The sequence below is a fragment of the Pseudotabrizicola sediminis genome (genome assembly GCF_004745575.1).
GTDB classification, from domain to species: domain Bacteria; phylum Pseudomonadota; class Alphaproteobacteria; order Rhodobacterales; family Rhodobacteraceae; genus Pseudotabrizicola; species Pseudotabrizicola sediminis.
Map to the genome: position 1 here is coordinate 226,573 of NZ_RPEM01000001.1, position 115,343 is coordinate 341,915.

Annotated in this window: 100 protein-coding genes and 1 pseudogene (2 of these 101 only partly in view); 45 read left to right on the forward strand and 56 right to left on the reverse strand. The window is 63.9% G+C overall.

Annotation, left to right across the window (positions count from 1 at the left end):
- The 6 genes from EEB11_RS01065 to EEB11_RS01090 form a co-directional block, all read right to left on the reverse strand.
- A protein-coding gene (locus EEB11_RS01065) for an alpha-D-glucose phosphate-specific phosphoglucomutase (protein ID WP_135428565.1) crosses the window boundary here: on the reverse strand, nt 1-426 show its beginning. It extends 1,200 nt beyond the left edge of the window; the window shows 426 of its 1,626 coding nt (coding positions 1-426); it begins with the start codon at nt 424-426; its stop codon lies off the left edge, out of view.
- Nucleotides 423-2,549, reverse strand: coding sequence for a glycogen debranching protein GlgX (gene glgX / locus EEB11_RS01070; protein ID WP_280950238.1), 2,127 nt, complete (start codon nt 2,547-2,549; stop codon nt 423-425). The genes EEB11_RS01065 and glgX overlap by 4 nt, the downstream gene beginning before the upstream one ends.
- Nucleotides 2,546-3,970, reverse strand: coding sequence for a glycogen synthase GlgA (gene glgA / locus EEB11_RS01075; protein WP_135428566.1), 1,425 nt, complete (start codon nt 3,968-3,970; stop codon nt 2,546-2,548). The genes glgX and glgA overlap by 4 nt, the downstream gene beginning before the upstream one ends.
- A gap of 88 nt (nt 3,971-4,058) precedes the next feature.
- Entirely contained in the window at nt 4,059-5,330 is a 1,272-nt protein-coding gene (gene glgC, locus EEB11_RS01080) for a glucose-1-phosphate adenylyltransferase (protein ID WP_135428567.1), read from the reverse strand.
- A 22-nt stretch (nt 5,331-5,352) separates the two neighbouring features.
- Nucleotides 5,353-7,533, reverse strand: a complete 2,181-nt coding sequence (gene glgB / locus EEB11_RS01085) for a 1,4-alpha-glucan branching protein GlgB (RefSeq protein WP_135428568.1) — start codon at nt 7,531-7,533, stop codon at nt 5,353-5,355.
- A 43-nt stretch (nt 7,534-7,576) separates the two neighbouring features.
- The gene (locus EEB11_RS01090) at nt 7,577-10,000 is read right to left on the reverse strand and encodes a glycogen/starch/alpha-glucan phosphorylase (RefSeq protein WP_135428569.1); all 2,424 of its coding nucleotides are present in this window, start codon (nt 9,998-10,000) and stop codon (nt 7,577-7,579) included.
- 408 nt (nt 10,001-10,408) lie between these two features.
- On the opposite strand from EEB11_RS01090, the gene EEB11_RS01095 reads away from it, so the two are divergent.
- The 8 genes from EEB11_RS01095 to EEB11_RS19425 all read left to right on the forward strand — a co-directional run bounded on the left by EEB11_RS01095 (nt 10,409) and on the right by EEB11_RS19425 (nt 18,868).
- Nucleotides 10,409-10,843, forward strand: a complete 435-nt coding sequence (locus EEB11_RS01095) for an Rrf2 family transcriptional regulator (RefSeq protein WP_135428570.1) — start codon at nt 10,409-10,411, stop codon at nt 10,841-10,843.
- A gap of 269 nt (nt 10,844-11,112) precedes the next feature.
- Complete coding sequence (locus tag EEB11_RS01100) at nt 11,113-12,531, forward strand: VPLPA-CTERM sorting domain-containing protein (RefSeq protein WP_135428571.1); 1,419 nt, start codon at nt 11,113-11,115, stop codon at nt 12,529-12,531.
- Between the two features lie 177 nt (nt 12,532-12,708).
- Nucleotides 12,709-13,710, forward strand: coding sequence for a type I glyceraldehyde-3-phosphate dehydrogenase (gene gap, locus EEB11_RS01105; protein WP_135428572.1), 1,002 nt, complete (start codon nt 12,709-12,711; stop codon nt 13,708-13,710).
- 32 nt (nt 13,711-13,742) lie between these two features.
- Nucleotides 13,743-13,886, forward strand: coding sequence for a hypothetical protein (locus tag EEB11_RS19420; RefSeq protein ID WP_167852622.1), 144 nt, complete (start codon nt 13,743-13,745; stop codon nt 13,884-13,886).
- Nucleotides 13,887-13,975: 89 nt separating this feature from the next.
- Nucleotides 13,976-14,977 (forward strand): type I glyceraldehyde-3-phosphate dehydrogenase, encoded by a 1,002-nt coding sequence (gene gap / locus EEB11_RS01110; RefSeq protein ID WP_135428573.1) that lies wholly within the window; start codon nt 13,976-13,978, stop codon nt 14,975-14,977.
- 158 nt (nt 14,978-15,135) lie between these two features.
- Complete coding sequence (locus EEB11_RS01115; RefSeq protein ID WP_135428574.1) at nt 15,136-15,801, forward strand: VPLPA-CTERM sorting domain-containing protein; 666 nt, start codon at nt 15,136-15,138, stop codon at nt 15,799-15,801.
- A gap of 211 nt (nt 15,802-16,012) precedes the next feature.
- On the forward strand, nt 16,013-18,574 hold the full coding sequence (locus EEB11_RS01120) for a cation:proton antiporter (protein WP_135428575.1): 2,562 nt from the start codon (nt 16,013-16,015) through the stop codon (nt 18,572-18,574).
- Between the two features lie 123 nt (nt 18,575-18,697).
- Nucleotides 18,698-18,868 (forward strand): hypothetical protein, encoded by a 171-nt coding sequence (locus tag EEB11_RS19425; protein ID WP_167852623.1) that lies wholly within the window; start codon nt 18,698-18,700, stop codon nt 18,866-18,868.
- A gap of 16 nt (nt 18,869-18,884) precedes the next feature.
- On the opposite strand, the gene coaD is transcribed toward EEB11_RS19425, so the two are convergent.
- The 3 genes from coaD to EEB11_RS01135 all read right to left on the reverse strand — a co-directional run bounded on the left by coaD (nt 18,885) and on the right by EEB11_RS01135 (nt 20,876).
- Entirely contained in the window at nt 18,885-19,385 is a 501-nt protein-coding gene (coaD, locus tag EEB11_RS01125; RefSeq protein ID WP_135428576.1) for a pantetheine-phosphate adenylyltransferase, read from the reverse strand.
- 87 nt (nt 19,386-19,472) lie between these two features.
- On the reverse strand, nt 19,473-19,907 hold the full coding sequence (locus tag EEB11_RS01130; protein ID WP_135428577.1) for a CBS domain-containing protein: 435 nt from the start codon (nt 19,905-19,907) through the stop codon (nt 19,473-19,475).
- A 51-nt stretch (nt 19,908-19,958) separates the two neighbouring features.
- Entirely contained in the window at nt 19,959-20,876 is a 918-nt protein-coding gene (locus EEB11_RS01135; RefSeq protein ID WP_135428578.1) for a LysR family transcriptional regulator, read from the reverse strand.
- Nucleotides 20,877-20,966: 90 nt separating this feature from the next.
- Between EEB11_RS01135 and EEB11_RS01140 the strand changes: the two genes are divergently transcribed.
- Nucleotides 20,967-22,466, forward strand: a complete 1,500-nt coding sequence (locus EEB11_RS01140) for a CoA-acylating methylmalonate-semialdehyde dehydrogenase (protein WP_135428579.1) — start codon at nt 20,967-20,969, stop codon at nt 22,464-22,466.
- A 73-nt stretch (nt 22,467-22,539) separates the two neighbouring features.
- Here EEB11_RS01140 and EEB11_RS01145 read toward each other — a convergent pair whose 3' ends face one another.
- The 9 genes from EEB11_RS01145 to EEB11_RS01185 form a co-directional block, all read right to left on the reverse strand.
- Nucleotides 22,540-23,274 carry a VPLPA-CTERM sorting domain-containing protein gene (locus EEB11_RS01145; RefSeq protein ID WP_135428580.1) on the reverse strand — a complete coding sequence of 245 codons (735 nt, stop codon included), beginning with the start codon at nt 23,272-23,274 and terminating at the stop codon, nt 22,540-22,542.
- Between the two features lie 283 nt (nt 23,275-23,557).
- On the reverse strand, nt 23,558-24,184 hold the full coding sequence (locus EEB11_RS19885) for a VPLPA-CTERM sorting domain-containing protein (protein ID WP_245298721.1): 627 nt from the start codon (nt 24,182-24,184) through the stop codon (nt 23,558-23,560).
- 393 nt (nt 24,185-24,577) lie between these two features.
- The gene (gene uvrA / locus EEB11_RS01155) at nt 24,578-27,442 is read right to left on the reverse strand and encodes an excinuclease ABC subunit UvrA (RefSeq protein WP_135428581.1); all 2,865 of its coding nucleotides are present in this window, start codon (nt 27,440-27,442) and stop codon (nt 24,578-24,580) included.
- Nucleotides 27,443-27,537: 95 nt separating this feature from the next.
- Complete coding sequence (locus EEB11_RS01160; protein WP_135428582.1) at nt 27,538-28,698, reverse strand: MFS transporter; 1,161 nt, start codon at nt 28,696-28,698, stop codon at nt 27,538-27,540.
- Between the two features lie 87 nt (nt 28,699-28,785).
- The gene (lpdA, locus tag EEB11_RS01165; protein WP_135428583.1) at nt 28,786-30,183 is read right to left on the reverse strand and encodes a dihydrolipoyl dehydrogenase; all 1,398 of its coding nucleotides are present in this window, start codon (nt 30,181-30,183) and stop codon (nt 28,786-28,788) included.
- A gap of 75 nt (nt 30,184-30,258) precedes the next feature.
- Nucleotides 30,259-30,846, reverse strand: a complete 588-nt coding sequence (locus EEB11_RS01170) for a DUF924 family protein (RefSeq protein WP_135428584.1) — start codon at nt 30,844-30,846, stop codon at nt 30,259-30,261.
- 51 nt (nt 30,847-30,897) lie between these two features.
- Entirely contained in the window at nt 30,898-32,151 is a 1,254-nt protein-coding gene (locus EEB11_RS01175; RefSeq protein WP_135428585.1) for an MFS transporter, read from the reverse strand.
- A gap of 192 nt (nt 32,152-32,343) precedes the next feature.
- Nucleotides 32,344-33,375: a tRNA preQ1(34) S-adenosylmethionine ribosyltransferase-isomerase QueA gene (gene queA / locus EEB11_RS01180; protein ID WP_135428586.1), complete on the reverse strand. Its 1,032-nt coding sequence runs from the start codon at nt 33,373-33,375 to the stop codon at nt 32,344-32,346.
- Between the two features lie 13 nt (nt 33,376-33,388).
- Nucleotides 33,389-36,775, reverse strand: a complete 3,387-nt coding sequence (locus EEB11_RS01185; RefSeq protein WP_135428587.1) for an AsmA-like C-terminal region-containing protein — start codon at nt 36,773-36,775, stop codon at nt 33,389-33,391.
- A 127-nt stretch (nt 36,776-36,902) separates the two neighbouring features.
- Here EEB11_RS01185 and bcp point away from each other — a divergent pair, with 127 nt between their 5' ends.
- The 4 genes from bcp to EEB11_RS01205 all read left to right on the forward strand — a co-directional run bounded on the left by bcp (nt 36,903) and on the right by EEB11_RS01205 (nt 40,238).
- Nucleotides 36,903-37,376, forward strand: coding sequence for a thioredoxin-dependent thiol peroxidase (bcp, locus tag EEB11_RS01190; protein ID WP_435531088.1), 474 nt, complete (start codon nt 36,903-36,905; stop codon nt 37,374-37,376).
- Complete coding sequence (locus tag EEB11_RS01195) at nt 37,376-38,197, forward strand: ferritin-like domain-containing protein (RefSeq protein WP_135428588.1); 822 nt, start codon at nt 37,376-37,378, stop codon at nt 38,195-38,197. The genes bcp and EEB11_RS01195 overlap by 1 nt, the downstream gene beginning before the upstream one ends.
- A 180-nt stretch (nt 38,198-38,377) precedes the next feature.
- Complete coding sequence (locus EEB11_RS01200) at nt 38,378-39,718, forward strand: M23 family metallopeptidase (protein ID WP_135428589.1); 1,341 nt, start codon at nt 38,378-38,380, stop codon at nt 39,716-39,718.
- The gene (locus tag EEB11_RS01205; protein ID WP_135428590.1) at nt 39,708-40,238 is read left to right on the forward strand and encodes a bactofilin family protein; all 531 of its coding nucleotides are present in this window, start codon (nt 39,708-39,710) and stop codon (nt 40,236-40,238) included. The genes EEB11_RS01200 and EEB11_RS01205 overlap by 11 nt, the downstream gene beginning before the upstream one ends.
- 66 nt (nt 40,239-40,304) lie before the next feature.
- Here EEB11_RS01205 and EEB11_RS01210 read toward each other — a convergent pair whose 3' ends face one another.
- The 5 genes from EEB11_RS01210 to EEB11_RS01230 all read right to left on the reverse strand — a co-directional run bounded on the left by EEB11_RS01210 (nt 40,305) and on the right by EEB11_RS01230 (nt 47,490).
- Nucleotides 40,305-41,096 carry a DUF2189 domain-containing protein gene (locus tag EEB11_RS01210; protein ID WP_135428591.1) on the reverse strand — a complete coding sequence of 264 codons (792 nt, stop codon included), beginning with the start codon at nt 41,094-41,096 and terminating at the stop codon, nt 40,305-40,307.
- Nucleotides 41,097-41,175: 79 nt separating this feature from the next.
- Nucleotides 41,176-42,300, reverse strand: a complete 1,125-nt coding sequence (gene prfB, locus EEB11_RS01215; protein WP_135428592.1) for a peptide chain release factor 2 — start codon at nt 42,298-42,300, stop codon at nt 41,176-41,178.
- 95 nt (nt 42,301-42,395) lie between these two features.
- Entirely contained in the window at nt 42,396-44,960 is a 2,565-nt protein-coding gene (locus EEB11_RS01220) for a penicillin-binding protein 1A (protein ID WP_135428593.1), read from the reverse strand.
- A gap of 108 nt (nt 44,961-45,068) precedes the next feature.
- Nucleotides 45,069-46,268, reverse strand: a complete 1,200-nt coding sequence (locus tag EEB11_RS01225; protein WP_135428594.1) for an N-acetylmuramoyl-L-alanine amidase family protein — start codon at nt 46,266-46,268, stop codon at nt 45,069-45,071.
- Between the two features lie 52 nt (nt 46,269-46,320).
- Complete coding sequence (locus EEB11_RS01230) at nt 46,321-47,490, reverse strand: aminotransferase class I/II-fold pyridoxal phosphate-dependent enzyme (protein WP_135428595.1); 1,170 nt, start codon at nt 47,488-47,490, stop codon at nt 46,321-46,323.
- Nucleotides 47,491-47,582: 92 nt separating this feature from the next.
- On the opposite strand from EEB11_RS01230, the gene EEB11_RS01235 reads away from it, so the two are divergent.
- Nucleotides 47,583-48,320 (forward strand): DsbA family protein, encoded by a 738-nt coding sequence (locus tag EEB11_RS01235; protein WP_135428596.1) that lies wholly within the window; start codon nt 47,583-47,585, stop codon nt 48,318-48,320.
- A gap of 37 nt (nt 48,321-48,357) precedes the next feature.
- Here the strand turns inward: EEB11_RS01235 and lpxB are convergent, their stop codons facing one another.
- From lpxB to pyrH, 13 genes are all read right to left on the reverse strand, one after another.
- Nucleotides 48,358-49,494, reverse strand: coding sequence for a lipid-A-disaccharide synthase (lpxB, locus tag EEB11_RS01240; RefSeq protein ID WP_135428858.1), 1,137 nt, complete (start codon nt 49,492-49,494; stop codon nt 48,358-48,360).
- Entirely contained in the window at nt 49,491-50,288 is a 798-nt protein-coding gene (locus EEB11_RS01245; protein ID WP_135428597.1) for an LpxI family protein, read from the reverse strand. Before EEB11_RS01245 ends, lpxB begins: the two co-directional genes overlap by 4 nt.
- A gap of 11 nt (nt 50,289-50,299) precedes the next feature.
- Nucleotides 50,300-51,097 (reverse strand): acyl-ACP--UDP-N-acetylglucosamine O-acyltransferase, encoded by a 798-nt coding sequence (lpxA, locus tag EEB11_RS01250; RefSeq protein WP_135428598.1) that lies wholly within the window; start codon nt 51,095-51,097, stop codon nt 50,300-50,302.
- Between the two features lie 3 nt (nt 51,098-51,100).
- The gene (gene fabZ, locus EEB11_RS01255) at nt 51,101-51,574 is read right to left on the reverse strand and encodes a 3-hydroxyacyl-ACP dehydratase FabZ (RefSeq protein WP_135428599.1); all 474 of its coding nucleotides are present in this window, start codon (nt 51,572-51,574) and stop codon (nt 51,101-51,103) included.
- Between the two features lie 111 nt (nt 51,575-51,685).
- Nucleotides 51,686-52,336 (reverse strand): OmpH/Skp family outer membrane protein, encoded by a 651-nt coding sequence (locus tag EEB11_RS01260; protein WP_135428600.1) that lies wholly within the window; start codon nt 52,334-52,336, stop codon nt 51,686-51,688.
- Complete coding sequence (bamA, locus tag EEB11_RS01265; protein ID WP_135428601.1) at nt 52,336-54,702, reverse strand: outer membrane protein assembly factor BamA; 2,367 nt, start codon at nt 54,700-54,702, stop codon at nt 52,336-52,338. The genes EEB11_RS01260 and bamA overlap by 1 nt, the downstream gene beginning before the upstream one ends.
- Nucleotides 54,703-54,887: 185 nt before the next feature.
- The gene (locus EEB11_RS19430) at nt 54,888-55,025 is read right to left on the reverse strand and encodes a hypothetical protein (protein ID WP_167852624.1); all 138 of its coding nucleotides are present in this window, start codon (nt 55,023-55,025) and stop codon (nt 54,888-54,890) included.
- A 71-nt stretch (nt 55,026-55,096) separates the two neighbouring features.
- Complete coding sequence (rseP, locus tag EEB11_RS01270) at nt 55,097-56,434, reverse strand: RIP metalloprotease RseP (protein WP_135428602.1); 1,338 nt, start codon at nt 56,432-56,434, stop codon at nt 55,097-55,099.
- Nucleotides 56,435-56,476: 42 nt separating this feature from the next.
- On the reverse strand, nt 56,477-57,667 hold the full coding sequence (gene dxr / locus EEB11_RS01275) for a 1-deoxy-D-xylulose-5-phosphate reductoisomerase (RefSeq protein ID WP_135428603.1): 1,191 nt from the start codon (nt 57,665-57,667) through the stop codon (nt 56,477-56,479).
- 2 nt (nt 57,668-57,669) lie between these two features.
- Nucleotides 57,670-58,470: a phosphatidate cytidylyltransferase gene (locus EEB11_RS01280; RefSeq protein ID WP_135428604.1), complete on the reverse strand. Its 801-nt coding sequence runs from the start codon at nt 58,468-58,470 to the stop codon at nt 57,670-57,672.
- Complete coding sequence (gene uppS, locus EEB11_RS01285; protein WP_280950239.1) at nt 58,467-59,207, reverse strand: polyprenyl diphosphate synthase; 741 nt, start codon at nt 59,205-59,207, stop codon at nt 58,467-58,469. The genes EEB11_RS01280 and uppS overlap by 4 nt, the downstream gene beginning before the upstream one ends.
- A gap of 101 nt (nt 59,208-59,308) precedes the next feature.
- Nucleotides 59,309-59,872, reverse strand: coding sequence for a ribosome recycling factor (gene frr / locus EEB11_RS01290; RefSeq protein WP_135428605.1), 564 nt, complete (start codon nt 59,870-59,872; stop codon nt 59,309-59,311).
- Nucleotides 59,873-59,989: 117 nt separating this feature from the next.
- Nucleotides 59,990-60,724: a UMP kinase gene (gene pyrH, locus EEB11_RS01295; protein WP_135428606.1), complete on the reverse strand. Its 735-nt coding sequence runs from the start codon at nt 60,722-60,724 to the stop codon at nt 59,990-59,992.
- A gap of 138 nt (nt 60,725-60,862) precedes the next feature.
- Here pyrH and miaA point away from each other — a divergent pair, with 138 nt between their 5' ends.
- From miaA to EEB11_RS01325, 6 genes are all read left to right on the forward strand, one after another.
- Nucleotides 60,863-61,726 (forward strand): tRNA (adenosine(37)-N6)-dimethylallyltransferase MiaA, encoded by an 864-nt coding sequence (gene miaA, locus EEB11_RS01300; RefSeq protein WP_135428607.1) that lies wholly within the window; start codon nt 60,863-60,865, stop codon nt 61,724-61,726.
- 149 nt (nt 61,727-61,875) lie between these two features.
- Nucleotides 61,876-62,709, forward strand: a complete 834-nt coding sequence (locus EEB11_RS01305; RefSeq protein ID WP_135428608.1) for a helix-turn-helix domain-containing protein — start codon at nt 61,876-61,878, stop codon at nt 62,707-62,709.
- 267 nt (nt 62,710-62,976) lie between these two features.
- Nucleotides 62,977-64,608 carry an ABC transporter substrate-binding protein gene (locus tag EEB11_RS01310; protein ID WP_210134353.1) on the forward strand — a complete coding sequence of 544 codons (1,632 nt, stop codon included), beginning with the start codon at nt 62,977-62,979 and terminating at the stop codon, nt 64,606-64,608.
- Nucleotides 64,609-64,709: 101 nt separating this feature from the next.
- Entirely contained in the window at nt 64,710-65,795 is a 1,086-nt protein-coding gene (locus EEB11_RS01315) for an ABC transporter permease (RefSeq protein WP_135428609.1), read from the forward strand.
- 11 nt (nt 65,796-65,806) lie between these two features.
- Complete coding sequence (locus EEB11_RS01320) at nt 65,807-66,958, forward strand: ABC transporter permease (protein ID WP_135428610.1); 1,152 nt, start codon at nt 65,807-65,809, stop codon at nt 66,956-66,958.
- Nucleotides 66,959-67,034: 76 nt separating this feature from the next.
- Nucleotides 67,035-69,116: a dipeptide ABC transporter ATP-binding protein gene (locus tag EEB11_RS01325; protein ID WP_135428611.1), complete on the forward strand. Its 2,082-nt coding sequence runs from the start codon at nt 67,035-67,037 to the stop codon at nt 69,114-69,116.
- Nucleotides 69,117-69,202: 86 nt separating this feature from the next.
- Here the strand turns inward: EEB11_RS01325 and EEB11_RS01330 are convergent, their stop codons facing one another.
- The 4 genes from EEB11_RS01330 to yajC are packed head-to-tail and all read right to left on the reverse strand — an operon-like array spanning nt 69,203 to nt 72,564.
- Nucleotides 69,203-69,571 carry an Mth938-like domain-containing protein gene (locus tag EEB11_RS01330; RefSeq protein ID WP_135428612.1) on the reverse strand — a complete coding sequence of 123 codons (369 nt, stop codon included), beginning with the start codon at nt 69,569-69,571 and terminating at the stop codon, nt 69,203-69,205.
- A gap of 4 nt (nt 69,572-69,575) precedes the next feature.
- Nucleotides 69,576-70,547: a protein translocase subunit SecF gene (gene secF / locus EEB11_RS01335; RefSeq protein WP_135428613.1), complete on the reverse strand. Its 972-nt coding sequence runs from the start codon at nt 70,545-70,547 to the stop codon at nt 69,576-69,578.
- A gap of 11 nt (nt 70,548-70,558) precedes the next feature.
- Nucleotides 70,559-72,226, reverse strand: coding sequence for a protein translocase subunit SecD (gene secD / locus EEB11_RS01340; RefSeq protein ID WP_135428614.1), 1,668 nt, complete (start codon nt 72,224-72,226; stop codon nt 70,559-70,561).
- Nucleotides 72,227-72,240: 14 nt separating this feature from the next.
- Complete coding sequence (yajC, locus tag EEB11_RS01345; RefSeq protein WP_118155198.1) at nt 72,241-72,564, reverse strand: preprotein translocase subunit YajC; 324 nt, start codon at nt 72,562-72,564, stop codon at nt 72,241-72,243.
- A 221-nt stretch (nt 72,565-72,785) separates the two neighbouring features.
- Between yajC and serS the strand changes: the two genes are divergently transcribed.
- From serS to EEB11_RS01370, 5 genes are all read left to right on the forward strand, one after another.
- Nucleotides 72,786-74,090, forward strand: a complete 1,305-nt coding sequence (gene serS / locus EEB11_RS01350; protein ID WP_135428615.1) for a serine--tRNA ligase — start codon at nt 72,786-72,788, stop codon at nt 74,088-74,090.
- Nucleotides 74,091-74,142: 52 nt separating this feature from the next.
- Nucleotides 74,143-74,859, forward strand: coding sequence for a TspO-related membrane protein (locus EEB11_RS01355; RefSeq protein WP_210134354.1), 717 nt, complete (start codon nt 74,143-74,145; stop codon nt 74,857-74,859).
- A gap of 104 nt (nt 74,860-74,963) precedes the next feature.
- On the forward strand, nt 74,964-76,811 hold the full coding sequence (locus EEB11_RS01360; RefSeq protein WP_135428616.1) for an ABC-F family ATP-binding cassette domain-containing protein: 1,848 nt from the start codon (nt 74,964-74,966) through the stop codon (nt 76,809-76,811).
- A 77-nt stretch (nt 76,812-76,888) separates the two neighbouring features.
- Nucleotides 76,889-77,503: a MarC family protein gene (locus EEB11_RS01365; RefSeq protein WP_135428617.1), complete on the forward strand. Its 615-nt coding sequence runs from the start codon at nt 76,889-76,891 to the stop codon at nt 77,501-77,503.
- 66 nt (nt 77,504-77,569) lie between these two features.
- Entirely contained in the window at nt 77,570-78,145 is a 576-nt protein-coding gene (locus tag EEB11_RS01370) for a retropepsin-like aspartic protease family protein (protein ID WP_135428618.1), read from the forward strand.
- A 54-nt stretch (nt 78,146-78,199) separates the two neighbouring features.
- Here EEB11_RS01370 and EEB11_RS01375 read toward each other — a convergent pair whose 3' ends face one another.
- The gene (locus EEB11_RS01375; RefSeq protein ID WP_435531089.1) at nt 78,200-78,658 is read right to left on the reverse strand and encodes a DNA polymerase III subunit chi; all 459 of its coding nucleotides are present in this window, start codon (nt 78,656-78,658) and stop codon (nt 78,200-78,202) included.
- A 4-nt stretch (nt 78,659-78,662) separates the two neighbouring features.
- Nucleotides 78,663-80,135: a leucyl aminopeptidase gene (locus tag EEB11_RS01380; protein ID WP_135428619.1), complete on the reverse strand. Its 1,473-nt coding sequence runs from the start codon at nt 80,133-80,135 to the stop codon at nt 78,663-78,665.
- Between the two features lie 162 nt (nt 80,136-80,297).
- Between EEB11_RS01380 and lptF the strand changes: the two genes are divergently transcribed.
- The 6 genes from lptF to rsmA all read left to right on the forward strand — a co-directional run bounded on the left by lptF (nt 80,298) and on the right by rsmA (nt 87,925).
- Nucleotides 80,298-81,443 carry an LPS export ABC transporter permease LptF gene (gene lptF / locus EEB11_RS01385; RefSeq protein ID WP_135428620.1) on the forward strand — a complete coding sequence of 382 codons (1,146 nt, stop codon included), beginning with the start codon at nt 80,298-80,300 and terminating at the stop codon, nt 81,441-81,443.
- On the forward strand, nt 81,440-82,537 hold the full coding sequence (lptG, locus tag EEB11_RS01390; protein WP_135428621.1) for an LPS export ABC transporter permease LptG: 1,098 nt from the start codon (nt 81,440-81,442) through the stop codon (nt 82,535-82,537). The genes lptF and lptG overlap by 4 nt, the downstream gene beginning before the upstream one ends.
- Complete coding sequence (locus EEB11_RS01395) at nt 82,537-84,720, forward strand: LPS-assembly protein LptD (RefSeq protein WP_135428622.1); 2,184 nt, start codon at nt 82,537-82,539, stop codon at nt 84,718-84,720. Before lptG ends, EEB11_RS01395 begins: the two co-directional genes overlap by 1 nt.
- Nucleotides 84,721-84,806: 86 nt before the next feature.
- Nucleotides 84,807-86,039: a peptidylprolyl isomerase gene (locus EEB11_RS01400; RefSeq protein WP_135428623.1), complete on the forward strand. Its 1,233-nt coding sequence runs from the start codon at nt 84,807-84,809 to the stop codon at nt 86,037-86,039.
- 17 nt (nt 86,040-86,056) lie between these two features.
- Entirely contained in the window at nt 86,057-87,010 is a 954-nt protein-coding gene (gene pdxA / locus EEB11_RS01405) for a 4-hydroxythreonine-4-phosphate dehydrogenase PdxA (protein WP_245298722.1), read from the forward strand.
- 72 nt (nt 87,011-87,082) lie between these two features.
- Nucleotides 87,083-87,925, forward strand: coding sequence for a 16S rRNA (adenine(1518)-N(6)/adenine(1519)-N(6))-dimethyltransferase RsmA (gene rsmA, locus EEB11_RS01410; protein ID WP_135428625.1), 843 nt, complete (start codon nt 87,083-87,085; stop codon nt 87,923-87,925).
- A 738-nt stretch (nt 87,926-88,663) separates the two neighbouring features.
- Here rsmA and EEB11_RS20440 read toward each other — a convergent pair.
- The 3 genes and pseudogenes from EEB11_RS20440 to prfA all read right to left on the reverse strand — a co-directional run.
- A pseudogene (locus EEB11_RS20440) lies at nt 88,664-89,008 on the reverse strand (DUF4167 domain-containing protein); the annotation flags it as partial.
- Between the two features lie 257 nt (nt 89,009-89,265).
- Nucleotides 89,266-90,105 carry a peptide chain release factor N(5)-glutamine methyltransferase gene (prmC, locus tag EEB11_RS01420; RefSeq protein ID WP_135428627.1) on the reverse strand — a complete coding sequence of 280 codons (840 nt, stop codon included), beginning with the start codon at nt 90,103-90,105 and terminating at the stop codon, nt 89,266-89,268.
- Nucleotides 90,102-91,157, reverse strand: coding sequence for a peptide chain release factor 1 (gene prfA, locus EEB11_RS01425; protein ID WP_135428862.1), 1,056 nt, complete (start codon nt 91,155-91,157; stop codon nt 90,102-90,104). Before prfA ends, prmC begins: the two co-directional genes overlap by 4 nt.
- A 158-nt stretch (nt 91,158-91,315) precedes the next feature.
- Here prfA and EEB11_RS19435 point away from each other — a divergent pair, with 158 nt between their 5' ends.
- Nucleotides 91,316-92,527 carry an AI-2E family transporter gene (locus tag EEB11_RS19435; protein WP_167852625.1) on the forward strand — a complete coding sequence of 404 codons (1,212 nt, stop codon included), beginning with the start codon at nt 91,316-91,318 and terminating at the stop codon, nt 92,525-92,527.
- Here the strand turns inward: EEB11_RS19435 and EEB11_RS01435 are convergent.
- The 5 genes from EEB11_RS01435 to EEB11_RS01455 all read right to left on the reverse strand — a co-directional run bounded on the left by EEB11_RS01435 (nt 92,524) and on the right by EEB11_RS01455 (nt 97,461).
- The gene (locus tag EEB11_RS01435; RefSeq protein WP_135428628.1) at nt 92,524-92,988 is read right to left on the reverse strand and encodes a GNAT family N-acetyltransferase; all 465 of its coding nucleotides are present in this window, start codon (nt 92,986-92,988) and stop codon (nt 92,524-92,526) included. The two genes, EEB11_RS19435 and EEB11_RS01435, sit on opposite strands and share 4 nt — an antisense overlap.
- A 10-nt stretch (nt 92,989-92,998) precedes the next feature.
- Nucleotides 92,999-93,454: a DUF1499 domain-containing protein gene (locus tag EEB11_RS01440; protein WP_245298723.1), complete on the reverse strand. Its 456-nt coding sequence runs from the start codon at nt 93,452-93,454 to the stop codon at nt 92,999-93,001.
- Nucleotides 93,451-94,416, reverse strand: coding sequence for an agmatinase (gene speB / locus EEB11_RS01445; protein WP_135428629.1), 966 nt, complete (start codon nt 94,414-94,416; stop codon nt 93,451-93,453). Before speB ends, EEB11_RS01440 begins: the two co-directional genes overlap by 4 nt.
- 105 nt (nt 94,417-94,521) lie before the next feature.
- On the reverse strand, nt 94,522-96,033 hold the full coding sequence (locus tag EEB11_RS01450; RefSeq protein WP_135428630.1) for a hypothetical protein: 1,512 nt from the start codon (nt 96,031-96,033) through the stop codon (nt 94,522-94,524).
- 264 nt (nt 96,034-96,297) lie between these two features.
- Complete coding sequence (locus EEB11_RS01455) at nt 96,298-97,461, reverse strand: amidohydrolase (protein ID WP_135428631.1); 1,164 nt, start codon at nt 97,459-97,461, stop codon at nt 96,298-96,300.
- Nucleotides 97,462-97,519: 58 nt separating this feature from the next.
- On the opposite strand from EEB11_RS01455, the gene mazG reads away from it, so the two are divergent.
- From mazG to EEB11_RS01470, 3 genes are all read left to right on the forward strand, one after another.
- Entirely contained in the window at nt 97,520-98,350 is an 831-nt protein-coding gene (gene mazG / locus EEB11_RS01460) for a nucleoside triphosphate pyrophosphohydrolase (protein ID WP_135428632.1), read from the forward strand.
- 82 nt (nt 98,351-98,432) lie between these two features.
- Nucleotides 98,433-99,440 (forward strand): Fe(3+) ABC transporter substrate-binding protein, encoded by a 1,008-nt coding sequence (locus EEB11_RS01465; protein WP_135428633.1) that lies wholly within the window; start codon nt 98,433-98,435, stop codon nt 99,438-99,440.
- A 163-nt stretch (nt 99,441-99,603) separates the two neighbouring features.
- Nucleotides 99,604-100,548 (forward strand): nucleoside hydrolase, encoded by a 945-nt coding sequence (locus EEB11_RS01470; RefSeq protein ID WP_135428634.1) that lies wholly within the window; start codon nt 99,604-99,606, stop codon nt 100,546-100,548.
- 9 nt (nt 100,549-100,557) lie between these two features.
- Here the strand turns inward: EEB11_RS01470 and EEB11_RS01475 are convergent, their stop codons facing one another.
- Nucleotides 100,558-101,577, reverse strand: a complete 1,020-nt coding sequence (locus tag EEB11_RS01475) for an ATP-binding protein (RefSeq protein WP_135428635.1) — start codon at nt 101,575-101,577, stop codon at nt 100,558-100,560.
- Between the two features lie 177 nt (nt 101,578-101,754).
- Between EEB11_RS01475 and EEB11_RS01480 the strand changes: the two genes are divergently transcribed.
- Nucleotides 101,755-102,117: a hypothetical protein gene (locus tag EEB11_RS01480; protein WP_135428636.1), complete on the forward strand. Its 363-nt coding sequence runs from the start codon at nt 101,755-101,757 to the stop codon at nt 102,115-102,117.
- Here the strand turns inward: EEB11_RS01480 and EEB11_RS01485 are convergent.
- From EEB11_RS01485 to EEB11_RS01495, 3 genes are read right to left on the reverse strand one after another with little or no spacing between them, the layout of a single operon-like run.
- Nucleotides 102,114-102,635 carry a gamma carbonic anhydrase family protein gene (locus tag EEB11_RS01485; RefSeq protein ID WP_135428637.1) on the reverse strand — a complete coding sequence of 174 codons (522 nt, stop codon included), beginning with the start codon at nt 102,633-102,635 and terminating at the stop codon, nt 102,114-102,116. The genes EEB11_RS01480 and EEB11_RS01485 overlap by 4 nt on opposite strands.
- Complete coding sequence (gmk, locus tag EEB11_RS01490; RefSeq protein ID WP_135428638.1) at nt 102,632-103,267, reverse strand: guanylate kinase; 636 nt, start codon at nt 103,265-103,267, stop codon at nt 102,632-102,634. Before gmk ends, EEB11_RS01485 begins: the two co-directional genes overlap by 4 nt.
- Nucleotides 103,268-103,269: 2 nt before the next feature.
- Nucleotides 103,270-104,166, reverse strand: a complete 897-nt coding sequence (locus EEB11_RS01495) for a YicC/YloC family endoribonuclease (protein WP_135428639.1) — start codon at nt 104,164-104,166, stop codon at nt 103,270-103,272.
- 221 nt (nt 104,167-104,387) lie between these two features.
- On the opposite strand from EEB11_RS01495, the gene EEB11_RS01500 reads away from it, so the two are divergent.
- Entirely contained in the window at nt 104,388-105,008 is a 621-nt protein-coding gene (locus EEB11_RS01500) for a PAS domain-containing protein (RefSeq protein ID WP_135428640.1), read from the forward strand.
- A 70-nt stretch (nt 105,009-105,078) separates the two neighbouring features.
- On the opposite strand, the gene EEB11_RS01505 is transcribed toward EEB11_RS01500, so the two are convergent.
- Nucleotides 105,079-106,449 carry a class II 3-deoxy-7-phosphoheptulonate synthase gene (locus EEB11_RS01505; RefSeq protein WP_135428641.1) on the reverse strand — a complete coding sequence of 457 codons (1,371 nt, stop codon included), beginning with the start codon at nt 106,447-106,449 and terminating at the stop codon, nt 105,079-105,081.
- Between the two features lie 169 nt (nt 106,450-106,618).
- Here EEB11_RS01505 and EEB11_RS01510 point away from each other — a divergent pair, with 169 nt between their 5' ends.
- Nucleotides 106,619-107,635 carry a GlxA family transcriptional regulator gene (locus EEB11_RS01510; RefSeq protein ID WP_135428642.1) on the forward strand — a complete coding sequence of 339 codons (1,017 nt, stop codon included), beginning with the start codon at nt 106,619-106,621 and terminating at the stop codon, nt 107,633-107,635.
- A gap of 22 nt (nt 107,636-107,657) precedes the next feature.
- Here the strand turns inward: EEB11_RS01510 and EEB11_RS01515 are convergent, their stop codons facing one another.
- Nucleotides 107,658-108,797 (reverse strand): PQQ-dependent sugar dehydrogenase, encoded by a 1,140-nt coding sequence (locus EEB11_RS01515; RefSeq protein WP_245298724.1) that lies wholly within the window; start codon nt 108,795-108,797, stop codon nt 107,658-107,660.
- A 222-nt stretch (nt 108,798-109,019) separates the two neighbouring features.
- Here EEB11_RS01515 and EEB11_RS01520 point away from each other — a divergent pair, with 222 nt between their 5' ends.
- The 7 genes from EEB11_RS01520 to EEB11_RS01550 form a co-directional block, all read left to right on the forward strand.
- Nucleotides 109,020-110,201, forward strand: coding sequence for an ABC transporter substrate-binding protein (locus EEB11_RS01520; RefSeq protein WP_135428643.1), 1,182 nt, complete (start codon nt 109,020-109,022; stop codon nt 110,199-110,201).
- Between the two features lie 113 nt (nt 110,202-110,314).
- On the forward strand, nt 110,315-111,103 hold the full coding sequence (locus EEB11_RS01525; RefSeq protein WP_135428644.1) for an ABC transporter ATP-binding protein: 789 nt from the start codon (nt 110,315-110,317) through the stop codon (nt 111,101-111,103).
- Nucleotides 111,096-111,806, forward strand: coding sequence for an ABC transporter ATP-binding protein (locus EEB11_RS01530; protein ID WP_135428645.1), 711 nt, complete (start codon nt 111,096-111,098; stop codon nt 111,804-111,806). Before EEB11_RS01525 ends, EEB11_RS01530 begins: the two co-directional genes overlap by 8 nt.
- 3 nt (nt 111,807-111,809) lie before the next feature.
- Nucleotides 111,810-112,820 (forward strand): branched-chain amino acid ABC transporter permease, encoded by a 1,011-nt coding sequence (locus EEB11_RS01535; protein ID WP_135428646.1) that lies wholly within the window; start codon nt 111,810-111,812, stop codon nt 112,818-112,820.
- Complete coding sequence (locus tag EEB11_RS01540) at nt 112,817-114,151, forward strand: branched-chain amino acid ABC transporter permease (RefSeq protein ID WP_435531090.1); 1,335 nt, start codon at nt 112,817-112,819, stop codon at nt 114,149-114,151. Before EEB11_RS01535 ends, EEB11_RS01540 begins: the two co-directional genes overlap by 4 nt.
- Complete coding sequence (locus tag EEB11_RS01545) at nt 114,148-115,041, forward strand: hypothetical protein (protein WP_135428647.1); 894 nt, start codon at nt 114,148-114,150, stop codon at nt 115,039-115,041. Before EEB11_RS01540 ends, EEB11_RS01545 begins: the two co-directional genes overlap by 4 nt.
- A gap of 266 nt (nt 115,042-115,307) precedes the next feature.
- A protein-coding gene (locus EEB11_RS01550; RefSeq protein WP_135428648.1) for a GcvT family protein crosses the window boundary here: on the forward strand, nt 115,308-115,343 show its 5' end (the start). Its footprint extends 2,385 nt past the window's final position; the window shows 36 of its 2,421 coding nt (coding positions 1-36); its start codon is at nt 115,308-115,310; its stop codon lies off the right edge, out of view.

Sequence of the window (115,343 nt, forward strand, 5' to 3'; positions counted from 1 at the left end):
GAACATTGCCTCGGTCACAGATTCCGGGGCCGGGCCGCCGTTGGGCATGTTGAACTTGACGCCGAAATCCTCTTCCGGCCCGCCGGGGTTGTGCGAGGCGCTCATGATGATGCCGCCATCGGTCTTGTTCAGCCGGATCAGGTGGCTGGCAGCAGGCGTGGACAGGATCGCCCCCTGCCCCACAATTACCCGTGCCGCACCATTGGCCGCCGCCATCCGCAGGATCACTTGCGCAGCGCGGTCGTTGAAATAGCGCCCGTCACCGCCCAACACGAAGGTCTTGCCAGCAGCGCCCACCACATCGAAAATCGCCTGCGTGAAGTTTTCCAGATAGTGCCGCCCCATGAAGACGGGGGTTTTCTTGCGCAGGCCGGATGTGCCCGGCTTTTGTCCGGCAATCGGTTTGGTGGCAACGGTGGTGATCATGTACTCTCTCCTTTGGCCGACCCCTCATCCGGGGCCGAACGAAACATCAGCACGGATTGCGCCGGCAGCTGGGCCGGAGCCGCTCCGCTTGTCAGATCGGTGCGCGTGCTGTCCAGCACCAGCTCCCATGTGGCAGACTTCGGCAGGCTCAGGGGCACCGCCGCGCCGCAGTTGAAATAGGCCAGCACGGCATCGGCTGACGGGTCAAAACCTTCCGCCGCCATCCGCAGTTCCACCCCCAACGCGCGAAAGGCCGGATCGTGCCAGTCCTGCGGGGTAGGATAGGTGCCATCGGGTTTCAGCCAGACCACATCCGCCAGCCCGTCTGCCGCGCGCTTGCGGGCATGCAGGAACCGCCGCTGCCGCAGCACCGGATGCGCCCGGCGCAAGGCCGCCAGACGCGCGATAAACTCAGTCAGGCCCGTGTCGGGCTGTGACCAGTCCAGCCAGGTCACCGCATTGTCCTGCGCATAGGCGTTGTTGTTGCCGCCCTGAGAATGGCCCAGCTCATCTCCTGCCAGCAGCATCGGCACGCCCTGGCTCAGCATCAGCGTGGCCAGCAGGTTGCGTTTGCGCAACGCCCGCGCCGCCTGCACGGCGGGGTCGTCGCTTGGCCCTTCGACCCCCATGTTGTCGGAATGGTTGTCGGAATGGCCATCGCGGTTGTCTTCGCCATTTGCCCAGTTGCGCTTGACGGTAAAGCTGACCAGATCCTCCAGCGTGAACCCGTCATGCGCGGTCAGGAAATTGATTGAACTGGTCGCTGACCGCCCCGAATGATCGAACTGTTCCGAACTGCCAAGCAGTCGTTTGGCCAGATCGGGCGTCATCCCCGGATCACCGCGCCAGAACCGGCGCACCCCGTCGCGGAACTGGTCGTTCCATTCATGAAACGGATGCGGATAGCCGCCCAGCTGATAGCCGCCGGGTCCGATATCCCAAGGCTCGGCAATCAGCTTGACTCGGCTCAGCACCGGGTCTTGCCGAATGGCATCAAAGAATCCGCCATTGGGGTCAAAGCCATGCGGCTCACGCCCCAGCACGGTGGCCAGATCAAAGCGAAAGCCGTCCACATGGCAGACCTCGACCCAATAGCGCAAGCTGTCCATCACCATGCGCAGCACCATTGGATGCGTCAGGTTCAGCGTGTTGCCGGTGCCGGTATCATTGACATAATGCCGCCCGCCATCGGCCAGCCGGTAATAGCTGGCGTTGTCGAGGCCCCGGTAGCACAGCGTCGGCCCGAACTGATCGCCCTCGGCGGTATGATTGTAGACCACGTCCAGAATGACCTCGATCCCGGCCGTGTGCAGGCGGCGGACCATAGTCTGAAATTCCCACAGCGCGCCCTTCGCCATATAGCGCGGCTCGGGCGCGAAGAACGCCAGCGTGTTGTAGCCCCAATGGTTGCGCAAACCCTTGGCCACCAGAAACCGGTCATCCGGAAAGGCCTGCACCGGCAGCAACTCTATCGCCGTGACCCCCAGCTTTTGCAGATGCGCGATCACCGGGTCTGACGCCAGCGCCAGATAGCTGCCCCGCAGCGGCTTGTCGACGCCGGGGTGCAGCTGGGTCAGCGCCTTGACATGCGCCTCATAGATCACCGACTCGCTGCGCGGAATGCGCGGGGCGGTGTCATCGCCCCAGGTGAAGGAGGTGTCGGTCACCACCGCCTTGGGCACGGCAAAGGCACTGTCGCGCGTGTCAAATGACAGATCGCCACGGCTGGACCCGATCTTGTAACCCATCACCGCATCAGACCAGCGCAGCCGCCCTTCCAGTGCGCGGGCATATGGGTCCAGCAGCAGCTTGTGCGGGTTGAACCGGTGCCCGCGTTCGGGTGTATAGGGCCCATGCGCGCGAAAGCCGTAAACCGTGCCCGGCGTCAGCCCGCCGACATGCATGTGCCAGATATCGCCATCGCGTTCGCGGAACGGCAGCCGCACCATCTCCTTGCGCCCGTCAGAGGAAAACAGGCACAGCTCGATCAGCGTCGCATGGGCAGAGAACACCGCAAAATTGACGCCGTCACCATCAAAACTCGCCCCCATCGGCCAGGGCCTGCCCGCCGACAGCGTATGGCCGGGCAGCCGCGCGGCCAGCGGTGTCAGCCCGGGTGTCACCCGCGCACCTTGTCATACAGCGCGGCATAGGATGCGGCAGAGGTTTCCCAGCCCACCGGATGGCTCATCGCGTTCTTTTGCATCTGCGCCCACAGCTTGGGCTGGCCATAAATCTCAACCAGCTTGGTCAGCGCTTGACCAAAGGCCAGCGCATCGGTGGGGTGGAACACCACCCCCGTCGCCACGCCTGTCGCCAGCGTGGCGGGCGAGGCCCCGATCACGGTATCGGCCAGGCCCCCGGTGGCCGCGACCACCGGCAAGGTGCCATAGCGCAAGCCATACATCTGGGTCAGCCCGCAGGGTTCAAACCGTGACGGCACCAGCACGGCGTCGGCCCCGGAAAACAACAGGTGGCTCAGCGCTTCATCATAGCCGATCTTCACCGCCACCCGGCCCGGATGCGCGTCTGCCAGCCAGCGCATCGCGTCTTCCATATCCGGATCGCCCGTTCCCAGCACCACCAGCCCGCCGCCTGCGGCAACAAAATCGGGCACCACCTGCGGCAGCAGATCAATGCCCTTCTGGTGGGTCAATCGGCTGACCACAATGGCCAGCGGCCCCGGCACATCCACCCCAAAGGCCGCGCAAAGCGCCGCCCGCGCCTGCGCCTTGCCGCCCGGTTGCTTTGCGCTGAACGGCACAGGCTCGCCTTCGGGCGACCAGACCCCGGTATCCACCCCGTTCAGGATGCCTGACACCCGCGCGGCCCGCGCCGCGATCACCCCTTGCAGCCCCATGCCGAAGTCTGCACGCATCAGCTCTGCCGCATAGGTCGGCGACACGGTGGTGATCCAGTCTGCCGTGATCAACCCGGCCTTCAGGCTGGACAAACCGCCATAATACTCCAGCCCATCAGGGTAGAACTGCTCTCCGGGCAGCCGCAATTCGTTCAGCAGCGTGACCGGCGCCCAGCCCTGAAAGGCGATGTTGTGCACCGTCATCACCGATCTGACCGCCCCCTTGCCGCGATAGGCAAGGTAGGCCGGGGCAAAGCCCGCCTGCCAGTCATGCGCGTGCAGGATATCGGGCTGCCAGCCTGCTATGCCGTCTTGCGCCAGCCGCGCAGCAACCCAGGAAAGAGCGGCAAAGCGCTGCGGATTGTCCCACCAATCGCCCCCCGGCCCACCATACGGCCCGCCCTCACGGTCAAAAAGATGCGGCGCGTCCAGCAGCAACAGGTCAATCCCGTGGAGCTTGCCCGCATAAACCGTGCCATCGCCGCCAAACAGACCCGGCTCGTGCCAGACCTCCTCCATCTGCGCGAACAAAGGGCGCAAGGCGCGGTAGGCCGGGATCAGCACCCGCATGTCCCACCCCACTGCCGCCAAAGCCGAAGGCAAGGCCCCCACCACATCGGCCAGGCCGCCGGTCTTGACGAACGGCACGCACTCCGATGCGACAGACAGAACCCGACCCTTCATCGCCACCCCTTCATCTGTTCTCAAATATCCTCGGGAGGGGTCCGGGGAGGGCAGACAGCCCTCCCCGGGGTCAGCCACCCGCGAAACCTTATCCCAGCTTGGCCGCCCGCACATCCAGCATGTCCTGCGTGATCAGGACAATCCCGGCGTCCGTCCGACGGAACCACTTTGCATCTTCCTCCGGGTCTTGCCCGACCACAAGCCCCTCGGGGATGATAACCCCTCGGTCGATCACACAATTCTTAAGCTCCACCTTGCGGTTGACGCAGACCTGCGGCAGCGCCACCACATGGTCCAGCGTGCTCCACGAATGGGTGCGGCAGCCGGTGAACAGCAATGAATTGCGCACCTCGGACCCCGATACGATGCAATCCCCCGCCACCAGAGATGAAACCGCCATGCCGCGCCGGCCTTCGGTGTCATGGATGAACTTGGCGGGCGGCAGAATCTCGGCATAGGTCCAGATCGGCCAGCTTTTTTCATACAGATCGAGCTTGGGCACAAAATCGGTCAAGTCGATGTTGGCCTGCCAAAACGCATCGATCGTGCCGACATCGCGCCAATAGGGTTCATCCTCAAGCCCCGCCGTCACGCAACTGTCGGCAAATTTATGCGCCACCGCTTTGCCGTTCTTCACGATCTGCGGAATGATGTCATTGCCGAAATCATGGCTGGAATTGCTGTCTTCGGCATCGCGGATCAGCAGGTCGCGCAAGAGATCCCAGTTGAAAACATAGATCCCCATCGACGCCAGTGCATTGTCGGGGTCGCCCGGAATGCCGGGCGGATCGGCGGGCTTTTCCAGAAACTGGGTGATGTTCATGTCGGCATCCACATGCATCACGCCAAAGGCTGTCGCCTCCATCCGGGGCACTGTCAGGCAACCGATGGTGACATCGGCCCCCGAAGACACATGCTGTTGCAGCATGATCTCGTAATCCATCTTGTAGATATGGTCGCCCGCCAGGATGATCACATATTTGACCTTGTAATCATCCACGATATCAATGTTCTGCGTCACCGCATCGGCGGTGCCCAGATACCATTTCGTCTCATCCACCCGCTGGCTGGCGGGCAGGATATCCAGATATTCGTTGCGCTCGGCCCGGAAAAACCCCCAGCCGCGCTGCATGTGGCGGATCAGGCTATGCGCCTTGTATTGCGTGGCAATCGCCATCTTGCGGATGCCGGAATTGAGCGCGTTCGACAGCGCAAAATCGATGATCCGCGTCTTGCCGCCAAAATAGACCGCCGGTTTCGCGCGCCGGTCGGTCAACTCCTTCAAACGGCTGCCCCGGCCCCCCGCCAGAACAAACGCCATGGCCTGCGACGACAGCCTTGTATTCGGTTTCGCCTTCATGATCCCTCCCCTTTCCTTGCGGTTACGCAAGTCCCCCCTGTTTCAGATAGACTGCCGACAGCGGCGGCAGTGTGACAACCGCCGACCAAGGCCTGCCGTGGCACTGCACCTCCTCTGCCGTGACCCCGCCCAGATTGCCGCGATTTCCCCCGCCGTAAACCGCCGCATCGGTGTTCAGAAGTTCTGCCCACTCGCCCCCCGCAGGCAGGCCGACGCGGTAGCGCCGATCCACAGGGGTCATGTTGACCAGCGCCACCACCATCGCATCACCCGGCGCTCCCTTGCGGACAAAGGCATAGACGCTGGCCTCGGCATCATTGCTTTCAACCCATTCGAACCCCTCGGGCCGCGTGTCGTTCACATGCAGTGCAGGTGTGTCGCGGTAGGCGCGGTTCAGGTCGCGCACCAGCGCCTGCATGCCGGAATGCTGTGGATTTTCAAGCTGATGCCAGTCGAGGCTTTGATTGTGGTTCCACTCCGCCCCTTGGGCAAATTCGCAGCCCATGAACAGCAGCTTCTTGCCCGGATGCGCCCACATGAAGCCGTAATAGGCGCGAAGGTTGGCGAATTTCTCATCGCCGTCGCCGGGCATCTTGGCCAGCATGCTGCCCTTGCCATGCACCACCTCGTCATGGCTGATTGGCAGGATGTAGTTTTCCGACCAGGCGTAATGCAGCCCGAAGGTCATCAGGTGGTGGTGATATTTGCGGTGGATCGGGTCTTTTTCGATGTAGGACAGGGTGTCATTCATCCACCCCATGTTCCACTTGAAGCCGAACCCCAGCCCGCCATGGTTCACCGGACGGCTGACCCCCGGAAAGGCGGTGCTTTCCTCGGCCACCGTCATCACGCCGGGGGATTCGCCGTAAGCCACGATGTTCATGCTTTTGAGCATGGCAATCGCTTCATAGTTCTCGCGCCCGCCGTCGCGGTTGGGCACCCATTCGCCCGATTTGCGGCTGTAATCGCGATAGAGCATCGAGGCGACTGCATCCACCCGCAACCCGTCGATGTGAAATTCCTCCAGCCAATACAGCGCGTTACTGACCAGATAGTTCTGTACCTCGTTGCGCCCGTAATTGTAGATCAGGGTGTTCCAATCATTGTGGAACCCTTCGCGCGGGTCGGCGTGTTCATACAGCGGCGTGCCGTCGAACTGGCCCAACCCATGCGCGTCGGTGGGAAAATGCCCCGGAACCCAGTCGAGCAGAACACCAAGGCCCTTTTTATGCGCGGCATCGATAAACGCCCGGAACTCCGGCGGGGTGCCGTGGCGGATGGTGGGGGCAAACAGACCCACGGGCTGATAGCCCCATGACCCGTCGAAAGGGTATTCGCTGACTGGCATCAGCTCGATATGGGTAAAGCCCATATCCACAGCATAATCAACAAGTTGCTCGGCCAGTTCAATGTAGGACAGCATCCGGTCACCCGGTGCGCGGCGCCATGAACCCAGATGCACCTCGTAGACCGAGATCGGGGCGTCAACCGTCTGGCGCTTCCCTCGCGCAGCCATCCAGTCGGCATCGTGAAAGTCGCCGGAAATTGTCCTGACAACAGAAGCATTTGCAGGCGGATGTTCAGACCCGAATCCAACCGGATCGGCCTTGAGCGGCAACAGTTGCCCACCCGGACCGCGCAGTTCATACTTGTAGGTGGCGCCTTCGCCCAGATCGGGCACAAAGGTTTCCCACACGCCCGTGGCCCCGCGTCTGCGCATCGGGTGGCGGCGGCCGTCCCAGATGTTGAAATCGCCCACCACGGAAACCCGTTCGGCATTCGGGGCCCAGACCGCGAAATGCGTACCCTGCACGCCTTCATGCGTGATCACATGCGCACCCAGCACCTGCCACAGGCGTTTGTGCGTGCCCTCGCCCAGCAGGTATTCGTCCAACTCGCCCAGCACCGGGCCAAAGCGGAACGGGTCTTCGAACTCCCATGTGGTGCCGTGCCCGGTGGCGCGCAGCCGGTACGCCGCCTTGCGCGGCAGGGTGGCCACGAAAAGCCCCTGCCCCCAATGGGTTGCAGCCGTTGCCTGACCTGATGTCCCGGTCAGAACCCACAGCTGATCTGCCCCCGGCACAAAGGCCGTCACCCGCCATTTGCCATCCCGCTTGTGCGGGCCCAGCACCGAAAACGGGTCGCCATGCCGCCCTTCGACAATGGCCAAAGCCGTGCCGTCGTCGATCAAAGTCTCGGCCATGCTGTCTCCTCCCAAAGTCAGCGCGCCTGGACCGGTCCCGGCGCTACAGCGCCGAGGACACGTTCCAGACGTCTTTCATGTAACTGCGGATGGTGCGGTCGGACGAGAAGAACCCCGACCGCGCCGTGTTCAAGGCCGCCATTTTCACCCAGTTGTCGCGGTCGGCATAGGCGCTGTCGACCCGCACCTGTGCGGCATCGTAGGCATCGAAGTCACTGGCCACGAGGAAATAATCGTGATGCCAGACCCGGTGGACCAGATCGTGGTAGCGGTCTTTCTGATCGGGGCTGAACCGGCCCTCGGCGACCATCTGCAGCACGTCCTGCAGGGTCTGGCTCGCCTCAATTGCCTTGCGGGCGTGCTCGGGGTCTTGACGCCGCGCCATCGCCTGTTCGGTGGTCATCCCGAACAGGAAGAAGTTCTCTTCCCCAACCTCGTGCAAAATCTCGACATTCGCGCCGTCAAGCGTGCCGATGGTGGGGGCACCATTGATCATGAACTTCATGTTGCCGGTGCCCGACGCCTCTTTGCCGGCGGTGGAGATTTGCTCCGACAGATCCGCCGCCGGGATCAGCCGTTCGGCCATCGAGACGTTGTAATTGGCAGGATAGACCACCTTCAACAGATCGCCGCTGACCGGGTCGTTGTTGATAACTTCCGCCACGTCATTGATAAGACGGATGATTTCCTTGGCGACCGCATAGCCCGGTGCTGCCTTGCCACCAAAGATCTTGACCCGCGGTACCCAGTTGGCATTCGGGTTCTGTTTGATCGCTTCCCAATGGCCGATGGTCTGCAAGATGTTCAAGAGCTGGCGCTTGTATTCGTGAATCCGTTTGATCTGCACGTCGAACAGCGCATCGGGGTTGACGGTGATGCCTTCATGGCTGGCCAGCCAGTTCGACAGCTCGACCTTGTTCACCCGTTTGGCCGCATCAAAATCCTTGCAGAAAGCCTTGGTCTTGATGGGTTTTTCCAGCCCCTTCAACAGGTCCAGATCCGCCTCCCATCCTGCGCCGATGGTATCGGTGATCAGGGTGGACAGCGGTTTGTTGCACATTTTCAGCCAGCGGCGCGGGGTGACGCCATTGGTCTGGTTCACGATCCGGTCGGGGTGCAGCGCGTGCAGTTCGGGAAAGAGGTTTTTCTTGATCAGGTCGGAATGCAGCGCCGAGACGCCGTTGACCTTATGCGCCATGATGAAGGCAAGTTCCCCCATCCGCACCTCGTGGTGCTTGACGATGCCGATGTAATGCGGCCGGCCCCGGTGCTCGGTCTTGTGCCAGTGGTCAATCTGCTCGACGATCTGCATGTGGCGCGGCAGCACGTTGCCAAAGGTGAATGTCGCCCACCGCTCCAGCGCCTCGGGCAGCAGGGTGTGGTTTGTGTAGCCAAGACAGGCCCGCGCCACCGGCAGCGCCTGATCGAACGGCATGCCATGCTCATCGACCAGCAGGCGGATCAGCTCCGGCCCGGCAATCGCCGGGTGGGTGTCGTTCATCTGGATCGCCACATGATCGGGCAATTTGCGCAGATCGGTTTCGGACGCAAGAAAGCGGCGCAGAATGTCTTGCAGCGCGGCGGAAGTCAGGAAAAACTCCTGCTTCAGCCGCAGCTCCTTGCCCTGATAGGTGGTGTCATCGGGGTAAAGCACGCGCGACAGCGTGCGCGCCAAAGCCTCCGGCTCGGCGGCGGCGGCGTAATCGCCCCGGTTGAAGCGGTCAAGGTCGAACATCGTGGTCGGCAGCGCCCCCCACAGGCGCAGCGTGTTGGCCCATTTGCCCTGCCAGCCCACCACCGGCGTGTCATAGGCCGAGGCAACCACGGTTTCACTTGGCACCCAGACCTCACGCCCGGCCTGCTGCTCCATATGGCCCTTGAAGGGGATCACATAGGCCGCCTCAGGTCGGGTGAATTCCCAGGGATGATCCTGTTTCAGCCAGTCTTCCGGGGCTTCGACCTGACGCCCGCCTTCAAAGCGTTGCCGGAACAGCCCGTGTTCATAGCGGATGCCATAGCCATAGGCCGGGCAGCCCAGCGTCGCCATCGATTCCATGAAACAGGCCGCCAGCCGCCCCAAACCGCCGTTGCCAAGGGCGGCGTCCGGTTCATCCTCGATGATCGCGCGGAAATCCTGGCCAAAGCTGGCCATCGCCTCTTCGGCCTGATCGCGCAGGCCCAGATTGACCGTCGCATCCTCAAGAATCCGCCCGATCAGGAATTCCATCGACAGGTAGTACACCCGCTTGTGCCCGGTCGCCCAGGTTTTGCGGGTAGAGGCGAACCAGGGTTCGACAATCTGATCCCGGATCGCGAAAGACAGCGCCATGCGCCAGTCGTAGGTGCTGGCATGCTCGGCATCCTTGCCCAGCGTATAGGCCAGATGCCGCAGGATATTGGCTTTCAACGAGGTCGGAGCGGCGCTGAGATCGTTCATCGGGTTCCACAGGTTGGGGTGGCGAGGCATCGGCCTGAGGCTAGACCCGTGGCCGTCGGGGTCAAGCACCCGCGGTTTGCCACTGATCTTCCCCCGGCGCGGTATCGCGAAGACTGCCTTCACAGTTACCGCAATCACCACCGGAACGCACGAAATTAAAATACATAATTATCATATACTTGAATTTCTCAAAGCGCTTTGAGCCAAAATGGCAGCAAACAGAAAATGCGGCAGCCGCCGCCAAAGCGTTGCATCGGTGCCGGTGCCCAATCTGTGGGCAGCAGGTCTGTTTGCGCGGCAGGGGCTGTGTGAAGCCGGTTGGCGGGGATGGTGCATCGGCCTTTGCCAAAGGGTTGATCTGGATCAAGGCCGGCGCGGCGCCATCCGCGCAGTATTAACATGTATCCGGCACATCTTTTGGCCCTGGCAGACCCCCATATGCGACTGACCACACGCACCAACCTTGCCATGCGCACGCTGATGTTCTGCGCCGCCAACCCGGACCGTATCGTGCGCAAGCGCGAGATTGCGCTTGCCTGCAACGCCAGCGAAAACCATCTGGCGCAGGTCATCCACCTGCTGGCGCAGACCGGTTACCTGCGCACCGTGCGCGGCCGCACCGGCGGGCTGACGCTGGGCTGCAGTGCGGACCACATCACCGTGGGGGCCGTGTTTCGCCGGTTCGAGGCTGGTCTGCCGTTTGCCGAGTGTTTTTCAGGGGGTGACTGCACCTGCCCTCTGGTCGGGGCGTGCCGGTTGAAGGCCACACTTGGCGCCGCGCTGGACGGGTTTTATGCCGGACTGGACAAGGTGACCATTGCCGATCTGATGCGCGACAACACCGATCTGAACCGCTTGCTGAAGATTGGATGACAGGTCCGTTTGCCAGACGCCCGTTCACGGTACCGGTCACGGCTTGGAGCCGGCCCAACTGACCGCCGAAATGCGATGATGATCCTCGCAGGGTGATCCAGTGCGCCAATTTCGGCAATCCCCCTGAGCAGCTGTTTCAAAAAGAGAAACGTCACAAAAGGTTCAATCCGGATGCACGTTTCTGTCGTGCAAGACGTTCAAGGCTGCCTTCCGGAACAGGACTGGCCCGAGGTGCGTGCCGCTGGCCACAATCAAGGAGTTTGCCCAAGATGCGTCTTTGCGCACTTTCAACCACCGCTTTGGCCACGACCGCACTGGTCTTGCTGGCCCTGCCGCAGGCGGGCTTTGCTGCGCCCTGCAGCTTTGGCGTCGATCCGCTTGCGCCCACGGTCACCTGCGGCGCACCGGCCAGCAATCCGGTCAGCTCGGCCCAGAATGATCTGTCGATTGTCGTCACCAGCACCGGCAGCGTCACCAGCACCAACCGCAGCACCCCGCCCTTTGCCATCAGCGGCACCGATGTCAGCATCGTCAACGAAGGCACCATTGCAAACAGCGACACCCATGGCGGTACCAATGCCATTCAGGCCACCGGCAACCGGCTGACCGTCGAGAATTCCGGCACGATCTCCAGCGGTGACCGTGCCATCCACGCGCTGGAGGGATTCGTGGGAGGTCTGGTGGTGAACAACCTTGAAGGTGGCATGATCGAGTCCCGACGTCAGGCGATCCGGACCGATGGAAGCTTCCCCGGCTCCGTCGTCACCAACCATGGCACCATCTCTTCGCTGGAAGGCCGCGCGCTGCAGCTGCGCGGTCAGGGCACCACCGTGACCAATTACGGCACGATGATCGGCGGCGAAGAGGTGATCGAGGCGCGGGACGATTTCAGCCTGATCAACCACGGCACCATCAAAATCCGTGACGGCGTCGAAGATCAGGATGGCGTGCAATTCGCCTCTGGCACCGTGGTCAACTACGGCCTCATTCAGGGCAGCGACGACGGCATCGACATCGACGAAGGCATGATCACCAACCATGCGACCGGCCGGATCATCGCCACCGGGACCGGTGGCAATGGCATCGACATCGACCCGGTGTTTGACAACAGCCGCGAAGCGGTCCGCCCATCCGGCAAGGTCACCATCGTCAACGCAGGCTATATCAAAGGCCCATCAGCCATCGGCGCTGACCCCAAAGCGACCAACAGTGTCGAGATCCACAACAGCGGCACGCTGGTCGGACGTGACCGCACTGCCATCGCCTTGGCTCCGATGCAGGGGGACAGTCTGGTATCCCTGACCGGTGGCAGCCAGGTGTTCGGCAACATCCTCTTTGGGGCTGGCAATGATGTGCTGGAAATCAAGGCGCTAGGTGCTGGCTTCCTGTTCGACGGGCGGGCCGATGGCGGCGCAGGGCAGAACACCCTGCGCCTGTCCGACTATCTGCTGAGCGACATTGCCAGCTTTTCACTCATCGACGGTGTCGTGCAGTTTGCGCTGACCACCGTGGCGGGCAAGGCAATGGGCTCGTTCATCAACTTTGACACCTGGTTGCTGGGGGATGGCACCCGCTATACCGCCCGCGATCTGGCGGATCAGTTCGCGCCTGTGCCACTGCCCGCCGGTTTGCCGCTTCTGCTCGGAGCGCTGGGCGGGCTGGCCCTGCTGCGCCGCCGCAAGGGCTGACAGTGCGCGCGCCCCATCCCGATTGTACCGGGGTGCGGCCCGTTGCCCAACACCGCAGCATCGTTAGCGCAAACATCAATGGTTTGCGCTAACATCATGATAGTAATGTATTTTTGATCTTTGCACGCAGCCCTGCGCCTTGTATCCCTGCTCGCACCATTCAGGCAGGAGAGCGCCATGACCATCACCGTCGCCATCAATGGCTTTGGCCGCATCGGGCGCTGTACTTTGGCACATATCGCGGAATCGAACCGCAATGATGTGCAGGTGGTGGCGTTAAACGCCACCGGGCCGATTGAAACCAACGCCCATCTGCTGAAATACGACTCTGTGCATGGCCGCTTTCCCGGTGTGATCAAGGTCAGCGGCAATACGCTGGATCTGGGCCGTGGGCCAATCCGGGTGCAAAGCACCTATGAGCCTGCGGAACTGGACTGGGACGGTGTGGATGTGGTGCTGGAATGCACCGGCAAATTCAATGACCGTGACCGCGCCGCCGTGCACCTGACACGCGGGGCCAAGCGGGTGCTGGTCAGCGCGCCAGCCAAGCGTGCCGATATGACTGTGGTGTATGGCGTCAATCACCGGGCGCTGACGCCCGATCATCACGTGGTGTCGAACGGGTCGTGTACCACCAACTGCCTGGCGCCACTGGCCAAGGTGCTCAATGACGCCATCGGCATCGAATCCGGCATCATGACCACGATCCACAGCTATACCGGCGACCAGCCCACGCTGGACCGCCGCCACGCCGACCTTTACCGCGCCCGCGCCGCCAGCATGGCGATGATCCCCACCACCACCGGCGCTGCCAAGGCGCTGGGCGAGGTGTTGCCGGAACTGGCGGGCAAGCTGGACGGCACCAGCCTGCGGGTGCCCACCCCCAATGTCAGTGCGGTCGATCTGACCTTCATCGCCGCGAAATCGGTGACGGTGGATGAGGTGAACGCCATCGTGCGCGAGGCTTGCGCAGGCTATATGGGGATGGTCATGGCCTATGATCCGGAACCCAAGGTGTCTATCGACTTCAATCACACGCCGCAGTCGTCTATCTTTGCCCCGGATCAGACCCGTGTGGTGGGCCGTTCGGTGCGGGTGCTGGCGTGGTATGACAATGAATGGGGCTTTTCCTGCCGCATGGCCGATGTGGCCGGGGTGATGGGGCGGCTGCTTCACTAACCGGGGCCACGCGCGCCCTGACTGGGGACGACGTGACCGACCGGATTGCCCTGAGCCTTGGCCTGATCATCGTGGCGGCGACTGTCGCCGACATTGCGTGGAACGATGGAAGCGCGATCCTGTTTCTATCCATGAAATTCGCAGATATGGTGGAATGGTTGGCATTCTGGCGCTGACCGCCCCAGTCTGCCGTTGATTTTTGCCGCTGACTCGTGATGTTAGCGCTAAACGTGACACGCGAGTCGCTTTTCAGGAGAAGATTGCCATGACGGTCAAGGTTGCCATCAACGGGTTCGGGCGCATCGGGCGCAATATACTGCGTGCCATTATCGAATCGGGCCGCACGGATATAGAGGTCATCGCGATCAACGATCTGGGCCCGGTTGAAACCAACGCGCATCTGCTGCGCTTTGATTCGGTCCATGGCCGCTTTCCCGGCACCGTGACCACCGGCGACGACTGGATCGACGCTGGCCGTGGCAAGATGCGCGTCACCGCCCTGCGCAACCCGGCCGACCTGCCATGGTCGGATGTGGATGTGGTGATGGAATGCACCGGCATCTTCACCAGCAAGGAAAAATGCCAGGCGCATCTGGAAAACGGCGCAAAACGCGTGCTGATCTCGGCCCCCGGTGACGGCGCGGACAAGACCATCGTCTACGGTGTGAACCACGACACGCTGACATCCGATGACCTGATCGTTTCCAACGCATCGTGCACCACCAACTGCCTGTCGCCGGTGGCTTATGTGCTGCATCAGGTGATCGGCATCGAAAAAGGCATGATGACCACGATCCACAGCTATACCGGCGATCAGCCGACGCTGGACACGATGCACAAGGATCTGTACCGGGGCCGCGCCGCCGCGCTGTCGATGATCCCCACCAGCACCGGGGCCGCCAAGGCCGTGGGTCTGGTGCTGCCAGAGTTGAAAGGCCGGATGGACGGCTTTGCCATCCGCGTGCCGACGCCGAATGTGTCGGTCGTTGACCTGAAGTTCATCGCCAAGCGCGAAACCTCGGTCGAGGAAATCAACGCGGCGATCAAATCCGCAGCGGATGGCAAACTGAAAGGCATTCTGGGCTATACCGAGTTCAAGAATGTCTCTTCCGACTTCAACCACGATCCGCATTCGTCGGTGTTCCACATGGACCAGACCAAGGTGATGGACGGCACCTTCTGCTCGATCCTGACCTGGTATGACAATGAATGGGGCTTCTCAAACCGGATGGCCGATACGGCGGTGGCGATGGGCAAGCTGATTTAACAGACCGCGTTCTGACAGCACCTGCGGCCAGTTGCAGTGCCGCAGGCGCACGCCCGCCATACCGGTTGAGCGAATCAGACGTCCGGGCTAGATTTTTATTGTTCGATTTTTTTTGAGTGTCCGGCACGCCGGGATTTTATTAGTGGAGACCACGAACAATGCGACATATCCTTGCCTTTACGCTTGCCGCCAGCCTTGCCCCGATGGCGCAGGCAGCACCCGTGATCCTTGATTTTGCCGGCAACATCTGTGGCGCGGGCGGTGACCAGGCCTGCGCGCCCGGGGCGATCATCGGGCAGACGTACGGCGATATCGCCGGACAGCTTGATGTTGTCTATGATGCCAGCCGCAGCGCCGCCGGGACGTCGAACCTGTACTATTGGGACGCGGGGTATGAGACGCTGGCCAATGTCGCCTATGGTGATTTTGGTGCGGGCGGCCTGTCGATCCTGTTCCAGCCGCTTGCGGGTTTCATGGTCACGGTCTTCGGCTTTGACATCGCGCCCTATGCCTCCCGCGTGACGGATACACTTGTTCAGGTCATCGATACGGCCACCAACAGCCTGCTGGTCAACCAGGGCTTTACGCCGCTTCCAAGCGGGGAAGTCACCCAGTTCAGCGGATCTTGGACTTCCGCCTCGGGGATCCAGATCAATCTTGGCCCCGACGCCTGGGATGTGGGCATTTCCAACATCAGCTATTCTGTAGCCCCCGTCGGCCCGGACACGCCTTCTCCGGTGCCGCTGCCGGCAGCGGGCTGGCTGATGCTGGCCGGTCTGGGCGGGCTGGGCGCGATTGCGCGCCGCCGCCGCACCGCAGCCTGAGGCGCATCGGAGCCTTCTGACCAACCGGCGTTGGTCTCTTGGGTCAACGTCTGTGTGAAAATCAGGCGCCAAGGCAGCCAGCAAGAACGGGTGCCCTGAACCAGATAAGCAGCTTGTTGAATATGCTCCATCGCGCGCATATTTCGGGCCGGTCACCATTCGTGACCGGCCTTTCCTTTTTCTCGGGCGACCAAGAGGTTATCACTGCGGCATGGATCTGATTGTTTTCCTCGCCATCCTGTCTGGCCTGTTTCTGGCCATCGCCCTGTCCGAGCCGCTGGCGGCCCGGCTGCGGCTGCCGGTTACCGTGATTCTGGCGGCGGTGGGCAGTGCCATCGGGGCGGCGGCGGCGTGGTTTTTCCGCACTGACATCACCGATGCGCTGAACCCGCTGGCGCTGGCGATCCTGAACCTGCCGATCTCGTCCGATCTGTTCATCTACATCTTTCTGCCGGTGCTGATCTTTCAGGTCTCGCTGACGCTGAACCTGCGGCGGTTGCTGGATGACTGGGTGCCGGTGCTGGTGCTGGCGGTGGTGGCAGTTGTGGTGGCCACCTTTGTGATCGGCATGGCGCTGAAACCCTTTACCTCGCTGCCGCTGATTGCCTGCCTGCTGATCGGGGCGATTGTGTCGACGACCGACCCTTCGGCAGTGGTCAGCATCTTCCGCGCAACCCCTGCCCCGCAACGGCTGGCCCGCATTGTCGAAGGCGAAAGCCTGCTGAACGACGCCGCTGCAATTGCCCTGACCTCGGTGTTTCTGATGGCCGTGGCCGCCCGCGATACCGAGCCGAACATCGGCCTTGCCCTCCTGGAACTGCCCTGGCTGATCGTGGCCGGGGCTTTTGTCGGCTGGTTTGTGGGGCGGCTGGCGGTACAGGTGATGGGCTGGATGAACCCCTGGCCTCTGGCGCAGGTGTCGATCAGCTTTGTCACGCCCTTTGTCACCTTCCTGTTCACCGATCAGGTCATAGGGGCCTCGGGCGTTGTGGCGGTAGTGGTGGCGGGGATGACGGTGAACTTTTCCGCCCCCGGCCGCATTTCGCCCCCCGCGCTGGAGCAGTTGCGCGATGCCTGGGCGCTGATCGCCTATTGGGCGGGTGGGCTGATCTTTGTGCTGGCGGCCCTTCTGGTGCCACGCGTGCTGGAAAGTCTGCGCCCGACCGACCTTGGGCTGATCCTTGTCACCGTGATCGCGGCCTTTGTGGCCCGCGCCATCGTGCTGTATGGCATCTTGCCGCTTTTGACCTCTGCCGGGCTGTCGCCGCAAGTGGACCCGCCCTACCGTATCGCCATTCTGTGGGGCGGCTTGCGCGGGGCTGTCACGCTGGCACTCGCGCTGGCGGTTACCGAAAACCCGGGCATCTTTGTCGAAACCAAACGGCAGGTCGGCATCATTGCCACCGGGTTCGTGCTGTTCACTCTGCTGGTGCAGGGCACCACGCTGCGCTGGGTGATCGCGAAACTGGGGTTGGACCGGCTGTCACCGCTGGACCGCGCGCTGTCGGATCAGGTGGTCGCGGTGTCCTTGCAGGAGGTTCGCGAAACCGTGGCGGAAACCGCGCGCGAAATGGATCTGACGCCCGCCATCATCCGCGAAGAGGCGGTGCGCTTTGGCGAGCGGCTGAACACGGCGGTCGAACGCGCGGATGAGGCGCGCAACATTCTGGAAAAAGACCGGGTGACGCTGGGCCTGCTGGCGCTGGCCGGCCACGAACGCGATCTGATTCTGGAGGCGTTTCAGGAAAACCTGATGTCGGCGCGGCTGGCCGACCGGATGCTGGCCGATGCCGACCGCCTGATCGAAGCCACGCTGACCGAAGGCCGCGCCGGCTATCGCGCGCAGTCGCGCCGCGCGCTGATTGCCACCCGCACCCTGCGCGCGGCGGAATGGCTGCACAACCGCTTCCGCATCAAGCTGCCGCTGGCCCGTCTGACCGAAGACCGGTTCGAGGCATTGGTCGCCCACCGGCAGATGCTGCGCCAGCTGACCGGCTTTATCGAAACCCGTATTCTGCGCATCCATTCGCGCCGAGTGGCGGGCCTGCTGCACGACCTGATCAAGCGTCGGATCGAAGACACCAACCGCGAGATGGAGGGGTTGCGCACCCAGTTCCCCGGCTATGCCGAAGAGCTGGAACGCCGCCTGATCCGGCGTCTGGTGATGCAGCGCGAAGAGGCGGAATATGACCAGATGACCGCCGACGGGCTGATCGGCCCGGAACTGCGGCTGTCGTTGCGTGACCAGACGGCGGGGGAACGCGATGCCCTTGCCATCCGCCCCCGGCTGGACCTGCGGCTGCAGCGCGGCGATATCGTGCGCAGCTTTCCGCTGTTTTCCGATCTGGATGCAGCATCCTTGTCGCAACTGGCCAAGCACATGAAGACGGTCTACGCCAAACCCGGCGACGTTCTGATGCGCAAGGATGACAAGCCCGACCGTGTCTGGTTCATCGCGTCAGGCGCGGTCGAGGCGGAACAGGCCGGCAGCCGCTTCCTGCTGGGCCGGGGCGAGATGTTTGGCCAGCTGTCCCTGCTGCTGCGCCGCTCGCGCCGCGCCCGGGTGACTGCGATCAGCCACACCACCCTACTGTCGCTGGAGGAAACCCGGTTTCTGGACCTTCTGCGCCGTGCGCCGCAACTGTGCACCGCCGTGCAGACCAGCGCCGAAAAGCGCGGCGTGGCGCTGGATGTGACCCTGCTGCCGCAGGTGGGTGCGCCTGCGCCGCTCACATCGGGCTGGCTGCGCCGCAGACCCAGCCCTGCGAAATAGCCATGCGCCCGGTGCATGGGGCGGCGGCTGTTCTGCGGGTTGTTAGCGCAAACGGGCGTTACCATCTGCTCAGAGGCGCCACGGACACTCCGGTTCGCCGCCCTGATGAAAAGGAGAGACAGCATGATCTCTGTCTACAACACGATCCGCACCGCCGCCGTCACCTATGCGCGGTTCCGCACCACCCGTGACCAGATCGCAAAGCTGCCGCTGGATGTGGCGCTTGATCTGGATATCTACCCCGGCGACGCCGACCGCATTGCCCGCCGCGCCGTTTATGGTCAGGCGGCCTGACACCCAAAGGTGCGCGTCAGATCCGCGTGCCGAACCGGTTGCGCAGGGCGGCATCCACCGGTGGCGTCACGAACTTTGACACATCACCCCCCAACCGCGCGATTTCCTTGACCAGTTTGGACGCAATCGCCTGCCGCCGCGCATCGGCCATCAGGAACACCGTCTCGATGCTGGCATCCAGCGCCCGGTTCATGCCGACCATCTGAAATTCATACTCGAAATCGGCCACCGCCCGCAGCCCGCGCACGATGACCGAAGCCCCCACATCGCGGGCGCAGTCGATCAGCAGGTTTTCAAACGGATGCACGATGATCTCGCCCCCGGTGCGGGCGGTGATAGAGGCACATTCGGCCTGAACCATCCTGACCCGGTCCTCTAGGCTGAACAGCGGGCCCTTGTCGCGGTTGATCGCCACCCCGATCACCAGACGGTCCACCAGCGCCATGGCGCGCTGAATGATATCGACATGACCCAGGGTGATCGGATCAAAGGTACCGGGATAGAGGCCGATGCGCATAGGGTCTTCTTCCGCCGTTTAAACTCGTGAAACGCAACAATATTGGGCAGAAGATTGCAAGCGCGAAAAGGCCTGCGCGACCCGGCGTCAGAACCCCTTGATCATGCCTTCCAGCGCATCCTTTTCGGCCGACAGCTCCATCAGCCGCGCCTTGACCACATCGCCAATGGAAATCAGCCCCACCATCTGATCGCCCTGTTGCACCGGCATGTGGCGGAACCGGCCTGCCGTCATCCGCTCCAGCACCGAATCCGCGCTTTCCGACGCTGTGCAGCACTGCACCACCGGGGTCATGATCGTATCCACAGCCTGCGTCAGGCAGGCCGCCCCGTTCTGCGCCACCTCTTTCACGATGTCCCGCTCGGACACGATCCCAAGAATGGTCTTGCCATCATTGGTCACCACCACCGTGCCGATCTTGCGTGAGGCCAGAATTTCGGCCACATGGCGCACATCGGCCTCTGGCGGCACCGTGGTGACATCGCTGCTGGCTTTCAGTTTCAGAATCTGCTGAACGATCATTTTCATCCTCCCTGGACGCGTACCAAAGCGTCCGCCGCGCGCGATGATCTGTCAAGTATCCTGTGCGACGGCTGACTGGCTCTGCGCTTCAAGCCGTTGAACTTCGCGCCGGATTCCCTGTGCCAACCCGCTTGCAAACCGGGCCAGCCGGGCCGAATGCGCGTCACCCTCGTGGCGGATCAGCCAGAAGGCGCGGGTCAGGCTCAGGGCTTCCGGCAACACCCGGACAAGCTCTGGCGCAAAGGGCAGCGCAAAGTCATGCGCCACCCCAACGCCCGCGCCTGCGCGCAGCAGGTTCAGCTGCACCGACACCGAATTCGATGCCATCGCCGGAGCCATGGCCCCAAGTCCGGTCAGATAATCCAGCTCCTTGTCAAAGATCATGTCGGCGATATAGCCCACCACCCGATGCGCCGGCAAATCGGCCAGTGTACGCAGCGGCGGCGCGGCGGCCAGATAGTCCGGATGTGCGGCCAGATGCAGCCGGTAATCGGTCAGCTTCTGCACCGTCAGCCGCCCCGCCTGCGGGCGACTGACCCCGATCGCCAGATCCGCCTCGCGCCGCGACAGGTTGAACACCCGCGGCAGCGCCACGATCTGCACCTCCAGCCCGGGGTTTTCGTCACAGATCGCGCGGATCACCTGCGGCAGGATGTAATTGGCGCAACCATCGGGCGCCCCCAGCCGGATCTGCCCCGACAGCCCTGCGCCTGCGCCGCCGGTGATCGCCTCCTCTGCCCCCATAAGTGCTGCCTCCGCGGCCTCAGCATGCGGCACCAGCCGCGCGCCCTCCTCGGTCAGCGCATAGCCCAGCGGCGATTTCAGGAACAACCGCGCCCCCGCCCCCGCCTCCAGCCGCGCCACCCGCCGCCCCACCGTGGCCGGGTCCAGCGCCAGCCGCTTGCCCGCGCCAGACAGGCTTTCCGCCCGCGCCACCGCCAGAAACACCCGCAGATCATCCCAGTCCATATTGCAATCCTGCAAAACCCTTTTGGGATATTGCCGCTTTATCCTGCTTTTGTGCAAGGCTATCTTGCGCGCAATCAAAGGGAGATCACGATGAAAGAAATCGGTCACTGGATCAACGGCAAGCATGTCCCCGGCACCTCGGGCCGTTTTGCCGATGTCTTCAACCCCGCCACCGGCGAAGTGCAGGCCCGTGTCGCCTTGGCGTCCAAGGCCGAGCTGGACAGCGCTACTGCTGACGCCGCACGCGCGCAGGTCAAATGGGGCGCCACCAACCCGCAACGCCGCGCGCGCGTGATCATGAAATTCGTGGACCTGTTGAACCGCGACATGGACAAGCTGGCCGAGGTTCTGTCATCCGAACATGGCAAGACGATTCCAGACGCCAAGGGCGACATCCAGCGCGGGCTTGAGGTGATGGAATTCTGCATCGGCGCGCCACATCTGCTGAAGGGCGAGTTCACCGACAGCGCAGGCCCCGGCATCGACATGTATTCCATGCGCCAACCCATTGGTGTGGCAGCCGGAATCACCCCGTTCAACTTCCCCGCCATGATCCCGATGTGGAAAATGGGGCCAGCACTTGCCTGCGGCAATGCTTTCATCCTGAAACCGTCCGAGCGTGACCCGTCCGTGCCGATGATGCTGGCCGAACTGATGCAAGAGGCCGGCCTGCCCGATGGTGTGTTGCAGGTGATCAATGGCGACAAGGACGCGGTCGATGCCATCCTCGACAACCCCGAGATTGCGGGCATCGGCTTCGTCGGCTCGACCCCGATTGCCGAGTACATCTATGGCCGTGGCTGTGCCAACGGCAAGCGCGTGCAGTGCTTTGGCGGTGCCAAGAACCACATGATCATCATGCCCGACGCCGATCTGGATCAGGCGGCGGACGCGCTGATCGGTGCCGGTTACGGCGCGGCAGGCGAACGCTGCATGGCGATTTCGGTCGCGGTGCCAGTGGGCGACGAAACCGCCGACCGGCTGATCGAAAAGCTGATCCCGCGGATCGAGGCGCTGAAGGTCGGCCCCTACACGGGCGGAAATGATGTGGATTACGGCCCCGTGGTGACTGCTGCCGCCAAGGCCAACATCCTGAAACTGGTGGAAACCGGCATTGCCCAAGGCGCGAAACTGGTGGTCGATGGCCGCAATTTCAACCTGCAAGGCTATGAGGACGGCTTCTTCGTCGGCCCGCATCTGTTTGACCATGTGACCACCGACATGGACATTTACCGCAAGGAGATTTTCGGCCCCGTTCTGTCGACAGTGCGGGCGAAAACCTATGAGGAGGCCATCGGTTACGCGATGGACCACGAATACGGCAATGGCATCGCGCTCTACACCCGCGACGGCGACACGGCGCGCGATTTCGCGCACCGGATCAATGTCGGCATGATCGGGATCAACGTGCCGATCCCGGTGCCTCTGGCGTACCACACCTTTGGCGGCTGGAAAAAGTCGTCCTTCGGTGACCTGAACCAGCACGGGCCGGATGCCTTCCGCTTCTACACCCGGACCAAGACCATCACCTCGCGCTGGCCTTCCGGCATCAAGGAAGGCGCCAGCCTGAACTTCAAACAGATGGAGTGATGCAAAAAGGGGTGGTCACAAGACCACCCCTTTTCAATTCGGCCCGAACCGCAGGCGGGTTCGGGTCTGACGCTCAGGCCGCCTTGCGGCGACGCTTCAGTGCAGCAATGCCACCCATCGCGGTCAGCAGCAGCAACCCACCGGCTGGCAGCGGCACTGCGGCTGGCGTTTCGATATGCTCGGCCGTCATGCCGGTGATCTTGAACGCATCATGCTTGCCAGAAGCCCCGATGCCGAAGGACAGGACCGAGGGCAGGTCGGTAAACAATACCTTCGACCCAACCTGGCCCGTCAATGCACGGTCGGTTCCGAGGAACAGGTCAAACATGTCGACGAAGGTTTTCTCTGAAGAAACCAAAGAGGATTTGCCCCATGGAAAGCAAGCAAAACCCCAAAATTTGCAGGTCGAATGTTTGTCCTCTTCCGTGAAGCTGTCGAAATACGAAAAGGAAACCGATGTCACAGCAAGTGGCGTGTCAAAATTGAAGATCACCAGTTCACTCTTGCCCGACCCATCCACGCGGTGATTGTCGGACTTACAGTGGTTTTTATTGTCGCAGACGCCAAGGCCGGCATCTTTCCAAGTGGCGACAGCGGATTTTCCGGTGTCGATGTTCTTGCCATTGTTGTAGGTTCCGGCGCTCGCCGTGACCTTTACCGTAGCATTCTCAAGCGATCCGAACGACAGGGTGTTTTTCCAGCCACTGTTCAAGTTGCTGAAATCAAAAGTATAAGTTGCAGCCTGCGCCGCACCGGCAGAGATGCAGGCGGCCACCGCAGCAGCGGCAACCCATTTTGTGTCAATCATTGTCAGTTCCGATACAGTTCAAGTTTAAACGTTCGCGACCCGACAATGCCCATTACCCCAGTCTGATCCGTGCCTGTGATATGTCAGAAAGGTGATTCAAATGCTATGTTTAGAAAGCGTTTAGGGCCCCATGGAACGGCGACAAAGCGTTTCTGAAAGTGAAACGGCTCTCCAGGGCACCGGCCGCGCAGAGTATTGGCGTGCTGTGCGGTTCAGGAAAAAACCCAGGCAATAAAAAGGCGGCCCCGAAAGGCCGCCCTGTCTTCATAAAATATCGTACCCGTCAGGCGCGCTTGCGACGCCGCAGGGCAGCAAGACCACCAAGACCCGCGATCATCAACCAACCAGCGGCTGGTAGTGGGATCGTTGGCGGCGGCGGAGGAGCGTCACCTTTCGCAGAGAACAAGGAGATATTAGACAGACCGGCATTGTTTTCACTGTCGGTGAACAAATCCAAATTGGTCCACTTACCGCCCTCCTGACTTGCAGCTGTATTCAAAAGATATGCAACATTGCTGCCGGAACCCTTCAACACGAAAGCGTAAACCATGTTCGTGGCAAACGAAAACGAGTCAATCAGAGACCACATCCCACCCGAATTTCCAGGGTTCGAAGTAAGCGAGAACACAGCGAGCGGAGAATCGTCATCAAGGGAAGTGCCACCGCTGCTGTTAGTCTCAAGCTTCGTCAAAAGCGACCATTCATTGTAGCCGAAAACGCCTGCACCGGCATTGAAACCGTTCATCTGACCTGTTTTGACGTTACCGCCAGTTCCGCCTGGGATTCCTGCTAAGCAAGCAGTCGACGTTGTAAAATTACCGATGTTGCAGATTGTGGCGGATGCCGTTGACGCCGCCACGGCAAACGCCAGACCGGCCGCAGCACCCATGACGTAAGATTTCATTCCCATTTTTAATTTCCCCTCGCTAAGAAATTCCGGGCAAAAATGCCTTGCCGCGGCTAGTGATCGCCCCTAGCCTTAATTTTGCCTTGTTTGACGGTGCTTTCCCAAGCAAATCGACCAAACCTGTGCATTTTCGAGCACAGGTTGCATATGATAGCGGCAACAATACAGGAATACACGCTCAGGTTACGAATTGTTAACCTTTGCGAAACAGCGCCTCAAAACCTGAAACCGAATCACCGCCTCAGGCCGGCCCGCAACCTACCGCCTCAACGGTATAAAAAAGTGATTGTTGCCAATTGCTGAACGCCAGACATCGACGAAAAATGCCTGCCAACGCAGGTTTTCCGGCCCCCCGCATCCCCGCACCAAACACAATCCCGGGGTTTCACCACGCCGCTACTCTGCCGCCACCCGCCGGGGTTTGAGCATGTCTTTCAGGTAGCGCCCGGTGTGGCTGGTCGTGACCTTGGCCACATCCTCGGGCGTGCCTTCCGCCACCACCTGCCCGCCGCCATCGCCGCCCTCGGGGCCGATGTCGATGATCCAGTCGGCGGTCTTGATCACGTCTAGGTTGTGTTCGATCACCACCACCGTATTGCCCTGCTCGACCAGCTCGTGCAGCACTTCAAGCAGTTTGCGCACATCTTCAAAGTGCAGCCCGGTCGTCGGCTCATCCAGAATATAGAGCGTGCGGCCTGTGGCACGGCGGCTGAGCTCCTTGGACAGCTTCACCCGCTGCGCCTCGCCGCCCGACAGTGTGGTCGCCTGCTGGCCCACCTTGATATAGCCAAGCCCCACCTGACACAGCGCATCCATCTTGTCACGAATGGCAGGCACCGCCTGGAAAAAGCCCTGCGCTTCTTCACATGTCATATCAAGAACGTCTGATATGCTCTTGTCTTTGAACTTTATTTCCAAAGTCTCGCGGTTATAGCGCTTACCCTTGCAGGTCTCGCAGGTGACGTAAACATCGGGCAGGAAGTTCATCTCGATCTTCAGCACGCCATCGCCCTGACAGGCCTCGCACCGCCCGCCCTTGACGTTGAACGAAAACCGCCCCGGCTGATAGCCGCGTGCTTTAGATTCAGGCAGCCCGGCGAACCAGTCGCGGATCGGGCCGAAAGCCCCGGTATAGGTGGCGGGGTTGGACCGTGGCGTGCGCCCGATCGCGCGCTGGTCGATGTCGATCACCTTGTCCAGATGTTCGAACCCGGTGATCGTCTCGCAGGGTGCCGGTGTTTCACGCGCGCCGTTCAGCTTGCCGGCGGCGGTCTTGAACAGCGTCTCGATGGTCAGCGTGGATTTGCCCCCACCCGACACGCCGGTGACGCAGACAAACCGGCCCAAGGGGAAGGTCACGGTGACATTTTGCAGATTGTTGCCAGTCGCCCCCACCACGGTCAGCTTCTTGCCGCTGCCCTTGCGCCGCACCTTGGGCACCGCAATTTCCCGCGCGCCGGACAGATACTGCCCGGTCAGGCTGGCGGGGTCAGCAGCGACCTGTGCGGGCGTGCCGTGCGCAATCACGCGGCCGCCATGCACCCCGGCGCCGGGGCCTATGTCGAAGACATAATCCGCCTCGCGGATCGCATCTTCGTCATGTTCGACCACCAGGACGGTATTGCCCTGATCGCGCAGGTTTTTCAGTGTGGTCAGCAGCCGGTCATTGTCGCGCTGGTGCAAGCCGATGCTGGGTTCGTCCAGCACATAGAGCACGCCTGTCAGCCCCGATCCGATCTGGCTGGCCAGCCGGATGCGTTGGCTTTCCCCCCCCGACAACGTGCCCGCGTTGCGCGACAGCGTCAGATAATTCAGCCCCACATTGACCAGAAAGCCCAACCGCTCGCGGATTTCCTTCAAAATCGCGCGGGCGATTTCGTTCTTCTGCCCGGTCAGCGCCTCCGGCACGGTCTGAATCCAGATATGCGCCTCATGGATCGACATGCGCACCACTTGGCCCACATGCAGACCGCCGATCTTCACCGCCAGAGCCTCGGGGCGCAGGCGATAGCCGCCACAGGCGCCGCAGTCGCGATTGTTCTGGAACCGCTCCATATCCTCACGCGACCAGGCGGAATCGGTTTCCTTGTAACGGCGCTCCATGTTCGGGATCACGCCTTCGAACACCCGGCGCACCTTGTACACGCGGCCGCCCTCGTCATAGGAAAAGTCGATCTCCTCGCCATGTGATCCATGCAGGAACAGCTGGTGCACATGGGCGGGCAGGTCTTTCCACTTCTTCTTCTTGTCGAACTCATAGTGCTTGGCGAGCGCATCAATGGTCTGGGTGAAGTACGGCGATTTCGACTTCGACCATGGCGCAATCGCGCCCTGCATCAGGGTCAGCCCCTGATCGGGCACCACAAGGCGTTCGTCAAAGAACAGCTCCACCCCCAGCCCGTCACAGACCGGGCAGGCCCCAAAGGGCGCGTTGAACGAAAACAGCCGCGGCTCGATCTCGGCAATGGTGAAGCCAGAAACAGGACAGGCGAATTTCTCGGAATAGGTCGTGCGCTCGCCCTCGGCACCCTCTTCGGCGGGCGCGGTCTCCACCACGGCAATGCCATCGGCAAGGTTCAGCGCGGTGCGGAAACTGTCGGCCAGCCGCGTCTCCAGCCCTTCGCGCACGACAATCCGGTCGACCACCACGTCGATGTTGTGGCGGAACTTCTTGTCCAGCGTGGGCGGCTCTTCCAGCTCGTGAAACGCGCCATTGACCTTGACCCGCTGAAAGCCCTGCTTGCGCAGATCAAGGAACTCTTTCTTGTACTCGCCTTTCCGGTCGCGCACGATGGGGGCCAGCAGATAGGCGCGGCTGCCCTCGGGCATCGCCATCACCGCATCCACCATATCCTGCACCTGCATCGCGGTGATCGGCAGGCCGGTGGCGGGGGAATAGGGCGTGCCGACGCGGGCAAACAGCAGGCGCAGATAGTCGTAGATCTCGGTCACCGTGCCAACGGTCGATCGCGGGTTCTTGCTGGTGGTCTTCTGCTCGATGGAAATGGCAGGGCTCAGCCCCGAGATGTGGTCCACATCCGGCTTGCCCATCATGTCGAGGAACTGCCGCGCATAGGCCGACAGCGACTCGACATAGCGCCTCTGGCCTTCCGCATAGATCGTGTCAAAGGCGAGGCTGGATTTGCCCGACCCCGACAGCCCGGTAATGACCACCAGCTGGTCGCGGGGAATATCCACATCAATGTTCTTGAGGTTGTGTTCGCGCGCGCCGCGCACCTCGATGAACTTTTGTTCCGCCATGACATCACCCCGTAATCAAGGCCCACAGATAGGGGCTTTCGCGCGAGTCTCCAAGGCGAAATTAAGAACAGATTAAGAACACGCGAAAAAGCCGGTCAGATGGCCCGCGCTCGCCGCCGCGCCTGCACCGCATGCAGGCCAATGCCCATGGCGCAGGCGAAGCCCGCCACCAGTGCCAGCCCCCAGGGCCCCGCGCCAATGAGCAGCGCCGCCAGCACCGGCGTGCCGGTGGTGGTGCCCAGATTGCCCAGTTGCGCAATCGCCCCCGCCGCCTGCGCCCGGTCCTCCGGCGTGGCGTTCAGCTCGGGGATCGCGGCGAAACTCGCGCCTTGTACAATCCCCAGTGCCGCCGCCACCCACAAGGCACCCGCCACCATGCCCGCGCCCTGTCCCCAGAACAGCGCCAGCAGAACAAACCCCGGCACCGCCGCCAGATAGCCTCCTTGCACCACCCGCACCGCCGACATCCGGCCCAGCAACCACACCCCCAGCGTCAGCGACAGCGCGATGGAGATCAGCGGCATCCCCGCCGCCGCAAACGCCCGCTGCGCCAATGGCACATCCGGTGGCACCAAGGTCAGCACCGCAACATACAAAAAGGTATAGCAAAAGAACCCCATCGCCGGGGCCGACAACCGGGGCGAGGCATAGATCGCCACATGCTGCGCCAGCACGCCCCTTTGCGCCCCTTGCGGCGCTGCCGGATCACCCGGCAACACCAGCGCCAGACACAGCGCCATTCCCGCCATCCAGAGCGCATGCGCCACATACACACCCGCCGCGCCATAGGCCACCAGCAAAGGTGGTGCCGCCAAGGCCAGCACCGCATAGGTCACGCCAAAGAAACTTGACCACAGCGTCATCGCCAACCCGCGATAGCGCTCCGCCGCCAACCCCGCAATCAGCGTCGGCCCCACCACAACAATCGCCAGATGCGACACGCCCTCGATCACCCGGCTGGCGATCATCACCGGATAGGACAGGCCCAGCGATTGCAGCGCACTCATCGCAGCCCCCATCGCAAGCGCGGCAACAATCGCCCGCCGCGGCCCGATCCGCGCCACGAACATCCCCGCCGTGGTGCCAAACACCAGCCCGACGATGCCGACAATCGACACAATCAGCCCCAGCGCCACCGGCGACGCGCCGACATACTGTTCCGCCAAAGCCTCAAACAGCACCGAGATCTTGCCAAACTGCGCCGCAGCCCCCAGCCCCGCCGCCCAGATCGCCAGCACCGTCACCGCAGCCCGCATGACCGGCCCTTCATCTGTTCAAAAATATCCTCGGGGGGTGAGGCGCGTAGCGCCGAGGGGGGCGGAAAGCCCCCCTGACCCCGCCGGTCACATGTGCAGCGCACGCCCATAAGCGTCCAGCACCGACTCGTGCATCATCTCTGACAGCGTCGGATGCGGGAAGACCGTGTTCATCAGGTCTTCCTCTGTGGTTTCCAGCGTGCGGCCGATCACATAGCCCTGGATCAGTTCGGTCACTTCCGCGCCGATCATGTGCGCCCCCAGCAGTTCGCCGGTTTTCGCGTCGAAGATGGTCTTGACCATACCCTCGGATTCACCCAGCGCAATCGCCTTGCCATTGCCGATAAAGGGGAAGCGCCCGACCTTGATGTCATGCCCCGCTTCTTTCGCCTTCGCCTCGGTCATGCCGACGCTTGCGATCTGTGGATGGCAATAGGTGCAGCCCGCGATGCTGCCCGGTTTGATGGGGTGCGGATGTCCGCCTGCAATCAGTTCTGCCACCATCACGCCTTCATGGCTGGCCTTGTGCGCGAGCCAAGGGGCACCGGCAATATCACCGATGGCAAACAGGCCCGGCACCCCGGTGCGGCAGAACTCATCCGTCACCACATGGGTGCGGTCGATCTTCACGCCCAAAGCCTCCAGCCCGAGGTTTTCCACGTTGCCGACGATGCCGACGGCAGAAATCACCGTGTCAAAGTCATGCGTCTCGACCTTGCCGCCGACCTCGATATGCGCGGTCACGCCCACACCCGGCTTGCGGTCCAGCTTCTTGACCGCCGCCTTTTCCATGATCTTCATGCCCTGCTTGACGAACTGCTTTTTGGCAAAAGCGGCAATCTCGGCGTCTTCCACCGGCAGGATGCGGTCCATCACCTCGACCACGGTCGTATCCGACCCCAACGTATTGAAGAACGACGCAAATTCGATGCCGATGGCCCCGGACCCGATCACCAGCAGTTTTTTCGGCATCCGTTTGGCCACCAGCGCGTGCCGGTAGGACCAGACCAGATCGCCATCCGCCTCCAGCCCCGGCAATTCCCGGGCGCGGGCACCGGTCGCAAGGATTATGTTCTTGGCCGTCAGCTCTTCCGTGCCCTTGTCGGTCTTGACCGACACGACACCCGGTTTGGGCAAGGTGGCCACGCCCATGAACACGGTGACCTTGTTTTTCTTCATCAGATGGCCGATGCCGCCCGACAGCTGCTTGGCCACCGCGCGGCTCCGCGCCACCACGGCGGGCAGGTCATAGCCGATGCCATCCGCCTTTAGGCCGAATTCCTTGGCCCGCTCCATCAGATGAAACACCTCGGCGCTGCGCAGCATGGCCTTGGTCGGGATACAGCCCCAGTTCAGGCAAATGCCGCCCAGGTTCTCGCGCTCGATGATTGCCACCTTCAGGCCCAGCTGGCTGGCGCGGATCGCCGCCACATAGCCGCCGGGGCCTGCGCCCACCACGATCACATCAAAGCTCGAAACTGCCATTCGTCCCTCCCTGGAAAAAGTGGTTTACCCTTAAACTATTCCTGAAACCCGAGCAACAAAGCTGACGCCCCGCCCCTATGCGCCAGACGCATGGCTGTCGCGCAGCTGGGTGACGATCGCCATATAGCCACCTTCGGTCAGGAACGCCGTCTCTTCCGGCGTGCTTTCGCGCTCCAACGCGGCGTTGCGGAACGGAAAGCGGCCAAAGCGCAGGATGATCTCGCGATGCGCGCGGGCGTGCAGCAGCAGCTCGGCGTCGTCCTCCATCCGCGTCGCCATCAGCGATACCGCCAGATCCTGATCGGCGATGTCTTCGGAATGCTCGAACGGCATGTAGAAAAACTGCCGTTCAGGCACCGGTGCCTGCATGTCCCACCCGGCATCGAGCGCACGGCGGGCGGCATCACGGGCGCGCGGGTCATTGGCAAAGGCCGCTGCCGTGCCCCGATGGATGTTGCGCGAAAACTGGTCGGCCACGATCAGATAGGCCAACGTGCCAACCACACCGTCCACCCAATGCTCCAGCCCGTCATCGTTCAACGCCTCCCATAATGGGCCAAAGCGGAACGCGCAGGCATCGTCAATCTCTTCGCTGCCCTTGTACCAGCCTTCGGGGCCAATCTCGCCCAGCCAAAAATCCAGAACCTCTACCGGATCAGACATGCCGCCCCCCTGTTTTATGTCAGCCTGACAGGCCAATCCCGGAAAGGCAAATCAGTTCCGTGCCTTGCTTTGCTGCGCATCTTCCGCCTCGACCATGGCGGCGGTCTCTACCGCCACAATCGACGCGGTGGGTGACACCGGCGTATACCCCGAGGTCACTTGCGGCGTTTCGCGGCGCTGGGTCATCCGCCAGCCGGCATAAAGCGCCAGAACTGCGAACAGAATGCCCATGAACAGGAAAAACCCCGACGACCCGATCGCCCCCATCATCCAGCCGGTGATGACCGGGCCAGAGATCGCCCCCAAGCCGTTGATGAACATCAACCCGGCCGAGGCGGCGGCCATGTCGGTCTTGTCCAGATAGTCGTTCACATAGGCCAGCAGCAGTGAATAGAGCGGGTTGGATACCCCGCCACAGACCGCGCCCACCCCGACCAGCACCCAGAACGGCGGGTCAAAAATCACCGGGATCATCAGCACCACCGCCCCCAGAACCGCCAGCCACAACACCACAATGCGGCGGTCAATCCGGTCCGACAGCCAGCCAATGGGGTATTGCAGTACCAGCCCGCCAACATAGATCGCCGAGACAAAAATGGTCAGATCCGCAATGCTCAGCCCCGCCTGTGTGCCCCAGACCGCCGCCATCCCGAACTGCGCCGAAAACACGCCCCCCAGCAGGAACATGCCGACACAGCCCAAGGGCGATGCCTCATACAACCGGCGGAACGACATCGGCTTGGTCGATTCAAACGCCGGGGCCGGGCTGGCCGACAGCAGAATCGGGGTAAAGGCCAGCGACACCAGCACCGAAGGGATGACAAACAGGATATAGCCCGAAGGGTCGCCCACGTTCAGAAGCAGTTGCGCCGCGATGATCCCGATCATCTGCACGATCAGGTACAAGGACAGCGCCTGACCGCGGTTTTCATTGGTGGACGCGTTGTTCAGCCAGCTTTCGGTGGCAATATACACGCCCGAGAACGAAAACCCGATCAACACCCGCAGCGCCGCCCAGGCCATCCAGTCGGGGGCGGCGGCATAAAGGATCAGCACCGCCGAAATCATCGACCCCAGCGCCGCAAACACCCGCACATGCCCGACCCGGCGGATCATCTCGGGGGCCAGACGGCTGCCGAACAAAAAGCCCACGAAATAGGCCGACATCACCAGCGACATCTGGAAGGTGGTGAACTCTTCGATCCCGCCCCGGATGCCCAGCAGCGTGCCCTGCATGCCATTGCCCAGCATAAGAAGGCCAAGCCCGAGCAAAAGCGCCCAGGTGTTGCGCAGAACGGTCAGCATAGTGCAGGCTTCCTTTGGTCAGTGCGGTCAATCTAGGCGGCTGGCATGAAAAAGTCATGTCGAAGTCGCCACCCTGCGCAGAAAGCGGCCTTTGCGACACCCACCGCGCAAACACAAGCGACAAAGCCGTGTGCCCCCTTCCCCCCGGTGCGAGACGTGGGGGGATAGGCGCGCGCGCCTTGCCGCCAGCCGCTAGGGCATCAGCAAGGACGCATCGCCATAGCTGAAGAACCGGTACTTCCCCGCGATGGCATGGGCGTAAATCCGGTCCATCCGGTCCTTGCCCATCAGGGCCGACACCAGCATCAGCAGCGTTGATTTCGGCAGGTGGAAATTGGTCATCAGCGCGTCTGTCGCGTGAAACACGAACCCAGGATAGATGAAGATATCCGTCGGCCCCTTCCAAGGCTCTACCCGGCCAGACCGCGCCGCCGTCTCGATCAGGCGCAGCGCGGTGGTGCCGACCGGGATCACCCGGCCCCCCGCCGCCTTTGTCGCGTTGATCTGATCGGCGGCCTCGGCGCTCACCTGCCCCCATTCGGCGTGCATCCTGTGGGTCGTCACATCCTCGACCTTGACCGGCAGAAAGGTCCCCGCGCCAACATGCAGCGTCACTTCGGTGAATGCGACCCCCTTGGCACGCAGCGCCTCCAGCAGCGCGGCATCGAAATGCAGGCTGGCAGTCGGGGCCGCCACGGCACCCTTGTGGCGGGCAAACACGGTCTGATAATCGTCATCATCCTGCGCATCGGGCGCACGTTTCGCGGCGATATAGGGCGGTAGGGGCATGGCCCCCGCCTGCGCCAGAGCCGCGTCGAAATCATCCCCGGTCAGGTTGAACACCAGCCGCAGATCGGTGTCGGATTTCTCAGCAACCGTCGCCGACAGCATGGGCGAGAACACAATCTGTTCCCCCACCGCCAGTTTGCGCAGCGGCTTTGCCATTGCCCGCCAGCCGTCCGACGCAGGTTCCATCAGCGTGATCTCGACCCGCGCCACCGCCGCACCGCGCTGCCGCTGCCCGGACAGCCGCGCCGGAATGACGCGGGTGTTGTTCAGCACCAGCCGGTCGCCGGGGCGGAACACGTCAATCAGATCGCGCACATGCAGATCGCGGATGGTGCCCCCTTCGGCCAGCAAGAGGCGCGCAGAGGTGCGCGGCCGGGCGGGCCGGGTGGCGATCAGCCCCTCGGGCAGGTCGAAGTCGAAGTCAGCAAGTTTCATCAAAGGCCCTGTGTCAGTTGGACCGCGGCAGCATCGGTGCCGGGCGGCGGAAAATCTCGCGGAACATGCCCGGCGTCAGAATCGACAGCGGGTTCACACTTACCTGCGGCGCGTCTGCCGTGCCGGTCAGTGCATAATTGAACCCGAACACCCCTTCGCCCGGCCGCGTCAGCACCGCGCCGATGCCATTGACCAGATAGATCGGCGACACAACCCCCTGCAAGGCCAGCCGTTTGCTTTGCGTCCCATAAAGCCCCGCAAGCGACACGCCCAGACTGGCCCCCATCGCCGAGCCTTGGGTGATCTCGATTGCCCCCGGTGCAATCAGGAAATCAGCCTCTACCGTGCTGAAGGCGATGCCCTCGCCGTTCAGCTGTTCCAGCAAGCCGACGACGGATATGGCCGACAGCAATTCCGCCAGCACATTGGCATCGCGCACGCGCACCTGCGCGATGTCAGCCCGCCCGATATAGACGCCCTTTTGTGCCTGCGGGGTCAGCCGCAGATCCAGAGCACCGCCCCCGGCCGACTTGAATATCCCCGCCGCCCGCAAAGCTGCCCCGGCATCGGCCGATTGCAGCCGCACCGCCGTGCCGTGGCGCGACGGCACCACCGCGCCACTGACCGGGGCCGCGCCGTTGATGCTGGCGCGGAAGCTGCCGTTCAGCCCGCCGCGCTGCGACAGATCACCGCGAAACCCGGTCAGGGCAATACCGTCGGTGACAATCAGCCGGTCAAGGCTCAGCGACAGCGCGCCGGGGGCCTGCCCCTGCCCGCCGCCCTGCCGTCCACCCGCCGGGGCCTCGAACCGGCGCAGATCCACCGTGCCGCCGGTCACCGCCACATCGGGCGCGCGCCCTGCACCCCGCCCAGTCAGCGTGACGGCCCCGGTCAGCCAGCCGTTCAGCCGGACAGGGTCAAACCGCGCCTCCTGCAATCCGCCGCCTGTGGCCAGCGTGATCGCACCTTCGGCCTCCAGCCCGCCGCCCTTCACCACCAGCCGGGTGATCTGCGGCACCGGGCCCAGCACCGCCTCTACCTCCAGTAGTCCGCTGTCGCCTGCGCGCTTGGTCCAGCCCACATCGGGCAGGCGCAGCCCGATGCCGGCCAGATCGGACGTCAGCCGCAAGCGTCCCGGCGCATCGCGCGTCAGATCAATCGCCACATCGGCGCTACCCGCCCCGCTGACCATGCCCTGCGGCAAGCCCAATCCGAATTCGGCCACCGTCTCCGGCGACAGGGACGCCGTGCCCTCGATCCGGCTTTTGCCACGCTGATCGGGGCCAAAGCCTTGGGTAAAGGCCACGTCGAACGGCACCTGACCAATCCGCCCCGGCCCTTCGATCCGCAGGCCGGTGGGGTCGGCGGTCAGGGCCAGCCCCTCGGCGGTGATCGTCCGGCCCGGCACCAGCACATCGGATGACAGGCCAAGGATCTGTCCGGTCACCGCATAATCCACATCCTCCAACTCCACCCGCCGCACCAGCGGCAGCGACAGCCGCGTGTCCATCACCGCCCGTCCCTGCCCCAGATCGGGGCCGCGCCCGGCCTTGGTCATGAAGCCAAAGGGCGGCAGATCCAGCAGCGACAGCGCAGCGGTAAGCGAGCTTTCGGTGCGCAGCCGTATATCCGCCCGCGCCGGTTTTGCGGTGACATCGGGCACAGAAAACACCGATCCTGTCGCGTCAATCTGGCCCCCCGAAGGCGCATCCACCGTGCCGCCATCCAGCACCACCGTATAGGCGGTGCCTTCGATCGACGACCGCCCCCGCCCATTGCGGATCGGCGGCAGGGTGCGCAGGAACCGCACTTCGGCCTCGTCGAATTCGTAACCAAGCGCCAGCCGCGGCTCGGCCCCCGGCGTGATGCGCAGGGCCGCCTTCACATCGGTCAGCAGGCCCTGCGCCACGTTCTGCCCCACCCAGTCGCGGGTGCGGGGCACCGCACTTTTGGGCCAGATCTGCAGCAGCCGGTCATGCGCGATGGCATCCAGCGTCAGATCCAGCGCCACCTGCCAGCCTGCCGCCAGTGCCTCGACCCCGCCCGCCAGTGTCAGCCGCCGCCCGGTTTCCTCGATCAAGGAAACTTGCCCGATTTCCAGCCGGAACGGGTCCAGCGTTAGCCGCGCATCCATCGCGCCAGCCGAAAAGCGCAAGGGTCGGTCGAACAGACCTTCGGGGTCGATCTGCGCGTCGGAAATCTGCACCTGACCCAGAAAGCCCGCGGGCAGGCGCTGTCCCAGTGGCCCGGTCAGAATGTCGCCCGCATCGCCCAGCAGATAGGAATGGCCCGAGGCCTTCAGCCGCAGCGTCGGCCCTTCGACCGACAGATCGCCGATCATCACCCGGCCCCGCGCCGGGTCATAGCCAAGGGTCAGCGCCGCCCCGTCAAAGCCGATGGCTTTCGTGGCAGGGTCAGGTTGCAACGCCCCTGCCCCCAAGGCCATCTGCGCGCTCAGCGCTGTCAGCCCTTCGGCAGTCAGCTCCGCCGAGATCTGGCCCGAAATCGGCGCGTCCAGCACCCCAAGCACCCCCAGCACCGGGGTCTGCGCCGCAATATCCGCCGCCGCCACACCATCGACCGTCGCCGAAACCCGCAGCACCGCCTGCCCCTTGGGACGGATCATCGTGACCAGCGCCTGCGCCGGGGCACCGCTGTCCGACGCCAGCGACAGTCCGATTTCTGCCGCCAGCACATCGGCGCGGTTTTCCAGCGTGATCCTGCCATCGCCCACCGTCCATGTCCGGTTCAGCCGTGCGTCGATCAGCGTCAGGCTGGCCCCCTGCGCCTCGATCCGGCGCAGCCGTGACAACAGCGGCGCCTCCAGCGCCCGGTCGATCTGGGCGAACAGATCGCTCAGGCTGCTGATCGGGGGGGCCGCACCCGTGCCGATCTGCAGGTCCAGACTGCCATCTGCCCGCCGCTTCAGCACCACTGCCCCGCCAATGATCCGCAAAGACGCCGGGCGCAAAACCCTTTCACTCATAAGGGCTTGGGCGTCAAAATTCATCCGCAGGTCGGGCAGCGCCATCACCGTGTTGCCCGGCCCCTGCAACAGCCGCAGATCCTCCAGCCGCAGGCGTGGCGTCCAGTCCGGGTCCAGCATGATTTCAATGCCGCCGACAGACACCGCCGCGCCGGGCAGCGCATCTTGCAAGGCGGCGTTGGCGCGGGTCTCGATCTCGGCCACGGTCCAGACCGGCAGGCGGATCGGCTTGCCGGTCAGCGCCAGCACCGCCAGCAGCGACAGGGCCGCCACCACCGCCAGCACCAGCACCGACACCAGCCCCGTGCGTCCCGCCCGGCGCAGGGGCGAGCGTGGCAAGCCCGGGCGCGGCTGCGGGGCACCTGCACCCGTATCCCCCGCCACCGGCTTGTCCTGCGCTGACAGGTCTGTCATCGCGCCTGTGCCCTTCCGCCCAATACCGGTCCCTCATATCCAGTTGTCGCCTGGACTTGCCTTTATCTTCGCGGATCGGCAACTAAAACGCAAAGAATAGTGACCCGCAAGGCAAGGAGCCGCTGAGATGACCGCCCAGATCCCCGAAACAGGAACCACCGCCCCCGATTTCACCCTGCCGCGCGACGGGGGAGAGACTGTCACCCTGTCCGCCTTCCGCCCCGGCAAGGTGGTGCTGTACTTCTACCCAAAGGACGATACCCCCGGCTGCACGCTGGAAGCGCAGGATTTCACCGCCCGCGCGGCAGAGTTTGCCGCCGCCGGCACCACTGTCATCGGCATCAGCAAAGACAGCGTGAAGGTGCATGACAAGTTCACCAAAAAGCACGGGCTGCAGATCATCCTGGCCAGCGACGAGGCAGGCCAGACCTGCGAGGATTATGGCGTCTGGGCCGAGAAAAGCATGTATGGCAAGACCTACATGGGCATCACCCGCGCGACATTCCTGATCGACGGTCAGGGACAGATCGCGGAAGTCTGGCCCAAGGTCAGCGTCAAGGGCCATGCCGATGAGGTGCTGGCCGCAGCGCAAGCGCTGTGATGACCAGCCTTGCCGAGCGGGCCGTTCAGGTGCTGACCACCGCTGACGGGCGCGCAAAGGCGGCGCTGTCGCGGGCCCACGCCGCCGACTGGGTGGCGGCGCGGGCGGCGGGCACGCCTTTGCCCATCGGCAAGGCCACGCCGCCTGATGCGCCTGCCCGCCCCGCCACACCCGAACTGCTTGACCCGCGCGACGTGCCCCGCCGCAGGCCCGGCTCGCCCACCGGGCGCATCGCCCTGCTGCATGCGGTGGCGCATATCGAACTGAACGCGGTTGATCTGCACTGGGACATCATCGCGCGGTTCACCGATCATCCGATGCCGCTGGGGTTCTATGATGACTGGGTGAAGGCGGCGGATGAGGAGTCCAAGCATTTCAACCTGATGTGCGATTGTCTTGAAGCGCTGGGCAGCCACTACGGCGCCATGCCCGCCCATGCCGGCATGTGGCGCGCGGCCTCTGACACCGCCCATGACCTGCATGGCCGTCTGGCCGTGGTGCCCATGGTGCTCGAAGCGCGCGGGCTCGATGTGACCCCCGGCATGATCGAGGTGTTTCGCAAGGCTGGCGAGGCCGGACCGGTGGCGGCGCTGGAGGTGATCTATGCCGAAGAGGTCGGCCATGTCGCCTATGGCTCCAAATGGTTCAACTGGCTCTGTGGTCGCGAAGGGTCTGACCCCAAGGACGTTTTCCACCGCCTTGTGCGCCACTATTTCCACGGCACCCTGAAACCGCCCTTCAACGAAGAAAAGCGCGCCGATGCCGGTCTGCCGCCCGATTTCTACTGGCCCCTGACAGAAATCGCCCCAAAACAACTCTAGGCAGAGCAGCAAAATAGGCGGGAACTCGCCGATCTGGCGACCAAACCGGCGGGTTGGCGGCACCCTACGGTCAAAATTGTTGCGGGATTGTAAACCGATGGCTAATCAGAAAGTGCTTGCCCCCCGCATGGGAGGAGCGGGCATTCGCCCTTCCTGTCTCTCACGAACGGAACGCCAGCAGTGCTCACGCGACTGACCTATCGCATCAATCTTGGACTTGAGCGGTACTTTCCCGAACAACGTCTGTTTCTGAAATCCGACACCGAAACCCGTTTCATCCGCTTGCGCCCCACCACACAGGCCGTGGCCCTGACGGGTGGCGCGCTGGTGCTGGGCTGGACCATCCTTGCCACGGCGATCATCCTCATGGATTCGATCAGCGCCGGGTCGGGCCGTGATCAAGCCCTGCGCCAGCAGGTGCTGTACGAACAACGCCTGAATGCCCTGAGCGCGGACCGCGACGCCCGCGCCGATGAAGCGGCTGGCGCGCAGGAGCGCTTCAATCTGGCGCTGACCCAGGTGGCCGAAATGCAGGGCCGTCTGCTGGCCTCCGAAGACAGCCGCCGCGAGCTGGAAACCGGCATCGACGTGATCCAGAATACCCTGCGCCGCACCATCAAGGAACGGGACGAGGCGCGCGCCCAAGCGCAGGCCGCAGGCGTTTCGCAGGTGGCCGAAAATGGCACCACCAAATCCGATGCGGGACGCGCCCGTGATGCTATGGCCACGGTCGATATCCTGACCACCGCCCTGTCTGCCACCGCGCAGGAACGCGACCTGATGGAAGGCGCCGCCACCAAATCGGCCGAGCGGGTCGAATCCGTCATGGCTGAGAAAAAGGCCCTGCAGGCCCGCAACAATGAAATTTTCGCCAAGCTGGAAGAGGCGGTTTCTGTCTCGATGGAACCGCTGGACAAGATGTTCCGCGCCGCCGGCATGTCGCCCGATGACCTGCTCAGCCAGGTGCGGCGCGGCTACAACGGTCAGGGTGGCCCGCTGTCGCCCTTGACCCTGTCGACCAGCGGCTCTGCCGCGAACGCGGATGAACAGCGCGCCAATGCGATCCTGCAAGGGCTGGACCGGATGAACCTGTACCGTCTGGCCGCCTACAAAGCCCCGTTTGCCATGCCGGTCAAAGGCAATTTCCGCTGGACCAGCGGCTTTGGCAACCGCAACGACCCCAAGGGCATGGGCCGCCGGATGCACGAAGGCACCGATATGGCCGGGCCCCATGGTATGCCGATCCTGACCACGGGCGACGGTGTGGTGACCTTTGCCGGGTGGTCTTCGGGCTATGGCCGTCTGGTCAAGATCCGGCATGAGTTCGGAATCGAAACACGCTACGCTCACATGTCAGCGATCAATGTTAAGGTCGGCGAAAGGGTATCGCGCGGCGAACAGATCGGTGCTATGGGCAACACGGGCAGGTCCACCGGGACCCACCTCCATTACGAAATCCGCATCGGCGGCAGAGCCGTGAATCCGATGACCTTCATAAAGGCAGCGAACCATGTTTTCTAAGAGCCGAATCAATGAACCCGGGCCAAAGGCAGACGACAAGTCGAAGGCCCCCGAACCTCAGGCTTCGAAACCGAACATGGACTTCACGCCGTCTGCCCCCAAGGGCAAAGTCTCCGCATCCGTCCTGTCATCGGACCTGACGATCGTGGGCAATCTGCGCACCACGGGCGACATTCAGGTTGAAGGTACGGTCGAAGGCGATATCCGCGCCCACCTGCTGACCGTCGGCGAAAGCGCCACGATCCGCGGCGAAATCGTTGCCGATGACATCGTGGTCAATGGCCGCGTCATCGGCCGCGTGCGCGGGCTCAAGGTCCGCCTGACCGCCACCGCGCGGGTGGAAGGCGACATCATCCACAAGACCATCGCCATCGAATCCGGGGCCCATTTCGAAGGCTCGGTCCAGCGTCAGGAAGACCCGCTGGCGCAAGGCCGCATCTCGGCCCCCATCCCGCAGGCCCAACTGGCCCCGCCGCTGGGGGCCAATGCCCCGGCGCAAAAGCCCGGCGACGGCGTCTGAGTTTTGATTTGCACCGCATTGTAAAAAGCGCGCCCCATCCGGGCGCGCTTTTTCGTTTGGGCCGGCTCAGTCCTCGTCAAACACCAGCGCCCGACGGTACAGATGCCAGGTCGCATGCCCCAGCACCGGCAACACCACGAACAGCCCCAGAAACCCCAGCGCCATTCCGGCGAACAGCAGGCCTGCAATCAGCAGCCCCCAGACCAGCATCACCCCCGGGTTCTGGGTGACCACCGAAAAGCTGGTGATCATCGCGGTGATGAAATCCACCTCGCGGTCCAGCAGGTAAGGCAGGCTCACCACCGTCAGCGCAAACAGCGTGCCGGCAAAGCCTGCCCCCACCGCAGTACCGACCACCAGCATCATCAGCCCCTCGGCGGTCTGGAACACTGCAAGGCTGCTGGTGATATTGGTCATCGTCGCATTGCCCAGAAACACGGCAAAGATCATGTGGCCAAGGAAATTCCAGAACAGGAAGAACACCACCACCACCGCCGCCATCGACGGGATCTGACGATCCTTCTGTGAAAAGACCACCCCCGCCACCCCGGCAAGATCCAGCGCCTGCCCGGCCTCCAGCCTGCGCGACACCTCGTAAAACCCGCAGGCGATGAATGGTCCCAGAATGGGGAAACCGGCCCCTGCGATGATGGTCCACCACACCTGCCCCTTGGCCAACAGCGCATAGGTGATCAGCCAACCCGCTGCGACATAGACGCTTGAAAACAACATCCCATACATCGGGGCGCGACAGAAATCCTGCCAGCCTGCCGCCAGTGCGGCACGCAGATCCGACAGATCCAGCTCTGCAATGTCACTGGCCGGGTTGGCCCCGCCCCTTGTCTCGCCCACGTCCATACAGCCTCCCGCTTTGCAGCAAGGCTAAGCGGAAACGACAGCCGGTACAAAGATGTATTTCAGCGAGGAGATTGCGGAATTATTCCGCATTCGCCTCGGCGCGGCTTTTGCCAGACACGTCCAGCGCCAGTGTGGCCGCCATGAACTGGTCCAGATCGCCGTCCAGCACCCCTTGCGTATCCGACGTTTCCACACTGGTGCGCAGGTCTTTGACCATCTGATAGGGCTGAAGCACATAAGACCGGATCTGGTTGCCCCAGCCCGCCTCGCCCTTGTTGTCATAGGCGGCGTTAATCGCGGCGTTGCGCTTGTCCAATTCCATCTGGTACAGGCGCGACCGCAGGGCGTTCATACAGATTTCGCGGTTCTGGTGCTGCGACTTCATCGAGCTGGTGACGACGATATTGGTCGGCAGGTGGGTGATGCGAACGGCGGAGTCGGTGGTGTTCACGTGCTGCCCGCCCGCACCGGATGAGCGGTAGGTGTCAATGCGGATATCCCGGTCTGGAATGTCGATCTCGATATTCTCATCCACCACCGGATAGACCCAGACCGACGAAAACGAGGTGTGCCGCCGCGCTGCCGAATCGTAAGGGCTGATCCGCACCAGACGGTGCACGCCCGATTCCGATTTCAGCCAGCCATAGGCATTGTGCCCGGAAATCTTGTACGACACAGACCGGATGCCCGCCTCTTCGCCCGCGGTTTCCGACTGCATCTCGACCTTGTAGCCCTTTTTCTCGGCCCACCGCACATACATCCGCGCGAGCATACTTGCCCAGTCGCAGGATTCGGTGCCGCCGGCACCTGCGTTCACCTCAAGGAAGGTGTCATTGCTGTCGGCCTCACCGTCCAGCAGCGCCTCCAGCTCTTTGGCGGCGGCCAGCTTGGTCAGGTCGCGTAAAGCGTTCTCTGCCTCGGTCACGATCTCGGCGTCGCCTTCAGCTTCGCCCATCTCGATCAGCTCGACATTGTCGCGCAGACCGGAGTTGATCAGATCATAGGTGGAAATCGACTCCATCAGCGCCTGACGCTCTTTCATCAGCTTCTGCGCCTTGGCCGGATCGTTCCAAAGGTTCGGGTCCTCGATCATCGCGTTGAATTCTTCCAACCGGTGCGGCGCGGTTTCCCGGTCCATCCGCTGGGCCAGAAGTTTCAACGACTTCTCGATGGTGTTCACATTGTTCTGCGTCTCGGCGCGCATGGGTCTTGATCCTTCGGGGTGCTGCCCGGCACATAGCGAATGCGCGGCACCGGTTCAAGGGCATGGCCCCGCGCCCCGGCACCGCAGCCGTCTGGTTAATACAATCCGCCGGAACTCAGCGTTCCGAAATCGGCCTTGGCGGGCACTGATTTGCGCTCTCCGGTCGCGGTGGTGACCGTGGCCGCACTGCCGCCGCCCCCCCCGCCATCGGTTTCGCCATAAGCAAACAGCGGCAGGTTGCCCCCCATGGTAAAGCCGCCATCCACCATCGCGCCCAGCCCAAAGATCGGCTCTTCGCCCTCACGGAAATATTCCGAAACCACGTTCTCGCCGCGAGCATCATCCGGCAGACGCGCACCGCTGAACCGGTCGATCTTGATGAAATAGCCGCCCGGCGGCACCTTGAACTCCGCGCCGCCGTATTTGGTGATGGCGGTGCGCATGAACTGCTCGAACACCGGGCCGCAGAACCCGCCGCCCGAGGCACCGACCATCGTGCGCGGCTGGTCATAGCCAATGTAGCACCCGGCCACGATGTTGCTGGTGTAGCCCACGAACCACACATCCTTGTTGTCATTCGTGGTGCCGGTCTTGCCCGCCACCGGCACTGGCAGGTTGATGCCGCGCGCCGTGCCGCGCTGAACCACGCCTTCCATCATCGATGTCAGCTGATAGGCGGTGACCGCGTTCATCACCCGGTCGCGCTTTGACGTGACCCGCAGCGCATCGCCGGGGGTCAGGCTGGCAAGCTGGCAATCTTCGCAGATCCGCTGGTCATGGCGATAGACGGTGCGGCCAAACCGGTCCTGCACCCGGTCCACCAATGTGGGCTCCACCCGCTCGCCACCATTGGCGAACATGGCATAGGCTGCCACCATCTTGAACAGCGTGGTTTCCTGCGCCCCAAGCGCATTGGCAAGGAACGCCGGCATCCGGTCATAGACGCCAAAGCGTTCCGCATAGCCCGCCACGGTGTCCATCCCGATTTCTTCGGCAATCCGCACCGTCATCAGGTTGCGCGACTGTTCGATCCCGGTGCGGATCGTGGTGGGGCCATAGAACCGGTTCGACGCGTTCTGCGGCCGCCAGATGCCTTGCGGCGTGTCCAGCTCGATCGGCGCATCAATCACGATGGTTGCGGGGGTGAAACCGCTGTCCAATGCTGCGGCATAGACAAAGGGCTTGAAGCTCGACCCCGGCTGCCGCGTGGCCTGCGTGGCCCGGTTGAACACCGAATCCTGATAGGAAAATCCGCCCTGCATCGCCAGCACGCGCCCGGTGTTCACATCCATCGCCATGAACCCGCCCTGCACCTCGGGCACCTGCCGCAAGGACCAGCGCACAAAGCTGCCGTCGGAATCACTGGTCACCGCGCGCACCAGAACCACATCGCCCACCGACACCAGATCGCCGGCGCGCTGCGCCTTTGGCCCCAGACTCCCGTCTTCGCGCCGCTTGCGCGCCCAGGTCACGTCATCGGCGGGGATGAAATGGCCATCCTCGTCCTCTGGCTGGCCTTCGATGCCGATCCGGGCCGCGCGGTCACCGGTTTCCAGCACCACCGCCGGGAACCAGCCCGCCACGTCGCGCGGCACCGCAACCTCGGCCAAAGCCGCGCGCCAGCTGTCTTCCGATGTCAGCTGATCGGCCGGGATGCTTAGACCTGTGCCGCGCCAGACGCCCTGCCCCCGGTCATAACGCTCCAGTCCCCGGCGCAGCGCCTCTGCCGCCGCCCCTTGCAGCTCAGGGTCGGACGTGGCGCGGATCGACAAGCCGCCACCAAAGAATTCTTCCTCGCCAAAGCTGCCCGACAGCTGGCGGCGGATTTCATCGGTAAAGTAATCGCGTGGCGGCAGCGCATCGCGGAAGGCCGGAAAGTCACCGTTCTGCACCGATTTCAGCGGCAGCACACTTTCTGCCTGATAGGTCGCCTCGGTGATATAGCCGTTGTGCCACATCTCGCGCAGCACATAGTTCCTGCGCTCGGTCACCCGCTCTTTCGCCGTCACCGGGTGATAGCGGCCCGGGGCCTGCGGCATCGCGGCCAGCATCGCCGCCTCATGCGGGGCCAGATCGGTCAGGGGCTTGTTGAAGTAGGTCTGCGACGCTGCCGCCACGCCGTAGCTGTTCTGACCAAGGAAGATCTCGTTCATGTACAGCTCAAGGATCTTGTCCTTGCTCAGCGTCTCTTCCAGGCGGCTGGCAAGGATCAGTTCCTTGATCTTGCGCTCACCGGTGCGGTCGCTGGACAGAAGGAAGTTTTTCATCACCTGCTGGGTGATGGTCGACGCGCCCCGCACATTCTGCCCCCGGCTGACCACCGCATCGCGCAGTGCCGATGCCATGCCGGTCACGTCATAGCCGCCGTGGATATAGAAATTCTTGTCCTCGGCACTGATGAAGGCCTGTTTCACCAGATCGGGAATCTCTTCGACCGGGACGAACAGCCGCCGTTCCTTGGCAAATTCGTCGATGATCTGCCCTTCGCCGGAATAGATTCGGCTGATCGTGGGCGGCGCGTATTGCGCCAGCCGCTCATGACTGGGCAAGTCACGGGAATACATATAGAAAACCGCACCAACCGACAGGGCTGCAAACAGCACCCCCATGGTGATAAGGGTGAAAATACCACCGAGGAACGACCCTATGAAGCGGACCAAGCGAAAACTCCCGTAATCTGTGCGCGCCTTATACATGGCACGCCCCCCCCGGTCAAAACGAACGCCCCGTCGCAGGCACAGCCTCGCGCAATCGTCACTACGCTGCCGTTAGCGCCGCAGCGCCGACAGCGCTGCATCCTGCGCTGCCCAGGCTTTCAACCCGTCGCGCAGCGCCAGCGCCATCGTCGCCCGCCAGTCCGGATCGGTCAGCCGCGCCAGATCCTGCGCCGAAGACATGAAGCCCAGTTCCACCAGCACCGACGGAATGTCAGGCGATTTCAGCACCGAAAACCCTGCTGTCTGCCGCGGGTGCCGGTGCATGCGCAAGCCCGCCGCCTTGATCGCATCTTCCAGCGCCAGCGTCAGCCGTTCAATGCGCGGTCCGGTCTCGGTGCGCGCCATATCCATCAGCACCGTCGCCACCAGATCATCCTGCTCGGTCAAATCGACGCCTGACAAAAGGTCGTCGCGGTCATGCCGTTCCGCCAGCGCCTGCGACGCGGCATCGCTCGCCTCATCCGACAGGGTGTACAGCGTCGCCCCCACCGCCTCGCCTTCCGCAATGGCATCGGCATGCAGCGACAAAAACACATGCGCGCCCGCCGCGCGTGCAATGGAAATTCGCGCCTCCAGCGGCACGAAGACATCTTCCTCGCGGGTCAGGATGACCTGAAACCCGCCATCGCGCAGCAGCAGGTCTTTCAGCTCGCGCGCAAAGGTCAGCATCAGTCCGGCCTCGGTCAGTTCATCGCGCTCGGCCCCCGGATCGATGCCGCCATGGCCGGGGTCCAGCACCACCACCAGCGGCCCTGCTCCGCGCGGTGTCGCGCGCGGCAAATCGGCCCCCAGCGGCACGGCCCAGCCCTCGGGCTCTGGCAGCGCCGCCGCTGCGGCAAACTCGGCCGCTCCCGCCGGCTCCAGCATCAGCCGCACCTTCGCCCCGCTCTCCCCGGTCAGCATTTCCGCCTGCGTCACCAGATGCGGCCCCGCCAGCTCCATCACCAGCCGCGACCAACCCTGCCGCACCACCCCGGCGCGCAGGTCCAGCACCGCCTCACTGCGGCGCGCCACCCCGGCCAGCCCGGTCCAGTCCACCTCGCGCATGTCCAGCACCAGACGCGGCGGCGCATCCAGCACCCGCACCCGCCAGGGCACCGGCTGGCTCAGCCCCAGATCCACAGCCACACCGCCCTGCCGGTCCGCAATCGCCGATTGCCCCGGCACCAGCCGCGCCAGTGCCGACAGCTCCTGCGCGGCTGCTGCGACGGGCCCCAACAGCAACCCCAGCACCAGAACCCACAGCTTCATCGCAACGCCCCACCCATGTTCAGTCCCCAAATAACCCCGCCGGTGGCGCACATCAGCCCCGCGCGTTCCCGCCAGCCACCCCTCGCGCCGCCATGTACCCGCGCAACCGCGCCAGCCCTTCGACAATATCCGCCGTCCCGCGCGCATACGAAAACCGCAGACTCTGCCGCCCGCGCACCGGGTCGAAATCCACCCCCGGCGTCACCGCGACCCCCGCCCCGTGCAGGATCTCGCGCGCAAAGGCCAGCGAGTCGCCGGTCAGCTCCGACACATCGGCATAGACGTAGAATGCCCCGTCCGGTGGCGCAATTTTCGCAAACCCGGCCTGCGGCAAGCCCTCCAGCATCAGCTGCCGGTTCTGCGCATAGATGGCGCGGTTGGCCTCCAGCTCATCAATGCAGTCCAGCGCCGCCAAGGCCACGATCTGGCTGGCATGCGGCGGGCAGATGAACATGTTCTGCGCCAGCCGTTCTACCTTGCGCACATGGTCCGGCGGCACCACCATCCAGCCGACGCGCCAGCCGGTCATGCTGAAATACTTGGAAAAAGAGTTGATCACATAAGCCTCATCCGTGATCTCCAGCGCCGACACCGCCCGCGCGCCGTAATGCAGCCCGTGGTAGATCTCGTCTGACACAAAGGAAATGCCCCGCGCCGCGCAATGGGCAATCAACGCCGCCAGTGCCGCATGATCCAGCATCGTGCCGGTCGGGTTGCCGGGCGAGGCCACGATCAGCCCGTCCATGTCCACACCTTCCAGATCGGCGGGCACCGGTTGCAGGCGGTTCTCAAGGCGGGTGGCAATCCCCACCGGCTGCAAGGACAACGCCCGCAGGATCTGGCGATAGCTCGGGTATCCCGGCTCGCCCAAGGCCACCCGGTCGCCTGCGTCAAACAGCGCGGTGAAGGCCAGCAGGAACGCAGCCGACGATCCCGATGTCACCACCACCCGGGCAGGGTCCAGATCCACCCCGTACCAGCGGCGGTACAGCTGCGCGATCCCGGCGCGCAGTTCCGGCAGCCCCAGCGCCACGGTATACCCCAACGGCCCTGCCGCCATCGCGCGGGAAAGGGCCGCGCGCGCGGCCGCCGGTGCCGGGGTGCCGGGCTGGCCCACCTCCATATGGATGACAGACCGCCCCGCCGCCTCCAGACTGCGTGCTTCTTCCATCACATCCATCACAATGAAGGGATCGACATCACCTCGTCTTGAACTCTTCATGCCTGCCCCTCTATGGTTTGGCCGCAGTGTCCCGGTTCACGGGGCAAGGTCAAGCCTTCGCCTTCCCCTCTCCCTCCAAGCCAGAGAAGCCCATGATCCTCAGAACCCTGATCGGCATCACCGCCCTGATGATGACCTCCACCGTCGCTCTGGCCGAGATGACGCCAGCCGAACGCGAGGCGTTCCGGGCCGAGGTGCGGGCCTTCCTGCTCGAAGAACCCGAAGTGCTGGTCGAGGCGATGGATGTGCTGCAGGGCCAGCAAGAGTCGCAGGCGGCACAGCGCGATCTGGCCATGCTGCGCGACAATGCCGACTTTATCTACCGCGACCCGAACTCCTGGGCGGGCGGCAATCTGGAGGCCGACCTCACAATCGTGGAATTCGTCGATTACCGCTGCGGCTATTGCCGCCGCGCGCATGACGAGGTGGCGGAACTGGTCGCGTCGGACGGCAATATCCGTCTGGTGCTCAAGGAATTCCCGATCCTTGGCGAACAGTCGACCTTGTCGTCGCAATTCGCCATCGCCGTGCGCCAGCTGCATGGCGATGATGCGTACAAAGCCGCGCATGACGCGCTGATCGCCCTGCGCGGCGATGCAAATCCCGAAACCCTCGCCCGTCTGGCCACGGATCTGGGCCACGACCCGGTCGCCATCGCCGACCGGATGGCAGCGCCCGAAGTGCAGGCGATCATCGACACCAACCACGCCCTTGGCGGGCTGATGGAGATCAACGGCACCCCGACTTTCGTGATTGATGAAACCATGGTGCGCGGCTACGTGCCGCTGGAAGGCATGCGCCAGATCGTCGCCGGTCAGCGCGAAGGCTGAGACCGCACACTTCCCACCCCGGGGTGGGTGGGAAGGTTCAAATCACGCCGCGCAACGCCAGAAACCCCAGCACCGACTGTGCCGCCCGTTGCCCGGGGGGCACACCGCCCAGCCCCAGCCGTTCCATCGTCAGCTGCATCGCCTGCCGCTGCGCGGCTCCGCCCTCCGCAAGCAGGTGCAGTACAGCCGGGGCGATCAGATCGGCACGACACTCCGGGCCGATAAACTCCGGCACCACCCGGCTGTCCGACACCAGATTGACCAGCGTCACCGAATCAATCAGCGCCGCGCGCCGCATCAGCCACAGCGTCACCGGGTTCATGTCATAGGCGATGACCATCGGGCAATCGTTGGCCGCCAGTTCCAGACTGACAGTGCCCGAGGCCGCAATCGCCACATCCGCCGCCGCAAAGGCCGCACGTTTGGTGGGTGCATCCTGAATGATTTGCGGCGGGATCGCCCAGTCGGCGGTCAGATCCTGCACCAGCCCGGCCACCCCGCGCACTGTGGGCAAGGCCACCCGCGCATCGGGATGCACCGCCTTGATCTGTGCCAAGACCTGCCCCAGTACCGGGGCCAGCCGCGCAACCTCGCCCTTGCGCGACCCCGGCAGGGCGAGGATCAGCGGGCCGTGGCCGCGCAGTGTCTCGGCCTCGACCTGCGTGGCCAATGGCTCTGCCACCACCGGATGCCCGACGAAATCGCAGCTCATTCCGGCGGCGGTCATATACGGCGGCTCGAACGGCAACAGCGCCAGCACATGATCGACCACGCGCGCCATCTTCGCGGCCCGCCCCGGACGCCAGGCCCAGACCGAGGGCGCGACATAGTGGATCACCGGAAACTCCGGCCGCGCGGCTTTGACAATCGCCGCCACCCGCAGGCAGAAATCGGGGCTGTCGATCGTGACCAGTCCTTGCGCGCCCGACGAAAGCACCGCCTGCGCGGCCTCTGCGATCCGGCGTTTCAGGGCAAAATACTTGGGCAGCACCTCGACCAGACCCATCACCGACAGCTCTTCCATCGGGAACAGGCTGTCCAGCCCTTCGGCCTGCATCATCGGCCCGCCGACACCGGCAAAGCGCACCCCCGGTGCCTGCGCGGCCAGCCCTGCCATAAGTGCCGCGCCCAGCCGGTCGCCCGACGGCTCCCCCGCAATCAGGAACAGCGTCAGCGCGCCCACAGGAACAGGCCTGCATCCACAGCGGCGGCGATCATGGCGTCACGGTCAAGGCAGATCACCCCGCCGGCCTGCCACGCGATGCCACCCAATCCGGCCTGCGCCGCACGCATCACCGTGTCCGGCCCCAGCGTCGGCAGATCCACCCGCAGATCCTGCCCGGGTTTGGGGGCCTTGTAGAACAGACCGCGCGTGCCCGGTGGTCGCAAGGAAGCAGGCATCGCCGACACCCCTGCCAGCATCGCATCGGTGCCCGGCAACGCCTCGACGGCAAGGCACAATCCTTGGGCCACCACGCAGCCCTGCCCCACATCCACCGCGCCAAGGGCTGCGACAATTGCCGCCGCCCGCGCGGCATCTGCCTCATCCTGCGGGCTGACCGTGCCGCACAACACCCCGGCCCCCGGCACCAGATCCGGCGCAATCACGGCCGTGCCTGCCACCGTAAAGCCCGCCTCTTCGAACAGCGCAATCACCGCGCGCAAGGTGGCATCATCGCCCTGCGCCATCGCCGCCATCAGGCGCGGCACCAGCTGCGCCGTGCCCGCGTCGAACACTGCCGGGTCCAGCCTTGGCCGCTGAACTGCCCCGGCAAAGGTCACGCGGGTCACCCCCGCATCCTCCAGCGCGCGAAAGAACGGCACCAGACGTTCGACCCGGAACACCATATCCGGCACCAGCCCCAAAGGCGCAAACCCGTCGAGCGCGCAGACCAAAGGCGCATCCAGCGCCCCGGCCACAGCGGCGGGCAGGTGCCCGGCCCCGGCAATGATGGCCGTTCTGTTCATTTCAGTGCAGGTCATTTGGGCGTCAGAAAGCTGCGGTCGCTGGCCGAAAGAATGAAATCGGTCATCTCGCGCACATGGGCAGACTCGGTTTCCTCTGACAGCCGCCGCGCGCGGTCAAGGAATGACCCTTCGCCCTGCGCCAGCATCTGATACCCCGCCCGCAGCGCCGTAATCTCGGACCGCTCCACCCCGCGCCGCTTCAGCCCCACAAGGTTCAGCCCGTCCAGTATCCCGCGCGGCCCTTGCACCAACCCATGCGGCAACACATCATTGGTCACCATGGTCACCGCCCCGATGATCGCACCGCGCCCCACACGCACCCATTGATGCACGCCCGACAACCCGCCCACGATCACATCGTCACCGATCTGGCAATGCCCGGCAATCGCCGCCTGATTGGCCAGGATCACCCGGTTGCCCATCGTGGCATCATGGCCGACATGGGCACCGGTCATCAGCAGGCAGTCATCGCCGATGCGGGTGATCCCGCCGCCACCTTCGGTGCCGGTGTTCAGCGTGGCCCCTTCGCGGATCTTGCAGCGCGCGCCGATGATCAGCCGCGTGTGCTCGCCCTTGAATTTCAGATCCTGCGGAACCTCGCCCACGCAGGCGAAGGGGAAAATCACCGTGCCCTCGCCCACGTCTGTCCAGCCGGTCAGGACAGCATGCGATTTCACCACCACGCCCGCAGCCAGCGTCACCTCGGCCCCGATCACCGCAAAGGGGCCAACCTCGGCCCCCGCGCCGATCACGGCGCCGGGCTCGACCACGGCCATCGGGTGAATGCGGGCGCTGGCGTCAATCGTCATGGCTCAGGCCTTTTTCGGCACGTCGAACATCGCGGTAAACTCCGCCTCGCAGGCCAGCTCATCCCCCACCATGGCGCGGCCCGCGAATTTCCAGACCCGGCCACCGCCGCGCAGCGCCTTGACATGCAGCTCCAGCACATCGCCCGGCACCACCTTGCGGCGGAACTTGACGCCATCGACGCCCATGAAGAACACATTGGCATTCTTGTCGACCAGATCCATCGACAGGCCGACCAGAATGCCACTGGTCTGCGCCATCGCCTCGATTATCATCACGCCGGGGAAAATCGGCACCCCGGGAAAATGGCCGGTGAACTGCGGCTCGTTCATCGTGACGCACTTGATACCGACACAGCTTTTGTCGACATGGATATCCACCACCTTGTCGACCAACAGAAACGGATAGCGATGCGGCAGAATGCGCTGGATCAGCGCGATATCGGCCGTCTGGCCAGCGGTCACAGTGGTTTCGGTCATTCACATTCCCCGTCTTGGTCTTGCATGCTGAATGCATCGCTGTTTTGACGTTGCTACCAACTGCAAAGCAGCGGGGCAAGACATAGCGCCGGGCCTGCCCCGGCACCGGTGTCAGGGCTGCGGCGCGTCTGGTCGGGGAGCGGCGGTCGGATCGCCGGGCGGCCCCTCTGGCTGAGGCTCTGGCGCGGCCAGCACCTCCGCCCCATCGCCAAGGCGGGCGTCCAGCCGGGCAATCGCCTGTTCGGTAATGTCGATGCGGTCGAAACTGAGGATCACGACAGAGCGGTCGATGATCGCCACCGCCCCCAGGTCCTGCATCAGCTCGGCCAGAACCGGCGCGGCCGCTTCAAAGAAAAACCGCTGCTGCTCGGCATCGCGCATGCGCGTCAGCGCCCGGCTCTTGGCCTCTTGCGCCACGCGCAAATCCTCGACCCTTGTGTCAAACTCTCGGGCCAGGTCGCGAAAGCTGGCCGGGGGCAGGTTTGCCCGGCGTTCGGTCAAGAGCCGTTCTTCCGCTTCCAGCGCCGCCTCCAGACGGCGGTTCTCGGCAATCAGGTCATTTGACGCCGCGTCGATCCGCGCCTGAATCGCCTGCCCCATCAGCGTCTCTTCGAACAGTCGCGTCCGGTCAAGCGTCACGACCGCCGATTGCATGGCAGGCATCTGTTCTTGTGCCTGCTCCGGGGCTTCTGTCTGCGCCATCCCCGGCCCGGCACAGGCCAGAACCAACAGAACGGACGCACGCAGACCGGCCCGGATCATCAGAACCGGGTCGAAATCGTCAGATCGAAGGGCTGATCCTTGTCATACTCCTCTTTCTTCAACGCTTTTGAGAAATTGAAGCGCAAGGGCCCGATCGGCGCATCCCACAGCACCGAGACGCCAACCGCCGCACGCGGGTTAAACCCGGTATCAATCGGATTATTGTCGGCATCAAAGACATCGCCCTTCAGACCCCAGACCGAACCGACATCCAAGAACAGACCTCCGCTGATCCCGTATTCCTCGGGCAGGCCCAGCGGAAAGTCAGCCTCAAACCGCGCGACGGCATAGAAATTGCCGCCCAGAGCGTCATCGGTCACCGTATCGCGCGGGCCGATGCCGTTGCCTTCAAAGCCCCGGATCTTGCTGTTGCCGAAGTAGCGCTCGGTGACGCGGGTGCTGTATCCGCCCAGCGGTGAAATCGCCCCGGCCTCGAAAATGGCGCGCAAAGTGACATCTTCGTTCAGGATCTTGCGTTCGGCCAGCGCCTGCACTTCGTTAGAAATATACTTGGCATCACCGCCAAGCCCGGCAAAATCCTGGCTGAAGCGGAACACCACGCCGCGATCCGGGCTCAGACCACCGATCCGCGTGTCATAGCTGTAGGTATAGCCGACGGCCGAGGTGAACTCGCCGTCGCGCGCGGATTCAGCCTCAAGCGTCGGGTTCACTTCTATCGTGCCGCCAACGTCCTTGCCCTCATACCCCTTGATTGTGTTCTTCGACAGGCCATAGCGCAGTTCCAGACGGCTGACGTCACCCACCGGGAAGGACAGCGCCACGCGCGTGCCAACATTGGCGGTATCATAGATCGCGTTCTTCTGGCTGGTCACGTTGTAGAACGCGCCCAGCGACAGCGACAGATCGCGCCCCAGAAACGCCGGTTCGGTGATCGAGATCGACGACGACGTGCTGTCGGTCCCGGTGGAAACGGCCACAGACAGTGCCTGCCCGCGCCCGAGGAAGTTCGATTCCGAAAAGCCGATGTTCACCCCGATCCCGGATTCCACCCCGTAGCTTGCGCCAAAGGACAGCGACCCGGTGGGCTGCTCTTCAACGTTCACATCGACGATCACCTGATCAGACGCCGATCCGGGCCGGGCATTGACCTGCGCGTCCGAGAAAAAGCCAAGTGCCCGGATGCGCTCGGCCGACTGGCGCACTTCGCGCGGGTTGAAGGGGTCGCCTTCTGCGCTGCGGAACTGACGGCGGATCACCTGATCCAGCGTTGTGGTATTGCCCTCGATGTCGATGCGCTCCACGAACACCCGCTCGCCCCGCACCAGCGCGAATTCAAGATCCAGCGTGCCGGTCCGATCATTGCGGGTGATGCGCGGATCGACACGCACAAAGGTCAGCCCCTTGCGCAGTGCCAGATTTTCCATCCGCGCAATGGTGTTTTCCACGACCACCGGCGAGTAAGGCACGCCCGAGCGCACCCGCGACAATGCACCGAATTCGGCGGCATCCAGACCTTCGATCTCGGACACGGTGGTCACGCCGCCGAACCGGTATTGCCGCCCTTCACGGATCGCAAAGCTGACAAAGACGGCATCGCGTTCCCGCGCCACTTCGGCCGAAGCATCGGTGACCTGAATGTCGACATAGCCGCGCGCCAGATAGAAATCGCGCAGCAACTGCTTGTCCAGCTCCAGCCGTTCCGCCACGAAGGTATCGCGCTGGATCAGGGTCCGCAAAAGCCCGGCCTGCTTGGTTTCCAGCACCTGCCGCAGACGGCGGTCGCTGAAGGCGCGGTTGCCGATGAACGACAACCGCTCAATTTCCGTCACGCGGCCTTCGGTGATCTCGAACGCCAGATCGACCCGGCCTTCGCTGCGGCGGATCAGCTTCGGCGTCACCGTCGCGGCAATCCGGCCCCGGGCACGATAGGCCTCGCCAATCGCTGCCGCATCCGCCTCGGCCACGCTGGGCGAATAGACCCTGCGCGCCTGCGACTGGATGATGCCGGCCAGATCCTCATCGCTCAGGCGCTTGTTGCCTTCAAAGTTGATGATGTTGACAATCGGGTATTCCTGAACGCGGATGACCAGCTGCCCGCCCTGCGGCACTATTTCAACGGTCTGGAACAGACCCGAGCGGACCAGCCCCTGATAGGCATCATTCAGCCCGCCCTGCGACAGGGCCTGCCCCCGCCTGATTCCGGCAAAGCCCAGGATTGTGGCATTGTCGACGCGCTGATTGCCTTCGATCACGACCTGATCAAAGGCATATTGCTGCGCGAAGGCGGGCGCGAAGATCGCCGCCGAAGCCGTTGCAGTGGAAAGAAAAAGCGCGGTCAGAATGCGCTTGCGGACTGCCGCCTTGCCATGCGCCACGCGTTTCGCGGCACCCGCTGTATTGTGCATGACTGCGCCCCATATCAACAAACTGTTGTGTCTTCACTAGACGGAAGTGCGGGGCTTGTCAAAGCGTTGGACGCATGTGTGACACAGCAGTTAACGGCCGTTGCCCACATGCTGCAGATGGTTAAGACAGGCAAGGGCGCGGGTCATGCCCCGCCCAGGCTGCACCAGCGACACCGCAGTCACGTTCAGGGCTGAACCAGAGTGCTGCCCAAAAATGCGCCAGCCAGCAGGCCGGCCACGACTGTGCCCATGGTGAAGATCCTGTCAGCGTTCAGCCAGACCAGAAACGACAGCCCACGATATCCTTGCACAACCATTTGCATGACGAACCCTCCTGCACTGCGCGAAGGGTAACGCGTCAATATGGCCCGATTACGGCGTCGGGCCCTTTGGCTTACGGGCAGAACAGGTCATTGGTCAGCGCAAACACCATCAGCGACAACAAAAGCGCCAGGCCCACCGTCATCATCACCTGCAAGGCCCTATCCGATGGTGGTTTGCCCGTTACCGCCTCATAGGCGTGAAACACCAGATGTCCGCCATCCAGCACCGGAATCGGGAACAGGTTCATCAACCCCACCGCAACCGACAACAGCGCGATGAACTGGATGAAGGTTTCCACCCCTTGGCTCGCCGCCGCCCCCGAGCTTTCGGCAATTCCGATCGGGCCGCGCAGGTTGCAGCTGGAAATCTTGCCCGCCACCATATGCCAAAGCCCCGAAAGCGATGTGGTGGCGATGCGCCAGGTCTGCTCACCGGCGATGCCCACCGCCTCGAACACGCCGGGATGCCGGATTTCCGGCTCGAACCCCAGCCCGCCGTTCAGCCCGATCAGCCAGCGGGTCTCGAACCCGCCTTCGCGTTTGGGCAGGTCCATCTGGCGCGGGGTCAGCATGGTTTCAAACGTGTCGCCCGCCCGCCAGACCGTCAGGTTGAGCGCGCTGCCTTCGGCTCCGGCCACCAAGGCGGGCAGTTCCGAAAACACCGTGACCGGCACACCGTCCACCGCCAGAATGACATCGCCGGTCAGCAGACCGGCATCGAACGCTGCACTTTGCGGCTGCACGCCTGATGCCAGTGCCGGCAAGGGATGCGGGCCGTCAAAGCTCAGCTCCTGCCCCGCACGCTCCACCGTATAAGCTACCGAAGGCGCGTTGGGCAGATCGCCCGACACCTGGACCAGACTCGTCAGATCGGGGGTGTCCACCCCGTTGATCGCCAGAATGCGGTCGCCCGGCTGCAACTGCTGGCCCTCAAACGGCAGCGGTGTGACCTCGCCCACCAGCGTTTCATCACTGAACACCCCCGACCACAGCACCAGCCCGGTCAGGATCAGCAGCGCCGAGATGAAATTGAACACCGGCCCCGCCGCCACGGTCAGCGACCGCGCCCACAGCGGCGCGCCATGCATCGTGCGCCGCCGTTCCGTTTCGGACAGGGTCGAGATCGCCTCACCATCCTTGCCGGATGCGGCATTGCTGTCGCCCATGAACTTGACATAGCCGCCGAAAGGCAGCGCCGCGACCTGCCACCGCGTGCCCCGGCTGTCGACCCGCGAATACAGGATCGGGCCAAAGCCAAGGCTGAACACCTCGGCATGGATGCCGGTCCAGCGGCCCACGATGTAATGGCCATATTCATGGATCGCCACGATGATCGACAGCGCCACGATAAAGGCGATCACGGTCCAGACAAGACCGCCAAAGCTGGGAACAAGACCAATCAGATCCAAGTTCTATCCTTCATTCCATATGGGCCACAGGGGGCCACAAAATCACGTCGCGCGCCGCTGCGCCAGCAGGTGCGCGGCTTCACCGGCCCTCACCCGCGCAAGATGGTCTGCGCCTTGAATGTCCTCAAGGGTCATCACGTCAGATTCAAGGCACATCTCCGGCATAACCCTGGCAAGCGTGTCTTCGACCACGCCCGCCATGTCCATGAACCCGATGCCGCCGTCCAAAAACCGGTCCAGCGCGATTTCCTTGGCAGCATTGAACACCGCGCCCGCAAGGCCGCGCGCCGCCATCACCTCGCGGCACAGCCGCAGCGCCGGGTAGCGCGCAAGGTCGGGCGCGCGGAAGCTGAGCGTGGCAATCTGTGCAAGGTCAAGCCGCGCTATGGGCAAGGGCGCGCGTTCGGGCCAGTTCAGCGCATAGCCGATGGCATGGCGCATGTCGGGTGCCCCCAGATGCGCCATCATCGCGCCGTCCTGATAACCGACCAGCGAGTGAATCAGCGATTCCGGGTGGATGATCACTTCGATCTGGTCAGGCGATACGCCAAAAAACTCTCGCGTTTCAATGACTTCCAGCGCCTTGTTGAACATGGACGCCGAATCGATGGTGATGCGTTGCCCCATCGCCCAGTTCGGATGCGCCAGCGCCTCTTTGACAGTCGCCTGCGCCAGTGCCTCCAGCGGCCAGTCGCGCAAAGCCCCCCCGCTCGCGGTCAGGATAATGCGTTCAACGCAGGCGATATCCTCACCCACCAAAGCCTGAAAGATCGCAGAATGCTCGGAATCGACGGGCAGAATCCGCGCGCCATGCGCCGCCGCCGTCGCCATCAAGAGCGGTCCCGCGGTCACCAGACTTTCCTTGTTGGCCAGCGCCAGCGTGCCCCCGTGACGCAGGGCGCGCAGACCCGGAACAAGGCCCGCGGCCCCCACAATCGCGCTCATCACCCAATCGGCGGGGCGGTCGGCGGCTTCGGCAATGGCGCCGTCCCCTGCCGCCGCCGCGACGCCCGATCCGGCCAGCGCCGCGCGCAGGTCGGGCAGACAGCTCTCATCCGCGCAGACCGCCACCTCGGCACGCAAGCTGCGCGCCATCTCGGCCAGCCGCGCCACATTGCGCGCCCCGGTCACTGCCACGGTGCGGAACGCTTCCGCCCCGCCTGCGCGTGTGATCAGGTCAAAGGTGCTTTCCCCCACCGACCCGGTGGCGCCAAAGATCGAAATGCTGCGCACCCTCACCCCCCCAAAGGCCCGGGCATCGGCAGCGAGGTGAACAGCCCCAGCAGCATCACCAGCCCAACCGCCCCGATCAGTGCATCGAACCGGTCCAGAAACCCGCCATGCCCGGGAATCAGCGTCGAGGAATCCTTCACCCCCGACCGCCGCTTGATCCAGCTTTCGACAATATCGCCCAACTGTCCGGCAAAGGCGACAAAGGGCGCCAGCGCCACCGCCATCCACGGCGCATGTCCGGTCGCCACAAAGATCAGCGAGACACCGATCGCGCCGACCCAGCCCGCCACTGTGCCAGACCATGTTTTCTTGGGGCTGATCGCGGGCCAGAACTTCGGCCCGCCCACGATGCGCCCGACGAAATAACCCATCACATCCGACACGATCACAATCGCCACCAGCCACAGGATCGCCGGCATCCCCGGAGTGCGCAGCTCGATCAACCCATAACCCGCCACCATGATCGCAATGCCGTAAACAGTTGCAATCTGCCGGTCACGTCGCGGCGACAGGGCCAGCGCGAGCCCCGGCAAAATCAACAGGGTCGTGGCCAGATCATCGCGGAACAGCTCGGCCCCGGCCAGACAGGCGGCGGCAAACAGCCCCATGGCCAGTGGTGTCCGCCGGCGCCCCGGCGCGGTCATGTTGGCAAGTTCCCAAAACATCACCCCGGTCAGCGCGATAACCAGAAGCGAAAACGGCGTCCCGCCCAGCCACAGCTCTCCGGCACCGACCGCCAGCATGAAGGCGGCGGAAATCGCCCGCTTCTTCAGATCCCCCCAGCGGGCAATAGCCTCCGTCATCCGCTGGCCACCCCGCCATAGCGCCGCTCGCGGTTGCCAAAGCGCGACATGATCTGTGCCAGTTCTGCCGGAGAGAAATCGGGCCACAGCGTCGGGGTGAATTCATACTCGGCATAGGCCGCCTGCCAAAGCAGGTAATTCGACGTTCGGGTTTCGCCACTGGTGCGGATCACCAGGTCCGGGTCCGGCAGATCAGCCGTATCCAGCCGCGACCCGATCAGCGCATCGGTCACCGCCTCGGGTGCCAACCGCCCTGCCGCCACATCGGCGGCCAGACCGCGCATGGCGCGGGTCAGCTCATCGCGCCCGCCATAATTGATCGCAACCGTCAGGTTCAGCCGGGTGAACCCTGCCGTCCGCGCCTCGATCCCCGCCATCAGCGCGCGCAGCCTGGGGTTCAGCGGGCTGCGGTCGCCGATAAAGCGCATCCGCACGCCCTCGGCGGCCAGCCGGTCGGCCTCGCGCTCGATGTAGCGCGCGAAAATAGACATCAGCCCGACCACCTCTTCGGTCGACCGCTTCCAGTTCTCGGTGGAAAACGCATAGATCGTCAGCCAGCGGATGCCCAGATCGGGGGCGCAGCGGACAATCTCCTTGACCCGCTCGGCCCCCTTGCGGTGCCCGACCAGACGGGGCCAGCCGCGGTTTGTGGCCCAGCGACCATTACCATCCATGATGATCGCGACATGTTCTGCCGGCCGGGGCAGCTTGTGATCTGCCGATGTGGTGGAAGCCAAGCCCCTGTCCCTTTTCCCGAAACCTGCCCGGATACTTTCCCGGATACCAAAACCAACAACGGGCGCGGCCCCTCCTCTGGCCCCGCCCGTCACACCCTGTGTCAGACCTGCATGATCTCGGCCTGCTTGCCTTCCAGCGTCTGATCGACAAGTTTGATATACTTGTCGGTCATGTCCTGCACTTCCGCTTCCCAGAACTTCACGTCATCTTCCGACAACCCGTCGCCCTTGGCCTTCTTGATCTGGTCCATCCCGTCGCGCCGCAGGTTGCGCACCGCGACCCGGGCGTGTTCGGCGTAGCCTGCCGCCACCTTGGTCAGTTCCTTGCGGCGCTGCTCGTTCAGCTCTGGGATCGGCAGCATGATGATGGTGCCATTGGTTTGCGGGTTGATGCCAAGCCCCGACTCGCGAATGGCCTTTTCGACCTTGTTGACCATCGCCTTGTCCCACACATTGACCGTCACCATCCGGGGTTCGGGCACGTTGACGGTGCCCAGCTGGTTGATCGGGGTCATCTGGCCGTAGGCATCCACCTGAATCGGTTCCAGCATCGAGCCTGAGGCGCGCCCGGTGCGCAGGCTTGCAAATTCGGTGCGCAGGGCGTTGATCGCGCCATCCATGCGGCGGGTCAGATCTTCGGTGTCCAGTTCAAAATCGTCAGCCATCGGTTCATTCCTTCGTCAGCGTCCGGGCATTTGTGGGTCTGCCGGGCGTTTTTTACGTTCTATAAGCCAAGCCGGGGCATGGGTATAGCCCCGCCGGAACCCGCAGGTGCGCCCGTGTCAGTCATGCACGATTGTATAGGTGCCCTGCCCCGCCATGATCCCCTTGAACCCGCCGGGTTCGGACAGTGCAAACACCACCAGCGGCATGCGGTTGTCACGGCACAGCGCAATGGCCGAAGCGTCCATCACCTTGAGGTTGCGCTGCAGCACATCATCATAGGTGATATCGGCATAGCGCTTGGCATCGGGGTTCAGCTTGGGGTCGCTGTCATAGATGCCATCGACGTTCTTGCCCATGAAGATCGCCTCACAGGCCATTTCCGAAGCGCGCAGCGCGGCGGCGGTGTCGGTGGTGAAATAGGGGTTGCCGGTGCCGGCAGCAAAGATGCACACCCGCTTTTTCTCAAGGTGCCGCACCGCGCGGCGCCGGATATAGGGCTCGCACACCTGATCCATCGGGATCGCGCTGATCACCCGCGTATAAACACCCAGCGATTCGAGCGCCGCCTGCATGGCCAGCGCGTTCATCACCGTGGCCAGCATCCCCATGTAATCGGCCGTCGTGCGCTCCATCCCTTGCGCGCTGCCTTGCAGGCCGCGAAAGATATTGCCGCCGCCGATCACCATGCAGATCTCGACGCCCAGATCATGCACCGCCTTGATCTCGCGCGCGACACGTTCCACCGTGGGCGGGTGCAGACCATAGGCCTGATCGCCCATCAACGCCTCACCCGAGATTTTCAGCATCACACGGTCGTATTTCACGCCACCATCAAGGGTCGCTATGGTCATGGGTGTTCCCCGCATCTTCGTTTTGCAATTGGACTGCCGCGCAAACTGTCGCAAAACGGGGCCGGGTTCAACCTGTGACTGCCGTTGCGGCGGGGGTTTCACACCTCCAGACCCCCGTGGGATATTTAAGGACTGAAAATGAGGCTGGCAGGAATATCGCGTGAAGCCCCGGTGCTGATCGCCGGACCGACCGCCAGCGGCAAGTCAGGGCTGGCGATGGAACTGGCGGCGCGCGATGGCCGTAGAATCGTGAATGCCGACGCCTTGCAGGTTTACGGCTGCTGGCGGCTGTTGACCGCGCGGCCATCGGTGGCGGACGAAGCAGCGTTGCCGCATGCGCTTTATGGTCATGTGGCGCGGGATCAGCCCTATTCCGTCGGCCATTGGCTGCGCGAGGTGCAGGGCTGGCTGGACCGCCCGGTGGTGATCGTGGGCGGAACCGGATTGTATTTTCTGGCCTTGACCGAAGGTCTGGCAGAGGTGCCGGCGATTCCGCCACAGGTGCGCGCCGAGGGTGATGCGCTGCGCACCACCGACCTGCCCGCGATGGTGGCAGCGCTTGACCGCGAAACCGCCGCGCGCATCGACCTGGCCAATCCCGCCCGCGTGCAGCGCGCTTGGGAGGTGTGGCGCACCACCGGCCGGGGGCTGGCCGCGTGGCAGGCCGACACGCCCGCCCCGCTGATCGCGCGCGATCAGGCCGAGGCTTTGGTGCTGCGCCCGCAGGTGGACTGGCTCAACAGCCGGATCGACCGGCGATTCGATCAGATGATGGCGCAGGGCGCCTTGGATGAGGTACGGGCCGAATTGCCGCATTGGCAGCCGCAGCGCCCTTCGGCCCGGGCCATCGGCGCGCCCGAACTGATCGCACATCTGCAGGGGCAGATGCCGCTGCACACGGCGGTAGACGCAGCCAAACTGGCCAGCCGCCAATATGCCAAACGCCAGCGCACCTGGCTGCGCAACCGGATGCGCGACTGGCGGGCGGTTGTGCCGGACTGAGGCACCCGCCATCATCGGCAGAATACTGCCGGGGGCGGCAAGTTATCCACAGTGGCGGCTTTGATCTGTGGACAAGGTCATAATTCTGCTTGGGTTGGCCGCCATGCCCTGTTTATCTGTCCCCAGTCAAAAAAAATGAGCAGGACGCCATGAACGATCACCCTGCCCGGCATGCCCTTGTTGTCCCGAACGCTTCGACGGCCCTGTCGCAGTTGCGTGTCACCGCCATTCCCCGCCTCGCCTCTGGCGGGCGCTGGCGGGTAGAGGCGATGCGCGCCATTTCCGAGCCGATGTTGTTGTGGTTCACCAAAGGTCAGGGCCGCATCACCATTGCCGGTGTCACCCGGGGCTATACCGCACACAATGCGGTGTTCATTCCGCCCGGCGTGATGCACGGGTTTGAGGTAGGGCCGCAGGTCTTTGGCACGGCTGTGTTTTTTGGCCGGGACAGTGGCGTCATCCTGCCCGAAACAGCACAGCACCTGCGCATCCGCGAAGTGCATGCCCAGCAGGAAATCAACGTCATCCTTGATTCGCTGCAACGCGAGATTGACAGCGACATTCCAGCCCATGACCGGGCCACCCTGCATTATCTGGGCTTGCTGGGCGTCTGGCTGGAACGGCAGGCGGTCAAGGCCGCGCCCGACACCCCCAAACCCGATGCCGCGCGCCGTCTGGTGGCACGCTACACCACGCTTCTGGAACGCGATTTCCGCACCGGGGCCGGGGTGGGCGAGTTTGCCGCCGCCCTTGGCGTCACCCCCACCCACCTGACCCGCTGCTGCCGCATCGCCTGCGGGCGGTCCGCGATCGAGGTGTTGCAGGACCGCCGTATCTTTGAGGCGCGCCGGATGCTGGCCGAAACCCGCATGCCGGTCGCCCGCATCGGCGAGGCGCTTGGCTTTACCTCGCCCGCTTATTTTACGCGCTCTTTCCAGCACCTGACCGGGCGTTCCCCCACCGCCTTCCGACGCGAAGTTTAGCGTTCAAAGGTTTGAAACCCGGCCCCAATCCGGAAGCCGGTTCAGATTATTTTCCCGCCAGCGGTCGACAAGATGTCGGTTTTGCGGCACAAAGGGGCGAGTTCGGGCGTTGACGCCTGACGTAAAGTATTGCGCAATGGGGCCAATGCCCCGGCGCAACCCTGCCTGCGCCGGGCAAGAACAGACTGGTCATTGCCCCACCGGGGCACAGTCCGGCGCAACCGTCAAAACAATAACAAGATGGCTCTGCCATCAGGGAGACATATGATGACGATCAAGACCGAGATGCTGCATCCGGCCGCGACCATGCTTGCCAGCGAAGTGCGCGCCGGCACCCTCAGCCGCCGCGAATTCATGACCCGCACCACCGCTCTGGGCGTCACCGCGACCGCCGCCTATGCCCTGCTGGGGCTTGATGCCCCGGCACGGGCGCAGGCCGCTGCAACCGGCGGCACCCTGCGCGTCGGAATGGAGGTAAAGGCCCAGAAAGACCCGCGCACCGCCGACTGGCCGCATATCTCCAACGTCTATCGTGGCTGGCTGGAATATCTGGTGCAGTACAACCCCGATGGCACCTTCGAGGGCCGCCTGCTTGAATCGTGGGAGGCGAACGAAGACGCCACCCAATACACGCTGCGCGTCCGCCCCGGTGTCACCTGGAACAACGGCGATGTGTTTACCGCCGATGATGTGGTGCGCATGTTCACCCGCTGGACCGATGCCTCGGTCGAAGGCAATGCCATGGCCTCGCGCTTCCTCGGTCTGGTCGATGACAACACCAAGGCCCTGCGCGATGGCGCCGTGGTCAAGATCGACGACATGACGGTACAACTGGTGATGTCGATGTCGGATGTGGCGGTTATCGCCAACCTGTCCGACTATCCGGCGGCGGTGGTGCATTCGTCCTACGTCGATGGGTCTGACCCCTCGGCCAACCCGATCGGCACCGGACCTTACCTGCCGACCGAAGTGGCCGTGGGCCAGCGCGCCATCCTGACCCGCAATGAAGGCCACAACTGGTGGGGCGGCACCGCGCCGCTGGACGCGATCCACTACATCGACTTCGGCACCGACCCCGCCGCCATGGTGGCGCTTGCCGGTTCGGACGAGATCGACTGCAACTACGAATCCACCGGCGAATTCATCGACGTGCTGGACAGCATTGGCTGGAAAAAGCTGGAAGCCGTCACCGCATCGACCATCGTGATGCGGATGAACTCGGCCAATGGCGATCTTTACAAGGACAAGGCCGTGCGTCAGGCCATCCAGAAAGCCGTCGATCCGGCGGTTATTCTGGAACTGGGCTACAACGGGCTTGGCACCACGGCAGAAAACCACCACGCCTGCCCGGTTCACCCGGAATATGCAGAAATCCCGGCACAGACCATCGACCCTGCCGGCCTGCGCCCGGCGCTGGAAGCCGCCGGCATGGCCGACACCGAATTCGAGCTGATCTCGCTTGATGATGGCTGGGAAGCGGCCTCGACCGATGCCGTGGCAGCCCAACTGCGGGATGCGGGTGCCAATATCAAGCGCACGGTGATGCCGGGGTCGACCTTCTGGAACGACTGGCAGAAATACCCGTTCTCGTCGACCACCTGGAACCACCGCCCGCTGGCGGTGCAGAACATGGCGCTGGCCTATACCTCCACCGGCTCGTGGAACGAGACCGGCATGGCCAACCCCGAGTTTGACGCCGCCATGGCGCAGGCCCTATCGCTGGCCGATGCCGATGCCCGGCGCGAAGTGTCGGCAACGCTGCAAACCATCCTGCAGGACGAAGGCTATATCATCCAGCCGTTCTGGCGCTCGCTCTACCGCCACGCGCGCGACGGGGTGAATATCGACATGCATCCGTCGTTCGAGCATCACCATTACAAGTGGTCGCTGGACGCCTGATCCTGCCCCTGGGGATCGCGGCTTGCCTGCCGCGATCCCCAGCCCGCTAAGCCAGTCCTCCCGTCACCCTTTGCTGTCCCCTGCAAGGGAAGGATAAAGCCATGCTGCCGTTTCTGTTGCGCCGGGTCGGCGTGATGATCCTGACTGCGCTGACGCTCAGTTTCGTCGTGTTTTCCCTGACCAACCTTGCCCCCAATCTGGAAAAGCTGGCCCGCACCGAAGGTTCGGTCCGCATGTCGGATGAGGCGGTGGACTCGTGGATCATCAACAACGGCCATGGCGGGCTGATGATCACCCGCTACGGCCAATGGCTCGGCGTCGTGCCCGGCTGGACCCGAACCGATGACAAGGGGGTGACGCGCGGCCGCTGCATTCAGGGCGCGGTCACCGCCGAGGACGCCCCCCGCTTTTGCGGCATCCTGCAGGGCGACTGGGGCACCTCGACCGTGTTCCGCGAGCCGGTGGCCAAGACCGTCACCGACAAGCTGGCCTCCACCGGCTGGCTGATGCTCTGGGTGATGCTGGTGATGGTGCCGGTCTCGCTGATCATCGGCGTGATGTCGGGCATGCGCGAAGGCAGCCGCACCGACCGGGTGCTGTCCACCTTTGCCATCGCCACCACCGCCACGCCGGAATATGTCTCGGGCGTGATCCTTGTGGTGATCTTTGCTTCGGCCACCACCGGGATTTCGCCCATCCTTGCCGAATGGGGCTGGATCAGCGGGCGCACGCTGTTTCTGGGCACCGCCACATCCGCCATCGACCAGATCACCTTCTGGAACTTTGCCCTGCCGGTGATGACCATCGCGCTCTACGGCATCGGCTATATCGCCCGGATGACGCGGGCCTCGATGACCGAGGTGATGACGCAGCAATACATCCGCACCGCGCGGCTGAAAGGCGTGGCCTTCCATCAGGTGATCGTGAAACACGCCCTGCGCAACGCACTGATCGCGCCTTTCACGGTGATCATGCTGCAGTTCCCCTGGCTGCTGAACGGCGTGGTGATTGTGGAGACGCTGTTCAACTACAAGGGCTTCGGTTGGACATTGGTGCAGGCCGCCGGCAACAACGACATCCAGCTGCTGCTGGCCTGTTCGGTGGTGGCGGTCTTTGTCGTGCTGGTCACGCAGCTGATTTCTGACGTCGGCTATGTCTTCCTGAACCCCCGCATCCGGCTGAGCTGAGGAATACGCGTATGGAACCCCTCTCGTGGCCGATGATCTTTGCCAAGATGGCCGTGCAGTTCTGGCCGGTCTGGGCCGCACTGGTCGCGACCGTCGTCCTGTCGCTGCAGTTCCGCCGCCGCCTGGGGCTTTACGGCAAGCTGTTTGACTCTACGGTCGGGATGACCGGCTTTGTCATCGTGATGTTCTGGGTGTTCACGGCAATCTTTGCCGACATGATCATCACCTATGATCCCATCGCCCAGTTGTCAGGCCTGAAAAACGCCCTGCCCGGCACGCCGGTCGAGGGCACGGGCCAATGGTATCTGCTGGGCGGCGACCATCTGGCGCGCGATGTGTTTTCCCGCGTGGTGATGGGCGCGCGCCGGGTGCTGACCATTGCGCCTGCCGCCACCGTCATCGCCTTCATGGTCGGCATCACCCTTGGCCTGCCCGCCGGATACTTCGGCGGCAGGCTTGATACAGGCCTCAGCTTCATCGCCAATCTGGTGCTGGCCTTCCCGGTCATCTTGCTGTTCTACCTGCTGGTCACGCCGGAAATCCGCTCCACCGGGGTGCCGATCGCGCTGGCCGCCGTGCTGTTCCTGTTCCCGGTGATCTTCGTCTCGGTCCTCCTGAACAGCCGTTTCTTCACCACGCCCGCCAAGCGCAACCTCTATGTCGGCGTCTCGCTGGCCATCGGCCTCTGGGCCTATTCCGGCCTTGCCTTCAACGCCGACCCCACCGGCATCTGGTCGATGGACCCCAACCTGCTGAACGTCTTCGTCTCGGTGGTCTTCGTCAACGCGCCAACGGTGTTCCGCATCGTGCGGGGCATCGTGATGGACCTCAAATCCCGCGACTACGTCGCCGCCGGGCAAACGCGCGGCGAGGGTGCCTGGTACATCATGCTGTGGGAGATCCTGCCCAACGCGCGCGGGCCGCTGATCGTCGATTTCTGCCTGCGCATTGGCTACACCACCATCCTGCTAGGCACGCTGGGCTTCTTCGGCCTTGGCGTCTCGCCCGAATCCCCCGACTGGGGCAGCACCATCGACGATGGCCGCCGCCTGCTTTCCATCTACCCCCACCCCGCCGTCGTGCCTGCGCTTGCCCTGATGAGCCTTGTCCTCGGCCTCAACCTCCTCGCCGACGGGCTGCGTGAAGAATCGATGCGCGACTAACACTTTTCAGTCCGAAAATACCCCGGGGGCCCGGGGGCTGGCCCCCGGCTCCACTCCCTCCCAAAGGAACTGCCACATGACCGACTGGGACCCCTCAAAACCCATCCTGGAAATCGAGAACCTCTCGATCAGCTTCTTCACGCGGGCCCGCGAGATCCCGGCGGTGATGGATTTTTCCTGCACCGTGATGCCGGGCGAATCCATGGGGCTGGTGGGCGAATCGGGATGTGGCAAATCCACCGTGGCCCTCGCTGTCATGCGCGACCTTGGCAAGAACGGGCGCATCGTTTCGGGCTCTATCCGCTTCAAGGGCCGCGACCTGACCCATATGACCGAAGAAGAGCTGCGCCACATCCGCGGCTCGGAAATCGCGATGATCTATCAAGAACCGATGGCCAGCCTGAACCCCGCCATGCGGGTGGGGGACCAACTGGCCGAGGTGCCGATGATCCATCAGGGCATGAACCGCGCCGATGCCCTGAAACTTGCCCGCCAGATCATCGCCGATGTGCGCCTGCCCGACCCTGACCGCATCTTACGCGCCTATCCGCATCAGTTGTCGGGCGGCCAGCAGCAGCGCATCGTGATTGCCATGGCGCTGATGGCCAAGCCTGCCCTGCTCATTCTGGATGAACCCACCACCGCGCTGGATGTGACGGTAGAGGCGGGGATCGTCGATCTGGTCAAGGATCTGGGCACCAAATACGGCACCTCGATGCTGTTCATCAGCCACAACCTTGGCCTGATCCTCGATGTCTGCGACCGGCTGTGTGTGATGTATTCCGGCGAGGCGGTGGAAACTGGCAATGTCATCGAAGTCTTTGACAAGATGCGCCACCCCTATACGCAGGCGCTGTTCCGTTCCATCCCGCTGCCGGGGGCCGACAAGAATTCCAGCCCGCTGATCGCCATTCCCGGCAACTTCCCCCTGCCGCATGAACGCCCCAAGGGGTGCAACTTCGGCCCGCGCTGCGATTACTTCCGCGATGGTCTGTGCAACGCGGGCGACATTCCGATGGCCCCGGTGCCCGACCACGACCGCCACGCCACCCGTTGCCTGCGCTGGAAAGACATCGACTGGGATGCCCCGCCCAAGGTCGGCAAGGTCACCGAAAAACTGCCGCGCGGGCGGCTGGTCCTGAAGATGGAGGATCTGAAGAAATACTATGCGGTGTCAGCCGGGGCCTTTGGCGGCGGCGCGGAAAAGGTGGTGAAAGCCAACGAATCGCTGTCGTTCGAGGCGCATGAAAATGAAACCCTTGCCATCGTCGGCGAATCCGGTTGCGGCAAATCCACCTTTGCCAAGGTGCTGATGGGGCTGGAAACCGCGACCAGCGGCTCGATCATGCTGTTTGACGAAAACGTGCAGGACACGCCGATCCAGGCGCGCAACACAGATACGGTGTCCAAACTGCAGATGGTGTTCCAGAACCCGTTCGACACGCTGAACCCCAGCATGACCGTGGGCCGCCAGATCATCCGCGCGCTGGAGATTTTTCAGAAGGGCACGTCTGACGCCGACCGTTCCGACATGATGCTCAATCTGCTGGATATGGTCAAACTGCCCCGCGCCTTTGCCGAACGGATGCCGCGCCAGTTGTCGGGCGGGCAAAAGCAGCGCGTCGGCATCGCACGGGCCTTTGCCGGTGGTGCCAAGGTAGTGGTGGCGGATGAGCCGGTGAGCGCGCTAGACGTGTCGGTTCAGGCCGCCGTGACCGACCTTTTGATGGACATCCAGCGCGAGAACCACACCACGCTGCTGTTCATCAGCCATGATCTGTCGATCGTGCGCTACCTGTCTGACCGGGTGATGGTGATGTATCTGGGCCATGTGGTCGAACTTGGCACCACCGATCAGGTCTTTGCCCCACCCTACCACCCCTATACCGAGGCGCTGCTGTCGGCCGTGCCCATCGCTGACACGCGCGTGAAAAAACGCCGGATCGTGCTGGAAGGCGACATTCCAAGCGCGATGAATCCGCCCCCCGGCTGCCCGTTCCAGACCCGCTGCCGCTGGAAACCCAAGGTTCCCGGCAACCTGTGCGACACCGTGCTGCCCCCCGTGCAGGTGCTGGCAGGCGGGCATCAGATCAAGTGCCATCTGTCGCGCGAAGAGCTGGCAGGGATGGAGCCGGTGATCAGCATTGCCGCCGACTAAGCAGGTGGCCTACGGGCGATCGCGCCGCGCGGGCGTATGGCACCATGGTGCAATGGTGCAATGGTGCAATGGTGCAATGGGCAGGGTCAGCCCTTGACTGTCATCACCGGCAACAGGGCGGCGGCGATGCGGCGGCCTTCTGACAACAGCACATTATAGGTGCGGCACGCCGCGGGCGAATTCATCACTTCGACCCCGATGCCCGATGCCTCCAGCAGCGTGCGGAAGGCGGCGGGCGGATGCGCGATTTCCGCCCCGGTGCCGACGAACAGCACATCGATCCGGCCCGCCAGTGACAGAGGCGTTTCCGTATCGTCAAACCCGCCCCACAGCCCGGCATCCCAAGGCGTGATCAGGCAGGCGCCGCGCAGCACATGGCCATCGACGCGGAAAAAGCCGGGGCCGTAGCCGTCAATGGCCTTGGCCGTACCATAGCTGATTTCGGTTAGGCGCATGGCGTCACGCGTCGATATTGGCGTATTCGTCCGGCGTGCCCTTCTTGGGCTTGTCGGTTCGGTCCAGCCCAATCAACAGCACCAGATTCTTGGCTACATAGACGGAAGAATAGGTGCCAATCACGATGCCGAAGGTGATGGCAAAGACAAAGCCGCGGATCACATCGCCACCAAAGATCAGCATGGCAATCAGCGCAATCAGCGTTGTGCCCGTGGTCATCAGGGTGCGCGACAGGGTTTCATTCGCCGACAGGTTCATCACATCACGCAAAGGCATGGTCTTGAACTTGATCAGGTTTTCACGCAGCCGGTCAAAGATGACCACCGTGTCGTTGATTGAATAGCCCAGGATCGTCAGCAGTGCCGCCACAATGGCCAGATCGAACTTGATCTGGAACAGCGCAAACACCCCGATGGTGATGATGATGTCATGCACCAGCGCCGCCACAGCGCCCACCGCATATTGCCATTCAAAGCGCAGCCAGATGTAGACCAGAATCGCACCAGAGGCCCCCAGCACCGCCAGAATGGCGCTCAGGATCAGCTCTCCCGAAACCTTCGGCCCCACCGATTCCACCGATGGAAAGGTGATCGACGGATCAACGGTTTTCAGCGCGGCTTCCACGATCTGAATGGTTTCCGGCGTCACAGCCTCTGACCCGTCCTGTGCGGCGATGCGGACCTGGGCCACGAACTGGTCATCATCAAAGCTGGGGTCGAACACCTCGGTGATCGCCACATCGCCCAGTTCCAGCCCGGTCATCGCGGCCCGGTAGGCGGCCACATCAACCGGTTGGTTGCTTTCGGTGCGGATCGTGGTGCCGCCCTGAAAGTCGATGCCGAAGTTCAGCCCCATCACCGCCCACAACGCCACCGAAGCCGCCATCATCAGGGCAGATATCGCCAGCGTCAGGCGCTGATAGGCAAAGAAGTTGATGGTGGTGTGTTCGGGCGCAAGCCGCAGACGAAAAGCCATGATCTTCTCCCTTACACGATGATGGTCTTGGGCCGGCGCCAGCCGATCCAGATTTCGACCAGCACCCGCGTCACGAACAATGCGGTGAAAACCGAGGTGATGATCCCGATGCCCAGCGTGATGGCAAAGCCGCGCACCGGGCCGGAACCGACCGCAAACAGCACGGTTGCGGTGATGAAGGTGGTGATATTGGCGTCAATGATCGCCGACATCGCCTTTTCATACCCCAGCTGTACCGCGCGGCCCGGATTTTTCGCATTGCGCAATTCTTCGCGGATGCGCTCAAACACCAGCACATTGGCATCCACCGCCATGCCGATGGTCAGCACAATCCCGGCGATGCCGGGCAGCGTCAGCGTGCCGCCAATGGTCGACAGCGCGCCGAACAGCAGGGCGACGTTGATGCCAAGCGCCACAGTGGCAAAGGCTCCGAACAGGCCGTAGCTGGCGATCATGAAAAACACGACCGCGCCCATGGCGATCAGCGCCGCCGTCTTGCCCGCATCGATGCTGTCCTGCCCCAACTCGGGGCCGACGGTGCGTTCTTCAAGGAATGTCAGCTCGGCCGGCAAGGCCCCGGCGCGCAGCAGCACCGCCAGTTCCGTGCTTTCCTCTATACTGAACGATCCGGTGATGATGCCCGAGCCACCGGCGATATGGCTCTGGATCACGGGGGCAGAGATCACCTCGGAATCCAGAACGATGGCAAAGGGCGCACCGATATTGGCCGCCGTATAGTCGCCGAACTTGCGCGCGCCCTGCGGGTTGAAGCGGAAATTCACGGCGGGGCGATTGTTCTGGTCAAAGGCGGGCTGGGCATCGACCAGCTCTTCCCCGGTCACCACCGGGGTTTCCTCGACAATATAGAAGGTGCCCGACTCGTCCATTGACGGCAAGAGCAGGTTGCGCGCGCCGGGGCTGGCACCCGCATCGGAGGTGCGCCCGATCACCGGGTTGAAGGTCAGCTTGGCCGTGGTGCCGATCAGCGCCTTGAGTTCCGCCGCCGACCCGATGCCCGGCACCTGAATCAGAATGCGGTCAGACCCCTGCCGTTGGATCGTGGGTTCGCGCGTGCCCACCTCATCGACCCGGCGGCGCACGATCTCAAGGCTTTGCTGAATGGTGCGGTCGTCGGTGGCGCTGCGTTCGGCCTGCGACAGCTGGATCACAATTTCCAGCCCTTCGGCGCTTACGTCGATGTCGTTCTGGCCCACGCCGGTCAGGCTGACCACCGGGGTGGCCAGCGCACGCACCGACCCAAGCGCAGCCGCCATGCCCCCGGCTTCGGAAATAGCCACCCGCAGGGTGCCGTCGGGGCTGGGCAGGCGACGCACATTGCCCACCGCATCGCGCTGGTCGCGCAACGCGTCGCGCACTTCGGGCCACAGCGCATCCATCCGCGCGGTGTACACGTCTGCGACCTGCACCTCGGCCAACAGATGCGCGCCGCCGCGCAGATCGAGACCAAGGTTCACCAATGCTGATGGCAGGAAGTTCGGCCACAGGTCCAGATCGGCCTGCTGGTCCGGCGTGGCAGTGCCACCGGCGGCTTCCACCGCCGCCCGCGCGTCATTGTGACGCTCGATGTTACTGTAGTTCAGGTTGGGTGCAGCCGCGACGATACCCCATGCGCAAATGGCAAGAATGATCACACGCTTCCACAGCGGTATGGCGTTCATCGCTGGCTTCCCCTTCAGGCGGCGGCTGGTTCGGTCTTGTTCATGACCGACACGATCGTCGCCTTGACGATCTTGACCTTCACGTTGTCGGCGATTTCGACCACAATCGTGCCGTCCTCGTTCACATGGGTCACCTTGCCCACGATGCCGCCTTGGGTCAGCACCTGATCACCCCGGCGCAATGCCTCAACCAGCGCCTTGTGCTCTTTGAGTTTTTTCTGCTGCGGGCGGATCAGCAGGAAATACATGATCCCGAAAATCAGGATCAGCGGCACAAAGCTGGTGAAAGCAGCAGCGCCGCCACCGGCGGCCTGAGCAAAGGCGGGTGTTGCGAACATGGGCATCCTCATCACTGTCGGCGGGGAAAACCCCCGGATTTCATTGCCGCGCACCCTACATATCGGGACGCACGGGTGCAAGACGGGCCCGTCTGCGACCCTTGGCCTGCCATATATGCGGGGCGGGCGCGGATTGGTAGAGCCATGGGGCGCTTTTCGCACCCCCTTTTTCCGCGTGGCCAATTGGGGCATAAGCGCCGCAGACACAGCAAGAGGCCATCATGCACGACATCAAAGCCATCCGCGAAAACCCCGAAGCGTTCGACGCCGCACTGGCCCGCCGGGGATTGTCCGCGATGTCGTCCGAGATTCTGGCGCTGGATGCCGACCGCCGTGCCAAGATCGTGGCGGCGGAAACCGCGCAGGCCGAACAGAACCGTGCCTCCAAAGAAGTGGGGGCTGCCAAGGCCCGCGGCGATGACGCCGAGTTTGAGCGCCTGCGCGCATTGGTGGCACAGACCAAGGCCGACATCGCGCGATTGACCACCGAGGCGGGCGAGCAGGACGTTGCCCTGCGCGACCTTCTGATGGGCATTCCCAACCTGCCGCTGGCCGAAGTGCCCGATGGCAAGGATGAGGCGGATAACGTCGAGGTCCACCGCTGGGGCACCCCGCGCGCCTTTGACTTCCCGCCGCGCGAGCATTTCGACATCGCGGGCGTCAAACCCGGCATGGATTTTGAGACTGCCGCCAAACTGTCGGGCAGCCGCTTTGTGGTCCTGAAAGGCGCCGTGATCCGCGTCCACCGCGCTTTGGCGCAGTTCATGCTCGACACGCATATCGAAGAGCATGGCCTGCAGGAGATGTGGACGCCCGTTCTGGTGAAGGACGAGGCGATGTATGGCACCAACCAGCTGCCCAAATTCGCCGAAGACAGCTACCAGACCACCAACGGCTGGTGGCTGATCCCGACCTCCGAGGTCACCCTGACCAACACCGTTGCAGGCGACATTCTGGATGAAAGCGCCCTGCCCATCCGCATGACCGCCCATACCCAATGCTTCCGGTCCGAAGCGGGAAGCGCGGGCAAGGACACCTCCGGCATGCTGCGCCAGCACCAGTTCGAGAAGGTGGAGATGGTCACCATCTGCACCCCCGACACCCATCTGGCCGAGCAAGACCGGATGCGGGCTTGCGCCGAGGCCATTCTGGAGAAGCTGGAAATCCCCTACCGCACCGTGGTGCTGTGCACCGGCGACATGGGGTTCGGCGCGCAGCGCACGTTTGACCTTGAGGCATGGTTGCCCGGCCAGAACACCTACCGCGAGATTTCCTCTGTCTCCACCTGCGGCCAGTTTCAGGCCCGGCGGATGAACGCCCGCTTCCGCGCACCCAAAACTGAAACCGGGGGGGGCAAGCCGGATTTTGTGGCCACCCTCAACGGCTCTGGCCTTGCCGTGGGGCGCTGCCTGATTGCGGTGCTGGAAAACGGCCAACAGGCCGATGGCTCGGTCGATCTGCCCGGCGTGCTGCATCCCTATCTTGGCGGGCGTACAAGAATCACCGCAGACGGCGTGCTTGCGTGAAACGAAAGTCCCGACAGCGCGTTTGTCCCCTGACATCACAACAAGGCCAGCCATGACCCTTCGCGCCATCCTTCTGATCCTCGCCACGCTTGCCTTTGGCATCGCCCCCTTCGTCACGCCGCCCTTCACCGGCTATGACCCCAGCGATTTTCCAGTGCAGATCGCCGATCCTTCGGTGCAACCGGCGGGCTATGCGTTCTCGATCTGGTCGGTGATCTATCTGTGGCTGATTGCGCATGCCATTTATGGCTTCTGGAAACGGGCCCATAGTGCGGATTGGGATGAGGTGCGCATCCCCCTGCTCGCGTCGCTTTTGATCGGCACGGTCTGGCTGGCCATCGCCAACGCCTTCCCGCTGCTGGCAACTGTCGGCATCCTGTTCATGCTGGCGACAGCCATGGTCGCCTTCCTGCAGGCCGATGAATTCTATGACCGCTGGATGCTGTCGGCCCCACTGGCGATCTATGCGGGCTGGCTCTCGGCCGCCGCTGCCGTGTCGGTGGGTGTGGCTTTGGCGGGATATGGAATACTGGGTGACAGCGAAAGCGCGGTCGTGATGATCGCCATTGTCGTGGCAGTCGCCGGCATGGTGCAATGGCTGCGGCCCTGTATGCCGGTCTATGGAATCACCGTGGTCTGGGCGCTGATCGGTATCATCGTCAGCAATGCCGACACCAATCTGCTGGTGGCCACCACCGCCGCCTCTGCCGCCGCCGCCATGGCCGCGATCACCTTCTACGCATGGCACAAGCGCCGCATCGCGCTCTGACGCGTCGCCTCGTCGCCATCCCCTCGGGCACGATGCCCGCAAACCTGCGGCAAAGACTCCGCCGCCGCTTGACCTCCCACGCGCGCTAGGGCACTCCCCCTTTCATGTTACGCATCGAAGACATCACCTACAACGTCGAAGGCCGCCCCCTGTTTGAGGGGGCATCGGCCACCATTCCCACCGGCCACAAGGTTGGCCTTGTGGGCCGCAACGGCGCGGGCAAGACCACGCTGTTCCGCCTGATCAGGGGTGAGCTGGCGCTGGAGGGCGGCACCATCACCCTGCCCAACCGCGCCCGCATCGGCGGTGTCGCGCAAGAGGTGCCGTCGTCATCGACATCGCTGCTGGATACGGTGCTGGAGGCCGATACCGAGCGCAATGCCCTGCTGGCCGAGGCGGAAACCGCCAAAGACCCGCACCGCATCGCCGAAGTTCAGGCCCGCCTGTCCGACATCGACGCATGGTCAGCTGAGGGGCGCGCGGCCTCCATCCTCAAGGGCCTGGGTTTTGATGCCGAGGCGCAAAAGCGCCCCTGTTCCGATTTCTCGGGTGGCTGGCGCATGCGCGTGGCGCTTGCGGGGGTGCTGTTTGCCCAACCCGACTATCTGCTGCTGGACGAACCGACCAACTATCTGGATCTCGAAGGCGCGCTTTGGTTGGAGTCCTACCTTACCAAATACCCCCATACCGTGCTGATCATCAGCCACGACCGCGGCCTTCTGAACCGCGCCGTTACCGGCATCCTGCATCTGGATCAGAAAAAGCTGACCTATTGGTCCGGCCCCTATGACCAGTTTGCGCGTCAGGTGGCCGAACGCCGCGCCGTGCTGCAAGCCGAGGCGAAAAAGCAGGAAGCCCGCCGCGCCCATCTGCAATCCTTCGTCGACCGCTTCAAGGCCAAGGCGTCAAAGGCCGTGCAGGCACAAAGCCGCGTGAAGATGCTGGAAAAGATGGAGACCATCACCGCGCCCGAGGATGCCAAGAAAGTGGTCTTCACCTTCCCCGCGCCCGAGGAGTTGTCGCCCCCCATCATCAACATGGAAGGCGCCGCCGTGGGCTATGGCGGCCCGGCGGTCCTGAAAAACCTGTCCTTGCGCATCGATCAGGACGACCGCATCGCTCTGCTGGGCCGCAATGGCGAAGGCAAATCGACGCTGTCGAAACTGCTGGCCAGCAAGCTGGAAACCATGGCGGGCAAAATCACCCGGTCGACCAAGCTACGCATCGGCTATTTCGCCCAGCATCAGGTCGATGAGCTGTATATCGACGAAACCCCGCTGCAACACCTGCAACGCCAGCGCCCCGCTGAGGGGCAACCCCGCCTGCGTGCGCGCCTTGCAGGCTTTGGCCTGATGGCAGATCAGGCCGAAACGGTCGTAGGCCGTCTGTCGGGCGGGCAAAAGGCCCGCCTGTCGCTGCTGCTCGCCACACTCGACGCGCCGCACCTGTTGATCCTTGACGAGCCGACCAACCACCTTGATATCGAATCGCGCGAAGCGCTGGTCGAGGCGCTGACCGAATATTCAGGCGCCGTGATCCTTGTGTCCCACGACATGCACCTGCTGTCCCTCGTGGCCGACCGGCTCTGGCTGGTCAAAGGCGGCGCGGTGACCCCTTACACCGAAGATCTTGAAGCCTATCGCAAGATGCTGCTGGCCGGGGATGAGCCCGAAAAGCCCGCCGCAAAGGTGATAGAGAAGCCAAAGAAAGCCAGCCGCGACGAGGTGCTGTCCTTGCGCGCCGAGGTGCGCAAATGCGAAGAGCGTCTGACCAAGATCAACGACATGCGCGACAAACTTGCGAAAAAGCTGGCCGACCCCGAGCTCTATGAGGCCGCCCGCATCGGCGAGCTGGAAACCTGGAACAAGAAATACGCCGAAGTCATGAACGCGCTGGACAAGGCCGAAGCGCTCTGGCTCGCGGCGCAGGAAAAGCTGGAAAGCGCGGCCTGACCGCAGCCCTGCGATTTTTATCGCGAAACCGCCGCACACCGCTTTGCAAGCGCAGTGCGGGCGGCTAGCCTGCCCGCATGGAAACCGCCTTCCTCATCACCGCCTTTGCCACGCTGTTTGTGGTGATCGACCCGCCGGGTCTGGTGCCGCTGTTCATTGCACTGACACGCGGCATGACCGCCGACCAGCGCCGGGCCATGGCGCAGCGCGCCTGCCTGATCGCGGCGGCGCTCCTCACGCTGTTCGGGCTGGCGGGCGAGGCGATTCTGGGTTTCATCGGCATTTCCATGTCGGCCTTCCGCATCGCGGGCGGCATCCTGTTGTTCCTGACCGCGCTCGACATGCTGTTTGAACGCCGCACCACGCGGCGCGAAGGCCAGACCGTGGATGAAGATCATGATCCGTCGGTCTTCCCGCTTGCCACGCCGTTGATCGCGGGGCCCGGCGCGATTGCCTCGATCATCCTGCTGATCGGGCAAGGCGGCGGCGACTGGCCCGCTACATTTGCCGTACTCGGCCTGACCTGGGGGATGATCTTTGTGACCTTCCTGTTCCTCTTGGCCTCGCCCCCGCTGGAACGGATGCTGGGCCGCACCGGCACCATTGTCATCACCCGGCTGCTGGGCATGCTGCTGGCCGCCCTGTCGGTGCAATTCGTGATCGACGGGATCCGGCAAACCGGCCTGATCTGATCGCCCGCCGATTGCAGACCCGGCCCCGACGCCCTACCTTTCCCCCAAAGCAACAGGAGCCCGCGCATGGACGGCGACATGATCGCACGACTGGCCTATCTTGGCCTGCTGCTGGCAGCGATCGGCGGCTATATCATTGTAGAGTTTCGCGGCCGCATGGGTCAGGCCCTGCGTACCGCCGCCGCATGGGGCCTGATCGTGATCGGGCTGATGGCGGGCTATGGCCTGTGGCAGGACATGCGCACCGATATCCTGCCCCGGCAAGCGGTGGTTGAAGGCGGCGAGATCCGCCTGCCCCGCGCCGCCGATGGCCATTATTATCTGACGCTGAGCATCGGCGGCACGCCGGTGCCCTTCATGGTCGACACCGGTGCCAGCGACATGGTGCTCAGCCTGTCAGATGCCCGGCGGCTGGGGCTGGACCCGGCCACCCTCGCCTTCATCGGACAGGCCCGTACCGCCAACGGCATCGTGCGCACGGCGCGCGTCACCCTGACCGATGTGACCCTCGGCCCACACCGCGACGACCGGATCGGCGCGGTGGTGAACGAAGGCGATCTGGACATCTCTCTGCTCGGCATGGCCTATCTGGGCCGCTACTCTGTGGAGATCACCGGCGGCGAAATGATCCTGCGGCGCTGATCCTTCCGCCTCGCGCGGCGGAAGGTGCAGACCATTGCCACAGGCGCAGGCAGGTCAGGCTTTCTCGGCCTTCTTTTCCCATTTGCCCGACTCCTCCGACCAGTATTGCGCGGGCAGACCGGCGGCGGTCAGCGCTTTCCACTGACCACGCGCCTGCGACAACCGGCCGGGATCATTGCCGTCAAACAGCACCCAGACCCGTTCCAGCGTGGACGCCTCCTCCGCCTCCACCTCCGCGCCGTCGATCAGCATCAGCCCTTTCGCGCCATTGGTCACCGCCCCGGTGCCAAGCAGCAGCGGCTGGCGGGCATCCTGCGGCCCGCCCTCCATCCCGTGCGGCAGGAAACTGTCCTCGGGCGTGGCCCACAGCCGTGCGTCCAGCCGCTGCAACTCGGCCATCTGCGTGCCCCGGATCATCAACCGCCAGCCTTGCCCGCGCGCCCGCCCGATCAGCACCCGTGCGGTCTGTTCCGCCGAAGACTGGGTCAGGTGATAGAACATGACCGTCGCCACGCGGCTATTTCCCTTCGAACCGGTCGCGGATCAACCGGTCGAGCGCCATCACCCCCCAGCCTGTCGCCCCCTTTGGCGCCAAAGTGCTGTCGGCCTTGAGCAGTGCCGTGCCCGCAATGTCCAGATGGCACCACGGCATATCGGGTTTGACAAACCGCGCCAGAAACTGCGCCGCCGTGATCGCGCCGCCATCGCGCCCGCCCACGTTCATCATGTCGGCGATGCGGGATTTCAGCTTGGCATCATAAGCCTCGCCCATCGGCAACCGCCACGCGCCCTCGCCTTCCGCCTTAGCCGCCGAGAGGAACGCGTCACACAAGGCATCATCGTTCGAGAACACCCCGGTATTCTCATGCCCCAACGCCACGATCACCGCCCCCGTCAGCGTGGCTAGGTCGATCATGGCGGATGGCTTGAACCGCTCTTGCGCGTACCAAAGCACATCGGCCAGCACCAACCGCCCCTCGGCATCGGTGTTGATCACCTCGATGGTGTCACCCTTCATCGACTTCACCACGTCGCCCGGCCGCTGTGCGCGGCCATCGGGCATGTTTTCCACCAGCCCGACCAGCCCGACCACATTGGCGCGCGCCTTGCGCAGCGCCAGCGTGCGCATCACACCCGCCACTACACCGGCACCGCCCATGTCCATCGTCATCTCTTCCATCCCGCCCGCAGGCTTGATGGAGATGCCACCCGTGTCGAACACCACGCCCTTGCCCACCAGCGCAAAGGGGGCCTCGCCTTCCGGTCCGCCGTTCCACTGCATGACCACAACTTTGGACGGCGTCTCGGACCCCATGCCCACGCCCAGCAGCGCGCCCATGCCAAGGGCGCGCAGGGCGTCTTCTTCCAGAATCTCGACCTCCAGCCCCAACTCCTGCATGGCGGCCAGGCGGGCGGCGAAATCGTCGGTGGTCAGCACATTGGCCGGTTCATTCACCAGGTCGCGGGTGAAAAACACGCCTTCCGCCACCGCAGCCCCGGCACCCGCCGCCGCCGCCACCTGTTCGGGCGCGCTGACCATCAGCGTCACCGGGCCCACCGGCTTTGGTGGTGCGGTCTTGTGCGGGGTGAAATCATAGGCCCGCAGTGCCAGACCAAAGGCGATATCCGCTGCCCGTGGGTGGTTTTCCGCGCACACCAGCGTTTCCACCCCCGACAGGGCGCGCCCCACCGCCGCCCCGGCCTTGCGCGCCTGATCCTGCGTCGCCTTGCGCGGCAGGCGCAGGATCTGCACCGCATCCGCCGCAAGCCCTGCCGGAAAGGCCAGATCCAGCGACTCGCCCGGTTTGAGCTTGTCAAACGCGTCAGACCCCACCGCCCGCGACACAGCCCCCCGCGTCAGCTTGTCAAGTTTGCGCACAAGCGGCGGCAGCGTCGTCCCGGCATCGGCCAGAACGGCAATCCGCCCCGGCTGGGCGGCAAGGCTGTCGGCATCACTTTCGCAAAACTTGATCGGCACGGGTTGGGTCATTGTCATCCTCGGGCTGGTGTCAGGCGCACATGCGCCGCGAAGGGGAAAGGCTAGCCCGCTCCCCCGGCAATGACCAGAGACCAGTTGTCCCAGTTACCGGTTTTCAACGCCGCACATATCGCCTAGTTTACCGCCGACAAGGGTGAGGGAGCGACACAGACCGTGCCGAGATTTGACAGATACCTGCTGTCGCAACTTCTTGCGCTGTTCGGCTTCTTTTCGCTGTTGCTGGTGTCTGTCTACTGGGTCAACCGTGCCGTCGGCCTGTTCGACCAGCTGATCGGCGACGGACAGTCGGCGCTGGTCTTTGTGGAATTTTCCCTGCTGACCCTGCCCAATGTGATCCGGCTGGTGCTGCCGATTTCCAGCTTTGTGGCAGCGGTTTACGTCGCCAACCGGCTGATGAACGACTCTGAGCTGGTGGTAATGCAGGCGACCGGGTTTTCATCGTTCCGGCTGGCGCGTCCGGTGATCGTGTTTGGTCTTGTGGTCATGCTGATGATGTCGGTGCTGACCCATGTTCTGGTGCCCATCAGCCGGACCGCCTTGACCGAACGCAGCGCCGAGATTGCCGAAAACGTCACCGCCCGTTTTTTGCGCAGCGGCCAGTTCCTGCATCCGGCAGATGGGCTGACGCTCTATATCCGCGACATCACCGATACCGGCGAATTGCGCGATATCTTCCTGTCCGATGACCGCACAGAGGGCCAGACCCTGACCTATACCGCGCGCCGCGCGCTTCTGGCGCGCAGCGAAGATGGCCCGAAACTCCTGATGTTCGAAGGCATGACCCAAGAGCTGGATCAGGCCAGCCGCCGCCTGTCTGTCACCCGCTTTGCCGATGTGACCTATGATCTGGGCGGCCTGCTGGGGGATGGCCGCGAAAGCGCGCGCAGCATCGACGAAGCCTCGACGCTGGAGCTGTTGCGCGCCGATGCGGGCCTCAGCGCCGAGTTGCGATCGTCGCGCGCAAATCTGCTGCAGGAAGGCCACAGCCGCATTGCCCAGCCCTTCCTTGCGGTTGCGGCGGCGCTGATCGGCTTTGGCGCGCTGCTGCTTGGCGCGTTCAGCCGCTTTGGCCTGTGGCGGCAGATCGGGGTGGCGGTGGTGTTGCTGATCGTGGTGCAGATGATCAACACCCAAGGCACCGGGCTCGCGATCCGGTCGGAAAACGCCTGGCCTGCCGTTTACGCCGCCCCCATCGCCGGGATCGGCATCGGGGTGCTGCTGCTCTGGATGTCGCAACGCCCGCGCTGGCTCAGCCGCGCGCAGCGGGCAGGCATTGCAATGGAAGGCACGGGCGCATGATCCTGTCCCGCTACATCGCACTGCGCTTTCTTTGGGCCTATCTGCAGGTGCTTGGCAGTTTCTGGGCGATCATGATGCTGATCGACATGGTCGAACAGCTGCGCCGCTTTTCGGGCCAGGGCATCGGCACGGCGGGGGCGCTGCAGCTTGCGGCGATGAACACGCCCGCCAGCCTGTACCGCATTCTGCCGCTCATCACCATTCTGGCCGCGATCACCCTGTTCTTGTCGCTGGCGCGGTCGTCGGAGCTGGTGGTGATCCGGGCGGCGGGGCGATCGGCGCTGCGGTTTCTGGCGGCCCCGGTGCTGATGGCGCTGCTGATCGGCGGGGTGACGATTGCGGTGTTCAACCCGCTCGTGGCTGCGACGCAAAAGGAATATGACCGGCTTTGGGCGGCAGCGGCGGACGGGGCGGTCAGCACCCTGTCGCTGGCCGATACCGGGCTGTGGCTGCGGCAGGGCACCGATGAGGGGCAGACCGTGATCCGCGCCGTGCGCTCCAATGTCGACGGAACCGAGCTTTACGGCGTCACCTTCCTGCGCTTTGGCGAGGGTGGCCTGCCGGATGAGCGGATAGAGGCCGACAGTGCCCGCCTTGGTACCGGTGCCTGGGCATTGACGGGGGGCAAGCGTTGGGACATGTCAGGCGCGAACCCTGAACGCGAGGCGACCATCCTGCCCCCCGATGCCACCCTTGCCTCGAACCTGACCGCAGCGCGCATCCGCGACAGCTTTGGCGACCCTTCGGCCGTGCCGTTCTGGGGCCTGCCTGCCTATATCGCCGGGCTGGAACGGGCGGGCTTTTCTGCGCGTGCGCACCGGGTCTGGTATCAGATGGAACTGGCACAGCCGCTGCTGCTGGTCGCCATGGTGCTGATCGCGGCAGGCTTTACTATGCGCCATGCGCGCTTTGGCAAAACCGGGGTCTATGTGCTGCTGGCAATCCTGGGCGGCTTTTTCATCTTCTTTCTAAGAAACTTTGCGCAAGTACTTGGCAACAATGGCCAAATACCGATTCTGCTTTCCGCTTGGGCCGCCCCCGTTGCCGCCATTCTCCTGGCCTTGGGCCTGCTGTTGCATCTGGAGGATGGCTGATGCGCACACCTTCAGGAACAGGTCGCACCCTGCGCCGTCTGCTGGCCGGCCTTGCCATCGGGGCGCTGCTGTCGCTGACCCCGGCCCGCACCACCTTGGCGCAGGACATGGCGGCACTGGTGGCCAATTCTGTGCGCATCGACGCCGGTGGCCAACTGATCGCCGAAGGTGGGGTCGAGGTGTTTTATCAGGGCCGCACGCTCACCGCCGCCCGCATCGTCTATGACCGCGCCGGCGACCGGCTGATCATTACCGGGCCCATCGTGCTGGTGGACGGCGCCGACACAATTCTGGTTGCCGATCAGGCCGATCTTGCCGCCGACCTGACCGAAGGGGTGCTGACCAGCGCGCGGCTGGTGCTGAACCGCGAATTGCAGCTTGCCGCCAACCAGATCCAGCGCATCGGCGGCCGGTATACCCAGCTTGACAACACCGTCGCCTCATCGTGCAAGATCTGCAGCACCGCAGCGCCCTTGTGGGAAATCCGGGCGCGGCGTGTGGTGCATGATCAGCAGGAACGGCAGATCTATTTCGACCACGCGCAGTTCCGCGTCGCAGGCGTGCCGGTGGTGTATTTCCCCCGCCTGCGCATGCCCGACCCGACGCTGGAACGCGCCTCGGGCGTGCTGGCCCCCACCATCCGCACCACCTCGGGTCTGGGCACCGGCATCAAGCTGCCGTATTTCCTGACCCTCGGGCCGCACCGCGACCTGACGATCACGCCCTATCTGTCCACCAAATCCGGCCGCACGGTGGAATTGCGCTATCGGCAGGCCTTTGCCACCGGAACTGTCGATCTAAACGGGTCGGTGTCGCGGGATGACCTGTTGCCCGGCGACACCCGCTATTACCTGAACGCCACCGGTCAATTCGCCCTGCCCCAGGGCTTCAACCTTTATGTTTTGGGCGTCATCGTCAGTGATCCGGCCTATCTGCTTGATTATGGCCTGCCCGAGACTGACCGCCTGGCCAGTGAGGTGGCCATCAGCCGCACAAAGCGCAATGAACACATCTCTGGTCGTCTGATCGGGTATCGCTCGATCCGCGAGGGCGAGGTGAATTCCACCCTGCCCACGCTCATCGCCGATCTGACCTGGCATCGCCGCTTTTCCGGTGGTCCGCTGGGGGGCGAAGCCGGGATGCGCCTGCAGACCCATGGCCATTACCGCAGCTCGACCGATCCCACCGATCCCGATGGTGCGGCAGGCCCGTTACCCGCCTTTGGCCGCGATGTCACCCGCGCGTCCCTGCGGCTGGACTGGCGGCGCAACTGGGACTTGCCGATGGGCATCATGGCCAGCACGCTGGGCGAGGTGACTGCCGATGCCTACCGCATCGGCGATGACGAAAGTTTTGCCGGCAGCCCGTCGCGGCTGCATGGCGGCGTCGCGGTCGAACTGCGCTGGCCCTGGGCCAAATCCGGTGCGGGGGGCGTAGGCCATGTGATCGAACCGGTGGTGCAGTTGGTCTGGGCCCCAAAGGGTACAGAAGCCCTGCCCAATGAGGATTCGGTGCTGGTCGAATTCGATGAGGGCAATCTGTTTTCCATCAACCGCTATCCGGGGTCGGATGCCACCGAACGTGGCGGGCGGCTGAACCTTGGCCTGTCCTATACCCGAGTCGATCCAGCGGGCTGGACCCTGTCTACCGCCGTGGGCCGGGTGTTCCGCACGGAAGATCTGGGCCAGTTCACCGAAGCCTCGGGTCTGGATGGCCGCCGGTCTGATTGGCTGGCGGCAGCGCAACTGACCCTGCCGATGGGCATGGGCCTGACCCAGCGCCTGCTGGTCGATGGTGATCTGAAGCTGACCAAATCCGAAACCCGGCTGGCGCTGGCGGGGGAACGCTATGGGATTGCTGGTTCGTATGTCTTTTTGTCTGCCGATCCCGAGGAAGAACGGCCTGCCGATATTGCCGAGCTGGCCTTTGACGGCAGCTACCGGATCAGCGAGGTCTGGACCGCCCGGGCCGAGGCCCGCTATGACATCGAGGCCGACCGCGCCAACCGCGCCGGGCTGGGGGTTCAGTTCCGCAACGAATGCGTTTCGGTCGATCTTTCTCTCTCGCGTCGGTTCACATCCTCGACTAATGTAAGGCCGACAACGGATTTCGGCCTTTCGGTCGATCTGGTCGGCTTTGGGGCCGGAACCGGTGCCGGCCCGTCGCGCAGTTGCAGACGCTGACGCGGGCACGGCAAGGATCAGTCCCGCAAGGCAGACCAATCGGGCGCAAGACGCAGAAAGGCGCAAGAGCAGTGACGGCAGACCGCATGACCAGACCCTTCTCCTCCCTCCTCCGGGCGCTTTGCCTGTCGGTGGTACTGACCGCCCCCATGATGGCTGTTCCGCACAGCGCGGCCGCACAGGCCGGATCGCCGTTTGAAGCGGTGCTGCGCATCAATGACTCGGTGATCACCCGGTATGAGCTGGAGCAGCGCAAACTCTTTCTCAAACTGCTGCGCGTTCCCGGCGATCCCGAGGCCGAGGCGATGAAGGGCCTGACGCAGGACCGTCTGGCCGTGGCCGAGGCCAAGCGCTTCAACCTGCGCCTGACCGCGGAACAGACCGCCGCCGGCATGGAAGAATTCGCCGGCCGCGCCAATCTGAGCACGGATGAATTCGTTCAGGCTTTGGCGCAGGCCGGAGTCGAGCGGGAAACCTTCCGCGATTTTGCCAGCAATGGCATCCTGTGGCGCGAACTGGTGCGCGGGCGATTTGTCGGATCGTTCACCATTAGCGATGCCGAGATTGACCGCGCCATCACCAGTGGCACGGTGAACACGGCAATGCAGCTTTTGCTGTCGGAAATCATCCTGCCGGTCGAAGGCGACCCCGAGGCGCAGCAGGCGCTGGCGCGGCAATTGCGGGCCGAGATCAGCACCGAAGACGGTTTCGCCGCCGCCGCCCGGCGCTATTCCGCCTCGCCCTCTGCCGGGCGCGGCGGGCGGCTGGACTGGACGCCGACATCCGAACTGCCGCCGCAGATCGTGGAACTGGTGCTGGCGCTTGGCCCCGGTCAGGTGTCCGAACCGGTGACGCTGCCCAATGCGGTGGCCGTGTTCCAGTTGCGCGACGTGACCGAAGACCGGACCGCCGAGGCGCCCGCGGTGCAGCTGGAATATGCCCAGTTCCTGCTGCCCAACACACCCGATGTGCAGGCGCAGGCGGCAGCGCTGCACGCCCGCATTGACACCTGCGCCGATCTGTATGCCGAAGCACGCGGCCTGCCCGCCGACCGGCTGACGGTGGAAACGCAGCCTGTGGCCGCCGTGCCTGCCGATGTGGCCTTGCTGCTGGCGCAGCTTGATCCGGGCGAGTATTCCACCGCCCTTACCCGGGGCGGCGCGCGCGTGTTTCTGATGCTGTGCAGCCGCGCGCCAGTGGTGGAAGGGGCCATCAACCGCGAGGCGATCCGCGAACAGCTGATTTCGCGCCGCCTGACCATGCTGGCCGAAGCGTATCTGGAAGAACTGCGCTCGGAAGCCATCATCACCACGCCGTGACCCAGGCTCCGCTTGTCATGACCTGTGGCGAACCGGCCGGAATCGGGCCGGAACTGGCGGCGCGCGCCCGCGCGGCCCTGGGGCCAGCGGTGCCCTTTGTCTGGCTGGGCGACCCGCGCCATTTGCCGCCCGGCACCGACTGGATCGCGGTAGACACGCCACAAGCCGCCGCCAATGTGCCCGAAGGTCGGTTGCCCGTGCTGACCCACCGCTTTGCCGCCCGCGTCACCCCGGGCCAGCCCGACCCCGCCAATGCCATCGGCGTGATCGAGGTGATCGCCCGCGCGGTGGGCCTTGTGCAATCCGGTGCCGCCTCGGCCATTGTCACCGCGCCCCTGCACAAGAAGGTGCTGAAGGATGGTGCCGGTTTCGCCTTTCCCGGCCACACCGAATACCTGGCCCATCTGGCGGGCGATGTGCCGGTGGTGATGATGCTGGCCTCGCCGCTGCTGCGCGTGGTGCCTGCCACCATCCACATCCCGTTGGCCGACGTGCCCGCCGCCCTGACCCCGGCCCTGCTGGAACAGGTGATCCGACTGACCCATGCCGGGCTGATCCGCGATTTCGGCCTGTCCACGCCGCGCATCGCTGTTGCGGGCCTCAATCCCCACGCGGGCGAAGGCGGGGCGATGGGGCATGAAGACGCAAGCGTGATCGCCCCCGTCATCGCCCGGCTGCACGCCGAAGGGATTGAGCTGACCGGCCCCCTGCCCGCCGACACCATGTTCCACCCCCGCGCCCGGGCGCAATATGATGCCGCCATTTGCTGCTTTCACGATCAGGCGCTGATTCCGATCAAGACGCTGGATTTCGACGGTGGGGTGAATGTGACGTTGGGCTTGCCGTTTATCCGCACCTCACCCGACCATGGCACGGCCTTTGACATTGCGGGCAAGGGGCTGGCGCTGCCTGATTCACTGGTTGCGGCTTGCAGGCTGGCGTGGGACATGGCGGCTGCGCGTCGGGGGTGACTGGCGACTGGGGCTCTGCCCCCAGGCCCCGGGATACTTAAGAACAGATAATGTATAAGAGGAAGCAGGGATATGGCGACGATTGATGGGTTGCCGCCCTTGCGTGAGGTGATCCGGGCGCATGATCTGGTGGCGAAAAAGCAGCTGGGGCAGAACTTCCTGCTCGATTTGAACCTGACCGCCAAGATCGCGCGGCTGGCCGGGGATCTCACGGCCTGTGATGTGCTGGAGGTCGGCCCCGGGCCGGGCGGGCTGACGCGCGGGCTGCTGGCGGAAGGCGCGCGCCGGGTGCTGGTGGTGGAAAAAGACCCGCGCTGCGTGCCCGCGCTGGAGGAGATTGCCGCCACCTATCCGGGCCGGCTGGAGATTGTGCAGGGCGACGCGCTGGAGCTGGATGTGGCATCACGGCTGACCGGTCCGATCCGCATCGTGTCGAACCTGCCCTATAATGTGGGCACCGAGCTGTTGATCCGCTGGCTGTCACCCGCTGTCTGGCCGCCATTCTGGACCTCGCTCACCCTGATGTTCCAGAAAGAGGTGGCCGAGCGGATTGTGGCCAAGCCGCGCAGCGACCACTACGGGCGTCTTGCCCTGCTGACGCAGTGGCGGGCCGAGCCGAAGATCGTGATGCATCTGCCGCCCGAAGCCTTTACCCCTGCGCCCAAGGTACATTCGGCCGTGGTGCATCTGACCCGTCTGGATCAGCCCCGGTTCCCGGCGGAGGCCGCCGTGCTGAGCCGCGTGACCGCCATGGCCTTCAACCAGCGCCGCAAGATGCTGCGCTCCAGCCTCAAGGGCCTGGGCGGTGATGTCGAGGCATTGCTGGAAAGCGTCGGCATCACGCCGACGCAGCGGGCCGAGGAGATCGGGCTGGAGCAGTTTTGCGCGCTCGCGCGGGCGGTGGCGGCACGCTGACCCGGCCCCCACAAATGTGAAACGCCGCCCCGAAGGGCGGCGTGACAGGCAGTGTTATTATTCTGCGGCTTCGCGCGGGCCAGCGTCCCCGGCGGGCTTTTCGCCTGCCTCGGCAGGCTCTTTCGGCTTGCGGGGCGCGCGGGGACGGCTGACCTTTGCTTCAGCCTCGGGTTTTGGCGCATCGGCGGCCGCAGCCTCAGGGTGCCGGGGTTCCGCCGCGCGCGGTTCGGGTTGCCGGACCTCGGGTTGCCGGACTTCGGGTTGCCGGACTTCAGGCTGTGGCGCATCGGCGCGGGCGGCACTCTGGCTGGCGGCGCCTTCGACAGTGCGATCCTCGGTGCCACGCTCCGGGCGCGGCGCACGGGGGCCACGGCTGTTGCGGTTCGGGCTGTCGTCGCGGGTGCGGTTGCGCTCGCCCTCGGGGCGGTCAGGGCGGCGTGGGCGATCTTCGCGGCGCGGTGCCTCAGCGGGGCGCGCCTCGGGCGTTTCCACAAGGCCACTGTCTTCGCCGCGTGGATCGTCGATCATGCCCGTCTCGGGCTGATCGCCCTGCCCGGCATCAGCGCGGTCATCGCGCCAGGACCGTTGGTTGCCGCCATCACGGTTGCCACCGTCGCGGTTGCCACCATCACGATTGCCACTATCGCGGTTGCCCCCGTCGCGGTTGCCACCATCGCGGTTGCCGCCATCGCGGTTGCTGGCATAACCACCCTGCGGATTGCCCTGCTGGCCGCCGCTGTGGCTGCCGTTGTTGTTGTTCTGGCCACCATTCTGGTTGCCATTCTGCTGGCCGCCTGCCCCGAACTGCTGCTGGCGCTGTTCCTGTTCGGCGGCCATTTCGCGCTGCGCTTCGCTCAGCATGCGGGTGTAATGTTCGGCGTGCTGCAGAAAATTCTCGGCCGCCACACGGTCATTCGACAGCTGGGCATCGCGGGCGAGCATCTGGTATTTCTCGATGATCTGCTGCGGGGTGCCACGCACCTTGCCTTCGGGGCCCGAACTTTCGAACACCCGGTTGATGATATTGCCGAGCGTGCGCGGGCGGTTCTGCTTTGAACGCGAACGGGACTTGGAAGAGCGCATCTTGTCCTTTGATCCGACTGTCCGACTTGCCCGGATATGAAGCACCCGGATGGCGCGATCCCTGAAGAGGGTCTAACAGGCAAGGTCGGGTTTAAGCGCCACCTGAACGGGGGCCGCAAGGCCCGCCGCGCTTTGACAACGCCTAATAGTGAATAATCATGGCACAGCGCGCCTGACAAGCCGATTCTGCGTCAATTTCACGGGATCGGCGGTTCTTTGGTGTTTTTCCGGGGGATAACAGCGGTGCGCCACGCACGTCAGGCAGGGGCCGCCTGCCCCGATACCACGCGGTCCCGCCCATCCAGATCGGGCAGCACCCGAACGTGGTGCAGACCGGCGGCCTGCAGCATCTGCGCCACCGCCGCCCCCTGAGAGGGGCCGATTTCCAGCAGCAGCCGCCCCTTGGCGGCCAGATGCGCCCCCACCCCTGCGGCAATGACGCGGTAGGCGTCCAGCCCGTCGCCGCCCGGGGTCAGCGCCAGATGCGGCTCATACAGCCGTACCTCGGGCGACAGATCCGCCATTTCCGCCTCAGCAATATAGGGCGGGTTCGACACGATCAGGTCAAAGCGCCCGTCCACCGGGGCAAACCATGACCCTTGCGCGAAGCGGCATCGGTCGCCCAACCCCAGCGCCTGCGCATTGCGGCCCGCCACATCCAGCGCGGCGGTGGACAGATCAACCCCCAGCCCCACCGCCGCGTCGCGGTCGGCCAGCAGCGACAGCACAATCGCCCCCGATCCTGTGCCCAGATCCAGCACGCGGGCAAAGGGGGCACGCAGCGCCTCTATCACCAGTGTTTCGGTCTCGGGGCGCGGGTCCAGCACATCGGGGGTCACGATGAACCGCCGCCCCCAGAACAAGCGCCCCCCGGTCAGGTGCGACACCGGCTCGCGCACGGCGCGGCGCCGGGTCAGCGTGGCGAAGCTGGAAAGGGCGGCCTCTGATGCCTCTTCCGGCAGATGCAGGGTCAGCCGGTCCGGCGCAATGCCTGCCGCATGCGCAAGCAGCACCCGCGCATCCCCCGCCGCATCGGGCACGCCCGCCGCGCGCAGGTCACGCACCGCCTGCACCAGCGCGGCGGCCAGCGTGGTCACAGACCCGCCTCGGACAGTTTCTGCGCCTGATCCTCGGCCTGCAAGGCGTCGATGATGGTGTCCAGATCGCCTGCCATCACCTGCGCCAGTGAATAGAGCGTCAGGTTGATCCGGTGATCGGTCATCCTTCCTTGCGGAAAGTTATAGGTGCGGATGCGTTCAGACCGGTCGCCCGAGCCGACCTGCGCCTTGCGGTCAGCCGACCGTGCCGCATCGATCCGCTCGCGCTCCAGATCAAACAGCCGGGCGCGCAGCACCTGCATCGCGATCTCGCGGTTGCGGTGCTGTGACTTCTCGGAACTGGTGACGATGATGCCGGTCGGCAGATGGGTGATGCGCACGGCCGAGTCGGTGGTGTTCACATGCTGGCCACCTGCCCCCGAGGCGCGCATCGTATCGATGCGGATGTCGCTGGCGGGAATGTCCAGATCCACCTCTTCCGCTTCGGGCAGCACGGCGACAGTTGCGGCAGAGGTGTGGATACGCCCCTGCGCCTCGGTTTCCGGCACGCGTTGCACGCGGTGGGTGCCGGCCTCGTACTTCAGCCGGGCGAACACGCCCTCGCCCTGCACATGCGCGGTTACCGATTTGATGCCGCCAAGGTCGGACAACTGCTGTTCCAGAATGTCGAACTGCCAGCCCTTGGCTTCCGCATGGCGCTGATACATCCGCAGCAGATCGCCCGCGAACAGCGATGCCTCATCCCCACCCGTACCGGGGCGGATTTCCAGAATGGCAGGCCGCGCATCCGCCGCGTCGCGCGGCAGCAGCGCCACCCGCAGCGCTTGTTCGATCTGCGGAATGCGGGCGCGCAGCCGGGGCAGTTCTTCCTCGGCAAGGGCCTTCATCTCGGGGTCGGCCAGCCAGCCCTCGGCCTCCGCCATATCGTCCAGACCGCGGCGATAGGCGGCGATCTGGTCGACCACGGGTTTCAGCTCGGAATATTCGCGGCTCAGGCCCGCAATCTCACCGGGTGAGGCCCCGGCATTCAGCTTCGCTTCGAGAAACTCGAACCGCTGGGTGATCTGGGCAAGTTTGTCAAACGGAACCATCCGCGCGGTGTCGCGCGATTGCGCGGGCGGGTCAAGGGCCGGGCCCTGATACAGCCTGCGCAAAATTTCACTTGCATGAGGGAACCGACCCGCACCCGTCGCGTTACTTTGCGGGTCCGTGTACCGGTGCCCGACCCAAGGGGAGACCGTCGCACGCCATGCCGCGCACCAGCTATGAGCCGATCCACAAGTTTCCCCTTCAGCCCGATCCCGCCCCGGACAGCCCGCGCCCCTCGTGGCCATTGGTGGGGCTGTTCATTCTGGCGCTGATCGCGGCCATCGCGCTGGCGCGCGATTTCCTGATGCCGATCACCTTTGCGCTTTTGCTGTTCTTCGTCTTTGTGCCGGTACGCCGCCGTCTGACGCGTCTGGGCGTGCCGCCGATACTGACCGCCACCGGCGTCGTCTTCGGCCTGATGTTCAGCATCATCGGGCTTGGCTGGTCCGTTTCCGGCCCCGCAGGGCAGCTGATCGCCGATATGCCGCAGATCCAGTCAGCACTGACCGAAAAACTGCAGCGCCTGCGCGGCACGTTCGAGACCATCGACACCGCGATGACCCAGATGGAAGAAGGGTCCGAAAGCAGCTCGACCAACGAGGAAGGCGAATCGCCCGGCTTTGACGTGGCCACCGCGATTCTGGACGGGCTTTACACCACCCCCGGCATCATGGGGCAGGTTGCGCTGACGCTGTTCCTGCTGTTCTTCCTGCTTGCCTCGGGTGATCTGATCTACCTCAAGATCGTGCAGAGTTTTGATACATTGCGCGAAAAGCGCAATGCCTATTCCGCCTTGCGCGAGATAGAGGAAAGTCTGGGCAGCTATCTGGGGGCCATCACCCTGATCAACGCCGGTCTGGGCGTGGCCATCGGACTTGCGATGTGGGCGCTTGGCATGCCTTCGCCGCTGCTGTTCGGGTTGCTGGCCTTTGCCTTGAACTTCATCCCCTATCTGGGGGCGATCACCGGGGTCGGCATCGCGCTTCTGGTGGCATTGGTCACCTTTTCCGATGTGTTCTGGCCGGTGATGGTGGCGCTGACCTATCTCACGCTGACCACGCTGGAAGGCCAGTTGATCACCCCCTATTTCGTCGCCCGCCGGTTGCAGATGAATGCGGTGGTGGTGTTCCTGACCGTCGCGCTCTGGGCCTGGCTGTGGTCGGTGATCGGCATGATCATCGCCGTGCCGCTGTTGGTGGTGATCTCGGTAATCTGCGACCATGTGCCGGGGCTGGAGAAACTGGGCAACTTCCTTGCCGGTGATGATCCGGTGCCACTGGCCGAGGACGAGCCGGAACCGGAGCCTGTGGCCGACATTTCGCATCCCGAACCAGAGGCCATGCTCACGCCCCTGCCCGACCCGCGCGTCTAGCCCGGCGGGTGAAGCACCAACTTGTAGCCGATATGCGATGCCTTGAACCCCAGCGCATCATAGAACCGGTGCGCATCGGGCCGCGCCTTGTCGGTCGTCAGTTGCACCAGGGTGCAGCCCTGCGCCCGGCAGGTCTCTATGGCCCAGTCAAACATCGCGCGGCCCACGCCCGCGCCGCGCGCATCGCGGGCCACCCGCACCGCCTCGATCTGGCCGCGCGTCGCACCGCCGCGTGACAGACCCGGAATGAAGGTCAGTTGCAATGTGCCGACAACCACTCCGTCACGGTCCGCCACGCATAGAAACTGGTTTGGGTCCGCATCCATCTGTTCAAAGGCGCGCAGGTAGGGGGCCAAATCCCGCGACGCCTCTTCCCGGTGCCGCCCAAGCGCGTCATCCGCCAGCAAATCGACAATGGCCGCAAGATCGCCCGCGTGGGCCTTGCGGAATATCAGGTCCATCCAAGCTCTCTCACAGCGCCGCCTGCCAGTCCTGCAACCGTTTGGCATTCACGCCCATATCCGCACGGCCAAAGCGCAGGCGGGCGTGGAGATACAGCCCGTCTTCCCGCGCCTCGGCGGTGGTGTAATCGGGAAACCCCCACAGGGCAGAGCGGGTGATGTAGGTTACCCGCCCCTCTGCCACCGAACCCGCAAGCCGCTGGGTGCGCGGCGTGGCCAGCGCCACCCTGTCCAGCCGCGCCAACAGATCACCCGGCGCGCCCCGTGCCGCAGACAGCCGCAGCCGCGCTGCGCCGGTTTCGGGCACCACCGCATCCCAGGGGGTCTTGGCCCAGTCGGTATCGGTCTGCGCAACATGCCATTGCGCCGCATGCACAGGTGCCAACCGGACAAAGGCCATCAGCCCCAGCACGGCGATGATCAGAAAAGCAAAGATCAGACCCATCGCGCGCGCGCCCTTTTTCATCTGCGGAACTTTGCCCAATGGTACAGGCAGATCAGCTCATGCGCCACATGCGCCCCGGCAATGGCCGTGGCCCCGGTGGTGTCATAGGCGGGCGACACCTCGACAATATCGCCCCCCACCATGTTGATCCCCGCCAGATCACGCAGACACGCCGCCGCCTGCCAGCTGTGCAACCCGCCCCAGACCGGCGTGCCGGTGCCGGGTGCACAGGAAGGGTCAAGGCAATCGATGTCAAAGGTCACATACACCGGCCGGTCGCCAACGATCTCTTTGGCCCGCGCCACCGCATGGGCCGTGCCCTGCTCGTGCACCGTGCGGGCGTCGATGTAATCGACCCCCAGATAATCGTCGCAATGGGTGCGGATGCCGATCTGCACGCTCGCCTTAGGGTCGATGATCCCCGACTTCACCGCCTTGTAGAAAAACGTGCCATGGTCGATCCGGTCCATGTCGTCATCGGCCCACAGGTCGGAATGGGCATCGAAATGGATCACCGCCATCGGGCCATATTTTTCGGCATAGGCGCGCAGGATCGGCAGGGTGATGAAGTGATCGCCCCCCAGGGTGACCGTGCCGACGTCCGCCGCCAGAATGGTGCGGATATGGTCGGTCAGCAGGCCCGGAAAGCTGGGCGTATGGGCGTAATCAAACGCCAGATCGCCGTAATCGACCACCGCCATCTCTTCCAGCGGGCTGGTGGGCCAGCCATAGGGCGGGTCAAACGGCTGCAGCGCACTCGCCTCGCGAATGGCGCGGGGGCCAAAGCGGGTGCCGGTGCGATGCGTCACCGCCTGATCGAAGGGCACCCCGGTGATTGCCAGATCCACCCCCGCCAGATCCTTGGTATAGGTCCGGCGCAGAAAACTGGTCGCCCCGGCAAAGGCGTTTTCAAACGCCAGCCCTTTCAGGCCCTTGCGGGTAAAGGCCCCGTCCACATCTTTCTTCGCATCTTCCAAAGCCATGTCAGAACTCCCCTTGGCCACAGGGTCGTCATTCTGTCCCTCGGAGACGCGCCAGATCCGGATGGGCCGAGATGGCCTGACCCGGTCTTCGCTGTCAAGCCCGCGTCAGGCCATTGCCGGCATCCGCTGCGCGGTCGTGGTCAGCCGCGGTTCCACCACCTGCTGCATATGCGTCTCGCAGGTCAGCTTCGACAGGTCCGGCCCCAGCTCGAAATCGAACGGCAATCGCTCCAGCCCCGGATTGCTGCGCGCAATGATGTCGAACACCGGATAGCTTGACTTGCGATAGGTCTCGTCCATCGCCATCGCACAGCCGATCTGACGCCGTCCGTTGAACGGTGACATATAGAACACCCGAGGATGCGCCGGAAACGTGCAGCCGACGGTCGAGCTATAGTAGATTTCCAGAAACATCAGATCGGTCGAGTTGGCCTCGGCAAACGCGGGCAGCGCGCTGCGCCACGTCTCGTAGCGGTCATGAAACCGCTGATGCAGCGCATCGTCGAACTCGGCGCGGGGCACCGGTAACAGGCGCTTGATCTGCCATCGGCTGCGCTTGCGGGCCTTTGGCCCAACCCTATCGGCCAAAACCGCGCGCAGAATATCGGTCTGATGCCCTCGCAAGACCACCGCGCCATCCGGCAGCAGGCGGATGAGCCCGTTCGTGATTTCGCGCTGTGGCGGCATTTCAAAACCAAGGCCGCGCAAAAACGCCGCCGTATCATCACGGACACCATCGGGAGCGGGCTTGTGCAAACGCTTGTCATGCACCTGATGCGGCACCCCGACCTGCTCCGCAAGCAGACCAGCAATCGACGCGTCGATCCGGTTCACGAAATTGCTGACATGGGTGAAGCTGCTTTCGATGTGCTGCACCGCAGGCCCAGCCATGGCCAGCAACAAGCGGCTGTCCTGCCCGCCCGAAAGCGCCAGCCATGTCCGGTGCGCCTTGGCAATCGCCCCTGTCACCTGTTCGGTGTGCGCGATCAGCCAGTCATAGGTGGCGGAAAGATCATCATTCACCAAAGAGATGCTGTGGGCGCGCGGCCAGAACCGGGTCTCGGAAAAGCTGTCCAGCGACAGATAGCAGCTTGGGTTCACCCGGCGGGCTGTCTTGTCACGCGTGTCGAACAGCGTGTAAAGCGCGCCGCGTTCTGCCACCGCCGCGTGGTCGTAATCTTCATGATCCTCAACGGGCCGGTCAAGACACAGCCCGAGCGAGGACGCCAGCCGCCCGGTCGCCGCATCATAAACCGCGCCAATCATGCCGCAGGCATCACTGTAGAACCGCACTCCGGTTCCGTCAGACAACAGCACGCCAAAGCGCCCGCTGATCCCTTCGATCCAGTGCTCGACCGGGTCCCACCCCAGACGCGGATCAGGCGACTGACCGGTGCTGTCCACGATCAGGCCGCCATCGCCATCGACCGCAATGCCGAACAACAGGCCGAACAGCGTGCCATCGGCCCGGCACAGCTGCGCCAGCGGCAGATCGGCTCCCAGTTCCAGGGTCCAGCCGTCAAGCACAAGCGCGCGACAGGCCGTTGTTGCCCCGGGGTGCGGGGCCGGGGCCTGTTTGGAAATACGGTATTGATACCGGAATGCAGAAAATTGCATGGTCTGTTGCCTGTGTCTTTTGACATTAATTTGCTCCGGGTTACGGTGCAGTCCCACCCCGGAGCGGTCAACAAATGTTTAAGATAAAGCGCCAAACTGTTGCCAATTGGCCGTGGCGTGATGGCCGTCGCGACGGCACTTCGGACGCGCAAAGCCCAGGGGCTTTGCGCATTCAAATTCTTGAGAATTCACCTGAATGGTCCGGTCAAGTCCTTGGCTTTCCTCACTTCACCGGCGGCAACGCATGGCGATCGACCTGTGCCGTCACGCCACAGGCTGCGCCCGCTCCACCAGCCGGGCAAAGAAGCTGGCGCCGATCGGGGCGGCCTCATCATTGAAATCATAGGCCGCATGGTGCAACCCGGCCCCCGGACCGATCCCCATGAAGAGGTAAGCCCCGGGCCGAGCTTCCAGCATATAGCTGAAATCCTCCGACCCCATCTCGCGGTTGGCCCGCGCATTCACCGCCGCCTCACCCGAAACCTCGGCGGCGACAGCGGCGGCGAAATCGGCCTCCTCTGCGTGGTTCACCGTGGCCGGATAGCCCCAGTCATAATCGACCTCCGCCGTCACATTGAACGCGGTCGCATGCCCCGCCACAATCTCATGCACCCGCCGTTTCAGCAGGTCGCGCACCTCCGGCTTGAACGCCCGGATCGTGGCACAAAAGGTGGCCACCTCGGGGATAATGTTGGACGCGGTCCCCGCATGGATCTGTGTGACCGAAATCACCGCCTCATCCATCGCATAGACGTTGCGCGGGATGATGGTCTGCACCGCCTGCACCATGGCCACCACCGCCACCACCGGGTCGATGCAGTCATGCGGCGTCGCCCCATGCCCGCCCTTGCCCGTCACCGTGACCCAAGCCGTATCGACGGACGCCATCAGCGGCCCCGGCGTGGTCTGGAAATGCCCCAACGGAACATTGGGCGCGTTGTGGATGCCAAAGACCCGGGCGATGTCGAACCGGTCCATCACGCCTTCCTGCACCATCACGCCGCCGCCGCCGCCCTCTTCCTCGGCGGGCTGGAACAGGATCGCCACGCGCCCCGCAAAATTCCGCGTCTCGGCCAGATATTTCGCCGCGCCCAAAGCCATGGTCACATGCCCATCATGCCCGCAGGCATGCATCCGCCCCGGAATTGTCGAGGCGTATTCGGCCCCCGTAATCTCATGAATCGCCAGCGCATCCATATCGGCGCGCAAACCAATTGTCGGCCCCGCGCCCTGCCCGTTGATGATCGCCACCACCCCGGTTTTCGCGATGCCCTCGTGAATCTCGTCCACCCCCATCTCGCGCAAACGCGCCACGATGAAGGCGGCGGTGGTGTGGCAATCGAACTCCAGCTCGGGGTTCGCGTGCAGGTGCCGACGCCAGCCCTTCATTTCTTCGGCAAAAGCCGCGATACGGTTCAAGACAGGCATGGGTCTTACTCCTTTGGACTTCGGCCTTTGATCAAATCGGAAAACATTGGTGCCCGCAATGCCCCCTGCCCCAGATGACCTGATCCACGACCCCGAAGGTGGTTTGCCGCGCCTGCGCGCCATCATGGCCCGGCTGCGCGACCCCGCCACCGGCTGCCCCTGGGATCTGGAGCAGAATTTCGCCAGTATCGCGCCCTATACGATTGAAGAGGCCTATGAGGTCGCCGATGCCATCGACCGGCAGGATTGGCCTGAGCTGCGGGGCGAGTTGGGGGATCTGCTGTTCCAGTCGGTGTTTCACGCGCAAATGGCGTCAGAGGCCGGGCATTTCGACCTTGATGACGTGATCCGCAGCATTTCCGACAAGATGGTCGCGCGTCACCCGCATGTCTTCGGCACCGAATCGCGCGACAAATCACCCGAGCAGCAGACCGCCGACTGGGAAGCGCTGAAAGCGCGGGAGCGTGGGAAAGCCCGCGTGCTTGATGGTGTGGCGCTTGGCCTGCCTGCCCTGATGCGGGCGGTGAAACTGCAAAAACGTGCGGCGCGGGTGGGGTTTGACTGGCCATCGACCGATCAGGTGGTGGCCAAGATCGCCGAAGAATCCGCCGAACTGGTCGAGGCCCGCGACACCCTGTCGCACGCCGAGGTGACCGAGGAATTCGGCGACCTCTTGTTCGTCATGGCCAACCTTGCGCGGCACCTGAATGTCGACCCCGAAGCTGCCTTGCGCGCCGCCAATGCCAAGTTCACCCGGCGTTTCCAGCGGATCGAGGACTGGCTGGCCGAGGCTGGCCGCACCCCAGACCAGTCCGATCTGGCCGAAATGGATGCGCTGTGGGACCGGGCCAAGGCCGAGGAAAAGGCCCGCAGCTCGCCGCAGGATTAGCAAAAGTTTTTTACTCAACTATTGACCCAAGTAAAATAGTCAGGTTTATGGGCTGCATAATAACCGACCAATGGAGTCACCCATGACCTTCCGTCTTTCTCTCGCAGCAATTGCCCTTGGCAGCGTGGCGATGCCCGCGCTGGCCGAAGAGATCAACATCTATTCCCACCGCCAGCCCGAACTGATCCAGCCGATCATCGACGCCTTCACGGCGGAAACCGGCATCGCGGTGAACATCGCCTTTGTTGACAAGGGCATGTCGGAACGTCTGGTGGCCGAGGGTGACCGCTCGCCTGCCGATCTGGTGCTGACCGTCGACATCGCCCGTCTGGCGCAGGTGGTCGATGCCGGGGTGACGCAGCCCGTCGAGTCCGAAGTGCTGGCCGCCAATATCCCGGCCGAGCTGCGCGATGAGGCCAACCACTGGTTCGGCGTCACCACCCGCGCCCGCATCATCTATGCCAGCAAGGACCGCGTGGCGGACGGCGAAGTGACCACCTATGAAGATCTGGCCGATCCCAAATGGCAGGGCCGCATCTGCATCCGCTCGGGCACCAATGATTACAACGTGGCGCTTGCCGCCGCCGTCATTGCCCACCACGGCGAAGAGGCCGCGAAAACCTGGCTCGAAGGCGTGAAGGCCAACCTTGCCCGCAAACCCGATGGCGGTGACCGCGATCAGGTCAAGGCGATTGCGGCGGGCGAATGCGACATCGCCGTCGGCAACACCTATTACATCGGCCAGATGCTGGCAGACCCAGAGCAGGCCCCGGCAGCCGAGGCGGTGAACATCGTGTTCCCGACATTCGAGGGTGGCGGCACCCATGTGAACGTCTCGGGCGTGGCGCTGACCAAGGCCGCGCCGAACAAGGACAATGCCATCAAGTTCATGGAATGGCTGACCGGCGATGCGGCGCAGAAGATCTATGCCGAAACCAACTACGAATTCCCTGTAAAGGCAGGGGTAGAGCGGTCGGAACTGGTGGCAAGCTGGGGTGAATTCACCGCCGACACCAAACCGCTGACCGAAGTAGCGAAACTGCGCCCGGTGGCGCTGAAGCTGATCGAAGAAGTGAACTTCGACGGCTAATCATCTGGTCGAGCAGAAAAAAAGGCCCCGGGTCACTCCGGGGCCTTGTCTTTTGCACCGGTCGGCTTGCGGTTCCGGCGGTTACACATCCCAAGGGAATTGTTTTACCATCTGGACAAACCATGCGCGTCGCGATTGACACTTGCGCAGACAGGAGGCTGCAATGACCGACGCACCACGCAAAATCATCATCGACACCGATCCGGGGCAGGACGATGCGGTCGCCATCATGCTGGCGCTGGCCAGCCCGGAGGTGGAGGTGCTTGGCGTTGTCGCGGTGGCGGGCAACGTGCCGCTGGCGCTGACCACGCGCAATGCGCTGATCGTTTGCGAACTGTCCGGCAAGCCCGAAACCCGCGTCTTTGCCGGGTGCGACCGCCCGATGCTGCGCCCGTTGGTGACTGCCGAAGCGGTGCATGGCGTCACCGGGCTGGACGGCCCGGTGCTGCCGGAACCGACCATGGCGCTGCAAACTCAGCATGGCGTCGATTTCATCATCGAAACGCTGCGCCGCGAACCCAGCCAGACCGTGACGCTTTGTGCGCTGGGGCCGCTGACCAATATCGCCACAGCCCTGCAGCGCGCGCCCGATATCATCCCCCGCATTCAGCAGATCGTGCTGATGGGGGGCGCGTACTTCGAGCTGGGCAATGTCACGCCGGTTGCTGAATTCAACATTTACGTTGACCCGCAAGCCGCTGATATTGTGTTTAAATCTGGTATATCCATTGTTGTGATGCCGCTGGACGTCACCCATAAGGCGCTGACCAGCCCGCAGCGCATTGCAGCCTTCCGCGATCTGAAGACCGAACCGGGGCGTCTGGTGGCGGCATGGACCGATTTCTTTGAGCGCTTCGACAAGCAGAAATATGGCAGCGAGGGCGCGCCCCTGCACGATCCTTGCGTCATTGCCTGGCTGATCCGGCCAGAGCTGTTTCAGGGCCGCGTCATCAATGTCGAGATTGAAACACAGTCGGACCTGACGCTGGGCATGACCGTGGCCGACTGGTGGCGCGTGACCAACCGGCCCGCCAATGCGCTGTTCATCAACGCGCTGGATGCCGATGGCTTTTATGCGCTGTTGACCGAACGGATCGGGCGGCTTTGACCCCGGCGATCATTCCACCGGCAGGATGACGGCAAAGGTGCTGCCCTTGCCCCTTTCGCTGGAGATGTGAAGCCGCCCGCGATGGCGTTGGACGATGTGTTTGACAATCGCCAGACCAAGCCCCGTGCCCCCCTTTTCGCGCGACCGGTGGCTGTCGACCCGATAGAACCGTTCGGTCAGGCGCGGCAGGTGCTGCGCGTCGATGCCTTCGCCCTGATCAATCACCTCGATCCGCAGGGCTGCGGATTTCGGCAGGCTGTCGGGCGTCAGCCGGATCACCACCTCTCCCCCGGCCCCGCCATATTTCACCGCGTTTTCCATCAGGTTCTGGAACACCTGGATCAGCTGATCGGCGTCGCCGGGCACCTGGGTCCGCAGCCCCTCGGCGATGTCCAGCCGCACCGTCACACCGACTTTTTCGGCCAGCGGGCGCAGGGTGGTCTTGGTCGAGCGCAGGATTTCCACCATCTCGACCAGCGCAGTCGGGCGGACGCGCTCTTCGGCCTCGACCCGGCTCAGGTGCAGAAGGTCGCGGATCAGCCGGTTCATCCGGCCCGCCTCGCGCTCCATGATCAACAAGAACCGTTCGCGCGCGACCGGATCATCCTTGGCAGCCCCTTTCAGCGTTTCGATAAAGCCCGACAGTGCCGTCAGCGGCGAGCGCAGTTCGTGGCTGACATTGGCCACGAATTCACGCCGCATCTGGCCGATCTGTTCCACCTCGGACAGATCTTCCAGCACGCACAGCACCCCCGCCCCTTGCGGCAGCGGCGTCACCGTCACCCGGTGCACCGCATCCTGCGACGGCCCCGGCACCACCTGCCGCGCCACGCCACCCTCGGCCTGGCGCAGGGCCCGCATCAGGGCGGCCTGCACCTCGGGATGGCGCAGCGCAATCGCATGGTGGCGCCCCAGCATCGCCGCCCCGAACATGGCAACGGCAGCGGGGTTCATCACCGAAATTCGTTCATCCGGGCCAACGATCAACGCCGGCAAAGGAATGCCGCCCAAAACAGCTGCTTCGATCATCGTTTGCCCCGGTGCGTTTCTTGCCTGCCCTTCCATAACGGCTTTGGCCGAGAAATGCGAGACACCCGCTTGATCTGAACGGATTCCCCTCTAAAGTTAAATTATGCTTACCGTAACGTCACTTTGTTCCGGGCTTTGGCCCAATTGTACCAGCGCCGCCTTTTACAGGAGTCTTCCTTGCCCGTTCGATATGCCACCTCTGTCCCGGACGGCTCTGGCCTGCACGGGCACACCCGTCCGTTCATCAGCATAGGCCTGCCACAGGTGCTGGCCCAGCATTGCGCCGGGATGCGACCGCTTATGTCGGTATCGCCCCAGGACATTCCGCTTGCCGGGCTGCACCGGATCGACAATGGGCTGATCGCCTGCATGCTGCTGGGCAGCGAGGTTGATGCGCTTGATATCCTTGCCGATCTGACCGCCGCAGGCTATCGCGGCCCTGTGGTGGTCATCGCGCCGCCATTGCCCGATCCGGCGATGGTGGAGCGGGAATTGGCCCGTGCCGCGCCGGGGATCAGCGTTTCGCTGTTGGTGCTTTAGGAAACAGGCCGCAGCCCGGCCCGGAACCGCGCCGCATTGGCGCGGTAGCTTTCCGCCGACCGCAGCAGCCGCGCCTGCGCGTCCTCGTCCAGCTCACGCACCACGCGGCCGGGGCTGCCCATCACCAGACTGAAATCCGGGATCACCTTACCCTCGGTGATCAGAGCGCCCGCCCCGATCAGGCAACCGCGCCCGATTTTGGCACCGTTCAGCACCGTCGCTCCCATCCCGATCAGCGTGCCGTCGCCAATGCTGCAGCCATGCAGCATCGCCTTGTGCCCGATGGTGCAATTCGCGCCGATGATCAGCGGATGGCCCATATCGGTGTGCAGCACGCAGTTTTCCTGCACATTCGTGCCGGCTCCTACATGGATCACCTCATTGTCGCCGCGCAAGGTCACGCCGAACCAGACCGAGCAGTCGGCCTCCAGCACGATGCGCCCGATGATGTTGGCACCCGGGGCGACCCAGGCGGTGGGGTCGATTACGGGGGCGATGTCGCCAAGGGCATAGATCATCTTTGCTCAAACTCCCTGTTCAGGCCACGCACGAAATCGGACAGCATCGGCTGGCGGTCGCGCTTCATGCGCTCTGCTTCAAGAATGGTCTGCAAGTGCTTGAAAGATTGGTCAAGATCGTCATTCACCAGCACATAGTCATATTCAGCCCAATGGCTGATCTCATCGCGGCTTTTCGCCATGCGGCCCGCGATCACCTCATCTGTGTCCTGCGCGCGGCCCCGCAGGCGCCGGTCCAGTTCGGCAATCGACGGCGGCAGCACGAAGACCGACACCACATCGCGCCCCAGCGCCGAATTGCGGATCTGCTGGCCGCCCTGCCAGTCGATGTCGAACAGCGTGTCGCGCCCGTCGCGCATCGCGTCCTCGACGGGGCCGCGCGGGCTGCCGTACAGATTGCCGAACACCTCGGCATGTTCCAGCATCTGGCCATCCGCGATCATCGCCTCGAACGCCAAGCGGTCGCGAAAGTAGTAGTGCTGCCCGTCAACCTCGCCGGGGCGTGGGGGCCGGGTGGTGGCCGACACCGAAAACCGGATCGTCGGGTCCCACTCCATCAGCCGCCGGGCGAGGGTCGATTTCCCCGCCCCTGACGGTGATGACAAGATCAGCAAAAGGCCACGGCGCTGCATTGTCACTCCACGTTCTGAACCTGTTCGCGCATCTGATCGATCACCGTTTTCAGGTCAAGCCCGATCCGGGTCAGGGCCAGCGATTGCGCCTTGGAGCACAAGGTGTTGGCCTCGCGCATGAATTCCTGCATCAGGAAATCGAATTTGCGCCCCACCGGGCCTGCATCGGCCAGCAGGGCGCGCGCCGCCGCGACATGGGCGGTCAGCCGGTCCAGTTCCTCGGTCACGTCCTGCTTGACCGCGATCAGCGCCAGTTCCTGCGCCACCCGGCCCTCATCCGCCCCCTCGGCATGGTCCAGCACCCGGGCAAGGGCGGCGCGCAAGGCACCAGCCGCCGCATCCCGGCGCAAATCGGCCTCGGTGATGGCGGCGCGGGTCAGCGCGTCGATCTGGTCCAGCTGCGCGGCGATGACGCCGTGCATCGCGGCACCCTCTGCCGCGCGCATCTCGGTGAACTCGGCCAGCAGCGCGGGCAGATCGGCCAGCAGCGCCGCGCGCAGCGGCGCGGTGTCCGCTTCCGCGCTTGCGGTTTCCAGCACGCCGCGCACCGCCAGCACATCGGCCGCCGTGGCCTGCGCCAGCGTCACCCCGGCCTGCATCGCGGCGTTTTCCACCTGCTGCACCGCCGCCAGAACCGCCGCCAGCACCGGCGTGTTCACCTGCAACCCGGCCCCCGCCTCGGCCCCTTCCGCCGCGACTTTCACCGACAGGCTGACGGTGCCGCGCGATAGCGCCTTTTGCACCTGCGTGCGCACCGCAAGTTCCAGCCCGTCCACCCAGTCGGGCAGCCGCAGCCGCAGATCGAGCCCCTTGCCATTGACCGACCGGATGTCCCAGACCCAGACAAAGCCCGCGCCCTGCCCTTTTCGGGCGGCAAATCCGGTCATGGAAACGGTCATCAGCACTCCCTTCGCCCCGGGGGCGATATTTACCATTTGTTTAGAATCCCGCCCATCCCCACCGGCTTTTGGTGTAGATTAACACTTGAGTAACGATAGCGAGTCGGCATCCAGACCGTCATCCCGCACAGCGGCACACGGCCCGACCCGCATATCATGGCCAGAAAGGTCGGGGCAACCGGGCACCCAGGGTGACCCGCGCATTGACAAGGAAACAGAACATGACGTCTGGCTGGAGCGACCGCACATCCAACGGGTCAGATCACCGTGGCCCCGGCAAGATCGCGCAATTGCGCGCCTATTGGGAAGCGCTGCGCACTGGGGATGACCCGCCGCGCCGCGACCGGGTCGACCCACGCGGTCTTGCCGAAGCGCTGGAACACAGCTTTCTGATCGAGCGCATCGCGCCGGGCATTGCCCGGTTCCGCATCGCCGGCACCGCCTATAACGACCTGATGGGCATGGATGTGCGCGGCATGCCGCTGACGTGCCTGTTTCTGGGCCAGTCGCGTGACCGGTTGCCACTGGATCTGGAACGCGTGTTCCGCACACCGTCGATTCTGACGCTGGACCTGCGGGCCGAAACCACCCTGATGCGGTCGTCCTTGTCTGCGCGGATGCAGATCCTGCCGATGCTGGATCAAAAGGGTGACGCAACGCTTGCCATCGGCTGTGTGGATCTTTTGGGCACCATCGGCCGTGCTCCGCGCCGGTTCGAGATCACGCAAGGCACGCAAGAGCCGCTGAACAGTGGCGCGCCGGTTCAGGATCACAGCACGCCCACGCCGCCGCCGCCACGGGCAACGCCCGGCGTGCCCCATCTGCGGCTGGTGAAGGTCTGAGCCAGCGGCCGCAATGAAAAGGGGGCGGCACAGTGTGCCACCCCCGGATTTTCGCAGATAATACGCGCCCTTACAGCGCGACCCGGTGGCCGACCTCGCGGAAGGCCAGCAGCTCTTCGGCCACCAGAAACGCCAGTTCCAGCGACTGGCTGGCGTTCAGGCGCGGGTCGCAGGCGGTGTGATAGCGGTCAGACAGATCTTCATCCGTTACCGCGCGCAGGCCGCCGGTGCATTCGGTCACATCCTTGCCGGTCATCTCGAAATGCACGCCGCCCGGGATGGTGCCTTCGGATTTGTGCACCGCAAAAAATTCGCGCACTTCCGACAGCACCGCGTTGAACGGACGGGTCTTGTAGCCCGAGGGCGACTTGATGGTGTTGCCATGCATCGGGTCGCAGGACCAGACCACGTTTGCGCCTTCGTCCTTCACTGCCTTGACCAGACGCGGCAGGTGTTCTGCCACCTTGCCCGCACCAAAGCGCGCGATCAGGGTCAACCGGCCCGCCTCGTTCTGCGGGTTCAGCTTTGCCATCAGCACTTTCAGGTCTTCGGCGGTCGTGGTCGGCCCGCATTTCAGGCCGATCGGGTTGAGCACGCCGCGGCAGAATTCCACATGCGCGCCATCGGGCTGCCGGGTGCGGTCGCCGATCCAGATCATATGGCCCGATCCCGCGACGTTCTGGCCCGAAATACTATCGACCCGGCACAGCGCCTCTTCATATTCCAGCAGCAAGGCTTCGTGGCTGGTGTAGAAATCAACCGTGGTCAGCATATGGGCGGTTTCGGCATTCACCCCCGCCGCCGTCATGAAATCCAGCGCGTCGGAAATGCGGTTCGACAGCTCGCGGTAGCGGTCTGCCTTGTCATGTTCGGCAAAGCCCAGCGTCCAGCTGTGCACCCGGTGGATATCGGCAAAGCCGCCGGTGGAAAACGCGCGCAGAAGGTTCAGGCTGGCCGCCGCCTGCGTATAGGCCTGAAGCATCCGCTGCGGGTCGGGCTGGCGCGCCTCTGGCGTCGCCTCGAACCCGTTGATGATGTCGCCGCGATAGCTGGGGTATTCCACCCCGCCGATCACTTCGGTCGGCGCGCTGCGTGGCTTGGCAAACTGCCCCGCCATCCGGCCCACCTTGATCACCGGCACTTTTGCGCCATAGGTCAGCACGATGGCCATCTGCAGCATCACGCGGAAGGTGTCGCGGATGTTGTCGGCACTGAATTCGGCGAAACTTTCCGCACAATCGCCGCCCTGCAGCAAAAACGCCTTGCCTTCCGACGCCAGAGCCAGCTGCTTTTTGAGCCGCCGCGCCTCGCCCGCAAAGACCAGCGGCGGATACTTGGCCAGCTGCGCCTCAACGGCATTCAGCGCGGCGCTGTCCATGTAATCAGGCATCTGCACCCGCGGTTTCGCGCGCCAGTCCGATTTCTGCCAGCCTTTGGTCATGGCCTTCTCCTTACCCATATTCGGGCCCACCTGTGGGTCGTTAGCGGTATCGCGCGTTGTATACGGTCTGACGGGTCGGATGCAAAGGCCCAAACGCCCCATCTGCCCCCTTGCGAAACGCATGAAATCCTGTCTCATGCGTCCATATCCGACATGAACAGGTCGCAAGATGTCCACGCCACCCACCCGTGCCCAGAAAACCGATGCGACCCCCACCACCAAACGCTTTGTCTTTGTGCTGCTGGACCGCTTCACGATGATGTCGTTTTCCTGCGCGATCGAGCCGCTGCGGCTGGCCAATTACGTCGCCGGCAAGCCACTTTATGACTGGATTCTGGCAGGCGAAGGCGGGGTAGAGGCAACGTGTTCCAACGGGGCCACCTTCCGTCTGGACATCGGGCTGGAAGATGTGGACCGCGAAGACACCATTCTGGTCTGCGGCGGCATCGACATCCAGCGCGCCACGACGAAACCGGTGCTGAACTGGCTGCGGCGCGAGGCGCGGCGCGGCAACACCATCGGGGGCATGTGCACCGGGGCCTACGCGCTGGCCAAGGCGGGGCTGCTGGATGGCAAAAAGGCGACCATCCACTGGGAAAATCAGGATGGCTTTCTGGAGGAGTTCGAGCAGGTCAAGCTGACGAAATCGGTGTTCGTGATGGATGGCAACCGGCTGACCACGGCGGGCGGCATTTCGTCGATTGATCTGGTGCTGAAGATCATTGCCGCCGATCACGGGCAGGATCTGGCCAATACGGTGGCGGACCTTTTGATCTATTCCGCGATCCGCACCGATCAGGACACCCAGCGCCTGTCGATCCCCACCCGGATCGGCGTGCGGCACCCGAAGCTGAGCCAGGTGATCCAGATGATGGAGGGCAACATCGAAGACCCGCTGTCGCCCGCCGATCTGGCCGATCAGGTCGACATGTCCACCCGCCAGCTGGAACGGCTGTTCCGCCGCTATCTCAACCGCAGCCCCAAGCGCTATTACATGGAACTGCGCCTGGGCAAGGCGCGCAACCTGCTGATGCAGACGGATATGAGCGTCATCAACGTGGCCCTTGCCTGCGGTTTTGCGTCACCTTCGCATTTTTCCAAATGCTACCGCAGCCATTACAACACCACGCCCTACCGCGAGCGTGGGTCGCAAGGGCCAACCCCGCCGACACGGCTGTCGATCTGACAGCTGTACCGGCACCCTTTGGTCAGCTTTCCTCTGCCGGGGCGAGGCGGAAGATGGCCCCCTCCAGCACCGACACGAACCAGATCGACCCGTCGGGGGCCTCGCGCACATCGCGCACCCGGCCGGTTTCCTCGGCCTCGATGCGTTCTTCGGCAAAGCCGGTCGCGGCGGCGGTGTCCGGGTCCAGCCGTGACAGGAAGCTGGTGTTCAGCGACCCGGTGAAGATGTCGCCTTCCCATTCCGGCACCAGTGCGCCGGAATAGACCATCATGCCAGAGGGCGCGATGGAGGGGTCCCAGTAATGCGCGGGCTGTTCCATACCGTCCTGCGCCTGCCCTTCACCGATGCTGGCCCCGTTGTAATTCACGCCATAGCTGATCACCGGCCAGCCATAGTTGCGGCCCATCATCACCCGGTTGACCTCATCCCCGCCCCGCGCGCCATGCTCGACCAGCCACAGCGCGCCATCGGGGCCCAGCGTGGCACCCTGCGCGTTGCGGTGGCCGATGGAATAGATCCCGGGCCGCCAGCCGTCGATGCTGGTCGCAGGGGTTCCGTCGCGGTTCAGGTGGATCACCGAGCCTTCGACCCGCGCCGGGTCTTGCGCCTCCATGCCCCCCGGCCCGGTCCCCCGGTCGCCTGCGGTGATGAACACGGTACCATCCTGCGCCTCAACGATCCGGCTGCCGAAGTGCCGCCCACCCGAGGTCCCGTCACCGACATAGAGCTGCTCGAACCCTTCCAGTGCCGTACCATCGTCAGACAGTCGGCCTTTGCCGACCGCCGTGGCAGCACCCCCCGCGACCGGGGCGGCGTAAGACAGCCAGATTTCCCGCGTCTGCGCAAAATCACGCGGGATCATCACATCCAACAACCCGCCCTGCCCTTGCGCAAACACCTCTGGCGCGCCGGTGATTTCGGTGGCCTCGCCCGCTTCAACCCGCAACAGCCGCCCGGCAAGCTCGGTCACGATCAAGCCGCCATCCGGCAGAAAGCCGACCGCCCAGGGTTCTTCAAACCCGCGCGCCACGGGCGTGATCTGCATCACACCGGCAGAGGTGTCCACCGTGGTCTGGGCAAAGCCCTGCCCGGCCAGCAGGGCCAGTGCGGACACCGGCGCGGCAAGGGTGAGCATGCGGGAAAGGGGGCAGATGCGGGACATGACTTCTCCTGTTGATGGCCATCATGTCAAAACGTGGGGCGCAACAGCGCAGTTCCAACCCTGTCGCGCAAGCGTGAACCGGCGTGAGGCCCGGGCCGCCGCCCCGGTGCCCGCTTCACCCTACGTCACCCGACAAATTTGCAGATCACAAGGCACTTTTCTTTTACCAAACGGCCAACTAACCTGCCCCGCAGGATAACAGTCCGACATGGGAGACTTATAATGAAGAAACTGCTTCTTGCCACCGCCGCCTCCGCGCTGATCGCCGGGGCTGCACAGGCCGAAGATGTCAAGATGGGCATCATTCTGGGCTTCACCGGCCCGCTGGAATCGATCACGCCGAACATGGCCACCGGGGCCGAACTGGCAATCACCGAAGTGAACACATCGGGCAAGTTCAGCCTTGGCACTGTGGTTCCGGTCCGCGCCGACAGCACCTGCATTGACGCCGCCGCCGCCACCGCCGCCGCTGACCGTCTGATCACCGCCGAAGGCATCAAGGCCATCATGGGTGCTGACTGTTCCGGTGTGACCGGCGCGATCCTGCAGAACGTTGCCCGCACCAATGGCGTGGCGATGATCTCGCCTTCGGCGACCTCGCCCGCGCTGTCCACCGCCGAAGATGACGGCCTGTTCTTCCGCACTGCGCCATCCGACGCGCGCCAGGGCGTGGTGATGACCGAGATCCTGATGGACAAGGGCATCAAGACCGTCGCGCTGACCTATACCAACAACGACTACGGCAAGGGGCTGGCCGACAGCTTTGCCGCCGCCTTTACTGCTGCCGGTGGCACCGTAACGATCAACGCCCCGCATGAAGATGACAAAGCCGACTATTCGGCCGAAGTCGCCTCGCTGGCCTCGGCTGGTGGTGAAGTGCTGGTCGTGGCGGGCTACACCGACAAGGGCGGCAAGTCGATCATTCAGGCCTCGCTTGATTCGGGTGCGTTTTCGACCTTCGTGCTGCCAGATGGCATGGTCGGGCAAAAGCTGGTGGATGACATCGGCGAAGGGCTGACCGGATCGTTCGGCCAGTTCCCCGGCACCGACAGCGAAGGCGCGGAAATCTTTCAGGGAATCGCAACCGCGGCTGGCTTTGACGGGACCTCGGCCTTTGCGCCCGAATCCTATGATGCCGCGGCGCTGATCATGCTGGCGATGGCCGCCGCCGGATCGACCGATTCCAAGGACTGGGCCCCCAAGGTGATGGAACTGGCCAACGCCCCGGGCGAGCCGATCCTGCCGGGTGAACTGGGCAAGGCGCTGGAGCTGATCGCCGCCGGCACCGACATCGACTATATCGGTGCCACCGCCGTGGAACTGATCGGGCCGGGCGAAAGTGCCGGCAACTACCGCGAGATCGAGATCAAGGACGGCAAGATCGAAACTGTCCGGTTCCGCTGATCGCAGCCAAAACCATCAAAGCACGGCCCGGAGCAATCCGGGCCGTTGCCATAAGACAAAGCCTCCGCGCCCGGAAAATCCGGACCTGCGACGGAAGGTTCAGGGGATAACAGATGATCAAGGTTGAAAACCTGCACCGCCATTTCGGCGGGTTCCGGGCAGTTGACGGTGCGTCCTTGTCGATTGCCTCCGGCTCTGTCACCGGGCTGATCGGCCCGAATGGCGCGGGCAAGACAACGCTGTTCAACGTGATCGCCGGACGGCTGAAGCCGACCAGCGGCAGCGTGCAGATGGCGGGCGAAGACATCACCGGCCTGCCGCCGCATGAATTGTTCCACAAAGGGCTGCTGCGCACCTTTCAGATCGCGCATGAATTCGGCTCGATGTCCTGCGTCGAAAACCTGATGATGGTGCCGGGCGCGCAGATGGGTGAAACCCTGTGGAACGCCTGGTTCCGCCGTGGGGCCGTGCGCGCCGAGGAAGAGCGTTTGCGGGCAAAAGCGCATGACGTGCTGAAATTCCTGACCGTCGACCATCTGGCCGATCAGAAGGCCAGCCAGATTTCCGGCGGGCAGAAAAAGCTGCTGGAACTGGGCCGGACGATGATGGTCGACGCGAAAATCGTGTTTCTGGATGAGGTGGGCGCGGGCGTGAACCGCACCCTGCTGAACACTATCGGCGACGCGATCCTGCGGCTGAACGCCGAACGCGGCTATACCTTCTGCGTCATCGAGCATGACATGGATTTCATCGGCCGGTTGTGCAACCCGGTGATCTGCATGGCCGAAGGCAAGGTTCTGGCCCAGGGCACGGTGGAAGAGGTCAAGAACGACGAGCGCGTGATCGAGGCCTATCTGGGCACCGGATTGAAGAACAAGATGAAAGAGGCCGCCCATGGCTGAACCCTTCCTGATCGGCGACGCCATGACCGGCGGTTATGGCGGGGCCGATATCCTGCACAGCTGCACCATTGCGGTGAACCCCGGCGAGATTGCCGTGATTGTGGGTCCCAATGGCGCAGGCAAATCCACCGCCATGAAAGCGGTGTTCGGCATGCTGTCGTTGCGCAGCGGCGCGGTGCGGCTGAAGGGCGAGGATATCACCGCCCTGACCCCGCAGGCCCGTGTCGCCAAGGGCATGGCCTTTGTGCCGCAGACAGCCAACATCTTCACCTCAATGACGGTGGAGGAGAACCTGGAAATGGGGGCATTCCTGCGCCGCGATGACATCAAGACGACGATGGAGCAGGTCTATACCCTGTTCCCGATCCTGCGCGACAAGCGCTATCAGGCGGCAGGCGAATTGTCCGGCGGGCAGCGTCAGCAGGTCGCCGTGGGCCGCGCACTGATGACGCAGCCTTCGGTGCTGATGCTGGACGAACCCACTGCCGGCGTGTCGCCCATCGTGATGGACGAACTCTTTGACCGCATCATCGAAGTGGCCCGCACCGGCATTTCCATTCTGATGGTGGAGCAGAACGCACGGCAAGCGCTGGAGATTGCCGACAAGGGCTATGTTCTGGTGCAAGGTGCCAACCGCTTTACCGACACCGGACAGGCCCTGCTGGCCGACCCGGATGTGCGCAAATCTTTTCTCGGGGGCTGAGCCATGGATATCCTCAATGCCCTTGTGGCATTCCTCAACTTCGTCTTTATCCCCGGCGTGGCTTACGGCGCGCAGCTGGCGCTGGGGGCGCTGGGGGCGACGCTGATCTATTCGATCCTGCGGTTTTCCAACTTTGCCCATGGCGATACCATGGCCATCGGCACCGTGTTCGTCATCCTGCTGACCTGGGGGATGCAGGGAATGGGCATCAGCTTCGGCCCCTTGCCCACCGCCCTGCTGGCCCTGCCCTTCGGCATCGTGCTGACCGCCATCCTGCTGCTGGCCACCGACCGCGTGGTCTACCGCTATTACCGCCGCGTCAAGGCAGCCCCGGTCATTCTGGTGATGGCCTCGCTTGGTGTGATGTTCATCCTCAACGGTGTCACCCGCTTCATCATCGGCACCAGTGACATCAGCTTCACCGATGGCGAGCGGTTCATTATGACCGCCGGAGATTTCCGCGAAAGCACCGGGCTGGCCGAGGGGCTGGCGATCCGCACCACACAAGGCGTCACCCTTGTGGTGGCGATCATCGCGGTGGGGCTGCTGTTCTGGTTCTTGCAAAAAACCCGCACCGGCAAATCCATGCGGGCGTTTTCCGACAATGAGGATCTGGCCCTGCTGTCGGGCATCAACCCCGACCGGGTGGTCGCGGTGACATGGATCGTGGCGGCCGCCCTCGCCACCACTGCGGGCACGCTTTACGGCCTCGACAAGGGGTTCAGCCCCTTCACCTATTTCCAACTGTTGCTGCCGATCTTTGCCGCGGCCATCGTCGGCGGCCTTGGCAGCCCGATCGGGGCCATCGCAGGTGGCTTTGTCATCGCCTTTTCCGAGGTGATGGTCACCTATGCCTGGAAAAAAGTGGTCACCTATCTGTTGCCTGACTCCATGGCCCCCAGCGGGTTGATCCAACTGATGTCGACCGATTACAAATTCGCGGTCAGCTTCTTGATCCTGATCATCGTGCTTCTGGTGATGCCCACCGGTCTGTTCAAAGGAAAATCAATATGAGCGGTGCCCAGATGACCTCGCAAGCCGCCGCCGCCGGCCCCGCCCGTGGCTTGTTGCTGGCCGCTTTCGTCGCCGCCCTGTTCATCGCGACTGGCATGTTTCAAAGCTGGACGCTGGCGCTGTTGATCGTGAACATGGCGCTGATTTCGTCGATCATGGCGCTGGGGGTGAATATCCAGTGGGGCTATGCCGGGCTGTTTTCGGTTGGCACCATGGGGTTTGTGGCGCTTGGCGGGCTGTCGGTGGTCCTGGTGTCGTCCGCGCCTGCGCCGGGCGGTTGGTCGGCGGGTGGCACGGGTATTGTGCTGGGTCTGGCAATGGGGGCGGCCACCATTGCCGCCGCCGTCATGGCGGCCAGCAAAATGGCCCCCGGGCGGCGGCGTACCGTGATCGTCGCGGCCATCCTGATCATCGGGTTTTTCCTGTTCCGCGCCGTCTTTGACCCCGCCGTGCAGGCGGTCGAGGCCAACAATCCCGCCACCCACGGCAACCTTGGGGGTCTGGGCCTGCCGGTGCTGCTGGCCTGGCCGGTGGGCGGCCTGCTGGCCGCCGCCGCAGCCTGGGCCATCGGCAAGGCCGCGCTTGGCCTGCGCTCGGACTATCTGGCCATCGCCACGCTGGGCATTGCCGAAATCATCCTTGCCGTGTTGAAAAACGAAGACTGGATGGCGCGCGGCGTGAAGAACGTCATCTCGCTGCCCCGCCCGGTGCCCTATGAGGTGGATCTGCAACGCACCCAAGGGTTCGTTGACTGGGCGCTGAGCTGGGGCTTTGACCCGGTCACCGCGTCATCGATCGTGGTGCGGCTGATGTATACCGGGTTGTTTGCCGTTGTGCTGCTGGCGCTCATCGCGCTGTCACAGGCGGCGCTGCACAGCCCCTGGGGCCGGATGATGCGCGCCATCCGCGACAATGAGGTGTCGGCCGAGGCGATGGGCAAGGACGTGACCCGCCGCCATCTGCAGGTCTTCATCCTTGGCAGCGCTGTCATCGGCATTGCGGGCGCAATGATGACCACGCTTGATGGTCAGCTGACCCCCGGCTCTTATTCGCCGCTGCGCTTTACCTTTCTGGTCTGGGTGATGGTGATCGTGGGCGGATCGGGCAACAACTGGGGGTCTGTGCTGGGTGGTTTCCTGATCTGGTGGCTGTGGGTGATGGTGGAACCCATCGGCAACTGGCTGATGGTGGTGATCACCTCCGGCATGGCCGATGGCTGGCTGAAAGGCCACCTGATCAACTCTGCCGCCCATATGCGCCTGCTGACGATGGGGGTGATCCTGCTTCTGGTGCTGCGGTTCGCGCCAAAGGGGTTGTTGCCGGAAAGATGACGCCTCCTTTCGTCCTTTTGCTCGCCATCTGGGGAACCAGATACGGGCCGTCCGATGTGAATGGCATCGTGCAGGCCGCGTATCGCCTGTCGCCGGGGCTGCACAGTGTGGTTCTGGTGACCGACCGCACCCGCGACGGGATAGACGCGCGCGTGCGGCAAGTGGCCTTTCCGGCCGATTATGACCGGGCCGAGTTTTTTGGCAGGGGCTACCGGTCAAAACTGGCAGTGTTTTCGCCGCAGGTCGTTCCGCCGGGTCTGCCTTGCGTGTTCCTTGATCTGGATACTGTGGTGATCGGAGATCTGGGGCGGATCGCCGCGCTGGTGCAAGGGCCTGACGATCTGTTCATGCTGCCGCCGGGGGGGCTTGGCTTTGGGGCCCTGCGCCGGGTGCGGGACCGCGTGAAGGGGGATGGTAAATTTCCGGTCGGCAATTCCTCGATCCTTGCCTTTCATGCCGATGCTGCACCCAATCTTGCCGAGACCTACGCCAGCCGCTTTGGCGCAGGTGACACGGAGGCGACCAGGATGGTGATCGACGATGTCATCATCGCGTGGTTCGGGCGCGGGCGCGTAAAGGGGGTGCCCACGTCCTGCGGCGTGATGTTCCGCCGCGAATTCCTGTCGCGCGTGCCGGGCTGGGCCTGGTTCAAGGCATGGCTGCCCGGTGTGCAACGGCGCCGGTCGCAGATCGCGGCGGTCACGTTCAACGGGGTCGCCGTGAAGCCCGAGCAGCTGGCCACCCTCGCCGAGGGGGACACCGTCAGCGATGGCCGCGGCCGCAGCGGCCCCTGGACCCGTCGTGCCATCGGCCCGCTCTGGTCACACCTGCAAGCTACGGTGCAGCCCACCGCCGCTTCGCCACGGCCCTGCGAGGACCACCCCGGCTGAAAGGGGATTGCGCCTGGTGCGGCACGTCTCTGACGCGGCCAATCGCTGCGCACCGCCTTTGACGCGGTTCCAAAGCCCTTCTGACACGCTCCGCGCAGGCCATGTTCCGTCGTGGCCCCGTTACCACAGACAAGGGTGGCAGCGCCGCAAGAGCCAAGCCCGCACACCCGCAGCACCGCCCATCCGCGACATTTCCTGTCGCACGCTGACATGCCGCCCGACCCGCGCCCCGCCACTCTGGCGACCAAAGGCAACGGAGTTTCCAGATGAAAACCCATACCCGCGTGGTCGTGATCGGCGGC

What these genes read in the sequence shown, in the direction of transcription:
- glgA (WP_135428566.1), bottom strand. Translation starts at nt 3,970, where the DNA reads ATGAAGGGTCGGGTTCTGTCTGTCGCATCGGAGTGCGTGCCGTTCGTC.
- glgC (WP_135428567.1), bottom strand. Translation starts at nt 5,330, where the DNA reads ATGAAGGCGAAACCGAATACAAGGCTGTCGTCGCAGGCCATGGCGTTT.
- glgB (WP_135428568.1), bottom strand. Translation starts at nt 7,533, where the DNA reads ATGGCCGAGACTTTGATCGACGACGGCACGGCTTTGGCCATTGTCGAA.
- EEB11_RS01090 (WP_135428569.1), bottom strand. Translation starts at nt 10,000, where the DNA reads ATGCCTCGCCACCCCAACCTGTGGAACCCGATGAACGATCTCAGCGCC.
- EEB11_RS01095 (WP_135428570.1), top strand. Translation starts at nt 10,409, where the DNA reads ATGCGACTGACCACACGCACCAACCTTGCCATGCGCACGCTGATGTTC.
- EEB11_RS01100 (WP_135428571.1), top strand. Translation starts at nt 11,113, where the DNA reads ATGCGTCTTTGCGCACTTTCAACCACCGCTTTGGCCACGACCGCACTG.
- gap (WP_135428572.1), top strand. Translation starts at nt 12,709, where the DNA reads ATGACCATCACCGTCGCCATCAATGGCTTTGGCCGCATCGGGCGCTGT.
- gap (WP_135428573.1), top strand. Translation starts at nt 13,976, where the DNA reads ATGACGGTCAAGGTTGCCATCAACGGGTTCGGGCGCATCGGGCGCAAT.
- EEB11_RS01115 (WP_135428574.1), top strand. Translation starts at nt 15,136, where the DNA reads ATGCGACATATCCTTGCCTTTACGCTTGCCGCCAGCCTTGCCCCGATG.
- EEB11_RS01120 (WP_135428575.1), top strand. Translation starts at nt 16,013, where the DNA reads ATGGATCTGATTGTTTTCCTCGCCATCCTGTCTGGCCTGTTTCTGGCC.
- EEB11_RS19425 (WP_167852623.1), top strand. Translation starts at nt 18,698, where the DNA reads ATGATCTCTGTCTACAACACGATCCGCACCGCCGCCGTCACCTATGCG.
- coaD (WP_135428576.1), bottom strand. Translation starts at nt 19,385, where the DNA reads ATGCGCATCGGCCTCTATCCCGGTACCTTTGATCCGATCACCCTGGGT.
- EEB11_RS01130 (WP_135428577.1), bottom strand. Translation starts at nt 19,907, where the DNA reads ATGATCGTTCAGCAGATTCTGAAACTGAAAGCCAGCAGCGATGTCACC.
- EEB11_RS01135 (WP_135428578.1), bottom strand. Translation starts at nt 20,876, where the DNA reads ATGGACTGGGATGATCTGCGGGTGTTTCTGGCGGTGGCGCGGGCGGAA.
- EEB11_RS01140 (WP_135428579.1), top strand. Translation starts at nt 20,967, where the DNA reads ATGAAAGAAATCGGTCACTGGATCAACGGCAAGCATGTCCCCGGCACC.
- EEB11_RS01145 (WP_135428580.1), bottom strand. Translation starts at nt 23,274, where the DNA reads ATGATTGACACAAAATGGGTTGCCGCTGCTGCGGTGGCCGCCTGCATC.
- EEB11_RS19885 (WP_245298721.1), bottom strand. Translation starts at nt 24,184, where the DNA reads ATGGGAATGAAATCTTACGTCATGGGTGCTGCGGCCGGTCTGGCGTTT.
- uvrA (WP_135428581.1), bottom strand. Translation starts at nt 27,442, where the DNA reads ATGGCGGAACAAAAGTTCATCGAGGTGCGCGGCGCGCGCGAACACAAC.
- EEB11_RS01160 (WP_135428582.1), bottom strand. Translation starts at nt 28,698, where the DNA reads ATGCGGGCTGCGGTGACGGTGCTGGCGATCTGGGCGGCGGGGCTGGGG.
- lpdA (WP_135428583.1), bottom strand. Translation starts at nt 30,183, where the DNA reads ATGGCAGTTTCGAGCTTTGATGTGATCGTGGTGGGCGCAGGCCCCGGC.
- EEB11_RS01170 (WP_135428584.1), bottom strand. Translation starts at nt 30,846, where the DNA reads ATGTCTGATCCGGTAGAGGTTCTGGATTTTTGGCTGGGCGAGATTGGC.
- EEB11_RS01175 (WP_135428585.1), bottom strand. Translation starts at nt 32,151, where the DNA reads ATGCTGACCGTTCTGCGCAACACCTGGGCGCTTTTGCTCGGGCTTGGC.
- queA (WP_135428586.1), bottom strand. Translation starts at nt 33,375, where the DNA reads ATGAAACTTGCTGACTTCGACTTCGACCTGCCCGAGGGGCTGATCGCC.
- EEB11_RS01185 (WP_135428587.1), bottom strand. Translation starts at nt 36,775, where the DNA reads ATGACAGACCTGTCAGCGCAGGACAAGCCGGTGGCGGGGGATACGGGT.
- bcp (WP_435531088.1), top strand. Translation starts at nt 36,903, where the DNA reads ATGACCGCCCAGATCCCCGAAACAGGAACCACCGCCCCCGATTTCACC.
- EEB11_RS01195 (WP_135428588.1), top strand. Translation starts at nt 37,376, where the DNA reads ATGACCAGCCTTGCCGAGCGGGCCGTTCAGGTGCTGACCACCGCTGAC.
- EEB11_RS01205 (WP_135428590.1), top strand. Translation starts at nt 39,708, where the DNA reads ATGTTTTCTAAGAGCCGAATCAATGAACCCGGGCCAAAGGCAGACGAC.
- EEB11_RS01210 (WP_135428591.1), bottom strand. Translation starts at nt 41,096, where the DNA reads ATGGACGTGGGCGAGACAAGGGGCGGGGCCAACCCGGCCAGTGACATT.
- prfB (WP_135428592.1), bottom strand. Translation starts at nt 42,300, where the DNA reads ATGCGCGCCGAGACGCAGAACAATGTGAACACCATCGAGAAGTCGTTG.
- EEB11_RS01225 (WP_135428594.1), bottom strand. Translation starts at nt 46,268, where the DNA reads ATGAAGCTGTGGGTTCTGGTGCTGGGGTTGCTGTTGGGGCCCGTCGCA.
- EEB11_RS01230 (WP_135428595.1), bottom strand. Translation starts at nt 47,490, where the DNA reads ATGAAGAGTTCAAGACGAGGTGATGTCGATCCCTTCATTGTGATGGAT.
- EEB11_RS01235 (WP_135428596.1), top strand. Translation starts at nt 47,583, where the DNA reads ATGATCCTCAGAACCCTGATCGGCATCACCGCCCTGATGATGACCTCC.
- EEB11_RS01245 (WP_135428597.1), bottom strand. Translation starts at nt 50,288, where the DNA reads ATGAACAGAACGGCCATCATTGCCGGGGCCGGGCACCTGCCCGCCGCT.
- lpxA (WP_135428598.1), bottom strand. Translation starts at nt 51,097, where the DNA reads ATGACGATTGACGCCAGCGCCCGCATTCACCCGATGGCCGTGGTCGAG.
- fabZ (WP_135428599.1), bottom strand. Translation starts at nt 51,574, where the DNA reads ATGACCGAAACCACTGTGACCGCTGGCCAGACGGCCGATATCGCGCTG.
- EEB11_RS01260 (WP_135428600.1), bottom strand. Translation starts at nt 52,336, where the DNA reads ATGATCCGGGCCGGTCTGCGTGCGTCCGTTCTGTTGGTTCTGGCCTGT.
- bamA (WP_135428601.1), bottom strand. Translation starts at nt 54,702, where the DNA reads ATGCACAATACAGCGGGTGCCGCGAAACGCGTGGCGCATGGCAAGGCG.
- EEB11_RS19430 (WP_167852624.1), bottom strand. Translation starts at nt 55,025, where the DNA reads ATGCAAATGGTTGTGCAAGGATATCGTGGGCTGTCGTTTCTGGTCTGG.
- EEB11_RS01280 (WP_135428604.1), bottom strand. Translation starts at nt 58,470, where the DNA reads ATGACGGAGGCTATTGCCCGCTGGGGGGATCTGAAGAAGCGGGCGATT.
- frr (WP_135428605.1), bottom strand. Translation starts at nt 59,872, where the DNA reads ATGGCTGACGATTTTGAACTGGACACCGAAGATCTGACCCGCCGCATG.
- pyrH (WP_135428606.1), bottom strand. Translation starts at nt 60,724, where the DNA reads ATGACCATAGCGACCCTTGATGGTGGCGTGAAATACGACCGTGTGATG.
- miaA (WP_135428607.1), top strand. Translation starts at nt 60,863, where the DNA reads ATGAGGCTGGCAGGAATATCGCGTGAAGCCCCGGTGCTGATCGCCGGA.
- EEB11_RS01305 (WP_135428608.1), top strand. Translation starts at nt 61,876, where the DNA reads ATGAACGATCACCCTGCCCGGCATGCCCTTGTTGTCCCGAACGCTTCG.
- EEB11_RS01310 (WP_210134353.1), top strand. Translation starts at nt 62,977, where the DNA reads ATGACGATCAAGACCGAGATGCTGCATCCGGCCGCGACCATGCTTGCC.
- EEB11_RS01315 (WP_135428609.1), top strand. Translation starts at nt 64,710, where the DNA reads ATGCTGCCGTTTCTGTTGCGCCGGGTCGGCGTGATGATCCTGACTGCG.
- EEB11_RS01320 (WP_135428610.1), top strand. Translation starts at nt 65,807, where the DNA reads ATGGAACCCCTCTCGTGGCCGATGATCTTTGCCAAGATGGCCGTGCAG.
- EEB11_RS01325 (WP_135428611.1), top strand. Translation starts at nt 67,035, where the DNA reads ATGACCGACTGGGACCCCTCAAAACCCATCCTGGAAATCGAGAACCTC.
- EEB11_RS01330 (WP_135428612.1), bottom strand. Translation starts at nt 69,571, where the DNA reads ATGCGCCTAACCGAAATCAGCTATGGTACGGCCAAGGCCATTGACGGC.
- secF (WP_135428613.1), bottom strand. Translation starts at nt 70,547, where the DNA reads ATGGCTTTTCGTCTGCGGCTTGCGCCCGAACACACCACCATCAACTTC.
- secD (WP_135428614.1), bottom strand. Translation starts at nt 72,226, where the DNA reads ATGAACGCCATACCGCTGTGGAAGCGTGTGATCATTCTTGCCATTTGC.
- yajC (WP_118155198.1), bottom strand. Translation starts at nt 72,564, where the DNA reads ATGTTCGCAACACCCGCCTTTGCTCAGGCCGCCGGTGGCGGCGCTGCT.
- serS (WP_135428615.1), top strand. Translation starts at nt 72,786, where the DNA reads ATGCACGACATCAAAGCCATCCGCGAAAACCCCGAAGCGTTCGACGCC.
- EEB11_RS01355 (WP_210134354.1), top strand. Translation starts at nt 74,143, where the DNA reads ATGACCCTTCGCGCCATCCTTCTGATCCTCGCCACGCTTGCCTTTGGC.
- EEB11_RS01360 (WP_135428616.1), top strand. Translation starts at nt 74,964, where the DNA reads ATGTTACGCATCGAAGACATCACCTACAACGTCGAAGGCCGCCCCCTG.
- EEB11_RS01365 (WP_135428617.1), top strand. Translation starts at nt 76,889, where the DNA reads ATGGAAACCGCCTTCCTCATCACCGCCTTTGCCACGCTGTTTGTGGTG.
- EEB11_RS01370 (WP_135428618.1), top strand. Translation starts at nt 77,570, where the DNA reads ATGGACGGCGACATGATCGCACGACTGGCCTATCTTGGCCTGCTGCTG.
- EEB11_RS01380 (WP_135428619.1), bottom strand. Translation starts at nt 80,135, where the DNA reads ATGACCCAACCCGTGCCGATCAAGTTTTGCGAAAGTGATGCCGACAGC.
- lptG (WP_135428621.1), top strand. Translation starts at nt 81,440, where the DNA reads ATGATCCTGTCCCGCTACATCGCACTGCGCTTTCTTTGGGCCTATCTG.
- EEB11_RS01395 (WP_135428622.1), top strand. Translation starts at nt 82,537, where the DNA reads ATGCGCACACCTTCAGGAACAGGTCGCACCCTGCGCCGTCTGCTGGCC.
- EEB11_RS01400 (WP_135428623.1), top strand. Translation starts at nt 84,807, where the DNA reads ATGACCAGACCCTTCTCCTCCCTCCTCCGGGCGCTTTGCCTGTCGGTG.
- pdxA (WP_245298722.1), top strand. Translation starts at nt 86,057, where the DNA reads ATGACCTGTGGCGAACCGGCCGGAATCGGGCCGGAACTGGCGGCGCGC.
- rsmA (WP_135428625.1), top strand. Translation starts at nt 87,083, where the DNA reads ATGGCGACGATTGATGGGTTGCCGCCCTTGCGTGAGGTGATCCGGGCG.
- prfA (WP_135428862.1), bottom strand. Translation starts at nt 91,157, where the DNA reads ATGGTTCCGTTTGACAAACTTGCCCAGATCACCCAGCGGTTCGAGTTT.
- EEB11_RS19435 (WP_167852625.1), top strand. Translation starts at nt 91,316, where the DNA reads ATGCCGCGCACCAGCTATGAGCCGATCCACAAGTTTCCCCTTCAGCCC.
- EEB11_RS01435 (WP_135428628.1), bottom strand. Translation starts at nt 92,988, where the DNA reads ATGGACCTGATATTCCGCAAGGCCCACGCGGGCGATCTTGCGGCCATT.
- EEB11_RS01440 (WP_245298723.1), bottom strand. Translation starts at nt 93,454, where the DNA reads ATGAAAAAGGGCGCGCGCGCGATGGGTCTGATCTTTGCTTTTCTGATC.
- speB (WP_135428629.1), bottom strand. Translation starts at nt 94,416, where the DNA reads ATGGCTTTGGAAGATGCGAAGAAAGATGTGGACGGGGCCTTTACCCGC.
- EEB11_RS01450 (WP_135428630.1), bottom strand. Translation starts at nt 96,033, where the DNA reads ATGCAATTTTCTGCATTCCGGTATCAATACCGTATTTCCAAACAGGCC.
- EEB11_RS01455 (WP_135428631.1), bottom strand. Translation starts at nt 97,461, where the DNA reads ATGCCTGTCTTGAACCGTATCGCGGCTTTTGCCGAAGAAATGAAGGGC.
- mazG (WP_135428632.1), top strand. Translation starts at nt 97,520, where the DNA reads ATGCCCCCTGCCCCAGATGACCTGATCCACGACCCCGAAGGTGGTTTG.
- EEB11_RS01465 (WP_135428633.1), top strand. Translation starts at nt 98,433, where the DNA reads ATGACCTTCCGTCTTTCTCTCGCAGCAATTGCCCTTGGCAGCGTGGCG.
- EEB11_RS01470 (WP_135428634.1), top strand. Translation starts at nt 99,604, where the DNA reads ATGACCGACGCACCACGCAAAATCATCATCGACACCGATCCGGGGCAG.
- EEB11_RS01475 (WP_135428635.1), bottom strand. Translation starts at nt 101,577, where the DNA reads ATGATCGAAGCAGCTGTTTTGGGCGGCATTCCTTTGCCGGCGTTGATC.
- EEB11_RS01485 (WP_135428637.1), bottom strand. Translation starts at nt 102,635, where the DNA reads ATGATCTATGCCCTTGGCGACATCGCCCCCGTAATCGACCCCACCGCC.
- gmk (WP_135428638.1), bottom strand. Translation starts at nt 103,267, where the DNA reads ATGCAGCGCCGTGGCCTTTTGCTGATCTTGTCATCACCGTCAGGGGCG.
- EEB11_RS01495 (WP_135428639.1), bottom strand. Translation starts at nt 104,166, where the DNA reads ATGACCGTTTCCATGACCGGATTTGCCGCCCGAAAAGGGCAGGGCGCG.
- EEB11_RS01500 (WP_135428640.1), top strand. Translation starts at nt 104,388, where the DNA reads ATGACGTCTGGCTGGAGCGACCGCACATCCAACGGGTCAGATCACCGT.
- EEB11_RS01505 (WP_135428641.1), bottom strand. Translation starts at nt 106,449, where the DNA reads ATGACCAAAGGCTGGCAGAAATCGGACTGGCGCGCGAAACCGCGGGTG.
- EEB11_RS01510 (WP_135428642.1), top strand. Translation starts at nt 106,619, where the DNA reads ATGTCCACGCCACCCACCCGTGCCCAGAAAACCGATGCGACCCCCACC.
- EEB11_RS01515 (WP_245298724.1), bottom strand. Translation starts at nt 108,797, where the DNA reads ATGTCCCGCATCTGCCCCCTTTCCCGCATGCTCACCCTTGCCGCGCCG.
- EEB11_RS01520 (WP_135428643.1), top strand. Translation starts at nt 109,020, where the DNA reads ATGAAGAAACTGCTTCTTGCCACCGCCGCCTCCGCGCTGATCGCCGGG.
- EEB11_RS01525 (WP_135428644.1), top strand. Translation starts at nt 110,315, where the DNA reads ATGATCAAGGTTGAAAACCTGCACCGCCATTTCGGCGGGTTCCGGGCA.
- EEB11_RS01530 (WP_135428645.1), top strand. Translation starts at nt 111,096, where the DNA reads ATGGCTGAACCCTTCCTGATCGGCGACGCCATGACCGGCGGTTATGGC.
- EEB11_RS01535 (WP_135428646.1), top strand. Translation starts at nt 111,810, where the DNA reads ATGGATATCCTCAATGCCCTTGTGGCATTCCTCAACTTCGTCTTTATC.
- EEB11_RS01540 (WP_435531090.1), top strand. Translation starts at nt 112,817, where the DNA reads ATGAGCGGTGCCCAGATGACCTCGCAAGCCGCCGCCGCCGGCCCCGCC.
- EEB11_RS01545 (WP_135428647.1), top strand. Translation starts at nt 114,148, where the DNA reads ATGACGCCTCCTTTCGTCCTTTTGCTCGCCATCTGGGGAACCAGATAC.